This is a genomic window from Clostridium niameyense, from assembly GCF_001243045.1.
GTDB lineage: Bacteria > Bacillota > Clostridia > Clostridiales > Clostridiaceae > Clostridium_F > Clostridium_F niameyense.
Window position 1 is genome coordinate 1,949,459 of record NZ_LN849007.1, and the last position, 115,343, is coordinate 2,064,801.

At 27.4% G+C, this 115,343-nt stretch carries 97 protein-coding genes, 4 tRNA genes, 3 rRNA genes and 2 riboswitches (1 of these 106 cut by a window edge); of the genes, 27 read left to right on the forward strand and 77 right to left on the reverse strand.

The window, feature by feature from the left end:
* Positions 1 to 555: the end of an SH3 domain-containing protein gene (locus tag BN1711_RS10180; RefSeq protein WP_050608044.1), read on the forward strand. It extends 1,155 nt beyond the left edge of the window; only the last 555 of its 1,710 coding nucleotides appear in the window; its start codon lies off the left edge, out of view; it ends in the stop codon at positions 553 to 555.
* 55 nt (positions 556 to 610) lie between these two features.
* Here BN1711_RS10180 and BN1711_RS10185 read toward each other — a convergent pair whose 3' ends face one another.
* Together BN1711_RS10185 and ymfI are read right to left on the reverse strand one after the other, a co-directional pair.
* The gene (locus tag BN1711_RS10185) at positions 611 to 1,531 is read right to left on the reverse strand and encodes a response regulator (RefSeq protein ID WP_050608045.1); all 921 of its coding nucleotides are present in this window, start codon (positions 1,529 to 1,531) and stop codon (positions 611 to 613) included.
* An 86-nt stretch (positions 1,532 to 1,617) separates the two neighbouring features.
* Positions 1,618 to 2,361, reverse strand: a complete 744-nt coding sequence (gene ymfI / locus BN1711_RS10190; RefSeq protein ID WP_050608046.1) for an elongation factor P 5-aminopentanone reductase — start codon at positions 2,359 to 2,361, stop codon at positions 1,618 to 1,620.
* A gap of 220 nt (positions 2,362 to 2,581) precedes the next feature.
* On the opposite strand from ymfI, the gene tpx reads away from it, so the two are divergent.
* Positions 2,582 to 3,076 (forward strand): thiol peroxidase, encoded by a 495-nt coding sequence (gene tpx, locus BN1711_RS10195; protein ID WP_050608047.1) that lies wholly within the window; start codon positions 2,582 to 2,584, stop codon positions 3,074 to 3,076.
* Positions 3,077 to 3,102: 26 nt separating this feature from the next.
* On the opposite strand, the gene BN1711_RS10200 is transcribed toward tpx, so the two are convergent.
* Together BN1711_RS10200 and BN1711_RS10205 are read right to left on the reverse strand one after the other, a co-directional pair.
* Positions 3,103 to 3,366, reverse strand: a complete 264-nt coding sequence (locus BN1711_RS10200; protein WP_050608048.1) for a DUF3892 domain-containing protein — start codon at positions 3,364 to 3,366, stop codon at positions 3,103 to 3,105.
* Positions 3,367 to 3,439: 73 nt separating this feature from the next.
* On the reverse strand, positions 3,440 to 5,803 hold the full coding sequence (locus BN1711_RS10205; protein WP_050608049.1) for an ATP-dependent DNA helicase: 2,364 nt from the start codon (positions 5,801 to 5,803) through the stop codon (positions 3,440 to 3,442).
* 124 nt (positions 5,804 to 5,927) lie between these two features.
* Here BN1711_RS10205 and BN1711_RS10210 point away from each other — a divergent pair, with 124 nt between their 5' ends.
* The gene (locus BN1711_RS10210; protein WP_050608050.1) at positions 5,928 to 6,443 is read left to right on the forward strand and encodes a ferritin family protein; all 516 of its coding nucleotides are present in this window, start codon (positions 5,928 to 5,930) and stop codon (positions 6,441 to 6,443) included.
* Positions 6,444 to 6,507: 64 nt separating this feature from the next.
* Here the strand turns inward: BN1711_RS10210 and trmB are convergent, their stop codons facing one another.
* On the reverse strand, positions 6,508 to 7,161 hold the full coding sequence (trmB, locus tag BN1711_RS10215) for a tRNA (guanosine(46)-N7)-methyltransferase TrmB (RefSeq protein WP_050608051.1): 654 nt from the start codon (positions 7,159 to 7,161) through the stop codon (positions 6,508 to 6,510).
* Between the two features lie 159 nt (positions 7,162 to 7,320).
* On the opposite strand from trmB, the gene BN1711_RS10220 reads away from it, so the two are divergent.
* Together BN1711_RS10220 and BN1711_RS10225 are read left to right on the forward strand one after the other, a co-directional pair.
* A complete protein-coding gene (locus BN1711_RS10220; RefSeq protein WP_050608052.1) occupies positions 7,321 to 8,490 on the forward strand; it encodes a glucosaminidase domain-containing protein in 1,170 nt (389 codons plus the stop codon).
* 94 nt (positions 8,491 to 8,584) lie between these two features.
* Entirely contained in the window at positions 8,585 to 9,871 is a 1,287-nt protein-coding gene (locus BN1711_RS10225) for an ArsB/NhaD family transporter (protein ID WP_050608053.1), read from the forward strand.
* A gap of 120 nt (positions 9,872 to 9,991) precedes the next feature.
* Here the strand turns inward: BN1711_RS10225 and BN1711_RS10230 are convergent, their stop codons facing one another.
* From BN1711_RS10230 to BN1711_RS10260, 7 genes are all read right to left on the reverse strand, one after another.
* Positions 9,992 to 10,642 carry a site-2 protease family protein gene (locus BN1711_RS10230; RefSeq protein ID WP_082174110.1) on the reverse strand — a complete coding sequence of 217 codons (651 nt, stop codon included), beginning with the start codon at positions 10,640 to 10,642 and terminating at the stop codon, positions 9,992 to 9,994.
* Between the two features lie 101 nt (positions 10,643 to 10,743).
* Positions 10,744 to 11,754, reverse strand: coding sequence for a hypothetical protein (locus BN1711_RS10235; protein ID WP_050608055.1), 1,011 nt, complete (start codon positions 11,752 to 11,754; stop codon positions 10,744 to 10,746).
* Between the two features lie 9 nt (positions 11,755 to 11,763).
* A complete protein-coding gene (locus BN1711_RS10240) occupies positions 11,764 to 12,768 on the reverse strand; it encodes a phosphodiester glycosidase family protein (RefSeq protein WP_050608056.1) in 1,005 nt (334 codons plus the stop codon).
* Between the two features lie 403 nt (positions 12,769 to 13,171).
* Positions 13,172 to 13,246, reverse strand: a tRNA-Glu gene (locus BN1711_RS10245).
* 147 nt (positions 13,247 to 13,393) lie between these two features.
* A complete protein-coding gene (locus BN1711_RS10250) occupies positions 13,394 to 14,641 on the reverse strand; it encodes a hypothetical protein (protein WP_050608057.1) in 1,248 nt (415 codons plus the stop codon).
* Positions 14,642 to 14,730: 89 nt separating this feature from the next.
* Positions 14,731 to 16,944, reverse strand: coding sequence for a heavy metal translocating P-type ATPase (locus tag BN1711_RS10255; RefSeq protein WP_050608058.1), 2,214 nt, complete (start codon positions 16,942 to 16,944; stop codon positions 14,731 to 14,733).
* Positions 16,945 to 16,979: 35 nt separating this feature from the next.
* Positions 16,980 to 17,348, reverse strand: a complete 369-nt coding sequence (locus tag BN1711_RS10260) for an ArsR/SmtB family transcription factor (RefSeq protein WP_050608059.1) — start codon at positions 17,346 to 17,348, stop codon at positions 16,980 to 16,982.
* Positions 17,349 to 17,515: 167 nt separating this feature from the next.
* Here BN1711_RS10260 and BN1711_RS12320 point away from each other — a divergent pair, with 167 nt between their 5' ends.
* Entirely contained in the window at positions 17,516 to 17,677 is a 162-nt protein-coding gene (locus BN1711_RS12320; protein WP_082174111.1) for a DUF1540 domain-containing protein, read from the forward strand.
* 68 nt (positions 17,678 to 17,745) lie between these two features.
* Here BN1711_RS12320 and BN1711_RS10265 read toward each other — a convergent pair whose 3' ends face one another.
* The 11 genes from BN1711_RS10265 to pdxR all read right to left on the reverse strand — a co-directional run bounded on the left by BN1711_RS10265 (position 17,746) and on the right by pdxR (position 30,567).
* Positions 17,746 to 18,597, reverse strand: coding sequence for a YitT family protein (locus tag BN1711_RS10265; protein WP_050608060.1), 852 nt, complete (start codon positions 18,595 to 18,597; stop codon positions 17,746 to 17,748).
* 672 nt (positions 18,598 to 19,269) lie between these two features.
* Positions 19,270 to 20,166, reverse strand: a complete 897-nt coding sequence (locus BN1711_RS10270) for a S66 peptidase family protein (protein ID WP_243128260.1) — start codon at positions 20,164 to 20,166, stop codon at positions 19,270 to 19,272.
* A gap of 96 nt (positions 20,167 to 20,262) precedes the next feature.
* Positions 20,263 to 20,811 (reverse strand): NUDIX domain-containing protein, encoded by a 549-nt coding sequence (locus BN1711_RS10275; protein ID WP_050608062.1) that lies wholly within the window; start codon positions 20,809 to 20,811, stop codon positions 20,263 to 20,265.
* 13 nt (positions 20,812 to 20,824) lie between these two features.
* A complete protein-coding gene (locus BN1711_RS10280) occupies positions 20,825 to 24,358 on the reverse strand; it encodes an AAA family ATPase (protein WP_050608063.1) in 3,534 nt (1,177 codons plus the stop codon).
* On the reverse strand, positions 24,348 to 25,559 hold the full coding sequence (locus BN1711_RS10285) for an exonuclease SbcCD subunit D (RefSeq protein ID WP_050608064.1): 1,212 nt from the start codon (positions 25,557 to 25,559) through the stop codon (positions 24,348 to 24,350). The genes BN1711_RS10280 and BN1711_RS10285 overlap by 11 nt, the downstream gene beginning before the upstream one ends.
* Before the next feature lie 163 nt (positions 25,560 to 25,722).
* Positions 25,723 to 26,310: a class I SAM-dependent methyltransferase gene (locus BN1711_RS10290; protein WP_050608065.1), complete on the reverse strand. Its 588-nt coding sequence runs from the start codon at positions 26,308 to 26,310 to the stop codon at positions 25,723 to 25,725.
* Positions 26,310 to 26,843 (reverse strand): ECF transporter S component, encoded by a 534-nt coding sequence (locus BN1711_RS10295; protein WP_050608066.1) that lies wholly within the window; start codon positions 26,841 to 26,843, stop codon positions 26,310 to 26,312. The genes BN1711_RS10290 and BN1711_RS10295 overlap by 1 nt, the downstream gene beginning before the upstream one ends.
* A 147-nt stretch (positions 26,844 to 26,990) precedes the next feature.
* Positions 26,991 to 27,488 carry a DUF5673 domain-containing protein gene (locus tag BN1711_RS10300; RefSeq protein WP_050608067.1) on the reverse strand — a complete coding sequence of 166 codons (498 nt, stop codon included), beginning with the start codon at positions 27,486 to 27,488 and terminating at the stop codon, positions 26,991 to 26,993.
* A gap of 175 nt (positions 27,489 to 27,663) precedes the next feature.
* The gene (locus BN1711_RS10305) at positions 27,664 to 28,485 is read right to left on the reverse strand and encodes a TPM domain-containing protein (RefSeq protein ID WP_050608068.1); all 822 of its coding nucleotides are present in this window, start codon (positions 28,483 to 28,485) and stop codon (positions 27,664 to 27,666) included.
* A 10-nt stretch (positions 28,486 to 28,495) separates the two neighbouring features.
* The gene (locus BN1711_RS10310) at positions 28,496 to 29,065 is read right to left on the reverse strand and encodes a LemA family protein (protein WP_050608069.1); all 570 of its coding nucleotides are present in this window, start codon (positions 29,063 to 29,065) and stop codon (positions 28,496 to 28,498) included.
* Positions 29,066 to 29,127: 62 nt separating this feature from the next.
* Positions 29,128 to 30,567, reverse strand: a complete 1,440-nt coding sequence (pdxR, locus tag BN1711_RS10315) for a MocR-like pyridoxine biosynthesis transcription factor PdxR (RefSeq protein WP_050608070.1) — start codon at positions 30,565 to 30,567, stop codon at positions 29,128 to 29,130.
* A gap of 252 nt (positions 30,568 to 30,819) precedes the next feature.
* On the opposite strand from pdxR, the gene BN1711_RS10320 reads away from it, so the two are divergent.
* The gene (locus tag BN1711_RS10320; RefSeq protein ID WP_050608071.1) at positions 30,820 to 31,122 is read left to right on the forward strand and encodes a hypothetical protein; all 303 of its coding nucleotides are present in this window, start codon (positions 30,820 to 30,822) and stop codon (positions 31,120 to 31,122) included.
* Positions 31,123 to 31,277: 155 nt separating this feature from the next.
* Positions 31,278 to 31,691 (forward strand): hypothetical protein, encoded by a 414-nt coding sequence (locus BN1711_RS10325; RefSeq protein ID WP_050608072.1) that lies wholly within the window; start codon positions 31,278 to 31,280, stop codon positions 31,689 to 31,691.
* A 179-nt stretch (positions 31,692 to 31,870) separates the two neighbouring features.
* On the opposite strand, the gene thiE is transcribed toward BN1711_RS10325, so the two are convergent.
* The 3 genes from thiE to thiD are packed head-to-tail and all read right to left on the reverse strand — an operon-like array spanning position 31,871 to position 34,094.
* Positions 31,871 to 32,485, reverse strand: coding sequence for a thiamine phosphate synthase (gene thiE / locus BN1711_RS10330; RefSeq protein ID WP_050608073.1), 615 nt, complete (start codon positions 32,483 to 32,485; stop codon positions 31,871 to 31,873).
* Positions 32,476 to 33,264: a hydroxyethylthiazole kinase gene (gene thiM / locus BN1711_RS10335; protein WP_050608074.1), complete on the reverse strand. Its 789-nt coding sequence runs from the start codon at positions 33,262 to 33,264 to the stop codon at positions 32,476 to 32,478. Before thiM ends, thiE begins: the two co-directional genes overlap by 10 nt.
* A 29-nt stretch (positions 33,265 to 33,293) precedes the next feature.
* Complete coding sequence (thiD, locus tag BN1711_RS10340; RefSeq protein ID WP_050608075.1) at positions 33,294 to 34,094, reverse strand: bifunctional hydroxymethylpyrimidine kinase/phosphomethylpyrimidine kinase; 801 nt, start codon at positions 34,092 to 34,094, stop codon at positions 33,294 to 33,296.
* 122 nt (positions 34,095 to 34,216) lie between these two features.
* A riboswitch (TPP riboswitch) is annotated at positions 34,217 to 34,319 on the reverse strand.
* A 182-nt stretch (positions 34,320 to 34,501) separates the two neighbouring features.
* On the opposite strand from thiD, the gene BN1711_RS10345 reads away from it, so the two are divergent.
* Positions 34,502 to 35,413 carry a D-alanine--D-alanine ligase gene (locus BN1711_RS10345; RefSeq protein ID WP_050608076.1) on the forward strand — a complete coding sequence of 304 codons (912 nt, stop codon included), beginning with the start codon at positions 34,502 to 34,504 and terminating at the stop codon, positions 35,411 to 35,413.
* Positions 35,414 to 35,588: 175 nt separating this feature from the next.
* Here the strand turns inward: BN1711_RS10345 and BN1711_RS10350 are convergent, their stop codons facing one another.
* On the reverse strand, positions 35,589 to 36,311 hold the full coding sequence (locus BN1711_RS10350; protein ID WP_050608077.1) for a class I SAM-dependent methyltransferase: 723 nt from the start codon (positions 36,309 to 36,311) through the stop codon (positions 35,589 to 35,591).
* 216 nt (positions 36,312 to 36,527) lie between these two features.
* On the opposite strand from BN1711_RS10350, the gene BN1711_RS10355 reads away from it, so the two are divergent.
* From BN1711_RS10355 to BN1711_RS10375, 5 genes are all read left to right on the forward strand, one after another.
* Complete coding sequence (locus tag BN1711_RS10355; protein WP_050608078.1) at positions 36,528 to 37,331, forward strand: amino acid ABC transporter substrate-binding protein; 804 nt, start codon at positions 36,528 to 36,530, stop codon at positions 37,329 to 37,331.
* 12 nt (positions 37,332 to 37,343) lie between these two features.
* Positions 37,344 to 37,982, forward strand: coding sequence for an amino acid ABC transporter permease (locus BN1711_RS10360; protein ID WP_050608079.1), 639 nt, complete (start codon positions 37,344 to 37,346; stop codon positions 37,980 to 37,982).
* A 557-nt stretch (positions 37,983 to 38,539) separates the two neighbouring features.
* The gene (locus tag BN1711_RS10365; protein ID WP_050608080.1) at positions 38,540 to 39,109 is read left to right on the forward strand and encodes a sigma-70 family RNA polymerase sigma factor; all 570 of its coding nucleotides are present in this window, start codon (positions 38,540 to 38,542) and stop codon (positions 39,107 to 39,109) included.
* On the forward strand, positions 39,109 to 40,521 hold the full coding sequence (locus BN1711_RS10370; protein WP_050608081.1) for a DUF4179 domain-containing protein: 1,413 nt from the start codon (positions 39,109 to 39,111) through the stop codon (positions 40,519 to 40,521). Before BN1711_RS10365 ends, BN1711_RS10370 begins: the two co-directional genes overlap by 1 nt.
* Before the next feature lie 128 nt (positions 40,522 to 40,649).
* Positions 40,650 to 41,582 carry a patatin-like phospholipase family protein gene (locus BN1711_RS10375; protein ID WP_050608082.1) on the forward strand — a complete coding sequence of 311 codons (933 nt, stop codon included), beginning with the start codon at positions 40,650 to 40,652 and terminating at the stop codon, positions 41,580 to 41,582.
* A gap of 71 nt (positions 41,583 to 41,653) precedes the next feature.
* On the opposite strand, the gene pepT is transcribed toward BN1711_RS10375, so the two are convergent.
* The 4 genes from pepT to BN1711_RS10395 form a co-directional block, all read right to left on the reverse strand.
* Positions 41,654 to 42,877 carry a peptidase T gene (gene pepT / locus BN1711_RS10380; protein ID WP_050608083.1) on the reverse strand — a complete coding sequence of 408 codons (1,224 nt, stop codon included), beginning with the start codon at positions 42,875 to 42,877 and terminating at the stop codon, positions 41,654 to 41,656.
* Positions 42,878 to 42,901: 24 nt separating this feature from the next.
* A complete protein-coding gene (locus tag BN1711_RS10385) occupies positions 42,902 to 44,620 on the reverse strand; it encodes a methyl-accepting chemotaxis protein (RefSeq protein ID WP_050608084.1) in 1,719 nt (572 codons plus the stop codon).
* Between the two features lie 132 nt (positions 44,621 to 44,752).
* The gene (addA, locus tag BN1711_RS10390; protein WP_050608085.1) at positions 44,753 to 48,580 is read right to left on the reverse strand and encodes a helicase-exonuclease AddAB subunit AddA; all 3,828 of its coding nucleotides are present in this window, start codon (positions 48,578 to 48,580) and stop codon (positions 44,753 to 44,755) included.
* Positions 48,581 to 48,632: 52 nt separating this feature from the next.
* Positions 48,633 to 49,022: a bactofilin family protein gene (locus BN1711_RS10395; RefSeq protein ID WP_050608086.1), complete on the reverse strand. Its 390-nt coding sequence runs from the start codon at positions 49,020 to 49,022 to the stop codon at positions 48,633 to 48,635.
* 221 nt (positions 49,023 to 49,243) lie between these two features.
* Here BN1711_RS10395 and BN1711_RS10400 point away from each other — a divergent pair, with 221 nt between their 5' ends.
* Entirely contained in the window at positions 49,244 to 49,687 is a 444-nt protein-coding gene (locus BN1711_RS10400) for a hypothetical protein (RefSeq protein ID WP_050608087.1), read from the forward strand.
* Between the two features lie 55 nt (positions 49,688 to 49,742).
* Here the strand turns inward: BN1711_RS10400 and BN1711_RS10405 are convergent, their stop codons facing one another.
* Positions 49,743 to 50,219: a COG2426 family protein gene (locus BN1711_RS10405; protein ID WP_050608088.1), complete on the reverse strand. Its 477-nt coding sequence runs from the start codon at positions 50,217 to 50,219 to the stop codon at positions 49,743 to 49,745.
* A gap of 144 nt (positions 50,220 to 50,363) precedes the next feature.
* On the reverse strand, positions 50,364 to 53,825 hold the full coding sequence (gene addB / locus BN1711_RS10410) for a helicase-exonuclease AddAB subunit AddB (protein WP_050608089.1): 3,462 nt from the start codon (positions 53,823 to 53,825) through the stop codon (positions 50,364 to 50,366).
* Positions 53,826 to 54,170: 345 nt separating this feature from the next.
* Between addB and BN1711_RS10415 the strand changes: the two genes are divergently transcribed.
* Complete coding sequence (locus BN1711_RS10415) at positions 54,171 to 55,184, forward strand: calcium/sodium antiporter (RefSeq protein WP_050608090.1); 1,014 nt, start codon at positions 54,171 to 54,173, stop codon at positions 55,182 to 55,184.
* 108 nt (positions 55,185 to 55,292) lie between these two features.
* On the opposite strand, the gene BN1711_RS10420 is transcribed toward BN1711_RS10415, so the two are convergent.
* The 7 genes from BN1711_RS10420 to BN1711_RS10450 all read right to left on the reverse strand — a co-directional run bounded on the left by BN1711_RS10420 (position 55,293) and on the right by BN1711_RS10450 (position 62,852).
* Entirely contained in the window at positions 55,293 to 56,228 is a 936-nt protein-coding gene (locus BN1711_RS10420; protein ID WP_050608091.1) for an ROK family protein, read from the reverse strand.
* A 42-nt stretch (positions 56,229 to 56,270) separates the two neighbouring features.
* Positions 56,271 to 56,990 carry an N-acetylmannosamine-6-phosphate 2-epimerase gene (locus BN1711_RS10425; protein ID WP_243128264.1) on the reverse strand — a complete coding sequence of 240 codons (720 nt, stop codon included), beginning with the start codon at positions 56,988 to 56,990 and terminating at the stop codon, positions 56,271 to 56,273.
* A 25-nt stretch (positions 56,991 to 57,015) separates the two neighbouring features.
* Positions 57,016 to 57,471, reverse strand: a complete 456-nt coding sequence (locus BN1711_RS10430; protein ID WP_050608092.1) for a NanQ anomerase/TabA/YiaL family protein — start codon at positions 57,469 to 57,471, stop codon at positions 57,016 to 57,018.
* A 32-nt stretch (positions 57,472 to 57,503) separates the two neighbouring features.
* Complete coding sequence (locus BN1711_RS10435; RefSeq protein WP_050608093.1) at positions 57,504 to 58,991, reverse strand: sodium:solute symporter family protein; 1,488 nt, start codon at positions 58,989 to 58,991, stop codon at positions 57,504 to 57,506.
* A gap of 107 nt (positions 58,992 to 59,098) precedes the next feature.
* On the reverse strand, positions 59,099 to 59,965 hold the full coding sequence (locus tag BN1711_RS10440) for an N-acetylneuraminate lyase (protein WP_050608094.1): 867 nt from the start codon (positions 59,963 to 59,965) through the stop codon (positions 59,099 to 59,101).
* Between the two features lie 204 nt (positions 59,966 to 60,169).
* Positions 60,170 to 61,738 (reverse strand): FAD-binding protein, encoded by a 1,569-nt coding sequence (locus BN1711_RS10445; protein ID WP_050608095.1) that lies wholly within the window; start codon positions 61,736 to 61,738, stop codon positions 60,170 to 60,172.
* A 103-nt stretch (positions 61,739 to 61,841) separates the two neighbouring features.
* The gene (locus tag BN1711_RS10450) at positions 61,842 to 62,852 is read right to left on the reverse strand and encodes a LacI family DNA-binding transcriptional regulator (RefSeq protein ID WP_243128265.1); all 1,011 of its coding nucleotides are present in this window, start codon (positions 62,850 to 62,852) and stop codon (positions 61,842 to 61,844) included.
* A gap of 548 nt (positions 62,853 to 63,400) precedes the next feature.
* Here BN1711_RS10450 and panB point away from each other — a divergent pair.
* The 4 genes from panB to BN1711_RS10470 all read left to right on the forward strand — a co-directional run bounded on the left by panB (position 63,401) and on the right by BN1711_RS10470 (position 66,387).
* A complete protein-coding gene (gene panB / locus BN1711_RS10455) occupies positions 63,401 to 64,228 on the forward strand; it encodes a 3-methyl-2-oxobutanoate hydroxymethyltransferase (protein WP_050608097.1) in 828 nt (275 codons plus the stop codon).
* Positions 64,229 to 64,290: 62 nt separating this feature from the next.
* On the forward strand, positions 64,291 to 65,136 hold the full coding sequence (gene panC, locus BN1711_RS10460) for a pantoate--beta-alanine ligase (protein WP_050608098.1): 846 nt from the start codon (positions 64,291 to 64,293) through the stop codon (positions 65,134 to 65,136).
* Positions 65,137 to 65,271: 135 nt separating this feature from the next.
* Positions 65,272 to 66,093 (forward strand): amino acid ABC transporter substrate-binding protein, encoded by an 822-nt coding sequence (locus BN1711_RS10465; RefSeq protein ID WP_050608099.1) that lies wholly within the window; start codon positions 65,272 to 65,274, stop codon positions 66,091 to 66,093.
* 81 nt (positions 66,094 to 66,174) lie between these two features.
* A complete protein-coding gene (locus tag BN1711_RS10470; protein ID WP_050608100.1) occupies positions 66,175 to 66,387 on the forward strand; it encodes a DUF378 domain-containing protein in 213 nt (70 codons plus the stop codon).
* 76 nt (positions 66,388 to 66,463) lie between these two features.
* Here BN1711_RS10470 and BN1711_RS10475 read toward each other — a convergent pair whose 3' ends face one another.
* From BN1711_RS10475 to BN1711_RS10500, 6 genes are all read right to left on the reverse strand, one after another.
* Positions 66,464 to 68,236: a Na+/H+ antiporter NhaC family protein gene (locus BN1711_RS10475; protein WP_050608101.1), complete on the reverse strand. Its 1,773-nt coding sequence runs from the start codon at positions 68,234 to 68,236 to the stop codon at positions 66,464 to 66,466.
* A gap of 267 nt (positions 68,237 to 68,503) precedes the next feature.
* Positions 68,504 to 68,677: riboswitch (Lysine riboswitch) on the reverse strand.
* Between the two features lie 119 nt (positions 68,678 to 68,796).
* Entirely contained in the window at positions 68,797 to 69,567 is a 771-nt protein-coding gene (locus BN1711_RS10480) for an amino acid ABC transporter ATP-binding protein (protein WP_050608102.1), read from the reverse strand.
* 149 nt (positions 69,568 to 69,716) lie between these two features.
* Positions 69,717 to 70,721 (reverse strand): isocitrate/isopropylmalate dehydrogenase family protein, encoded by a 1,005-nt coding sequence (locus BN1711_RS10485; protein WP_050608103.1) that lies wholly within the window; start codon positions 70,719 to 70,721, stop codon positions 69,717 to 69,719.
* A gap of 143 nt (positions 70,722 to 70,864) precedes the next feature.
* Positions 70,865 to 72,784, reverse strand: a complete 1,920-nt coding sequence (locus BN1711_RS10490; RefSeq protein WP_050608104.1) for an aconitate hydratase — start codon at positions 72,782 to 72,784, stop codon at positions 70,865 to 70,867.
* 52 nt (positions 72,785 to 72,836) lie between these two features.
* A complete protein-coding gene (locus BN1711_RS10495; RefSeq protein ID WP_129582158.1) occupies positions 72,837 to 74,201 on the reverse strand; it encodes a beta/alpha barrel domain-containing protein in 1,365 nt (454 codons plus the stop codon).
* A gap of 425 nt (positions 74,202 to 74,626) precedes the next feature.
* Positions 74,627 to 75,349, reverse strand: a complete 723-nt coding sequence (locus BN1711_RS10500; RefSeq protein ID WP_050608106.1) for a lysophospholipid acyltransferase family protein — start codon at positions 75,347 to 75,349, stop codon at positions 74,627 to 74,629.
* 157 nt (positions 75,350 to 75,506) lie between these two features.
* Between BN1711_RS10500 and BN1711_RS10505 the strand changes: the two genes are divergently transcribed.
* Positions 75,507 to 76,364, forward strand: coding sequence for a ComEC/Rec2 family competence protein (locus tag BN1711_RS10505; RefSeq protein WP_050608107.1), 858 nt, complete (start codon positions 75,507 to 75,509; stop codon positions 76,362 to 76,364).
* A 115-nt stretch (positions 76,365 to 76,479) separates the two neighbouring features.
* On the opposite strand, the gene BN1711_RS10510 is transcribed toward BN1711_RS10505, so the two are convergent.
* The 7 genes from BN1711_RS10510 to BN1711_RS10540 form a co-directional block, all read right to left on the reverse strand.
* Positions 76,480 to 76,554 (reverse strand) — tRNA-Asn (locus BN1711_RS10510).
* Between the two features lie 7 nt (positions 76,555 to 76,561).
* Positions 76,562 to 76,678: ribosomal RNA gene (gene rrf / locus BN1711_RS10515) — 5S ribosomal RNA — on the reverse strand.
* Positions 76,679 to 76,789: 111 nt separating this feature from the next.
* Positions 76,790 to 79,691: ribosomal RNA gene (locus BN1711_RS10520) — 23S ribosomal RNA — on the reverse strand.
* Positions 79,692 to 79,766: 75 nt separating this feature from the next.
* Positions 79,767 to 79,843: transfer RNA gene (locus tag BN1711_RS10525), tRNA-Ile, on the reverse strand.
* A 6-nt stretch (positions 79,844 to 79,849) separates the two neighbouring features.
* Positions 79,850 to 79,925, reverse strand: a tRNA-Ala gene (locus tag BN1711_RS10530).
* A gap of 169 nt (positions 79,926 to 80,094) precedes the next feature.
* Positions 80,095 to 81,606: ribosomal RNA gene (locus tag BN1711_RS10535) — 16S ribosomal RNA — on the reverse strand.
* Together the 16S, 23S and 5S rRNA genes with 3 tRNA genes alongside form the textbook arrangement of a ribosomal RNA operon.
* 506 nt (positions 81,607 to 82,112) lie before the next feature.
* Positions 82,113 to 82,961, reverse strand: a complete 849-nt coding sequence (locus BN1711_RS10540) for an undecaprenyl-diphosphate phosphatase (protein WP_050608108.1) — start codon at positions 82,959 to 82,961, stop codon at positions 82,113 to 82,115.
* Between the two features lie 202 nt (positions 82,962 to 83,163).
* Here BN1711_RS10540 and BN1711_RS10545 point away from each other — a divergent pair, with 202 nt between their 5' ends.
* Positions 83,164 to 84,276: a transglutaminase domain-containing protein gene (locus BN1711_RS10545; protein WP_243128267.1), complete on the forward strand. Its 1,113-nt coding sequence runs from the start codon at positions 83,164 to 83,166 to the stop codon at positions 84,274 to 84,276.
* Between the two features lie 170 nt (positions 84,277 to 84,446).
* On the opposite strand, the gene BN1711_RS10550 is transcribed toward BN1711_RS10545, so the two are convergent.
* Positions 84,447 to 85,433 carry a type I phosphomannose isomerase catalytic subunit gene (locus BN1711_RS10550; RefSeq protein ID WP_050608110.1) on the reverse strand — a complete coding sequence of 329 codons (987 nt, stop codon included), beginning with the start codon at positions 85,431 to 85,433 and terminating at the stop codon, positions 84,447 to 84,449.
* A gap of 433 nt (positions 85,434 to 85,866) precedes the next feature.
* Here BN1711_RS10550 and BN1711_RS10555 point away from each other — a divergent pair, with 433 nt between their 5' ends.
* Both BN1711_RS10555 and BN1711_RS10560 read left to right on the forward strand, forming a co-directional pair.
* A complete protein-coding gene (locus BN1711_RS10555; RefSeq protein WP_050608111.1) occupies positions 85,867 to 87,228 on the forward strand; it encodes a Mur ligase family protein in 1,362 nt (453 codons plus the stop codon).
* 21 nt (positions 87,229 to 87,249) lie between these two features.
* Positions 87,250 to 87,978: a type 1 glutamine amidotransferase gene (locus BN1711_RS10560; protein ID WP_050608112.1), complete on the forward strand. Its 729-nt coding sequence runs from the start codon at positions 87,250 to 87,252 to the stop codon at positions 87,976 to 87,978.
* Positions 87,979 to 88,070: 92 nt separating this feature from the next.
* On the opposite strand, the gene clpB is transcribed toward BN1711_RS10560, so the two are convergent.
* From clpB to BN1711_RS10590, 7 genes are all read right to left on the reverse strand, one after another.
* Entirely contained in the window at positions 88,071 to 90,674 is a 2,604-nt protein-coding gene (gene clpB / locus BN1711_RS10565; RefSeq protein ID WP_050608113.1) for an ATP-dependent chaperone ClpB, read from the reverse strand.
* 182 nt (positions 90,675 to 90,856) lie between these two features.
* Positions 90,857 to 91,960 (reverse strand): M24 family metallopeptidase, encoded by a 1,104-nt coding sequence (locus BN1711_RS10570; RefSeq protein WP_050608114.1) that lies wholly within the window; start codon positions 91,958 to 91,960, stop codon positions 90,857 to 90,859.
* Positions 91,961 to 92,132: 172 nt separating this feature from the next.
* Complete coding sequence (locus tag BN1711_RS10575) at positions 92,133 to 93,386, reverse strand: helix-turn-helix transcriptional regulator (RefSeq protein WP_050608115.1); 1,254 nt, start codon at positions 93,384 to 93,386, stop codon at positions 92,133 to 92,135.
* A gap of 31 nt (positions 93,387 to 93,417) precedes the next feature.
* Complete coding sequence (locus BN1711_RS10580) at positions 93,418 to 94,722, reverse strand: helix-turn-helix transcriptional regulator (protein ID WP_050608116.1); 1,305 nt, start codon at positions 94,720 to 94,722, stop codon at positions 93,418 to 93,420.
* A gap of 293 nt (positions 94,723 to 95,015) precedes the next feature.
* The gene (locus BN1711_RS12325) at positions 95,016 to 95,192 is read right to left on the reverse strand and encodes a YtxH domain-containing protein (RefSeq protein WP_082174112.1); all 177 of its coding nucleotides are present in this window, start codon (positions 95,190 to 95,192) and stop codon (positions 95,016 to 95,018) included.
* Positions 95,193 to 95,265: 73 nt separating this feature from the next.
* Positions 95,266 to 95,712: a ribonuclease HI gene (gene rnhA, locus BN1711_RS10585; RefSeq protein WP_050608117.1), complete on the reverse strand. Its 447-nt coding sequence runs from the start codon at positions 95,710 to 95,712 to the stop codon at positions 95,266 to 95,268.
* Positions 95,687 to 96,694 carry a YkvA family protein gene (locus tag BN1711_RS10590; protein ID WP_050608118.1) on the reverse strand — a complete coding sequence of 336 codons (1,008 nt, stop codon included), beginning with the start codon at positions 96,692 to 96,694 and terminating at the stop codon, positions 95,687 to 95,689. Before BN1711_RS10590 ends, rnhA begins: the two co-directional genes overlap by 26 nt.
* A 208-nt stretch (positions 96,695 to 96,902) precedes the next feature.
* Here BN1711_RS10590 and BN1711_RS10595 point away from each other — a divergent pair, with 208 nt between their 5' ends.
* Positions 96,903 to 98,633 (forward strand): ATP-dependent metallopeptidase FtsH/Yme1/Tma family protein, encoded by a 1,731-nt coding sequence (locus tag BN1711_RS10595; RefSeq protein WP_050608119.1) that lies wholly within the window; start codon positions 96,903 to 96,905, stop codon positions 98,631 to 98,633.
* A 131-nt stretch (positions 98,634 to 98,764) separates the two neighbouring features.
* On the opposite strand, the gene BN1711_RS10600 is transcribed toward BN1711_RS10595, so the two are convergent.
* Positions 98,765 to 99,775 carry a rhomboid family intramembrane serine protease gene (locus BN1711_RS10600; RefSeq protein ID WP_050608120.1) on the reverse strand — a complete coding sequence of 337 codons (1,011 nt, stop codon included), beginning with the start codon at positions 99,773 to 99,775 and terminating at the stop codon, positions 98,765 to 98,767.
* Between the two features lie 27 nt (positions 99,776 to 99,802).
* Positions 99,803 to 100,864 (reverse strand): HD-GYP domain-containing protein, encoded by a 1,062-nt coding sequence (locus BN1711_RS10605; protein ID WP_050608121.1) that lies wholly within the window; start codon positions 100,862 to 100,864, stop codon positions 99,803 to 99,805.
* 128 nt (positions 100,865 to 100,992) lie between these two features.
* Here BN1711_RS10605 and BN1711_RS10610 point away from each other — a divergent pair, with 128 nt between their 5' ends.
* On the forward strand, positions 100,993 to 101,340 hold the full coding sequence (locus tag BN1711_RS10610; protein WP_050608122.1) for a hypothetical protein: 348 nt from the start codon (positions 100,993 to 100,995) through the stop codon (positions 101,338 to 101,340).
* A gap of 13 nt (positions 101,341 to 101,353) precedes the next feature.
* On the opposite strand, the gene BN1711_RS10615 is transcribed toward BN1711_RS10610, so the two are convergent.
* From BN1711_RS10615 to BN1711_RS10635, 5 genes are all read right to left on the reverse strand, one after another.
* Positions 101,354 to 101,773 carry a Fur family transcriptional regulator gene (locus tag BN1711_RS10615; protein WP_050608123.1) on the reverse strand — a complete coding sequence of 140 codons (420 nt, stop codon included), beginning with the start codon at positions 101,771 to 101,773 and terminating at the stop codon, positions 101,354 to 101,356.
* 66 nt (positions 101,774 to 101,839) lie between these two features.
* Positions 101,840 to 102,391: a manganese efflux pump MntP gene (locus BN1711_RS10620; RefSeq protein WP_050608124.1), complete on the reverse strand. Its 552-nt coding sequence runs from the start codon at positions 102,389 to 102,391 to the stop codon at positions 101,840 to 101,842.
* A gap of 198 nt (positions 102,392 to 102,589) precedes the next feature.
* The gene (locus BN1711_RS10625; RefSeq protein ID WP_050608125.1) at positions 102,590 to 102,928 is read right to left on the reverse strand and encodes a single-stranded DNA-binding protein; all 339 of its coding nucleotides are present in this window, start codon (positions 102,926 to 102,928) and stop codon (positions 102,590 to 102,592) included.
* Between the two features lie 39 nt (positions 102,929 to 102,967).
* The gene (locus BN1711_RS10630; RefSeq protein WP_050608126.1) at positions 102,968 to 103,474 is read right to left on the reverse strand and encodes a M48 family metallopeptidase; all 507 of its coding nucleotides are present in this window, start codon (positions 103,472 to 103,474) and stop codon (positions 102,968 to 102,970) included.
* 83 nt (positions 103,475 to 103,557) lie between these two features.
* Positions 103,558 to 104,394, reverse strand: a complete 837-nt coding sequence (locus BN1711_RS10635) for an SLAP domain-containing protein (protein WP_050608127.1) — start codon at positions 104,392 to 104,394, stop codon at positions 103,558 to 103,560.
* 156 nt (positions 104,395 to 104,550) lie between these two features.
* Between BN1711_RS10635 and BN1711_RS10640 the strand changes: the two genes are divergently transcribed.
* Complete coding sequence (locus BN1711_RS10640) at positions 104,551 to 105,087, forward strand: YhcN/YlaJ family sporulation lipoprotein (protein ID WP_050608128.1); 537 nt, start codon at positions 104,551 to 104,553, stop codon at positions 105,085 to 105,087.
* Positions 105,088 to 105,222: 135 nt separating this feature from the next.
* Here BN1711_RS10640 and BN1711_RS10645 read toward each other — a convergent pair whose 3' ends face one another.
* The 9 genes from BN1711_RS10645 to BN1711_RS10685 all read right to left on the reverse strand — a co-directional run bounded on the left by BN1711_RS10645 (position 105,223) and on the right by BN1711_RS10685 (position 115,283).
* Positions 105,223 to 106,689: an APC family permease gene (locus tag BN1711_RS10645; protein WP_050608129.1), complete on the reverse strand. Its 1,467-nt coding sequence runs from the start codon at positions 106,687 to 106,689 to the stop codon at positions 105,223 to 105,225.
* Positions 106,690 to 107,169: 480 nt separating this feature from the next.
* Positions 107,170 to 107,640, reverse strand: a complete 471-nt coding sequence (locus BN1711_RS10650) for an HAD family hydrolase (protein ID WP_050608130.1) — start codon at positions 107,638 to 107,640, stop codon at positions 107,170 to 107,172.
* 42 nt (positions 107,641 to 107,682) lie between these two features.
* Positions 107,683 to 108,432, reverse strand: a complete 750-nt coding sequence (locus tag BN1711_RS10655) for a phosphate ABC transporter ATP-binding protein (protein WP_050608131.1) — start codon at positions 108,430 to 108,432, stop codon at positions 107,683 to 107,685.
* 3 nt (positions 108,433 to 108,435) lie between these two features.
* Positions 108,436 to 109,266, reverse strand: a complete 831-nt coding sequence (pstA, locus tag BN1711_RS10660; RefSeq protein WP_050608132.1) for a phosphate ABC transporter permease PstA — start codon at positions 109,264 to 109,266, stop codon at positions 108,436 to 108,438.
* A 15-nt stretch (positions 109,267 to 109,281) separates the two neighbouring features.
* Positions 109,282 to 110,154 carry a phosphate ABC transporter permease subunit PstC gene (gene pstC / locus BN1711_RS10665; RefSeq protein WP_050608133.1) on the reverse strand — a complete coding sequence of 291 codons (873 nt, stop codon included), beginning with the start codon at positions 110,152 to 110,154 and terminating at the stop codon, positions 109,282 to 109,284.
* A gap of 54 nt (positions 110,155 to 110,208) precedes the next feature.
* On the reverse strand, positions 110,209 to 111,120 hold the full coding sequence (locus BN1711_RS10670) for a phosphate ABC transporter substrate-binding protein (RefSeq protein WP_050608134.1): 912 nt from the start codon (positions 111,118 to 111,120) through the stop codon (positions 110,209 to 110,211).
* 169 nt (positions 111,121 to 111,289) lie between these two features.
* On the reverse strand, positions 111,290 to 112,465 hold the full coding sequence (locus BN1711_RS10675; protein ID WP_050608135.1) for a DUF5050 domain-containing protein: 1,176 nt from the start codon (positions 112,463 to 112,465) through the stop codon (positions 111,290 to 111,292).
* 74 nt (positions 112,466 to 112,539) lie between these two features.
* Positions 112,540 to 112,788, reverse strand: coding sequence for a hypothetical protein (locus BN1711_RS12785; protein WP_050608136.1), 249 nt, complete (start codon positions 112,786 to 112,788; stop codon positions 112,540 to 112,542).
* A gap of 251 nt (positions 112,789 to 113,039) precedes the next feature.
* A complete protein-coding gene (locus BN1711_RS10685) occupies positions 113,040 to 115,283 on the reverse strand; it encodes a cell wall-binding repeat-containing protein (RefSeq protein ID WP_050608137.1) in 2,244 nt (747 codons plus the stop codon).
* Between the last annotated feature and the right edge of the window lie 60 nt (positions 115,284 to 115,343).

A 115,343-nucleotide genomic window follows, 5' to 3' on the forward strand; every position in this document is an offset into this window, starting at 1 on the left:
GTTAATATAATAAGTCAAGTTGGTAGTTGGTATAAAATTAAGTATGGTTCATCTATCGCTTATGTTAACTCTAATTATATATCTTTGGATAATAATTGTACTACTAACTCTAATACAAATAGTAACTCTAACAAAAATAATATTTCATCTAAAGGAACTGGTACTGTAAAATTATCTAATTCAAATTCTAAACTAAATATAAGAATCTCACCGAATACTTCATCTAAAATTATAGGAAGTCTTAATAATGGTGATTCTGTTAATATAACAGGAAAGAGTGGACAATGGTATCAAATCAAATACGGTTCATCTACTGCTTATGTTAGCGCTGATTATATAAGTAATAAATCTGTAACTACTAATTCATATGGAGTAGTATCTTTATCAAATAAATATTCTTCACTTAATGTAAGAAGTAATCCATCTTTAAGCAGTACTGTTATTAGTTCGCTTGCTTATGGTAATAAAGTTAAAATTTTAGATACTGTTGGTAGTTGGTATAAAATTAATATTAATAATATAACAGGATATGTTTATAGTACTTATATAAAATAATTAAATTTAAAAATAAAAACAAGGCTTTTTCACAATATGGAAAAACCTTGTTCTTTTATTCCATCTCAATTTTAACTTTCATATTTTCTATAAGTTTATTCATTAATTTTTGACAATCTTGTCCACTTACAGGATAAGTTATAGATGCATTTTCTAAATGATACTCTGAAAGTTGTGTATTTATTATAGATAGTACATCATATTGTTCATTAATTTTTGACTTTAGATTTTCAACTTCACTTTCATCATATCCTGGTAATACTGCTAAAAAAGTTAAAAATCCATGTTTAGTTATAAAATTAGGTGTTTTAAATATTCCTTTTATACCTTTAAATACAATATCTGTTAGTATCAAATATGTTTCCTTCATATCGATTTTTTCTTCTTTTTCCGTGGACTTAATTAAAGTAAATATCATTGCAGATAAATTCATATTATTTTCTTTAGCTATAAGCAGTTGTTCCATAAAATAATGTGTAAAATCTTCAGGTAACTCAGATTTTATTTTTACTTCATCATTTTTATTAACATTATTAACATTATTAACTTTTTCAACTTCTTTACTTGTTTGTTGATCCTGTAGTTTTTGATATTTTTCATTAATTTTATTTTTTCTTACTAATTTCATAACTCTATCTAGTAAAATCTTATTATCAAAAGGTTTTAATACATAATCACTTATTTCGCCTTCTCTTATTACTTTAGCAAAAGCTTCTCTTGTATTCATCTTAGTTAATATCATAACTGGTATATCTATGCTTTTTTGTCTTATTTTTTCAACTATTTCAAAACCATCTTCTTTTATAAGACCTACTTCTAATATAATTAAATCTATATCATTCTTTTTTTCGGTTAACTTATTGAAAAATTCAAAGGAAGTAGATGCTTCATAAACTTTTACATTTTTTTCAGCTAAAAGTTCTCTAACTCTATACCTTACATAACTCATATCGTCTAGTATTATAACATTTTCCATGGCTCACCACTCTCATATTTTAAACATTTTTTAATTTAATTTTAAATCGTATTTAAGAAAATTATAACATATTGTGTAATATATTTCTAGCACATGCCACCATCTACAGTAATTATTTGTCCGGTTATATAACTTGCATCATCACTACTTAAAAATGATACTACTTTACCTATATCTTCACCTTTTCCTAGTCTCATAAGTGGAATTTCTTCTTTTAAATTATTCATATCTTCTAAACTTACGCATTTATTCATATCTGTGTCTATAACCCCTGGCGCTACTGCATTTACTCTAATGTTACTTCCACCAAGTTCTTTTGCTAAAGCTTTTGTAAAAGAATTTATACCACCCTTTGCAGCAGAGTAAATAACCTCACAAGAGGCACCTACATTTCCCCACATAGAAGATATATTTATTATAGAACCGCTTTGTTTTTCTAGCATATACTTAACAACATTATTTGTACAATTAAAAACTCCTTTTAAATTGGTATCTATTATACTGTCCCAATCATTTTCATTCATATCCATAAATAAACCTATTTTAGCTATACCAGCATTATTAACTAAAATATCTATTTTACCAAAATTATGTATAGTATATTTTATAAGTTCCTTAGCCTCATCATATTTAGAAATATCTGCTTTATAAATTACTCCATAACCACCTAATTTCTTTATATAATGCAAAGTTTCCAGTGCACCTTCTTTATTTTGTCGATAATTTATAACTACACTAGCTCCTGCTTTAGTAAGTTCAATAGCTATTGCTTTCCCAATTCCTCTAGATGACCCTGTAACTATAGCAACTTTACCAGATAAATTTGACATTAAAAACCTCTCCCTTAATTATCTACTTAATTTATATATTCTTTAGTTATTTATAATATTTTTTTATCAATTAAATAATAATAATATAAATTGATTATAACACTTTTAAAAATAATTTATAAATTATAGTTAATAATTAAATTTATTTGAAAATAAATTCTTATTATAGTATCATATAAAATTAATTATTATATAATAAATATTATTGGAGGTATGTTTTATGAAAATAAAATTTATGGGAAATCCTATAACCCTTGAAGGAACTGAAGTAAAAGTTGGAGATACTGCTCCTGATTTTACAGCTATTGACAATAATATGAATCCTGTTTCATTAAAAGATACAAAAGGAATACGAATTATATCTATAGTTCCTTCTTTAGACACTGAGGTTTGTGATCTTGAAACAAGAACTTTTAATTCTAAAGCTGCAGAACTTCCAAATGTAACTATATATACAATTTCAATGGATTTACCCTTTGCTCAAGCTAGATGGTGCGGTGCTCATAATATAGACAAAGTTATAACTCTATCAGACTTTAAGGATAGATTAGTAGGTAAAAATTATGGAACTTATATAAAAGAATTAGGTTTATTAACTAGAGCAGTATTTATAATAGATAGTAATAACAAAATTGTTTATACAGAATATGTACCTGAAGTTACAGAACAACCAAATTTTGATGAGATACTAGAAAAAGCAAAATATGCAAAATAATAAAAACCCTAAATTTAGGGTTTTTATTATTTAAACTGATTTTCATTTATACTAGGGAGACTTTGAAGATCTATTCCTCCAGTATTTTTAGGAATTCCATGTAAATATTGTTCTCCACTTTTAGCTGTACCTATAACTACATCATTTATTTCTCCCTCTGCTGCTCTTTCTATAGCTTCATGTTTAGTGAGTAACTCACCATTATTTAGTTTATAACCACTAACAGCACCTTCATTATCTCTTATTAAAGCTACAATATCTTTTCCAAAATTATCGCTACCATAAGACACTTAAAAGCACCTCCCTATTTAAATTATATATTTATTTTCCCCAACTAAAATTTATTTAATCTAATTTAACTTCTTAATTATTAATCCAAAATTTATCTAGATAAAATTTTGCCTTATTTTCATTTCCAACTATAAAATTATTACTCCATTCACTACTTAATAGTAAGCTATATGGATACTTATTGTATCTTTCATCTAGTAATAATATAATCCCTTTATCTTTTTCATCCCTTATAAGTCTTCCAGCCGCTTGGAATACCTTTGTCATAGCTGGATAAATATATGCATATTCAAATCCTTTACCTATTTTATACTCATAATAATTTTTTATTATGTCTCGCTCTAAACATATCTGTGGCAATCCTATTCCTACAATTGCGACTCCTATTATTCTATCTTCTTTTAAATCTATACCCTCCGAAAATATTCCTCCTAGAACACAGAAACCCACCATACTTTCTTTAGGATTAGGTATGAAATTTTGCAAAAAACTTTCTCTTTCTTCTTCTGTCATAATAGAATTTTGGATTATAATATTATCCTCTAAATATTTTTCCTTATAGCAGTTATAAACATTATTCATATATTTATAAGATGGAAAAAATACTATATAGTTTCCCATCTTAACCTTCAACATCAATTTTATATAATCACTTATTTTTTCATAAGTATTTTTTCTATTTTTATAGGTTGTGCATATATTATTTGCAATAATAGTACATCTATTTTTACTTGGAAAAGGAGACTGTAACTTTAATAAATAATCTTCTTCACTTCCGCCTAATATCTTCCTAAAATATTTTATTGGACTTAAAGTAGCAGAAAAAAACACAGAAGATTTACTATTTTTTAGTACATTTTTTAATAAAGAAGAAGAATCTATACAAAATAACTTTAGTGATAAATCCCCATTAATAAACTCTCCATAAGTTATGTAATTTTCTCCGTAGATATCATATATCTTTATAAAATGTAAACATTTAAAGTAAAATTCCATTAATTTTTCATCTATAATATATTTATTTTTACTAAAATAAACTTCACATTTTGATATAAATATATTAATTAACTCATAAAGTTTTTCAGGCGGCTCCTCATTAATATAACTATTATCTAATTCATACATATTTTTTATAGAAACCATATAAGAATTTATCTTTCCTAAAATTCTATAAAGCTCTTTATTTTTATCCCTAAAAATTTTTTTCAGATTTAAAACATCCTTTTTTAATATACTACAAGAAAACATCTCTCTAGATCTATCTACTAAATTATGAGCTTCGTCTATTAAAAATACAAAATCTTCATTACTATCTGAAAAGTACCTTCTTAAATAAACTCTTGGATCAAATACATAATTGTAATCACAAACAATAGCATCACACCATATACTTAAATCTAAACTTAACTCAAAAGGACATACTTTATGTTTTAATGCATAATCCTTTACTACATTTTCTGTTATCAATTTTTCATTATTTAATACATCTAATATAGATTCATTAATTCTATCAAAATGACCCTTAGCATATTCACAAAATTTTGATGTACACTCACATTTTTCTTTAAAACATATTTTTTCTTTAGAGGTTATAAATATAACTTTAAGATATAAACCCTTTTCTATCATATAATTAAGACATTGAATTACATATTTTTTAGTAGTATTTTTAGCAGTTAAATAAAAAATCTTGTTTACTTTTCCCTTTCCCATAGCTTTAACCGTTGGAAAAATAGTAGATATAGTTTTTCCTATACCTGTGGGGGCTTGTATAAATATATTTTTATTATCTACTATAGATTTATATACTGAAACTGCTAGCTTCCTTTGTCCTTTTCTGTATTCTCTAAACGGAAAGTCCAAATCTTCTATAGATAAGTTCCTGTTTACTTTAAAATTATAATTAAGTTCCATCCATATATAATATTTCTCTATAATATTATTAAAAAATTTTTCAAGTTCCTGCAAATTATAACTTTTTATTATAGATTTAATATCTCCATTTTGTAGATTATAATACGTCAATTGTATATTTATTTTATCTAAATTATTTTGCTTACTATATATATACCCATAACACTTCGCTTGTGCCCAGTGCATATTATTATATTCTAATTCCTCTAAAGGCCTATTTGTACTTTTAATTTCTTCTACAGTTATATTGTTTAATTCTTTAATTATTCCATCAGCTCTTCCTTCTACTGTAAATAAAAAATCTCTATACTCCATACTATATCTTAAAAAAACTTCCTTATCATATTCAGTCATAAGTAATGGAGTAGCATTTCTTTTCCTTATATCTTGTATTTTTTTATGTGCCTTTATTCCCTCTAACGCCCTATTGTGCCCTGTATAAGCCATATCAATGTTACCGCATCTTAATATAAATTCTATTAAATTTCTAACAGATATTTTTATTTCCTCTTTCCAACTCATAAAATCAACCTTCATTTATATAATATTAGTTATTATAACACATTAAACTTTTATAGGATTTAGTCAACTTTTTTCTTTGTAAACAATATAATATTAATGAATAAAATTTTATTGGAGTGTTTATATGAGTTATACTACATTAAGACAACCTCAAGGATTTCCTTTTTGTTTCACTAACCTATTAAGAGAAGCTATGATAGCTGAAATAGTAGCTATTAATGATTACGCACATCACATAGCAAATTCTAATATTAAGGAGTTAAATGATCTTTGGCATCACATAATGCAAGAAGAAAAAAGGCACTTTGGAATGTTTTTAGAATTACTTAGAAAATATGATCCTACTGAATATCAACGCTACAAACAAGTAAAATCAGAATTAAATCTAACTAATAAATGTCCTAAATTTCCTGAATATCGTCCTAAATATAACGAACAACTTATACTAAACAATGTAAGAAGTGATATAAAAGGCGAATTAGAAGCTATAATTCTTTATGAGGATGAAGTACTGCATATTAAACATAAAGACATAGTTGATACTTTTATGGAAGTAATTTCTGAAGAAAAGGAACATACTGAAGAATTAACTTTATTTTTAACCAAATATGATAAAGACAAATATAACAATATATCATAATACCTAAAATTTTAAACAGATGGATTAAAATTTTTATTTTTTAATCCATCTGTTTTATAATATATTATTTCAATTTTCCAATTAAAAACATTATGTTCATTCCCATAGATGAAAACTTTTCTTCATATTCCGTCTTTGTATTTTTTGTAAAGTCACTATTGTGAAGATCATAAGTTATATATTTAATGTCAAAACCACTTTCTTTAAAATATTCCTTTGAATCCTCAAATAAATCTTTATCGTCTGTTTTAAACCATATTTCACTATTAGGTTTTAAAAACTTTTTATATTCCGTTAGAAATTTGGTATGTGTTAGTCTTCTCTTATTATGTCTTTCTTTTGGCCAAGGATTACAAAAATTAATATATATTTTATTTATTTCATTTTCTTCAAACACTTCTGCTATACTCATTATATTCATAGTAAGAAATCTTACATTTTTAAGGTCACTACCATCTTCATTTTCAGTTTCCTTAACTTTTCTTATAGCATAAACTATAACCTCATCTTTCAAATCCACACCTATGTAATTAATATTGGGATTGTTATATGCTAATTTAGATATAAATCCCCCTCTTCCACATCCAAGCTCCAAATGTATTTCATTATTATTATTAAACTCTTTTGACCATTCTCCCCTACATTCCCTATGGTTTTTTATAAATATATCGCTTTTCTCTATTTCTGGTCTTGCCCACCATTTTTTTCTAAGCCTCATAAATTGTTATACCTCCGATTTATTTTAGTGATTTTCCCTTGAAATATTATATCACACCCTTATTTTTATTCACAGATTACATTTAAGGGCTACTTGTATTTAACGATAATTCATATATTATGCAATGTAATAAATTTTAATATATGTAGGATTGGTTATATGAATAAATTTTTAAAAGAACTAAAAGATACTAAAGTTATAAATAATAATGATATTAAAAGAATTAAACAATATATAAATATTAAATTTTTTAAAGAAGATTCGAAAAATAAATCTTATATGTTATCTTCCACCATACATGATATTATTAATTCTAAATTAGAAGGTTTTCCTTCTTATATAAAAAAAGACCTTAAGAATATTATATTTAAAAATACATTTTTATCTGGAAAAGACCACATTCAGATGTATGATATTTTTTATTCCTATATAAACTATCAAAAATTAGACAATGAACAAATTGGAATATTACTAACTTGGATAAACAATAATATAAAAATAAAAATAGATAGAAAAGATTTAGAAGAATATTTAATAGTTGAAAAAATTATAAATCCTATTATTACAACTAATTCTGATAAATTATCTTTAGAAGAATTAACTTGTGATTTAGATACCTCCTCTTTAAAAGATGAAGTTATCAACAATAATACAAATATTGATTCCAATATTAATTCTAAGTTCACCAATATTAAAGAACATAATACAATTGATATCTTTAGAAAATTATTTAATAAATCACTATATTCAGGATTAATTGTATTAGCATTGTTTTTAATTGTTTTTTATGTTAAAAGTAATTACTTAACCGCAAGTACTATAAATAAAAGTTCCACACAAACTAAAAGTGTCTCTTGTAATAAAGTATATAAGCATACTTTAAGAATTATTAATCCTAACATTCCTAAAGATATAACATTTAGTTCTATAAATGAAGTTAAATTAAAAAATTATTTGTCTACCAAAAAATCTATGCTGGCTAAAGAACCTTACTTTAGTTCTATTATAAATTCTGCTAAAGAATTTGATATAAATCCTTTATTACTGTTCGCCATAACCGGACAAGAACAGAATTTTGTTCCTGAAAATAATGAGTATGCTAAAAAAATAGCCAATAATCCTTTTAATGTATTTCATAGTTGGAAAGAATATAATACAAATATTAAAGATACATCGAAAATAGCTGCGAAAACTGTATTTAATTTATTAAAAGATATGCCTAAGGGCGAAAACCCCTTTAAATGGATAAATAAAAAATATGCTGAAGACAAAAATTGGTATAAAGGCGTGCAATCTATATATAAAGAATTATATAATGCTGTAAATTAAACTATATTCTCGTTAATTATATAATTAATTTAAAATACCTTTATTTATTTACTGTTTCGTATTAAAATCTAATCGTACAGTAAAAATAAAGGAGATGATTAAAATTTATAGTTTAAATGTAATACTGCCTACTGTAATTTTTATAATAGTTTACATATTGATTATTTCTGAAAAAATTAATAGAGTTGTAGCATCTTTAAGTGGAGCTGCTTTAATGCTACTACTAAAATTAATCTCTCAAAAAGAAGCTTTCTTAAAAATTGATTTTAATACCATAGGATTATTGATTGGAATGATGATTATGGTTAACATAACCAAAAGAAGTGGGATATTCGAATATATAGCCATAAAAGCAGCAAAATTTGCTAAAGGTAATCCTATAAAAATACTGGTAATGTTTTCTATAATTACAGCTATACTTTCTGGACTTTTGGATAATGTTACAACCGTACTCCTAATAGTTCCTGTAACTTTAGTTGTAACTCAAACTTTGAACATAAATCCAATACCTTTCTTAATGTGTGAGATTTTCGCCTCCAATATAGGTGGTACTGCCACATTAATTGGTGATCCACCAAACCTAATGATAGGTAGTGCTGCAAACCTAAGCTTTTTAGACTTTTTAAAAAATTTAGGTCCTGTTATATTAGTAATTTTAATAATTACACTTTGGGTAATCAAAAAAATATATAGAGATTCCATGGTTACCACAGAGGAATCTATAAATAAGGTAATGTCACTAAATGAAAATAAAGCTATAAGAGATAAACAACTAATGAAAAAATCCTTAATAGTACTATCATTAACATTAATAGGATTTCTTATTCATGATTCTTTAGGCTTTGAATCTGCTACAATAGCTATAGTTGGTTCTGCAATTTTATTAGGTATTAGTAAAGTTGAACCTGACGAAATATTACAAGAAGTAGAATGGAGTACCATTTTCTTCTTTATAGGATTATTTATAATGACTGGTGTATTAGAGGAAGTAGGTTTAATGAGAATCTTAGCTGAGAAAGCTTTAGATTTAACTAAGGGTAATCTATTATTTACTGGTATATTTATTTTATGGATATCTGCTATAGCTTCTGCCTTTATTGATAATATTCCATTTGTAGCTACTATGATACCATTAATTAAAGCCATAGGTAGCTTAGGTGGTATTAATGTAACCCCTCTTTGGTGGGCATTATCTTTAGGTGCTTGTTTAGGTGGTAATGGAACTATGATAGGAGCTTCTGCTAACTTAGTTGTAATAGGTATTGCAGAAAAAAGTGGTTATAAAATAAACTTTAAGGATTACTTTAAGTTAGGATTCCCTATTATGATATTATCCATAATATTAGCAACAATATATCTTTTATTATTTTTTCTACATTAATATAAAGATAGATAATATAAAAATAATATGTACTTTGTACATATTATTTTTATATTATAAAATTTTCCTATTTCCTAGTAAATAAGAAAGTTCAGTTCCTAAATCAACAACCTACCAACATTAAAAAATACTCATAGAAATTTTCATAAATAAATAGGATAAAAGATTTGATGGAATTCCTACTAGATAATTAGCTATAGGAGTTACTACAAATATTAAAAGAATAATTAATTGATAGTTATACATTACATTTGATACTTTATAAAAAGTTTTAGGTGCCAAATCTCTTAATATATTAAATCCATCTAATCCTGGTATAGGCATTATATTAAATACCGCCAACATACAGTTTATACTAACTGTATAAGATAGAATAATACCTATTATACCTTTTAAAGATGTTACATCTCTTAATATTATTAAATCATGTTTATATAATCCTCCTATAATAAGTGCAAAAGCAAATGCTGTTATTAAATTAGCTAGAATTCCAGCTATAGAAACCTTTATTGCATCCTTATACCCTCTTTTTAATGCACTTGGATTAGTTTCTACCGGTTTTGCCCAACCAAATCCAATTAATAATATCATAATAAATCCAATTACATCAATATGTGCAAAAGGATTAAAAGTTAATCGTCCTTGAAATTTAGGTGTTTTATCCCCTAATCTGTCAGCTACATAAGCATGAGCATACTCATGAACCGTGAGTCCTAATAATATACCTGGTATAATAAGTATCTTATATAAAATTTTATCAGTTAATGCCAAAGCTCTCATCCTTTCTTTTTTAATTAAAAATATTAAATAGTCATATATACTATTATATAAAATTTAGAGCCTCTTTTGAGGCTCTAAATTTTAAAAATATATTAATTAAATTTTGTTTTTAATAATTTTCCTTCACATATAGATGTAATTCCATCTATATACATTTTTATTATAGTACCTGTATATTTTGTTTCCTTACCTGTATTTAAATTAGTTACTGTACCCTTCATATTATTATTTACATAAACCTGACCTAAAGGTGAAACATATATATCTTCTACTGATGAAGGATTAGATATATCTAAAGTCTTCCAATTAGAGGTTTTTTCTTTTAAATTACCATAACATATTTTTACTATTTTATCGTCTTTCATTTCTCCTATATATATCTTGTCATTGTCATCTATAGATAAAAGTTTAGGAGACTTAATTCCTTCTATATTTAATGAAGTTTCTCTATTAGTAGAATAAATTTTTCTCTTTGATTCATAAATCAAAGTATCCTCATGAGGTATAATCTTCATGTCTTTTACCTCATTAGATAAAAGATCTGCTCGTTTTTTTTCTTTCATTATATTTATATTATATATCTTACTTGTAGTTCCTCCACTATTTACCTTTACATATATTACATTAGGTAATGGAGCTACTTGTATATCCTCTACCTTTGAGCTAGAATTTTGAAGATCAAACTCCGCTGTTTTATCTTTCTTGCTTTTATCTACATCATAGGAATTTAGTATTATTTTTTCTCCTTTTCTTTCAGCATAAAGTATTCTATTTCTATCTGGTAACCACATATATTTTGAAACATCTTTTTTACTTTCAAAATCTAAATTTTGTTTTTCTCCAGTCTTAGTATTTATTATATTTAATGAGTTATTTTCAAAATAAGATATATATTTTCCATTAAAAGATATGTCTAAATCTTCTACTTTTTCAGGTATACTTACTTCTGCTTCTTTCTCTTTAACTTCTGTATTAGTAACTTTTTTAGATTTTATTTTTGTACCGCCTGACGCTAAAAAATATCTGTCTATATAAAATAATCCTGCAAACTGAACTACTAATGAAATCATAATCCATATAATTAATTTTTTAAATATCTTCATCTTTACCTCCTAAGGTGCTACATATATAGCAGTTGGTACCGATCTTTCTCCTAAAGAATTAGCAGGATTATTTATAACGTCTCCTTCATAATACATAGTAGAGGAAGATCCTCCGTCTAAATTAGTAGCTGTATAAGCTTCGTATTGTAACATTATGTCTTGAACATCTTTTAAAGTGGCTCCTACACTTGATGCTTGCCTTCCATCTATTACTAACATAAGTATTGCTCCATCTTTTCTCTGTCCAATAGCAGTTCTTGGAGCTATCCCCCAACCACCGTCTCCAGATGTTATAGTACCTTTACCATTTACAACTAGAGGGGGGCCAAAAGTTATAGCCTGTTTAACATTTAACTTTTCTAATTCTTCTAAACTATGTTCACCAACAACTAATATTCCATCTTTAGTTATTGCAGCTACCTCACCTTTAAAGTTTCCTTGTTTATTACTATTATAAACAACTTTTCCTTCACTTATTACTAATCCTTCTACAGCGCCACCAGTACCTGTCCAATTAGTTCCTGCTGACTTATCTGTAAATCCACCACCATTTATAGCCGCTACAGCTCTATTATCTCTAGCTATTTGACTTGTAAGCTCACCTTGTATACCTAATTTTTTACTATACCCTATTTTTACCCTAGTAGGGTCATGCACTACTAGCATATATCCTTTAAATTTCTTCCCAGAACTTATATCGAATCTTTCTATTGTATTATCGTGTTTGTTTTCAAATTTTAATAAGGATTCTTTATCTTGTTTTATAGTTTGTATAGTATCTTCACTTAATATTTGTTTTATTTCGTTATCTGATAAAAATAATGTAGCTATATATTGATGTCGAAGTGTTGTCATAGCAGCCCCTACTAAAGTTTTCTTAACATTTTTAAAAGGACCGTGAAATATTATAAAAGGAGCAGTTATAGCAGTAAAAAATAATTGAAAAACTATAAAGCATATAACTATCTTAAAAGAAAACTTTTTCTTTTTCCTACTGGTTTGTTTATGTTCCATCAAAAAAATCCTTTCTTTTTAAATATACATCTTTCATTATTGTACAATAAATATAAAAATTTTTAAATAGAAATTCTTATAAAACATTTAAACATTTAGTAATATTATTTATTTTATGTCTATATTTACATAAAAATAGTATTAAAAGTATTATTATATTTTTAAATGCATTTGTGGTTAAATTGGTGATAATAAATTTACCATGGGGATTTTTACGAAAACTATAAATAAACTTTCTTTTTTTTCCAAAATGGTACAAAGTATATATTACTTATTGTGAAGTGTTAATTTTAGGGATGTAATGTATATACAATATAATTATTTAAAAATCATATTTGGAATTGTTAATTTTTATAAATAAAAAACGTTGTAAACATTTATGTTTACAACGTTTTTAAAAATATGGTAGCCTCTAGGGGAGTCGAACCCCTGACTCCACCTTGAGAGGGTGGCGTCTTCACCGCTTGACCAAGAGGCCTTAATAACTAACAAAATTAATTATAGTACACATTTAATCTTAAGTCAATAAAAACTAACTATATTATTACAAAATTTAGCTAAAAATAAGGAATATATTAAAATTTAAAATTAATATACTCCTTATCTGTATATACTAGATTTAATATTACTTAACTCTACCAACTGTAATATTGTCACAGTGTCTATCTCTTAGTTCCTCGATAGGATTCACTGATTCTTCAAATCTATAATCTGTTCCATATTGTCTTATATGATCACCTATAACCACATGACTTGCTACATTAGTAATATTTTTATTTACAATATCTTGATACTTGAAGAAATCGTAATCTTGAGGCAAACTAGAAACTTCAGCATAATCTTCTCTCTTTGCAGTTAAATTAACTGTTCTTGTTAATATATCCCTTATATATTCTTTATTTGGTCCTAAATTCAATAATTTTGGGAATTCTCCATTAGGTATAACTTGTTGCCATTGCTTATTTTCATATTTTTGTAAAAGCTCTGCTGCTTTATGAAGATGTGCAACTTCTTGTATAAAACATTCTTCCCATATCTTTTTGATATTTTCATCTTTTTCATCCTCATAACAAGAATAGTATAAATAACATTCTGTATACTCATGCATAAGTAATTCTTCAAGCCATGTACATCTAGTATCTTTTAAACTACCATATTGACTAACATGTTGTTCTTCTACCATACCTATTTCTAAATAAAGCTTTCTTCCTATATCAGTTTTATATAAGGAACTAACATTCATATAGTAATTCATTGTTTGCTGTTCCGCTGCTGTTATAATTCCTATATTAAGATTCGTTAATAAATCTGCTTTCTTAGAGTCTGTAGATCTTCTCATAGAATCATAAGGATGTCTATGATGTGATATTGTTGGGCGTGCTGGCATAATTTCTGTATAATGACCTACTAAATTTTCTGCTTTAGATCCTTGTTCCATTTCAAGTAAATTTGAATATCTATATAAATGGTCAAAGTCTTCAAGTAAAGCAAAATCAAGAGCATTCTTTACATCTTTATCTTTTTCTACTTTAGCAAGTGCACAAGTTAAATCTACTGCAAGTTGTTCATAACTTATAGTAGTTTCTAATATAGTTTCATCTAATGGTCTTAAATTACTTATCTTTTTTTGTTGTTGTTGTTCTATTCTTCTCGTAAGTGCCAATTCACGTCTTAAATCATTATTATCACAATGACGTGAAAATTGGTGTGAAAACCAATTTGCCTCAAATTCTGTACCATTCATCAAAATAATACGTGTTTTAGTATAGGGATCTACCTCATTTTTATTATATTGTTTAGGATATAAACTTCCCCAATCTTGGATAGTAGATTCTATACTTACAGGTTTCTCTTCAAATGGATTTAAACTCATAAAAATTACTCCTTTACACATTAATTAGTTCACTAATTAATGTGTGTATAAAATATTTTTTTATACAAATTTTAAATCCATTATAAACATTAAAGTATTCTTAAAGCATTTATGATAGATATCAAAGCTACACCTACATCTGCAAACACAGCCATCCACATAGTACCAATGCCAAAAGCTGCTAATACTAAAACTATTACTTTTATTGCTAAAATAAATATAATATTTTCCCAAACTATTTTGTGAGTCTTTTTAGAAATCTTCAAAGCATCAATTAATTTTGAAGGTTCATCTAGCATAAGAACTAAATCTGAAGCTTCTATAGCTGCATCTGAACCTACTCCTCCCATAGAGACACCTATATCTGACATAGCTAAAACTGGTGCATCATTTACTCCATCTCCTACAAACATTACCTTTTTCTTAGAATTTGTATTTTCCTTTAACTGCTTCATCTTTTCTACCTTATCTTGTGGTAATAGCTCCGCACAAATTTCGTCTATTCCTAATCTCTTTCCTATAGTTTCTCCAGTACTCTTTCTATCTCCAGTAAGCATAACTGTTTTATTAATGCCCATTTTCTTCAACAACATTACGGCCTTTTTAGAATCTTCCTTTACTTCATCACTTATTACTATATTTCCTACATACTTTTTATTTAAAGATATATATAGTACTACCCCTTCTTTAGAAACTTTGTCATATTTTATTCCCAATTCACTCATAAGATTTTCATTTCCTGCTATAACTTCCACATCATTTATATAAGCCTTTACACCTTTACCTACAATTTCTTCATATTTCGTAATTATTTTATTATCTATATCTTCTTTATAATATCTTAATACTGATTTTCCAATTGGATGATTTGAATATACCTCTACATAAGCTGCGTATTTTAAAAGTTCCTCCTTGGATATACCTTTAGGATTAATCTCTGACACCTTAAATATTCCTTTAGTTAAAGTACCAGTTTTATCAAATACTACACAATCTAAATCATATAATGATTCTAAAGCACTACCAGTTTTTATTAAAATTCCTTTTTTAGATGCACTACCAATTCCCGCAAAGAAACTTAAAGGGATTGATATAACTAATGCACAAGGACATGATACAACCAAAAATACAGCTGCTTTATATATCCACTCCTTAGCATTATAATTGCTAACTACAAATTTAGGAACTATTGCCAAAGCTATTGCAGAAAAAACTACAATTGGAGTATAATATTTAGCAAACTTAGTTATAAACTTTTCTGTCTTAGCTTTCCTAGCTGCAGCATTCTCTGTTAAATCTAAAATTTTTGATACTGTAGACTCACCAAAAGTTTTAGTAACTTTTATCTTTATTAATTTATTTTTGTTTATATATCCACTTAAAACTTCACTATCTTTACTCACTTCTCTCACTAAAGATTCCCCTGTTATAGCTGAAGTATCTACAGATGAATTACCTTCTACTATGATACCATCCAAAGGTATTTTTTCTCCTGGTTTTACTACTATTACGTCATCTACTTTTACACTCTCTGGTGATACTACTTCCATAATATTATCTGACTTTTGTAAATTAGCATAATCTGGCCTAATATTCATAAGTTCTGTTATAGATTTTCTAGATTTATTAACTGCTTTTTCTTGAAAATATTCTCCAATCTTATAAAATAACATAACAGCTACAGCTTCTGGATATTGTCCAACAAATATAGCTGCTATAGTTGCCACGCTCATAAGAAAATTTTCATCAAATACTTGTCCTCTAGAAATATTTTTTATAGAAGTTAAAAGTACATCCACTCCTATTAATATATAAGCTGTAATATATAATCCTATTTTTAACTCTATATTAGTTTTAACAAATGTGGCGCAACCTAATAAAATAATACCTATTATAATTCTTATGATTTCTTTATTTTGCATCAGATTTATTTTTTTATGATTATGGGAATCATTATCATTATTCGAATTACAATGTTCATGCTCATGACAGTGACATCCATTATCATGAATATGATTATGAACATGAATTTGATTACCAGATGGAATTTTCACTTTGTTTTTTTGCTTGTACTTTGCTTTATCCAAAACCTCAACGCCTGGTTCAATCCTATTAACTATTTTTTCTACACTTTTAAATACTATTTCCTCATCACTTGAATCCATTTCTACCATCAAAGTAGATGTATTAAAATTTAAGAAAGCGTTGTTTACTTTTTTTAACTTTTGAACCTTATCTTCTATTTTAGCAGCACAATTAGCACAGTTAAGTCCGTTCAATAAAATTTCCTTTTTTATTTTCATACTCCCACCATCCTTTAATTATTGAAAATATTGATTTATTTATGCATTATGTGTTCTAATCCTTGTTTAAATACATTTTCAACATGAGAATCATCTAAGGAATAATAGACTACCTTTCCTTGTTTTCTGTATTTTATAAGTCTTGCAGATCTTAATACTTTGAGCTGATGTGATACTGCAGAATGAGTCATTTCAAGTAAATTAGCTATATCACATACACACATTTCTGATACAGATAAGGCATAAAGTATTTTTATTCTTGTAGGTTCTGATAATACCTTAAAAAAGTCACCTAGTTCTATAACTTTATCTTTATCTATCATATTATTTTTAACTTTCTCTATTATTTCATGGTGAATTACACTACAAGAGCATGTTTCAGTAGTTGTATTCTTAGTATTCATCTTTTACTCTCCCTTCATATGAATAATTGTTCATATGTTCAATTATAATATAACATTTTATAATACAAACTGCAATATCTAAAATAAATTTACCAAATTTTTTTTCACATATTTTTTATTAACTTTCGAATACTAAATATACAAGATTTAAAAAGGAGGCAATAAAAATGAAATATAATGATAGTATAGGTTGTTCTGTTGATGAATGTAAGCATCATGCTAAAAATTCAGATTATTGTACTTTAAATAAAATAAAGGTAACAAAACATGCACATAGTGCTGATACAATTGAAGAAACAGATTGTGGTAGTTTTGAGTTAACAAAATAACTTCTATTTTTATACTATAAAAAATTAAGGACAACTTTTTAGTTGTCCTTAATTTAAATTATATATTTTTAAAAAGTAGCTGCTTTAAATCCTCCACCTTGACATTCTGTAGCATTAGAGACTGATATCACCGCACTTTTATCTATATCTTCTATTATTTTTTTGGCCTTTACTATTTGCTGGGCAGTCATTACACAATATATTATTTTTAACTCTGCACCTGTATATGCTCCTTCTCCATAAATTATAGTAGCTCCCACTCCTAACTTATCTAATAAAGAATCTTTTATCTTTATATCATTTTTAGTTACTGCAAATAGTATTTTCTTTCCATCGAATCCTTCTATAACTTTTCCCATAACTTGTGATTTTACAAACATTGAAATTATTGTATAAACTGCTACTTCGAAACTTCCTAATATAGCTCCTATAGTCACTACTATACAATTTATTATAAAATCCATAGTGGATATCTTTATTCCTAGTTTTCTTTTTACTAAAACTGATATTATATCTGTTCCTCCTTGAGAGGCTCTATTTCTAAATATTAGTCCCATACCTGCGCCACTTAAAACACCACCACAAATACAAGATAATAACACATCATTCATCTTATAAAAACTTGTATAATCTTTAGTCAATATTAAAAAAGTTGACATTGTGATCATACCTATAAAACTAAAAATACCAAAATCTAAATCTACTTCTTTAAAAGCTATTAAAAATATAGGTATATTTACAAGAAGTATAAAATAACCAGATTGTATATTGGTTACATATTGAAGCATTATAGCAATACCTGCTACTCCTCCACTTAAAAGTTTGTGTGGGATAAGAAACATATTAACCCCTATAGCATAAATTAAACTTCCCATCATAACTAATAGCAACCTTTTAAGGTTTTCTTTTTTGAAAATCATAAATACCTCCATAAAATTTAAAGAAAATTAATATAAATTAATTTTTTTATAATAATACATTATCTTATATATTAATTCTTTTTTAAATATTTTTTATTGCGAAATATTTTTATCAAATGAATTAATATAAAAAATATATTCATTTAATGATTGTGGAAAATTTAATTTATTGCGCTAACCGCTGTCCAACACACTAAACACCTCATTTTCATATTTATAAATGATTTTTTTATGTCATTTCATTTTAAGTGATGCAGTATTTATTTTTTATTATTCTTAATACACAAATATTTAATATATTTATGTATTTTTATAAATTCATTTTAATTTATAAAATATAATATCTTACATTTTTTTCAATATATTTTTCTTAAAATGAATTAAAAGTTTCTTTTTCTATACTATATAAAATTTTACACTCTACGTCAAATGGCTAAAAATCTATATTTTATAGTTTATTAACAAATTCTAATGTTATCTCTGGTTATTATCATTATATAATAATGAATGATTTATTTCACTTCTTGTTTGATATATAGCCTTCAATAATCATACAATTTTGAAATTATTATACTTAAGAATTTACTTACAAATAAAATTAATTAACATTTTATTCATATAACTAAAAAATAAAAGAAGCTTTTATAAGTAAAAGCTTCTTTTATTTTTTAGTTATAACGACACTGTTGGTTCTAATATAGTTAAAGTACTATTAAAAGTATTCATCCTTATTTCGGCTCCTATAGGTATAGTAGCTTTATAATATCCATGACCACTTGCTAAGTTAGTAATAGTAGGTTTATTAAATCTTAGTATCACTTCATCTAATAAATTTTCATAAGTCTTTCCATAAGCTTCATTACATCCCGTACACTCTCCCATTATAATTCCAACACAATCCTCAAATTTCCCAGCTAACTTTAAATGATTTATATATCTGTAAACTTTATTTATAGGTTCATGTACTTCTTCTAAAAATAATATTTTACCCTTTGTATCTATTTCATATGGAGTCCCTAAATTATCTATAAAAGATGATAAATTACCACCAACTACTGGAGCTGATATTATACCCAGATTATTTCCATATAAAGGTATACCCTCAGGATTATTTAAATCTCTAGGAGCTGTGGTAGAAGTTGTTGCTGAAAAAAATCCATTATAATTATAAATTGGCGTATCTTCTTTAAAATCTATAAGTAAAAGACTATGGAAAGTTATTAAATCAACTATTTTATATAATACATTTAATAATATAGTAATATCACTATAACCTGTAATAATCTTGGGATTTTGTCTTATTATATTATAATCTAAATAGGGTAAAATTCCAGCTACCCCAACTCCTCCTCTTGTAGGTATTATAGCCTTTACATTAGGATTTTCAAACATAGTCATTAAATCCTCTGCTCTTCTTTCTTCACTAGTAGACAAGTATCCTTCATTATTATATACATACTTACCTAATACAACGTTAAATCCCATATTTTCTAATATGCCTACTCCTCTATTTATAGATATACTATTTAAAGGACTTCCTAGTGTTACTATACCAATAGTGTCACCCATTTGTAATCTAGTAGGTTTTATACTCATTACTATCACTTTACCAAAAATTACTCTCTTTAAAATAATATGAATCTATACTACTTTTAGTAACTTAATCTATAAATTAAATCCAAAAACATACCAAGGTCCTATCCCTATTTCTACTCCTTTTTCTTTTTCTTCCTCCAAAAATTTTTTTGCCTCGTTTTTATTTACTAATATAACTTCTATATCCTCTGAAGGTTCTAAATTCTGCTTAGGTTCTTTGTTTATTGGATTATTTTCATCAACTTCAACTTTTACAATCCTCGTGGAATCTGTAAGTAATGCTGGATTTGTTTTTATCTCAATGCCAACATCAACTATTTTTCCTACATATCCTGTTTCTTCTTTTAGTTCTCTTTGTGCCTCTTCTTCTATATTCTCTCGCTCTACTAATCCAGCAGGAAATCCTATAACATAGTTATCAATCGCTGGTCTATATTGCTTTATAAATATATATCTCTCAGAAGGAACTAATTTAGCTATAATAACTACAGTTTTTGTAGTATTTGTTCTTTCTATACTTTCCCACTTTAATTGTTCTCCTTCATTATTTTCATAATTTATTTCTTTTAATGATATCCATTTTGCCTTATATAAGATTCTCTCTGAAATTTTGTTCATATGTTCTCCTCCATTAACTATATTCCAATTGTGTTTTACTACCACATTGTCCCGGTATAGCTGGACTTACTATAAGTTTTACTGGCACTCTATTTTTAAGCTCTTCTACATGGCTTATAATACCTATACTCAATTTATTACTTCTAAGACTTTCTAAAGAAGTCATTACTGTATCTAAAAGTTCTGTATCTAAAGTTCCAAACCCTTCATCTAAAAAGAAAAATTCCAAAGGGCAATTTCCTTTGAGTTGTATTTGTGAGGATAAGGCCAAAGCTAAAGCTAAAGATGTTAAAAAAGTTTCTCCACCAGATAATGTATTAGTAGGTCTTATAGCACCGCCATTAAAATCATCTCTCATAGTAAAATTACCACTACAATCTAATTCTAAAGCATATCTACCTCTTGTAATATCTTTTAATCTTTTAGAAGATTCAAAAGCAATATATTTTAGTTGATTTATAGCAACAAATTCTACAAATTTATTTCCTTGTATTAATTTGTCTATATCCTCTAAAAGTGCTTTTTTATGTTCTAAATTTTCTTTTTCATTTAATAATGTACCTAAGACTTTTAAGTTTTCTTCCATATCATTCATTTCTTTTTCTTTAATTATTATTATATTTCCTATTTTCTTTAACTCTAGTTCGTTATTTTTCTTTTCTTCCTGTATCTGTATCCACTTACCCTCTTTTATACTTTCTCCTTTTAATTTATCCTCTACATTTTCTATACTTGTATTTAATCTACTATACTCTTTTTCAAAACTTTGTATTTCTTCTTCTAATAAATTTATTTCTTCTTTTGAAATAAGAAATAATTTCATTTCTTCAGAATTCTTAAATCCATTTTCCTCTAAAGCTAAAGTCAACCTTTCTTGCTGTTTATAATATAATTTCTTCAAACTTTCTTTTTCCTGTTCCCTTTTCAGTTTGTTGTCTTTTAAAATTTCCTTCTTTTTATTTTCTTCTTCTAAATATATTTTTAGATTTTCTTCTTTTTTCTTTATGTTATATATATTAGTTTTTATCTCACATAAATAGCTATGTAATTCTCTTCCATGAGATATTTTTTTTATTTCTTCCTTTTCTTTATCTATATAATTTTTCTTTTCTTTTCCTACCTTTATTATCCCTGTAATATTTGAATGCAAATCACTTTTACTTGCATTTATATTTTCTTTTTCTTTTCTGAGTTTCTCTAACTTCTCTCTATGTTTTTTAATATTTTCTGTAAGTTTAAGGCTTTCCTCATCAAATTTTTTAATTTTATCTAACTCTTTTTCTGTATCTTCTATTTTAAATTGTTGTTTTAATTTTTTTATTTCTTCCTGTTTATCATGACATTCCTTCTCCATGGTAGATTTATTTCTTGTAAATTTATTTATGCTTTCCTGCCTTTTAGATATAGATTCTTTATATTTAGCTTCTAACTTATCTATATTACTTTTTTGTTCTTTTTCCTTGCTTATATTATTTTCTAGTTGTTCTTTATCTTTATTCCATCTATCTAACTTAATTTTCATAGTCTGAAATTCTTTTATTTTCTTATCTAACATTATTTTTAATTCATCTACTGAAAGATTATCTTTTTCAGTAGATAATTTTTTCAATTCTTTTATTATTAAATCTTCTTCACTTGTAAGGGAAGCTAGCTGAACTTCTATATTTTTTTCTTTTTCTAATAAACTCTCTCTTTGTTTTTCTTTTTTATTTTTATTTGACCTAACTATTTTTATATTATCTAAATCAACCTTAGATGCTAATTTTACATGATGAATAGATCCGCATACAGGACAAGGCTTATCCTCTTTTAAATTAACAGCTAATATAGCTGCTATATTTTTTTCTTCTAAATTTTTTATTTCTTGTTCTAATTCATCTATTTCTTGTTCTAAATTATATTTTATTTTTTCTATTTTCATCTTTTCATTTTTCAAATAAGATATTTTATTTTCTTTTTTTTCTTTATCTTCATTAAGTTCTTTTTTTCTATCATTAAATTCTAATAAATGATTTAATTTTTCCTTTAATTTATTTACTTCATTTTGTTTTTGTAGTAAATCATCACTATTTCCCGGACAATTATTATTTAAATTCTCCTTATAACTTAATAATTTTTTTAAATTAATTTCTAACTTTTTTTGATTATTAAAAAGTTCATCATATTGACTTCTTTCTTTTTTAATAATTAAATTTTCACTTTCAAGTTCTTTCTTTGTATCCTTTAAATTTTTCTCCAGGAATCTATATTCTTTTTCTAAGGTAAATAACTTTTGAAGATTTTGTCTTAGTTCAGGGGATACCTTTATGGAATTTATTTTTGATTCCTCTAGTTTTAATTTTTCTTCCCAATAATTTATATCCTCATTTATTTTTTCTAGATTTTTTGTCAGCATCTTTAATTTATTTTTAAATTTATTATGCTCTTTTAATAATTCATCTTTTTCTTTTTCAATTTCTTTTACTTTTTTTTCTATATCTATTGCTTGTTCAATTTTATTTTGTTCCTCTATAAGTTTAGGAATTTCATTATCTTTTTCATATAAGGATTTTTCATAGTCTTTTTGTAAAATTACTACTTCTTTTTTTACATCTTCTAACTGTACAATTATATTTTTTAATTTTTCTTCATTGATATCTTTATTATTTTTAGTATCTATTAAAGATTGTAAATGTGGTTTTACATTTAAAGCATTTTTTCCTTTTAATACTTTAGTTTTTTTATCCTCTATATCTCTTAAATTAAGCTTTAATTTTTTAAATCTCTCATAATAAGAGTTAAGTTCTATTTGTAAATCCCAAATTACTTTATACTTTTCATATTTAAACTTTAACTCTTTATTCAATACCTCTAATTTTTCTTTTTTTTCTAAATGGTTTTTATATTCATTCTTCACTACTTGTAAATTATCTTTTGATAATCCTTCATATTGTTTTAAATTTCCTTCTAAATAAGTTAAATTCTTTAAACATTTATTTTTCTCTTTTCTTATCTTTTCAGATAAATCTTTTCCATACTTCTCTAACCCAAATATTCTCTCTAGCATGTCCCTTCTGCCTTTTCCACTTAACTTTAAAAATTCACTAAATTTACCTTGTGGTAAAACTACAGAACGAGTAAAATCCTGAGAGGTTAACCCTATTATGTTTTCTATGCTTTTTTGTATATCTCTAGCTTTATCTGCAACTACCTTTTCTTCCCCATCTTCCATTTTACTCACAAGCCTTGCTGAAGAAGTTTTATATCTTCCATTTTTATCTCTTTTTATAGTCCTTGATACCATATAAATTTTTCTAGTATATCCTACTCCTATTTCAAATTCATAATCTACATATACCGTATCTATAGATGTATTAATAAATTCTGAACTATCTCTTGCAATATTTCCATATAGAGCCATAGTAATAGCATCTAATATACTAGATTTACCACTACCTGTAGGTCCAAATATACCAAATAAACCTCTTTCAGTTAATTTTTCAAAATCTATTTCTTGTTTTTCTATAAAACTATTTAATCCTTTAATTATTAACTTCTTAGGCTTCATGTTCCTCCTCCTCTTCAGCAATGGTTAAAAATAAATCCATAGTTTCTTTTGTAGGCTCTAATCCCCTTTGATTAAAATAAAATTCTTTAAATAATTGTGACATAGATTTTTCTTTTACATCTCTTTGCATAAATTCATTCTCATCTTGTTGAACTTCTGGAACTATTTCCACAATATCCTTCTTTATTTCTTTTAAAGCCTTTATATCCTCACCATTTATATATCTATCAGTTTTTATATGAAGGTACAACCACATATCTCTATGTTGATTTTCTTTACATTTTTCTAGAGCTTGCTCCACACTACTACAATGCCAAACTTCTATTGGCTTATAATTATTTATATATATATCTTGGATTTTGGCTTTCCCTCCTACTTCAACATCTACTAGTTTTAAACACTTACTATAACCTCTTTCACTTTTACTATAAGGTATAGGCGAACCTGTATAATAAGCATTTTCTATCCCCTTTACTTTTTGTGGTTTATGTAAGTGTCCTAATGCTATATACTGAGCCTGTTTAGGTAATCTATCTGCATCTACTGCTAAACTTCCTCCTAATTGTATAGGTCTTTCTGAATCTGATGATTCTCCTCCATTTACGAATATATGAGATACACCAAGATTTATAGTATCATCTCTATATTTTAAAGATAGTTTATCAAACAACTCTCCTATTCTATCAGAATAACTTTTTTGCCTTTTTTCATCGTCATCTATTTCTTTATATAATACCTCATTTAGTCTTTTCTCACTAGGATAAGGTAGCGTTATTATTACTGCTTTTTCGTCTTTTATTTTTATCTCAATAAATCCTTCGCCAGAATCTATGATTTCAAAATTTGAAAATACCCCTTTAGGTATTATTGTCTTAGGGGTTCCCATAAGAAGTATACCCTCATCATAAGCTAATGGACTTGCAGCTATTAACCTTTCAGGATTATCATGATTACCTGATATAACAAGAACTACCCTTTTGCCATCTCCACTAATTTTTTTTACAGAATTATAAAACATCTTTTCTGCCTTAGCTGGGGGATTACTATTATCGTATATATCTCCAGCTATTATAACTAAATCTATACTGTTTTGTTCTACTATATCTATAAAATCTTCTAAAAATTTTTCTTGTTCTTCTATTCTACTAAAGCCCTCTAAATTTTTTCCAAGATGCCAATCTGAAGTATGCAATATTCTCATAAAATCACCTCTATTAAATCATTAACTATATTATAACTTAAAATAAGACAAATCAAATATATAGATGGTATTTTATCCATTTTAAGTGAATTAATAAAAAGGCTATTTTAAATAGAAATACTCTATCTAAAATAGCCTTTTTATATAAATTATATTTTAAACACTAAATTTTTTCTCCTATACAAATATAATACTCATCACTATCTTCAGTATATATAGCATTAAAACCATGTCTTTCTACTAATTGGGCAGTTTTTTTTACATTAGGCAAAATATCAGATTTTATTTTATCATCAACCTCTTTATGTCTAGAATTTATTAATTCTTTATTTTCAATATGTGCAATTACTATTTTACCTCCAACCTCTAATAAAGAATTAGCTTTTTCAAAAAATTTATTTTTATCTTTAAAATGGGGATAACAAGAATAAGCAATAATATAATCCACTTTCTCTTTAGAATTATAATTTAAAAAATCATCAATTATAAATTCCAAATTACAAAATTTATTTTTTCTCTTAGAAACCTTTATCATATTCTCTGCTAGATCAATAGCTGTTACATATCCTTCACTACCTATCTTTTCTTCTATATAAGGTATAAGTACTCCTGTACCACTACCTACATCTATAACTTTATCTCCATTTTCTAAATCTATTTTAGACATTACATAATCTACTTTATATTTTGGATGTTCACAAATATTATCCCATTCTTCTGCCAAACTATTAAAAAACTCTTTGTCCTCCATTACATTGATTCAACCTTTCCTGAAGATGATTTTTGTAATACCTTAACTAATATAGGTATTAAGATTAATTGTATAATTATCCCAGGCAATCCTTTGACAAATAAACCTGCTATTACAAATTTTAATTTAAATGGTTTAGACATAATTAAATGTAAAATTAAATAATTACATAATATATTTACTACTCTACCACTTAACATTCCTATTATCAATGATGGATACATACCCATTTTAGACTTATTATATAATATAGAAATAACAAGTCCATAAGTTAAAAGCTCCAAAATCATAACATAAACAAAAGGGATTGGTGGCATTCCTGTAAATATGTGACTTAATAATGGAGTTAATATTCCAACTGCTAATGCAAAATGTGGTTCTAATATAAATCCACCTATAAGTATTGGAATATGCATTGGCAAAAATACTTGGCCTGCATTTTTTATAGTATGAAAAAGGTATGGAAACAACAATCCTAAGGCTATTAGTAAAGCTGCTCTAACCATTTGCTGAACTTTTGAATTTTTATTCATTGGTATACCTCCTAGTAATATTTATATAATTCCTACCTAAATATTACTAGCAATAAATATACCACCATTTATAACAATATAAATAAGTACTTTTTGTAGCTTATTCTCAAAATAATACATATTTGTGTATCAAAATAAAACTTAATATCATTTTGATACATATTTTAATGAATGGTTTATATTTGATTTTATCATATAGAATACTTCATCCTGTTCTTCCTTTTTTAACTTCAATTTTATTGTATTAAATCTTCTTAAAGAATTAGTATTAGATTTGCCTTTTATAACTAATGTATTATTAAGTACTTCATGCCAATTACAAGATTCTATATCCTCCCATTTTTTAAAATTACCTTCTACAAAAATACCATTCTCCATAATTTCAAATTTTTCTATACCATTATACAATATAACTATGGCAATTATAATTTCCACATATGAACTAGGATTATTGCTTAAAGTAGCTAATACCATTACTAATATTCCCATTAAAATCATTATATTTCTTTCAAATCCTCTTTTTATATTTAAAATAACTTTACCGCCTATTTTGGTCTTATACCATAAATTAATAAAAGTTAACATTGCCCATAACGTAAAGAAAAATAATACTAACATTAATAAAGTAAATTTTAAGATATCCATTTTAAATCCTCCTTATGGTAAAATTTTACTATAAATTACTAATTCTATGTTAATATCCGTTTTCCTTTTTATGGAATAAAATGTATTAAAATAATTATAATATATTTCTTAATTTAAAAAAGGAAAATTAGTAATAAATACTAACTTTCCTTTTTTAAATATGCTTATATTTAATTTACCATCCACCTGATGAACCTCCGCCACCAGAACTTCCTCCTCCGAATCCACCAAAGCCGCCTCCTGAGCTTCCGCCTCCAAAGCCGCCTGGTCCTCCAAAGAAATCATCGTCATCATCATCACGTCGTCTTGGTCTTCCAGAAAACAATAAATTCCAAAACATCCATTTTAACATAAACTTACTCATTCTTGCTCTATTAAATATTAAATCAAACATAAAGATTCCCAAAAATATAAATGGAATTTTAGAATTATTTTTTTTCCTTTGTTTAGGAACTTGAACTTTTTCATTTTTATCTAAAGTTACATTATATTCTTTAGCAATATCATCTGCAAAAACTGAATATACTTTTTTTAGTCCCTGCCCATAATTACCTTCTTTAAATGAAGGTTTAGCTACAGTTTCCATAATTCTTGAGGAATATATATCTGTTATTCTACCCTCAAGCCCTTTTCCTACTTCTACTCTCCATTTTTTGTCCTTTATAGAAAGTAATATCATAACTCCATTATTTTTTTCCTTCTTTCCTATACCCCACTGTCTAAATAACTTATTAGTATAAGATTCTATGTCATATCCATTTAAAGAATCTATTATGACTACTGTCATTTGAGCACCTGTTTTTTTCTCTAATTCATGACCTACTGATATAATATATTCCTTATTTTGCTCATCTATAACTCCTACATAGTCATTAACATATTTTAAGTTAGTAGGTTTTGGAAAACTCTCTTCTGCCTTTACAGGAGTTGATACTACTAAAAAGCTTATAACAAATAATAAAAAAACATAAGATAGTTTTTTTAAAAATCTATTCATTTTTATCTACCTACTTTGAAAAATCTACTTTAGGTACCTTACTTGCTCCAGCTTCTGCCTTAAAATAAGGTTTTTCTTGGAATCTAAACATATTTGCTATAATAGATGATGGAAACTTTTTAATTTTAGTATTATAATTAGTTACTTCTTTATTATAATCTTGTCTTGCTATAGCTATCCTATTTTCTGTTCCTTCTAATGCTATGGATAAATCCTTAAAATTCTGACTTGATTTTAATTCAGGATATCTTTCAACCACTACTAACAATCTTGAGACTGCTGAAGAAAGCTCTTCATTAGCATTAGCCTTTTGATCCATAGATTGAGCACCTGCTAGTTTTGATCTAGCATCTGCAACTCCTTTAAAAATGTCTTTTTCTTGTGCTGCGTATCCTTTAACTGTTTCTACTAAATTTGATATTAAGTCTGATCTTCTTTGAAGATTCGTATCTATATTAGATGCAGCCTGATTTACTCTTTGTTCCATAGACACCATACCATTATAGGAGCCAATTAAAGGGAATAATATTACTAATATTACAGCAATTACTATAAGAGTAGTTTTTAATCCTTTTTTCATTTTTTCACCGTCCCAACAAATTTTATTAATATTTATTATACCTTAATTATTACAAATAATCATTATATATTTTTTATGCAGTTTCCAATAATCTTAAAACCTTTATCTATTTCTTCTAAAGTAACTCTAGATATTCCAAGCCTTAAAGTGTCTTTTCCCTTTTCATCTACATAAAATATATCTCCTGGAGTAAACACCACTCCTTTTTTATAACATTCTTTTAAAACTTGCCTAGAATCTATTCCTTTAAGTTTTATAAATATATGAAGTCCACCTTCTCCTAATATATAATCGCAAGGTATATATTTTTTAGCACACTTTATTGCAAATTCATACTTTTCTTTATATATTTTTCTTACTTTTTTTATATATTTCTCAAAATTTCCTCCCTTTAGATATTCATATAAAATTGCTTGATCTAAAAATGATGTGTGTATATCCCTACTTCTTTTTACACTTTCTAAATAATCTATAAGTTTTTTATCTCCTAATATCCATCCAATTCTAAGTCCAGGAAATAAAACCTTAGAAAAACTACCTAGATATAATACACTATTTCCTTTTCCACAAAATGTAACTATAGGTGCTACATGATCTCCTGAATATCTAAGTTCTTCATTAAAACCATCTTCAATTATAGGTATATTATTTTCTTTCAATATGTTATATACAGATATTCTCTTTTCTGGGCTCATAACTATACCTGTAGGATTATGATAAGAAGGTACTAAATAGGCCAATTTTATATCTTTATTTTCATCTATAGTTTTCTTCAATTTACCTATATTTATACCGTCTTTGTCCATATCTATGCCTACAATATCTATATCGTGAAGCTTCATTATTTTTATAGCTGTATTATGAGTAGGATTTTCACATAATACTTTATCATTTTTATTTACAAGAGAAGTTAAAACTATATCAAAAGCTTCTGTAAAACCATTAGTAATTAATATACCTTTATTTTCTGTGTATACTCCCTTATTCTCCATATAACGCTTAATATACTTTATTAAATTTTTATATCCTATAGCATAACCATAATTTAATATTTTTTCTCTCTCTATGGAGATCCTATTTAAAAATGCCCTTTTAAATTCCTCCACCTCAAATAAACTTTCATCTGGGGCTATGCTTTTAAAAGATATCATTCCTTTTTTCCAAGAAAGTTCGTGTTTTACTATATCTAATTGTTCTGCATTTTTAGCATATTCATTTATATTATTTTCCCAATCTATCTCCCATTTTTCTTGAAAATTTACATTTATATTTGAAACAAAAGCTCCCTTTCCCTTTTTTATATATATAAATCCTTCGTCTTCCAAAAATTCATAAGATGAATTTACTGTATTCCTACTAACCTTCAATAAAGAAGCAAGTTCCCTTGTAGAAGGTAATTTTTCATCTTTTCTAATCATTCCTTTTAGTATCATAGATTTTATATAGTTACTTATTTGTATATATACTGGTGAACTCTTATCTAACTTTATATCAAAAAACACTTTACCACCTCACCTTATTTTACAAAGCTATATTTTCATAATTATCTAATGTAATCTTTTATACCATAAAATCCAATAATAGTCTAAATTACATTTTTAATCAAATTTATATCATAATTATGATTATATTCATATTTATACCTTTTATATTATTTTTTTGATAAAAAGGTTTTTAATTATAGTATAACTCTGCTATAATATAAATGTATTATACCAATAAAAAAATATAAATATAGACTGGAAGGAGACTTTATGAACGTTAATTTAAAAAATAAAAAAACAAATCAACTAATTCAATGCAAAGTTGGATTTTCTTGGACCACTTTCTTTTTTGGTTTTTTCCCTGCACTATTTCGTGGGGATTGGAAATGGGCACTTATAATGTTTATTACATGTTTAATAACATTTGGCATTAGTTCTATAGTTTTTGCATTTATATACAATAAAATTTACATAAATAACTTACTGAGCAAGGATTATATTCCTTGTGATGAATCATCAAGACATATATTGGTAAATAAAGGTTTTTTGTCCAATAATGCACTTTCAAATTAATAAATAAAATTTATATTTTTTAGGTATATGCTACGGATATAAAACTTAAATAAGTTTTGTATCCTTTTTATATAAATAAAAAAGGGAGATATCTAAATGTTTGATAAAAAGTTTCTTAAAATTGACTATATATTTCCTATTATTATTTTAATTTTTTGTTTGTTAGCTTAATTCCTATAAAATATAACAAAACTATTAAAAATTATAATGGTTATTATTACACTCCAGTTTCAAATAAATTTGAAGAAAAAGAACCTGTTAATGTAAATTTACAGTTAAAATCCTATACTAAATTTGAAATATCAAAATTAAAAACTCAGGAAAAGTTTAAAGGCACATTATCTATAAATAACAATACATATAATCTTAAAAATATTTCTTATGATCATAATCTATATATAGCTCATACAAAAGTTAAGGGCTCCAATGATTCAATTACGATTTTTATGTCTAAAGACTTAGACCAGATATTTATTTTTAGTTACAAGAAAACTTATTGCATATGGTGTGGACCTAATGATTTAAATATAATAAAAAATTTTCAAAGGAATTTTGAACCATGTAAATAGTAAATATAGATATGTGAAAATAAATTATTATAAAAATATATTAAAATATCCTAAATATATTATAAATTATTAATCTTTTAAATAAAATTTTACTATAAACAAAAAGGGCTTCCCATGTTACATTTTTATGCATTGTGAGATAGCCCTATCTTTTATAAGTAAAATATATATTTTTAAACTTATTTTATAATTAAATTCTCCGCAGCTTTTTTTACATTATCTTCTTTTAATATGGCTGATATAACCGAGATACCTTGAACTCCCGTACTCATTACTTCCTTAAAGTTATCTTTATTTATTCCACCTATAGCTACAGATGGAGTTGTTATATTATTTTTAATCTCTTCTAATCCATCTATACCTATTAAATTTGCAATATCTTTTTTACTTCCTGTAGGAAAAACTGTTCCTATCCCTAAATAGTTTGCACCCTTTTTTTCTGCCTCTAGTGCTTCTTTAACAGTTCCTACTGATATTCCGATTATTTTATCTTGTCCTAATATTTTTCTCGCAATGGAAAGTTCCATATCCTTTTGGCCTAAATGAACTCCTTGTGCATTTATAGCTTGAGCAATATCTAATCTATCATTAATTATTATAGGGATTTTATAATAATCTGTTACTTTTTTAACCTCTAAGGCTACATTATAAAATTCTCTAGTGGATACATCCTTTTCCCTAACTTGTACTATACTAACTCCACCTAATATAGCATCTTCCACTACCTTTTTTAACTCTCTTCCTTTTAAAAATCTTCTATCAGTTATTAAATAAAGTCCATAGTTTATATCCACTCTATATTACCTTCTTTCCATATTTCTTCATCAGATAATGTATATATGCTATCTATCAGTGCGACTTTAAAACTACCTGGAAGTTTAGCCCTCCTATATGCCTTTTCTCCTGCAATATTCATAGATAATATGGCAGTTATTGTAGATATAAACTTATCATCGAAACTTGCAGCAGTAGCGGAACATAGAGCCCCTAGCATGCAACCTGTACCCGTAACCTTTGTAAGCATTTCTGTACCATTATTTATTATAGCCCCTTGTTTTCCATTTGATATGTAATCCTTCTTTCCAGTAGCCGCAACTACACAATTATATCTTTGAGAAAGTTTTAAACAAGCTTCTAAAGCATTTTCTCCATTATCTATAGAATCTACTCCTCGAGTTTCTGAATTCATTCCTGATAAATATTTAATCTCACCTATATTTCCTTTTATAATATCTATTCTTCCTACTTCACTTATTCTTTTTATAACTTCCACTTTTCTTTTCATAGCAGGACAACCAACAGGGTCCAATATAACTGGTACATTATGATTTTTAGCAGACATAGACGCTAATATAGCTGCTGCTTCTTGTTCTTTAGTTAAAGTACCTAAATTTATATACAAAGCCGAAGACATTGCTGCAAAATCATATACTTCATCATATGCTTCACACATAGCAGGAGAAGCACCATAAGATAATAAAATATTTGCACAATCGTTTATAGTAACATAATTAGTTATGCAGTGAATAAGTGGAGTTTTATCTCTCATATTTTTTATTATATTTTTATTCATTCTTACATCTCCTTATAATATTTACTATACTAAAATTCTAAATTAGCTTTTTTATAAAGCTCTATAAAATGACCTACGGGACCTACCCCTTCGCCTATAGGAAATGAATTTTCTATAGCTTTTGTAATATACTCTTTTGATAATTTAGCAGCTTCCTCTATGTTATATCCCTTGGCTAAATAAGAAGCTATAGCAGAAGATAATGTACATCCAGTACCATGAGTATTTTTAGTTTGAATTCTACTAGCAGGGATTTTTATAAATTTATCTTTTGAAAGAAGAATGTCATTAGCATCATTACACCTATGGCCACCCTTTACTAAAACGTTATCAATCCCCATATCTTGTATAATCAATGCAGCTTTTTTCATTTCTTCCTCTGAAGTAATTTTCATACCACTTAAAACTTCGCATTCCGGTATATTAGGTGTTATTAAAGTTACAGTAGAAATTAATTTTTTTAATTCTTCTACAGCTTCAGGTTTAAGTAAAAAGTAACCACTTTTAGATACCATTACAGGATCTAATACTATGTTTTTAGCCTTATATTTTTTTAAATTATTATTTATAGCCTTTATAGTATCACTGTTAGATAACATACCTATCTTTACAGCATCTATTTTTATGTCATCAAATATAGATTTCATTTGAGAATTTACCATATCTATAGGTACCTCAAAAACATCTTGTACTGCTACAGAATTTTGAGCTGTTAAAGCAGTTATTACACTCATAGCATAAACACCTAAAGCACTCATAGTTTTAATGTCAGCTTGTACACCTGCTCCGCCACAACTATCAGAACCCGCTATAGTTAAAACTTTTTTCAATTTTAAAAACCTCCTAAAATTATGGGTAAGAGAAGAGATGAAATGCATTAAAGATTAAGTAGAAAACAAACTAAAATTTATAAAAAAAGATGTATTGAAGAAGCAATACACCTTGTAAAAGTTTCGTATAAATTGTTGCTTCCCTACGCCAGTATTAACTGGATCAGGTTTTTAGAGTTAGAGTATTCTCTTCTCAGCCTTAAAAAGGCACCCCTACAACGATATTATTTAATTTTATAATTCTATTCTATACTTAATATATTTTATTTGCAACATTTTAAAAATCATGAAAAGACCAGTAATATATAAAAAAATAGTTAAGGTGGTACTTTATTATATATTATAAATGTATACAATAATATTAAGAGAGATTTTAATTATGAAATAAGTATTGGAGGAATTATATAATGAAAATTGGAGTTATAATGGGCGGAATATCTTCAGAAAGAGACGTATCTTTAAATTCAGGTAAAGAAGTAGTTAAATTTCTAGAACAAAATAATAGATATGAAGTTTTACCTATAGTTATAGACAAAAAACAAGACATAGTGGAAAAAGTTAAAGGAATAGATTTTGCATTTTTAGCTCTCCATGGCAAATTTGGTGAAGATGGGACTGTACAATCAGTACTTCAAACTTTAGACATACCTTATTCAGGTTGCGGACCTTTAGCAAGCGGTATATGTATGGATAAAGATAGCACTAAAAAAATATTAAAACAAGCAAATGTAAATACAGCAGATTGGATTTGTGTATCTTCAATAGATGACATAGATTATGATAGATTAGAGAAAATTGGATATCCTTTCTTTGTTAAACCTAATAGTGGTGGTTCAAGTGTAGCTACTAATTTAATTAAAAATAAAGAAAATATAAAAAATGCCGTAGAAATGGCTTTAGAATATGACAATGAGGTTATGATAGAAAAATATATAAAAGGCGAAGAGATAACTTGTTGCATATTAAATGGTAGAATGTTACCAGTACTTGCAATAAGACCACAAAAAGGCGCAGAATTCTTTGATTTTAAAGCTAAATATGAAGATGGTGGTTCAGAAGAAGTTGTAATACAATTAGAAGAAAATCTTCATAAACAAGTTGAAAAAATGGCCTTAGCTTGTTGGAAAGAATTAAAATGTAGTGTTTATGTAAGGGTTGATATGATAATAAGCAATGGTATTCCTTATATACTAGAATTAAATACATTACCGGGTATGACTAAAAATAGTCTATTCCCAAAAAGTGCAAAAGATGTAGGTATATCCTTTGGTCAACTATTAGACGATATAATAGAATACTCACTAAAGGTACAAAGATAAATGATATTCAAATTTAACACTAAAATAATTAAATACACATAAATAAAAAAGAAATTAGCATCAAATTTACTCAATACAGCTTGTATAACTTATGATTGCTAATTTCTTATTTTTTAACTTAACAAAATATGACTTTAAATCTTAAATTGAATTAACGCATAATCTTAAATTTTTATTATTGTTTTATTGCTTCTATAATTTTTAATGCAGGATAGGTACTCCAAACACATCCGTTTAATACATTAACTTTAAATTCTTTATCCAATAATATTTGTTCGTACTCATCCATATACTTAGAATCAGATATGATTATTTTTCCACCCTTTTTAACCACTCTAGCCATTTCATCTATAGCTTTCATTCTTTCCACCTTATCTTCTATATTGTGTATACATAAGTTTGATAAAACAATATCAAAGTATTCGTCATTAAAAGACATTGCTGCAGCATTTTGAGTTTTTATTCTGACTTTGTCTTTTACTCCTTCAATTTCTATATTTTTATTTATATAGTATTTAGACTTATCTAGCATATCCTCATTTGACCATATGTCTATACCTGTAACTTTTCCCGTAGTTAATTTTTTAGCAACCTTTATTAGAATTAAGCCTTTTCCTACTCCTACATCTAAAACTTTTTCCGCACCTTTCCATTGGGCTAAATCTAACATCCTATCTCTATGCTTAAATTTACCCCAAGTCATATAATTGATCATTCTAATTCCATTAAACATAAATATAAAAGTTAAAATTAAAAATATATACCCTAAATACGTATAATCCCTTCTATATTTTAATATTAATACTCCACATATCAAACTTATTAACGCTAGTGAAATAAGGTTTATCACAGTACGCCACTTATCAATTCCATAATAAGTTTCTGAATTTGTCATCATAAAACATTCCTCCTTTCTATTTCAAATGTAATACCCTTCTATTTTAAATTAATAATTTTACATTCTATCACTAATTTCTTATTTATTCAAGTCCATTTTATAATGTTAATGATTTATCCATAATTTACAATTTTTTAAAATTTAGTTTATCGCTTTACAATTTTATCATACTAAAGTATAATAACACTATAATTTTAAAAAAAAGGAGGTTTTTAAATGAAAAAAAATTTTTCATTAATTTTATTTTTGATATTATCACTAACTTTATCATTAATTGCTTGTAATAAAAAAGGTAAGGAAGATACTTCATTAAAAGATATAAAATCTAAAAGAAAATTTGTTATTGGATTGGATGATAGTTTTCCGCCTATGGGATTTAAAAATAATAAGGGTGAAATAGTTGGCTTTGATATAGATTTAGCTAAAGAAGTAGCTAAAAGAATGAATTTAGAAGTAGAATTTAAGCCTGTAGAATGGGACGGAGTAGTTTTAAGTTTAAATAATAAAGATATTGATGTTATATGGAATGGTCTTACAATAACAAAAGATAGAGAGAAACAAATAAATTTTTCAAAACCTTATTTAGAGAACAAACAAGTAATTGTTGTTAATAAAAACTCTGATATAAAAAACAAATTCAATTTAAAAAATAAAAAAGTGGCTGTTCAATTAGGTAGTAGTAGTGAAAATGCCTTAAATTTAGATAAAAAAACAGCTGATTCCTTAAAAGAATTAAAAAAATACTCAAATAATACAGAAGCTCTTATGGATTTACAATCTAAACGTGTAGATGCTGTTGTAGTAGATGAGGTTGTAGCTAGATATTACATATCTAAAAAAACTAATATATTTAATATATTAGATGATGACTTTGGTAAACAATCCTATGGCATAGGTTTTAGGAAATCTGATAGTACCTTCAAAAATGAAGTTAATAAGACCTTAGATGAAATTATCAAAGATGGAACTGCTAAAAAAATATCAGAAAAATGGTTCGGACAATCAATTATAAAAAAATAGGTGGTGAATTATATGTCTAATATTTCAGATATAACAATATTCATACTAAAAGGAGGTATAATATCTATAAAATTATTTATTATAACCATAATATTTTCTATTCCCTTAGGTGCTCTAGTAGCAATAGGTAAAACTTCTAAGATAAAACCTATAAAAGTATTTTTAAATTTTTATACTTGGCTATTTAGGGGAACTCCTTTAATGCTTCAACTATTTTTTGCATACTTTGGATTACCTGTAATAGGTATAAGATTAGAGCCTTTAACTGCTGCCTCTATAGCTTTTATAATGAACTATGGAGCATATCTAGCTGAGATATTCAGAGCTGGTATAAATTCTATAGATAATGGTCAGTATGAAGCAGCAAAAGTATTAGGGTTTAGTTATACAGAAACTATGTTTAATATTATTCTGCCACAAGCTATAAGAAACATATTGCCTCCTATATGTAATGAAAGTATTAATTTAATAAAAGATTCGGCTTTAATAGCTGCTATAGGAATAGGTGATATGTTAAGAGCTACTAAAGAAATTGTTACAAGAGATTTTACTATAACACCATTTTTTATAGCTGCCGTATTATATTTAATTATGACGAGTATCCTTGTTTTATGTTTTAAATATCTAGAAAACAAATTATGTACTTACTAAAAATTCTATATTATTAAATAAATAAAGATATATTAAAATGGTACTAAAAATATCTATATGTTATTATATCTTTAGTACCTTAATGTTAATTTTATTCCCATTACCCTTCTATTCAAATCATCGGCATACTCTAACTTTTTCCTAATTTCACATAATTCAAAATTAGTCACTCTTCAATATTTTAATACTAATTTATTGTTTAATGCCTTAGATATTTAAGATTAACGTAAGGTAAATTAATCCTACCTTTTCTCCTCCTTTCTAAAAAACCTTTGTTTTAAGTTATATTTATTTAATATTTTTTACTTTATAAATATTATTTTATCAATTTAAATATATACAAATAAACATAATTTATGCAATTGTATTTCATATATTCTAAATATTTATAGTTTATATTTTCTATAAATCCTTATTATTTTACTTCTTTATTTTATTAAGAAATATACTTTTAACATGATAAAATTTTTATTATAGAAAAGTATTATATAAATTGATGTCAGAAAAACTTATCTTCATTCGTATTAATATATGAGAAGCTTCTTAAGGAGGAAATTATGAACATAGATGATAATAATTTTATAACAGAAATACAAAAAAGAAATTCAAAAGCTTTACAATATATTGTAGATAAATATATTAATTTAATATTTAAAGTAGTTAGTAGTGTATTAAATTCCAACTTTCATAATCAATTTGTAGAAGAATGTGTAAATGATATATTCTTATCCATATGGAATAACATAGATAGTTTTGATATCAATAATGGTAACTTTAAAAATTGGATTACAGCCATAGCTAAATATAAAGCTATTGATTATAAAAGGAAATTATTTAAAGAATATAGTAAATCATCTTTAGATGATTATAGAAATTCACTATCTAATAAAAACACTACAGAAGATTTAATTATATCTAAAGAAAATAAATATGAACTTTTAAAAGAAATAAATAATATGAAACCTAAAGATAAAGAAATATTTATAAGAAGATATTTTTTACATGATGATATAGAAAATATAGCTAAAATTTTAGGAACTAATAGAAACTGTATAGATAAAAAGCTTTCTAGAGGTCGAAAATTTTTAAAAGAAAAGCTTAGATTCTTGAAAGGAGAAATATTTTAATGAATAATAATAAATTTAACTTACAGGAAGAAGACATTTTTAAGTTACTTAATTATGTGGAAATAGCTGAAGAAGAATTTAATATAGAAGATGAAAAAATTTCTGATATACAAAAAAAGAGAATAATAAAAAATTTAAATAAAGAAATTAACCCTCATAAAAAAATAAAAATTTTAAAATATGGAGCTTTAGTTGCAGCCATAACTTTAATATGTTCTTTTGGAAATTTTTCTATTCCAACTGTCTCTGCAAAAGATATACCTATACTAAATTCCATAATTCAAACCTTAAATGACAAATTCGGTAGTACTGGTGAGTATTCAAATTTCTCTCAGCTAGTAAACAAAAGCATTACCGACAATAATGTAACTATAACTATAAATGAAGCTCTAGCAGACGATTCAAGAATGATAATAGGTTACACTATCAAAAGTAAAAAGGAACTAAAAGATTTACAAGTATTTGGATTATCTAAATATTTATTATTAAACGGTAAGAGTCCAAATGGTACTCATGGAAGTTCTATAGGAGAATATAAAGATAAATATACTTATATATGTAGCGAAGAAATCAAGACTGATATTCCAAATAGTTCAAAGTTCAATGTAGATCTTAAAATTAATGATATATTAGGTAAAAAAGGTTCTTGGAATTTTGCATTCTCTATATCAAAAAAAGACTTAATGGATAAAAGTACTGTATTTAGACCAAATTATAAAATAGATTTAGAGGATAGTATTATAAATGTAGATAAAGTTGTTTTTTCCCCTATCGATACCTCTATTTTTATAGATGGAAAATATAAAAATAGTAATAATATAAATCATAAATTATTAAAATATGATTATTGGCTTGCTTTTGATGATAAGGGAAATGAAATTATGCCTAGTGCAGGCGGAACCGGTGGAAATTCTAACAAAACTGGTTTTAAATGCACTATGAACTATGAGCCTTTAAAATATACACCAAAATATTTAACCATAATTCCTTGTAATATAACACCTTCTGTAGAAGGTAGCGTAGATAGTAATGGAAACTTAACTAGAAAAGAACATCTCGTCAAAGAGTTATATAAACCTATAAATTCACCACTACCAATGAAATTTTCTCAAGGTAAATTTGGTGATGTTATAATTAAGGATATAATAAAAGAAAATGATAAAACTACATTAAAGGTTATTGCAAAAGGTATATCCCCTTATATACAAGCCACTAGTATTCATATAAAAGATACTGCTGGCAATGATGTTAGCTACAAAAATTATAATATAAAAAGAAATCCTAACAATTTAAATGAATTTACTATAGACTTTGAAAAATTAGATTCTAGTAAAAAATACAATTTAGTTATTTCTTCTCTAGATAATATAGAAATTAGAAATGATTTAAAATTTAATATTAATTTAAAATAATAGATAAAACATCTAAATAATTAGAATTAATAATTATTTAGATGTTTTTTTATTAAATGTTTTTATGCAATCTACATCTTTTGTATTATAATATACTTATACAATTATTTTGAAGGAGAGGGATTTATTTGAAAGCTAATGCTGTATTTGATAGCGGTGGTATAAAAGGTATTGGAATATTAGGTTCTTTAAGCTATATGGAATCTAAAGGATTTCAATGGGAAAAGGTAGCTGGAACTTCTGTAGGTGCAATAATAGCTTCTTTAATAGCTTCTGGATATACATCTAAAGATTTAAAAAAAATGAATACTAATTTTATAGATTTTTTAGATAAAGAAAGTTCGCAGAGATTGACTTTAGTAGTTAAAGCTTTAAGATTTTTTAAAGATAAAGGTATTTATTCTGGTGATTATATTGAAAATTGGATTGAAGATTTACTTAAATCTAAGGGAATAAGTACTTTTAATGACTTAATGAATAATGGTGAATGCCGCCTAAAGATAGTAACTGCAGATATAACTAGAAGAAGAATGGCTGTATTCCCTGATGATCTATCTCGTTATGGTCTAACAGCTTCTAACTTTAAAATATCAAAAGCTGTTAGAATGAGTATTAGCATTCCTTTTTATTTTAAACCTGTAAAATTTATTCATGGTGATGGTATAAGTTATATGGTGGATGGTGGGATATCGTGCCCTTATCCAATCTCTATATTTGATAAAAAAAATTCTATTTCTAAAATACCTACAATAGGGTTTAAATTTGATAATCCAGATATAAGTAATACAAGAATTGGTAAAACTGATCCTATGTCTTTTTTATTTGATATATCTGATACAATGAGTTTTGAAAAAAGAAATAGTTGGATGACTAAAAAAAATTTAGAGAGAACTATATTAATTCCTACTGATGGTATGAATTCTATAGATTTTGACATTTCAAAACAAGAAACATTGAAATTATATAAATCCGGTTACAAAGCAGCAGAAAAGTTTTACAAAAATTTTACCTCTAACAAAACACTTAGTGATAATGCTTATGAAATTGAAAACTATCATTAATATACTTTTATATTATAAATAAGAGCTTTATTAGCTATGGCTAATAAAGCTCTTATTTTTAAAGGATTATATTATTCTGCATATATTTTTGCTATATTCAATATAACTTTTACTGCTTTTTCCATAGATTCTATTGGAATATACTCAAATCTTCCATGGAAATTATGCCCCCCTGTAAATAAATTTGGTGTAGGAAGTCCCATGAAGGATAATCTTGCACCATCAGTACCACCTCTTATAGGCACTACTTGAGGTTCTATACCTTCTTCTTTCATAGCTTTATAGGCTATATCTACTACATGCTTAACTGGTTCTACTTTTTCCTTCATATTATAATATTGATCTTCTATATCTACAGTTACAATTTCTTTATTATATAATTCGTTTATTTGTGAAACTATAGATTTCATTTCTTCTTTTCTTTTTTCAAATTTATCTCTATCAAAATCTCTTATAATATAATTGAGTTCTGTATTTTCTATTTCTCCATTTATAGAGCATAAATGATAAAAACCTTCATAACCCTCTGTTGTAGCAGGTGTTTCATTTGCTGGAAGCATGCTCATAAATTTGTTTGCAACTAAAATAGAATTAATCATTTTATTTTTAGCAGAGCCAGGATGCACATTTATTCCTTTTATTGATACTTTTGCCCTTGCAGCATTAAAGTTCTCATAATTTAATTCTCCTAAAACTCCTCCATCTACTGTATAGGCTACTTTAGCTCCAAACTTTTCTACATTAAAATAATCTGCCCCTTGACCTATTTCTTCATCTGGAGTAAATCCTATTTTTATAGTTCCATGTTTAATTTCTGGGTGGTTTATCAAATATTCCATAGCTGTTACAATTTCTGCAATACCAGCCTTGTCATCTCCTCCTAGTAAGGTTGTACCATCAGTCACTATTAAGTCTTTTCCTTTATAGTTAAGTATTTCAGGATATTCTTTAATAGTTAATTTTATATTTTCTTTTTCATTAAGAAGTATATCCTTGCCATCATAATTTTTTACTATTCTAGGATTTACTCCTTCCCCACACATTTCTGGACTAGTATCCATATGAGATATAAATCCTATAGGATCTACATCTTTGTCTATATTCCCTTCCAAAGTAGCCATTACATAACCTTTTTCATCTATAGAACAATCTTTAAGTCCTATAGCTTTTAATTCTTCTACTAATTTTGCACCAAAATCCAATTGACATTTAGTACTAGGTGTATTATTCCCTTCCTCTGAAGATTGAGTATTAATTTTCACATAGCCTAAAAATCTTTCCAATAATTTATCCATGATATTCCTCCTTAATTAATATATTTATTTATGAGAAGCGCAATCTACCTCTATACATACATCACCCATTAATACCCCTTTAATATTTCCATCTTTATTTTTCAAAGGTATTGCTATGGCAATACAATAGTTGTAGCTTACACTTGATATATATGGATTGCTTTTATATTCCTTACCAGATATAGCTTGTTTAAAATAAGGCCTATATTTAAAATCATCATTACCTTTTACAATTTCCATATTTGATGATTTCATTAAACCCTCTTCATTTATTACTCCCATATACTCAAATTCATTGTGTTTAGAAACAAATTCTCTACACAAACTGGAACATTCATTAGACTGTAAATCCTTAGATGATATAATATTTTCTAACTCCTTTAATACATTAAATGCATTATTTACAAGAGATTCCTGATTTTTTCCTATAGTTATCTCCGATACATAATGTTTTAATTGTTTATCAGCATTATCTGTAGATTCATTCATTTCCCTTATCATAGATGTTATTTTATTTATTAAAGATAATTGTTCCTCTGAAGATGCAGATATTTCTTCTGTCATAGAGGCACACTGTTGCGAACCTGATGTCATATTTTCCATTAAATTATCTACAGTTGTTGAAATATCATAACTTTTTTCTGCTAAATCGTATATTTCTTCTACTGCATTATAAGTAGTATTAGTAGATTTTATTATTTCACTAAAAGATTCTTTAGATTTATTTGCATAAACTATATCTTCCATAACTTCTTTGCTTTGATCTTGTGCTTCTGCAGTTATACTAGCTATTTGATGGTTTACATTCTCTATAAGTTTTCTTATTTCTGCTGCAGATTTTGATGATTGTTCTGCTAATTTTCTTACCTCATCTGCTACTACTGAAAATCCCTTACCATGTTCCCCCGCACGAGCTGCTTCAATAGCTGCATTTAAAGCTAATAAATTTGTTCTCTCACTTATTTCAGTTACTACCTCTGTAATTTTGCTTATCTCTTCCGCTTCATTCTCCAATATTTTAACATTATTAGCTAGTTTTTCACTTACCTCTCCTGTTAATCTTATCTTTTCTATCATAGTAATAAATACTTCTTTGTTTTCCTTTACTATCTCCATCATTTCCTTGGCAACATTTTTACTTTCTATAGCATGTTGTCTTATAATCTCTGAGTTTTCTGCTAATTCACTAGTGCTCTCTCTTGTAGATAACGCATAATTAGATTGCTCTGTTGAAGTTTCTGCTACAGATGTTACTGAAAGAGATATATCTTCCGCAGCTTGTCTTGTAGATAACGCATTTTTACTAAGTTCACCTGAAGACACTCTATTTTTCTGAGACATTTCTAGTAATTCTGATAAAATCTTTTTTGTATTTTTAACTACTTTATTTACCCCTATGCCTATTTCACCTAATGTACCTTTTTCTGAAAGTCTTGTAGCAAACTCTCCTTCTGCAATTTTAGCAAGATTAGTAGAAATGTCATTTACATTTTTATATATTACATTTACATATAATTTAATCATTATAAATGAGGCTATTAAAATTAGAACTAACGCTATTAAAATAAATTTAGTAATTGATCCATTAAATGACCTTGAAACTGCGTCAGCATTAGCAGGATTTATATTAGGCATAACAACCTTATTAAAAATGGATTTACTTATAAACGACATAACTATGCACATCAAAGAAATTAATATAGCAATTAACGTAAATACTTTTCCTGTAATTTTATTTTCCAATGCCCCTACACCACCTTTTTCAAATTATATTTATTGTAATAATTATGAAATCATGACCATTATATTTAAATTCTATGAATAATATAAATATTCCTTCTATTTTGTTAAAATATATATATTATTGGAATTACTTTAAAAAATTTCTACAACTTTATTTATTGAAAATAAATATAAATACTTATGAATAACCTTTTTATCTGTAATCTTTTCTAAAGCCTTTTCATAATAATCTATTTGTAACTTATATCTCTTTTTTATTTCATTTATATCTTTAACATAGTCTGTTTTGTAATCTATTAATGTGAGTCCAGCATCTTCTTCAAAATAAGCATCTATTATACCCTGTACAATTAGTTCTTCTTCATTATATATATCTTCTTCTAAATTTTTATATACTTCATTAACAGGAATTTTTATAAAAAAAGGTACTTCTCTTTTTACTTTATTGGAATTTATCATTTTTTGACCTAATTCACTCTTGAAAAACTTTAATATTTTATCTATATTTACAACTTCAGATGACTTTTTAGTTATAAACTCCTTATGCACTAACTCATTAATTTGACATTCTATCTCCTCATAATTAGAAACTTTATTAAGATCTAAATGCTGCATCACTAAATGTATTATAGTTCCTCTTTCTGCCCCAGATATATTTAAATCCTCTTTCAAAAATAAAGGTTTTTTTAATTCTACTTTTTTATATATAGACATAGCCTCTTCATTAGATACTATAGAAAATCTTCTCTTAATTTCAGACACGGATACTTTTGTTGGTATTTTTGAAAGTTCCTTAAATTTATATTTATAACTTAATCTTTTATCTATTTCATCCTTATAATTACTTTCTTCTGAAGCCATAACTAGATCTTTTATTTTTTGACTTATATTTTGTTCTTGCTCTTCTACTTTTTCTTTTAATAAGTCTTCCTTATTCCATATTTCTATATTCCATTTAGAATCATCTTCTAAATTATTAAATCCGCCTGATAAAATTCCTAATTCTCGTCTAATATTTAAGCTATCTTTATGTTTAAATACAGCTGGTCCTATCCAGTCTAAGTAACATTGTCCATTTAAGACCACATACTTTGGAATTTTTTCTTCTTTCTCTGAATAATCTACCCACTTATTTATATTTTTTTCTAACTTACTTATTAGTCCTGTCATTATTAATTTTTCTTTTGCTCTTGTAAATGCTACATATAATATTCTCATTTCTTCTGATAAAGTTTCTAATTTTATCTTGTTTTTTATTATGTTCTTTATTAATGTAGGATAAGATATCCTTCTTTCTATATCCACATAATCTGGACCATAACCTAGCTCTTTATGAAATATGATATTCTTATTCATATCTGTAGTATTAAACTTTTTACCCATTCCACTTAATATAACTACTGGGAACTCTAATCCTTTACTTTTGTGTATACTCATAATTCTTACTACATTTTCATTTTCACCAAGTATTTTGGCACTCCCCATATCCCCATTACTGAATTTTAATTTATTTATAAAGTTTATAAAATTAAATAATCCTTTATAACTAGTATTTTCATATTGTTTAGCTCGTTGAAATAAAATTCTTAAATTTGCCTGTCTTTGTTCTCCACCTGGTAAAGCCCCTACGTATCCATAATAGCCCGTATCCACATATAAATACCATATAAATTCATCTATATCCATATGTAATGATTTTTCTCTATAACAGTTTAATTTGTCTATAAAATTTATTATCTTTTCTTTCGTATCTTCTTTTAAAGCTTTTGTTAGGTCCTGATTTTCTTTTAAATAAAATTTATGATATTCTTCTATCTCTTCATTTTTAAGTAATTTATATATTAAAACCATAGACTCATAAAAAGGTATATTTTTATTTACAAGCCTTATGTCTATTAATTCCTCATCACTAAAAGAAGCTATTGGAGAACGTAATACTGATAAAATAGGTATATCTTGTAATGGATTATCTACTATTTCTAATAAAGATAACATGGTTTTAATTTCAAATGTTTCAAAATAACCTGAATTTGTATCTGCAAAAACTGGTATATTTTCCCTTGTAAGTTCTTCTATAAAAACAGATGCCCAATTAGAAGTAGTTCTAAGTAATATAACTATATCTTTATATTTAATATCTCTATAAGCATTTATATTTTTATCAAAAACTTTAAAGGAATTTGCCCCTTCTCTTTTCATTAAATGATTTATCTTCCGTGCTACCATTCTTCCTTCTAATTGTATATTGTCTAATTCTTCTTCCTCTAAATTTTGTTCTTTTACTATATCAGATTTTACTTCAGAGGATTTATCCATTAAACATAGGTCTATAGACTCTCCAGATACTTCTTCACTATATTTTGCCCCTATATTCAAAGCTTCATCTTCTGTATAATCTAATTCCCCTACTCTTTTAGACATAATCTGTTTAAATATATAGTTTACTCCATCTATTACTTCTTTTCTACTTCTAAAGTTTTTAAATAATTTTATTTCTCTATTACTTGAACCCGCTTCTTCATCATAGTTATTATATTTTTCTAAAAATATTTCTGGTTCTGCTTGCCTAAATTTATAAATACTTTGTTTTACATCTCCTACCATAAATCTATTAGGAATGTCTACACCTCTTTGTAGTACTTCTTTATCTATATTTTCTTGTTTAAAAATTAATGAACCATCTTTAACATACCAATGTCCTAATGTTCTAGACACCATAGTCATAATTACTTCTTGTACCAAGTTACTATCTTGATATTCATCAATAAGCACTTCTTCAAATTTTTTTCTGTAATTTAAAGCAATTTCTGATGGAACTATATTTCCTTTTTCATTTCTTTCAGTTAAAATTTCAAAACATAAATGTTCTATATCATTAAAATCTATTAAATCCCTTTCTTTTTTTCTAGATTTATAATTTTCATCAAATAAAATAACTAGTTCAGATAAAGATTTCATGAAAGGATATACTGATTTAAATTGATCTACTATAAAATCATTTTCATAGTTTAAAAGTTCATCTTTAAGTTCTATAATTTTATTTTTAATTTTATCTCTTTCTCCTTTTACCTTATCTTTTATTTCCTTATCTACGTCCTTGCTTCTTTTAGATGGCAACCTAACTGGTTTATAGTTTTTTAAAATCCTCCTAAAATTTTGAAAATCCTCTTCCTCTAATAATGACTTTATAAAATCCAATTCCATTTTAAAAGGCTCATAATAATGTTCTATCCCTTGTGAGTTTTCTATAATATCTATAGATTTTTCCATTATATCTCTATAACCTTCTATATCTATTTTAATATTATCTAAAAATATATTAGCCCACTTTGATTTATTAAAGTGAAAATCATCCCCAACATTAAACACCTCAGCCATATTTATAAGCCATTCATAAGGTAGTGGGGAACTTTTAGCAAAACTATGTAGTCTAAATATTAAATCTTGTAATTTAATATCTGTTTTTCTACTATAAGCATCTATTAAATTTAAGAAACTTATATTTTCTTCTTCATACAACTTTTCAAAAACATCATCTATAGCCTCTTGTTTCATTAATACACATTCCGTTTCATCTGCTATTCTAAAGTTAGGATCAATATCTATCTTGTGAAAATTACTCCTTATAACTTGTAAACAAAAAGAATGGATTGTCATTATGCTTGATTTATTTAATAAGGTTAATTGTTTTCTTAAAATTTTTAATTCAGGATTTTCCTCTAACTTTTTTGATATGGCATCTCCTATCCTTTCACGCATTTCTGAAGCTGCAGCATTTGTGAAAGTAACAACCAATAATTTATCTATATCCACAGGTTCTTTTAAATCCAAAATTTTCTCAATTATTCTTTCTACTAGCACAGCAGTTTTACCTGCTCCTGCCCCTGCTGCTACTAATAAATTACAATTTTTTGTATATATAGCTTGCCTTTGTTCCTTAGTCCATTTTGTATTATTCACTTTATCCACCTCTTAGAATTTAACGTACTTTATCTTAATTATATATTAATTTTTATAATTGACAAACATTGGGACCTACTATTCTTTTTATATCATCTACCTTCATAGAACAACTTCCATTTACTACCCCTCCGTCCTCCACTACTAAATTTATAGTTTGTATATCTCCTAAAACTTTTCCAGAAGACTTAATTTGTATTAAATTATTACATATAATATTACCTTCAACCTTTCCTGATATAGTAATATCTTTTGCATTAATATTTCCCTGTACTAATCCAAGCTCTCCAATTATAACTTGTGATTTTCCTTCTATATCTCCTATTAATTTTCCATCAATCTTTATTGTTTCAGAAGAATTTATATCTCCCTCAATACTTGTGTCACTTCCTATTACTGTATCTAATTTATTTTCTACTAAAGATTTTTTATTCTTAAACATACTTTTCCTCCTTATATAATTTAAACTTAATTATATACATTATATTAAGTGCTTATAATATTCTATTAAGGAATATTATAATATTATTACCCTATATTAATAGATTTAGCAAACTATTAAAACCTATAATTTAATAAATTTATATATATGTAAAAATTATTAACATAAAATATTTAATTTCATAATATGAATTATAATCTATGATACTTTAGGAGGTTTAAATGTATAATTATTATTGCAATCCACATATGTACATGTACCCTATGATGCCATTATGCCCTATGGTATATGAGGAGAATTTTGAAAAGGTTTGTCCCGAAGAAAGTGATGAGGATTTAAAAGAACTATATCCTAAAATATACTTTAAAGTATATCCTATAATTAATAATTATTGTAACAAATTAGAGAAAGAAACTAACATTATGTATTGTCCTACTGAAGATAAAATGGATGATATGTGTAAAGAAATTCATGAAAAAATTAAATCTGAGTTATATGAAACTGAAGAAGACTGCATGAGAGGCGATGGCTATAGAATATATAACCCTACAAGAGACTTAATAAGAATTATTTTTATAGATGAACTTTTAAACAGAAGAAGAAGACGAAGAAGAAGAAGACGTCATGATCATAGAAGACCTTGGCATTCAGGTAGACCTTATTAAAAACAATTAAATTTCATAAAAAATCACTGTAGTAAAATTTTCTACAGTGGTTTTTTTAAAAACTTATCTTTAATACACTTAAAATGGCTGGAAAAAATACACTTAACACTGTTATTATAATAGCTGAAATTATTCCACCTAAAGCTGCACACAAAAAAGACTTTTTAACATCAAATCCTAAGAATGCAGCTATAGCACTTCCTGTCCATATACCTGTTGTTGGAAGAGGAACAGCTATAAAAGCAATTAATCCTAGTTCTTTATACTTTTCCATTTTGCCTGTATTTTTTCTTATTTTATTTTCTATAAATAAAACAAATTTATCAAAAATTTTATAGTTTTTCATCCAATTAAATATAGTATTAAAGAACAATAAAACAAAAGGTACTGGAAGTAAACTTCCTAAAAAACTTGCTACAAAAACTGACATGGGATTTAAATGATATCCTATTATTCCTACAGGAATAGCCAACCTTTGTTCCGTAAGAGGTACTGCAGACATAATGAATATTTGAAAAAGACTTCTTACCATAAATAAGTATCTCCTTTTTATCTTATAGATTTTATGTTATTTCTATTATACAAAAATATATCTTAAAATAAAGAACTAATCTATTAATTTATAACATAAAAATTAATAATTTTCTACTATAAAAAATAAACTACATAATAATTTTTAATTTTGTTTATAATCTTCAAGCTTTTCTTCCATTAATTCCCATACTTCTTTATCTTTTTTCTCACTTAAAATATTATATTTATTTTCTCTAATCTCTGTATCAAATTTACATATAGATGAATAAATACAGTATTTGCAGGAATATTCATCTTTATTTTTACAAGGAGATATTTTTATATTCCCTTCTAACATTTCTTCACATATCTGCACTACAATATATCTTACATATGCTCTTAAAAGATTAAATTCATCTAATGTAGCTACTGAAGAACTATAATTTGTTACTTCCCCTTTTTTATTAATACTAGCAGGAATAATATCTGACATACCTGATATAAACTTATCCATATCTTTTATGATTTCAGTATCATTTAATACCAAGCCTTTCATTTTCATAGTTTTAATTACATTTTTCTCTATCTCCTCATTGCTTATTTCTTTAGAGGTTTTAATTATAGGATCATCTAATTTTAAATAAAATATAGCTCCCGGTTCTCCCTTTATATTTAATCTATCTGACATTTCTGTAAGTATAGCATCTAAATAAATTAGAAGTTGTAATTGAAGCCCATAGTATACATCTGATAATTTAAATTCTTTTGTTCCAGATTTATAATCTATTATTCTTAAATAAGTAATTCCATCCTTATTCAACAAATCCACTCTATCTACTCTACCAATTAGATTTACAACTTCACCAGAATGAAGTTCTACTGAAATTGGTGGATAATCCCCTTCTGTATCAAAAGATAACTCATAATAACTTGGTTTAAAATTTCCTCTTTTAACTTGATACCCAATAATATTTATAGATTTTGTTAATATCTTTTTAACTGTATTGGTTATATGCTCATATCTTTTAGAACTAGTTAATATAGATGACTTATTTTCTAATTCTTTATTAATTAAATTTTCTATTTTTTCTTCTGCCCAAGTTGAATCTATGTCCTCCCAAGTTATACCCTTCTCTTCTAGCTCTTTTGAAAATACTTCTAATATATTGTGCATGAATATACCCAAATCTGGATAACTTAAATTATAAATTTTCCTATCCTTTGCTTTTAATCCATATTGAATAAAATAAGCAAAAGGGCATTGAGAGAATTTTTCTAACCTGGATACACTTATTTTTAAAGGTTTCCCATATAAGTTTCTAACTTTTTTAGTTTCTATATAGTCGCTTTGATTTGTATAATTAAACCCTTCTAAAATACTATTTAATTTTTTACTCCACTTTTCTTTAGATTCATACCATTTATAAACATCTGCCCAAATAGGATCTATTTTTTTAGTATCTCCTTGCTGTGAATCTAACCTTAATTTAGATATTAAATAATTAAAAGTAGGTTTAGGACTTGATATATTTTCTAACTTTTCTTCATCATTTTCCTTTTTTATTACATCACTTTCTTCACATATGTTAATAAATATTTTTTTAAGCCTAGATATAATTATAGATGGTCTTAAAGTTTTTCCTTCTTCATCTGCTATAGTATAACTCAACCTTAAATATTTTGATGGAGTAGTTAAAGTAGAATATATTAAAAATTGCTCTTCAAAGGCAGCACTTCTAGTATCCTTTGCAATTTCAACACCTTTTTCCTTTAAAAATATTCTATCCTCATCTGTAAGAATACCTTCATTATTTAAAGATGTAGGAAATATACCATCATTAACTCCTACTATATAAAGTGTATTTATATCATGGCTCCTTAATCTTTTTATGTCCCCTACTATAACCTGGTCTAATGCAGGTGGAATAAGTCCTATTTCATATTCTGAAAATCCTGTCTGGAGTATTTTAGAAAATTCTTTAAAAGAAGTTTTCTCCTTACCTATAACCTCTACTAATTGATCTAATACCTCTATGACTATATCCCATATTTGATTATATTCATTGGCTTTTTCTATTTTATCTTCACTTTTAAACTTTTCTATCCACCATTGTATTTTATCTGGTACTTTTATATAACATAAAAATTCATAAAGAGTAGCACACATATCTCTAGTATTTTTTGCATTTTTACTATAATTGTAAAATTTATTTAATGGTTCAACAATTTCAAATCTTAAATGGTTTATCTTATTTAACAATTCTTCCTCTGCATTTTCACCTAAATCATAATCTGTAGTAACTCTAAATTCCCAAGGCCTTGAAGATGTCCACATACTTCCTTTTATCCCATTTGAAAGTACATAATTTTCAAGAATATCAATATCAGATTTTTTAAAATCTAAAAGACCAGTCTTTAAATATCTAAATACTGATTCATAAGTCCAATTTTTCGCTAATACTTCTATAGCTGAAAGTATCAATATTATTATTGGATTATTATTAATTTCTCTTTTTTTATCTATAAAAAACGGTATATTATACTGATTAAAAACTACACTTACAATATTTTCATACCCTTCTAAATCTCCTGTAACTACAGCTATATCATTAAATCTAATATTCTTTTCCCTAGAAGTTTTTATTATATTCTTTGCTGTATCTTCTATTTCTGTATATTTATTTAAAGCCCTTAACATACATATATCTTTAGTATAATTTTTGTATTCTTTATAAGGAAAAGAAAAAATATTTTTCTCTAAATGTTGAAGTTCATAGCTTTCTTTAAATCTTTCGCAAGGACTACATTTTAAAGCTATAGGTTTATCCATTGATATATTATTATCTTCTATTATTCTTAATAATTTTTCTTCTGTAGTTTTTATAGGTGCAAACAAATCTGTATTATCTATAAAATTTCCTTCATTTAAATAATCTGTACATAAAGTAATATTAACTCTATAAGTTTTTAAAAAAAGTTGTTCTAATACGGCATATTCTTGAGGAGTAAAGCTTGAAAACTCATCTATCCATATTTCTGCATTATCAAATTGTTTTGAGTATTTAAGTTTTTCAGCTAAGATAGTAAGATCGTCTTCACTATCTATATAATTTTTATGTAATCTTTCTTCAAATTCATTAAATATTAAATATAAGTCCTCTAATTTATCTCTTAAATTTTCATCTTCTGTAATCTCTAATGTATCAAGTAACATATTAGGTAACACATTATATCTTTTAAATTCTGTTATTATATCAGAAATAGTAGCTATAAAACCTTGACGTCTTGCAGATTTTTTAAATACCTTAAAATTATTTTTATTATCCTCCATTATATTATATATAAGCATACTTTTTCCCGATTCATTCATATGTTCTGCTGTTATGCCACCAATTTCATTAAAAACTTTATATGCCATTCTTTTAAAATCTAAAACTTCAGCATTTAAATTACTCTTTTCTCCAGCTATATCTAATAAATTTTTTTGAGCTTGGAAAGAAAATTGTTCCGGAACTAAAAATATAAGGGGTTTTTCACATCCCGCCTCTATTTTTTTCTTTATACTATTTAAACAATAAAAACTTTTTCCACTACCTGCTCTACCATATATAAATCTTAAACTCATAAATCACACCTCATAAAATATATCATACTATAAACTAAAATACCCTATTTATAATATTTAAATTTATCTATCTATAATTATATACTAAATAAAATTTTTATAGTATCTTTCTATCTTCAATATACCTTTTTTGTTAATTATAAATAAATATTTAATCTTTCATTTCTTGACAATTAACATTTATATTTATATAATTTCCATGATGGAGTGTAACTAACAAAGGTTTTCATTAAATATATTATTTGATAACTAATTAGTTTAGCGAGACTCTACAGTTTATAAAAAAATAAACTGTAGAGTTTTTATTCATTTAATACAAATTACTTAAAAGAGAAGGAGAAAACTATGGATAATCTACTGTATTCTACTCTAAATCATTGTTCAACTATAATATTACTTATAATTATTGCTATTACTTTATTTCTACTAGGAAAAGCTGCAGATCTTTTAGTTGATGAGGCCGTTAAAATATCTGTTCGTTGGGGTATACCTAAGATGATCATTGGAGCTACTATTGTAAGTTTAGGAACTACTCTACCTGAGGTAACCGTTTCTGTATTAGCTGCAATTAATGGTAACCCGGATTTGGCCTTAGGTAATTCTATAGGCTCAATTATTGCAGATACAGGATTAATTATCGGACTTTCAGCGCTAATAGGTAATTTAAACATAGACAATAAAACTATAAATTATCAAGGTCCTCTTCAGCTTATATCTGGTGTTTTACTAGCTATAGTTAGTTTACCTATTTTTTCTAAGAGCTCTAATGGAATAATCACTCAAAAAATGGGATTTATATTTATAATATTGTTAGTTTTATATGTTATATTTACTATTAAATTAGGGAAAAAATCTAATTCTGAAGTGGCAGCGGAAGGTCAAACTTTACAAGCATCAGAACCTTTTATTTTTCAACTTATAAAATTAATTTTGTCAATTGCATTAGTAATTATTTCATCTAAAGTACTTATTCCAAGCGTTGAGATTACAGCTGTTCGTATAGGAATACCTCAAAGCGTTATTGCTGCTACTCTAGTAGCTTTTGGAACAAGTCTACCTGAATTAGTTACAGCTATTACATCTGTAAAAAAAGGGCATGGTGAACTAGCCGTTGGAAATATTATAGGTGCGGATATATTAAATGTCTTATTTGTAACTGGTAGCGCTGCTGCTGTAACTAACAAAGGAATAGTTGTACCATCAAATTTTTATAGACTACAAATACCAGCTATGTTAATCATATTAGTGTCTTTTCGTATCTTTTGTAAAAATAAAAATAATAAGATTACAAAGTTAGAAGGAAGCTTTTTATTGGGAATATACGTTATATACTTAATACTAAATTATACTTGGATTTAAATTTAAATATTTTATTCTTAAAACAAAAATTAAAATTACACTATAAAAGCTTAAAGAAGCTATTTCAAGTTTTATCATGAAATAACTTCTTTAAGTTTAGTTTTATATTTAATTACTAATTTTATTTATAGCACCAAGTATACCTGCCTTATTACCGCATTCTGCAGTCTTTATTTTTAAATTTTTATTAAAAGACGGCATAATCATTTTACTTAAATGATTTGATATTCTATCTGTTAAAAATTCTTTTTGTGCAGACACTCCTCCACCAATAAGTATAAGAGAAGGATTAAAAATATGCACAAGAGTTTTTAACCCTAAGGCTATATCATAAGTCCATTTATCTATTATATCTAAATATATTTTTTCACCATTTTGAGCTTTTTCAAATATAAATTTACCATTTATATTATCAATATCTATATTATTATAATTATCTTTTATTAAAATCTTTTTAGCTCTATTTACTAAAGCTGAAGTTGAAGCATATCTTTCGAAACATCCCCTTTGGCCACAGTTGCACTGCTCTCCATTAGGATATAATGTGATATGTCCAAGTTCCCCTGCAGAATAGCTATTTCCTGTAAATACTTTTCCGTCTATTATTATAGCTCCTCCAATTCCAGTTCCAAGTGTTAAGCATAAAAAGTTTTTTTCTCTTTTAGCAGCACCTTGCCACATTTCACCTAATGCTGCACAATTAACATCATTTTCAACAGTACAAGGATAGTTAAATTCTTCCTCTATTATACTTTTAAGTTTTACACCTGTCCATCCTGGTATTGCCTCAGTAGCAAAAATAATTTCTCCAGTATCACTATTTACTTGTCCTGCAGTGCTTATACCTATAGCTTTTATCTTTCTATTATTTTTTTTACTCTCTACAATCAATTCTTCTATTATAGATTTTATATTCTCCAATAAATAGCTTGCCCCTTTAGAGGCAAAAGTACTTTTTGAATAAAAAGAATTTATAAATCCATCATCATTTACTAATCCATATTTTATTTCAGTTCCACCTATATCTAAAGCTATATATACCATTCTTTGCTACCCCCTTAAAAGTACACTGATAAATTTAATTTGTTATCCTTGTATTCCATCTACAAATTTTTTAGTTATTTGTTGGGGGCGAGTAATAGCTCCCCCTGTAACTACGGCTAATACTCCAAGGTCTAAACATTTTTTAGCCTTTTTAGGAGTATCTACCTTACCTTCTGCTATTACAGGTATATTTACTGAGTTTATCACATCTTTTAAAAATTGAAAATCATTATCTTGTATATCTGAACCCTTTGTGTAATCTGTGTATCCATGCATAGTTGTACCGACAAAGTCAAAACCATACTCCTCTGCTAACTTTGCTTCCTCTAAATCAGATGTATCTGCCATTAAAAGTTGGCTCGGATATTTGTCTTTTATTTCTTTTATAAAATCTTTTAGTAATTTTCCATCTGGTCTTTCTCTTTTAGTTGCGTCTATTGCTATAACATCTACACCCTCTGCACAAAGTTCGTCTATTTCTTTCATAGTAGGTGATATATATACATTACATTCACCATAGTTTCTTTTTATTATTCCTATAATCGGTAAATCAACTTCAGCTTTTATAGCATTAATATCTTCTACTGTATTTGCCCTAATTCCAATTGCTCCACCTATTTTAGCTGCTAATGCCATCTTTGACATTATAAATGAACTATGAAGTGGTTCATCGTCTAATGCTTGGCAAGAAACTATTAGTCCTCCCTTAACCTTTTCCATAAAACTTTTCTTTCTGTCTATCATACTATTTGTCTTTAACATATAATTTCACCATCCAACCACAAATTTAGTCTATAGCAACCTTGAATATAATTTTTCTTATTGGCTCAGAAGAATTCACTCTTATTCCTGTCATATGAACATCCTCTGGAAAATATAACATGAAAAATCCTTCTTTTAAAATTGATTCTCCTTCACTTTTACCCTTTAATATATAGGCGTCACCTTTTTCATCATAATCTTTCTCAATTTCTACGTGATTAAAGTTAGAATATAATAATTTTTCTTGTCCACTTATCATATAGTGTATATCTATATATTTTTTATGAGATTCCCAGAAACCGTTTTCTTTTTCTTTAGTATTATACTCTACAACTACATAATATAAGTCATCTCCATCAACTTGATGTACACCTTTTTCATCCTTTGAAAAATCCTTATTTTTTAGATATTCTAATGCTTTTCCTATTTTTGTATCCGAACTATAATAAAGTCCAGCATTTTTTATATTATCTAATATCATATTAGCTACCTCCTAGATTTTATATGTTTAAATTATTTATCCCTATCATATATAGTTAGATTTTTTAAATCTCTTTCATCTTCTTTAAATAATAAGCTAAACACATATCCAAACAACATACATGCTCCAATACTTATAACAGAGTACATCCAAAATGTTACATGTGTAAAATATTTTACAGATACAACTAATATACTTGAAACTATAAATCCTACTATAGCACCTTTAGAATTAGCTTTTTTAGTAAATATACCTAATGCGAAAAGTCCTCCAACAACACCTAAAACTAATCCCATAAATCCGTTGAACCAGTTATATGCTGATTTTAAATCTGAATGAGCAAGTATTATAGCTACTATTATTGATACTATTCCTACTCCTAAAGAAAGTATTTTAGCCATTTTTGTTGCTGAATCATTGTCCATGCTTCCTTTTATTACTTTATGAATATCTAATGTCCAACTTGTAGCAACACTGTTTAATCCAGTAGATAATGTTGATTGACCTGCTGCAAAAACGCCTGCTAATAATAAACCTGAAATACCTGCTGGTAATTGTTTAACTATATAAGTTGCAAATATTTTATCTTCTGCCCCGGATACTAATAAAGCGGGATTTTGTTTATAAAATACAAATAGTCCTGTTCCTATAAAGAAGAATACAGTTGCTATTCCTATAGATAATGCACCATTCAAATATGTCATTTTCTTCATTTCACCAAGATCTGTAGTTGTTGTATACCTTTGCACCATATCTTGACTTGAAACGTAAGATGCTAATGTTGATAAACCTGCTCCTATAAGAACTATAAAGAATCCTTCTTTATATATGCTTAAATTCATCATGCTTGATAATTGTAAAAATTTATGGTTTTCTACACCTACTCTAACAACTTCTCCTAATCCACCATGAATTGTAAATGCCATATAAATTACTACGAATATTGCTCCTAGTGATAAAACCGTACCTTGTATAAAATCTGTCCATAACACTGATTTTATACCTCCAACATATGAGTATATAATTGCAATTACCCCCATAGCAATTATTAATATATTTATATCTATATCTGTAACCATTGCCAATGCTAAAGATGGTAAATACATAATTATAGACATTCTACCTATTTGGTAAACTATAAACATTACACTTCCTAAAAGTCTTAATCCTTTATTAAATCTTCTTTCCAAATATTCATAAGCTGTATCTAAATTAAGTTTTTTATAAACTGGTAAGAAAAATCTTATAGTTAATGGAACTGCTATAAATACACCAAGTTGTGCAACCCATGCTGCCCAATCGGTTTTAAACGAACGACCTGCTAATGCTAAGTAAGATATTGGACTCAACATTGTAGCAAATAAGCTTACTGCCGAAACCCACCAAGGAATAGTTCCATCTCCTTTAAAATATTCTTTACCTTTCATTTCCTTTTTGGCAACCCTAACCCCTACATATAATACAAATAAAAGGTAAGCGACTAGAACAATATAATCTAAAAATTCAAATGATGCCTTCATGCTTATATACCTCCAATATATTATTTAAAAAGTGAGAGTTAAGAGTTTTATTCCGCCCTTAGCTCTCAATTTTAAATTACTTTAATACAATATATTTTAAAATTTAATTATAGATACTTTTTAGATAATTCTTTAGCAAATTTAATTTGCTCATCATTTAATTTTTTCATAGGTTGTCTACAATATCCTGCATCTACACCCTTATCTTTTAACATTTCTTTTATAGTTTGATATAATCCGTTGCTTAATATACCTTCTATTAAATCATTAGTAACATGTTGAATTTCATAAGCTTTTTGAATTTCACCTTTTTTAGCTAATTCAAAAATTTCTTTTGCTCTTTTTCCATTTACATTAAATGTACTTCCTATAGCTCCATCTACTCCTGAAACTACAGCTGGTAATAACATTTCATCAAATCCTGAGAATATCAATTTATTTGGAAAAGCTTTTCTTAATCTTTCTAATAAATAGAAATCTGCTGCTGTGAATTTAACACCTATTACTTTTTCATTTTCAAATAGCTCTGCAAATTGATTTAAAGTTATATTAACACCTGTTAAAAATGGTATTGAATATATGATCATGTTATTTCCTGTTTCTTCTATAATTGTGTTATAGTAATTTTTTATCTCACTAAAATCAAACTTATAATAAAAAGGAGTTACTGCTGATAAAGAATCATATCCTAATTTTGTGGCAAATTTTCCTAATTCAACAGCTTCCTTTAAATTAATAGATCCTACTTGTGCTATTAATTTCACAGCATCTTTTGCTTCATCTTTAACTATTTCAAATATTCTTTTCTTTTCTTCTGTAGCTAACATGAAGTTTTCTCCTGTACTTCCACCTACATAAAGACCATCTACATTACATACATCAATATTATAACGTACTAATTGTCTTAATCCTTCTTCCTTAAGATTTCCGTTTTCATCATATGGTACTAATAAAGCTGAAAAAATTCCTTTCATTTTACGTCCTCCTATAATTTAAAATTTATAAAATTTACGATTGGTCACGCGAACATTTTTGCGCAAATTAAATTTATAAGTTTTTATTTTACATAATAGTTAATGAAATAATAAATTTATAAAACCTTTGTAAATGTTTTCTTAACTTTATGGTTTCATTATATATGTTCTCGAGAACATTTTCAAGTACTTTTTTTAATTTTTTTAATCTTCTATATAGTGAGAACCTAAACTATTTTCTCTATTTAATATAGAATTTAATACAACCTTACTCATTTTTATATAGTTTCTTAATACAAACGCTTTTTTACTTTGTTGTGAATTATACAAATAATTATATATGTTAAACTCACTTTCAATATTTTCTATAATTTTTATGGCCTCCTTTACATCCTTTTTCTTTCTTATTATAGAAGCATTATTATACATAAGCTCTCTTATATAAGTTATCTTTTCTTCTAAATCATAATTTTTAACTTCCTTAACTAAGTTATTTTCCTCTATAAAATACTTTTCAATATCCTTTTTACTATTTGGTTCTTCTATTTCTTTTTTATCTATATACTTAACTGATTCTTTTCCTGCTATTTTTCCAAATACCATAGCATTAACTGTAGATAATCCTCCTATTCTGTCTGCACCATGAACACCGCCTGTAACCTCTCCCGCTGAATATATACCTTTTATTGAAGTTTCAGCTTTCTCATTTATATCTATTCCACCATTAGCAGCATGGGCAAATGGAATAATTATTATTTCACTATCATCTAAAGCACCTTTTGATTCTAACCATTTAAAGTAATTAAATATAAGTGTATCTTTTATATTTAATATATCTTTAGGATAAGTAAATCTGATGCCTTCTTTAGATTTTAGATATTCCTTAAACATATTGATATCAACATATTTTGAATTTAGTCTACTAGTAAAAGGTCCATGTGTTGATCTTTCTTTTAAAACTTGCTTTTCATTTAAAAAATTAGGTAAATTATCTTTTAAAATACTTTCCCCATTTTTATTTTTAAGGGTTATATAATTAAAAACTCTTTCATTGAATATAGTTTTATAATGTGGTGTTATATAAGCTGGTATAAATTGAATAAACTCCATATTTATAAGCTTACATCCTACTTCAACTGCTGGTATATGAGCATTTAGAGCCATATCTTTTGTACTTAAATTATATTTATATATATTTGTAAAACCGCCTGTTGCTATTATAATTGCCTTAGCAAAAATTTGTATATATTCTCCTTCATCTGTAATAAATATAGCTGAAGAAAAACTATCCTTTTCATCTTTAATTATCTTAATTAAATTAGTATTTTCTAAAATGTTTAAATTCTTATCTTCTTTTAATTTTGAGAAAGCTATTTTTGCAGTTTTAAAATCAAAGCCATACCACTTTCTAGGCTTTTTATCAAAGCATGGTATAACATTTTCTCCGTCTATTGGTCTTCTAAACTTAATACCTAAATTCATAAAATCTTTTATATAGCTTTCAGCATTTTCTATTAGGGTAGTTACTAATTTTTCATTAGGTATTCCACATCCTACGTCCATTATAGTATCAACAAAATCTTTTTTATCCTCTTCATCTTCAGCTACAACCATACCTAAGCCCCAAGTGCCAGGATAAAAACTAGCTCCAGAACAAAACTTTCCACTACTTACTAAAATAGTATTTTTATTTGCCTTAACTGTCTCTATAGCTGCTGATATTCCTGCAATGCCAGTTCCAACAACTACTATATCAGAAGTTATACTTTTCATATTAATCCTCCCTTATAATTTATATAATTAAATATTAAACTGCAAACGTTTTTTATACAAGTATGAAAAATGCCTTAATTATATAAATATTAAATTTTTATAATTAAAGCATAGTTTCCCTGACTACTATTCTGCTATCCATAATATACTTATTATTTACATTTTCCATGTCTTTATATAATTTTTCAAACATGAATTTTCCAGCAAAATATCCTTCTTCATAACATTTCTCAATAACTGTTGCAATTATTTTTTTATTCATAATTAATTTTTTCATATCTTCAGACATACCATTTCCTATTATATTCATTTTTTTATTGTATTTATTATCTATATATTTAACTATATCTGTTAAAAATCTTGTAGCATAAATAGCCTTTACATTAGTAGTCATATATTCTTCTAAAATTGATTTAATATCCTTCATTAGATTTTCTGAATATATCGGACCCACTATAAAATTTGTGTTTTCTTCTTTAACTCTACTTAAAAAACCATCCATATATAATTTTGATGAAATTCTATCATCTACTGTATCTAACACTAAGATTTTTTCATCTTGTTGCAATGTACTAATAAGTATTTCTGCCGCTATTCTACCTGATTTAAAATAATTTGGACCTACATAAAAAATAGAATTATCAAGTGGTATATCCAAAGTAATAAAATGTATTTGAGGATTTTGCATCTTTATTTCTTTTATTTCTTTTTTTAATAATGGAGTTATTATTATACCTTCAACATCTTTTTCTTTTATTATTTTTTTTAATTCTATTAGTTGTTTCTCTGGAGTTTCTATATCTGTTTGTATTATGTTTATACTATATCCATAAAAACTAAATTCTGTTTCTGCTTCTTTAAGTCCAGCTTTTATTTTTTCTGTATAATATTTATTTCTAGATTCTATTATAAAAGCATAAATATTTTTATTCTTTTTTCTAGCTAATGAACTACTTATAGGATTCTTTTTATATCCTAGCTCTTCAGCTAAATTTAGTATTTTTTCTTTTGTTTCTGGCTTTATATTCTTGTTACCATTTAAAGCCCTAGCTACTGTTGTTCTTGATATATTTAGCATTTTTGCTATATCTTCTTGTTTAACCAACCTCATCATCACCTACCTTGAAATTTCTTAATGTATTACTATCTATTATACTAAAAAAGTTTTTTATATCCTAATTATTATTAAATAATTTTTTTCTAAACAGTAAATAAAAGAACTTTATAGCATTTATAGGTACTCTCTTTGAATATTATTTAATAACTTTTGCCTTAGTACATACTATTTTAAATCTAATAGCATTACTAACACCTTAATATTAAAATTATTCTAATCTAGTATCTATGACATTCTTTAAGTTCTAATATATTATTAATTATAAAATAAAGATAATATTGTGATTAAAATGTATACATGTTAATATATTGTTGGGTAGTATCCATACGGAACTGCACCGAATTGTTTTTATTTTTTACCCATACTGCTCATATCTATAGGAATGGGACAGTTATATTAATAACATTTTTTGCCCAAATATATTTGGGATATTTTTTCATATCATTTTTATATAATTTATAACAATTCAGTTGCATTCTAATTCTACCCACCCTATTAATTTAAAATTTATAGGTTTAGAAATATTTTAGGGAGGGTCAAATTATATGAAAAACTCAGTCAAAACTTTTCAAGAACTCAAGAACAAAGATGAGAAAATAACTATGCTCACAGCTTATGACTATTCTATGGCAAAACTTATAGACTCTTGCAAAATAAATGGCATTTTAGTTGGTGACTCTTTGGGTATGGTTTGCTTAGGTTATGAAAATACTTTAAGTGTAACCATGGAAGATATGATTCACCATACAAAAGCCGTTGCAAGAGGTGCTATTAACTCATTAGTAGTTGGTGATATGCCCTTTATGTCATATCAAACCTCTACTTATGATGCAGTAGTTAATGCAGGTCGTTTTATAAAAGAAGCCCAAGCCTCTGCAGTTAAGCTAGAAGGTGGCGCTACTGTAATAGATCAAGTTAAAGCCATAGTAAAAGCTCAAATTCCTGTAATGGGACATATAGGATTAACTCCTCAATCTGTAAACATGTTTGGTGGTTTTAAAGTTCAAGGAAAAGAGCTAGATAAAGCAAAAGAATTAATAGAAGATGCAAAAAAACTAGAAGATGCAGGTGCTTTTTCTATAGTGCTTGAATGTATTCCTGAAAAACTATCAAAAATTATAAGCGAATCTATATCTATACCAACCATAGGAATAGGTGCTGGTAAGTATTGTGATGGTCAAATTTTAGTTTATCATGATATGTTATCTATGTTTTCTGATTTTAAACCTAAATTTGTAAAATCCTTTGGTGACGTAGGTTCTGCTATAAATTCAGGTGTGAAAAACTATATAAATGAAGTTAAAAGTGAAAATTTTCCAGAGAAAGAACACTCTTTTAAAATAGATGATGAAATAATAGAAAAATTATACTAAAAAATTTTTAAAATAGAATTTATGAGAGGATGGTGAAAAGCTGAATTTTATCAGCTTATATTATGAAAGTAATGCATACTATTAAAGAAGTAAAAAATATAATAAATAAATGGAAAAAAGATGATTTATCTATAGGTTATGTTCCTACTATGGGTTATTTACATGAGGGACATGCATCTCTTATAAAAAAAGCTAGAGAGGAAAATGATAAAGTTATTGTATCTATTTTTGTAAATCCAATTCAATTCGGACCAAATGAAGATTATGCCTCTTATCCTAGAGATTTAAATAAAGATTCTGCTCTATGTGATAGTATTGGTGCAGATTTAGTTTTTAATCCAGAACCTTCTGAAATGTATCCTAATAAAACATATACTCATGTAAATGTGAGTTTACTAACAAATAACTTATGTGGTGCAAGAAGGCCTGGTCATTTTCAAGGTGTATGTACAGTTCTTACAAAATTTTTTAATATAATAACTCCAAATAAAGCTTACTTTGGTGAAAAAGATGCCCAACAATTAGCTGTAATAAAAAAAATGGTTAAAGATTTAAATTTCAACGTAGAAATTGTAGGCTGCCCTATAGTAAGAGAAATTGATGGCTTAGCTAAAAGTTCTAGAAATTCTTATTTAAATAAAGAAGAAAGAACAGCTGCCTTGGTTTTAAATAAAAGCTTAAAAACTGCTTTAAATTTATTAAAAAGCGAAGAAAGAAATCCCTCTAAAATAAAAAATTTAATAATAGAAACAATAGAAAAAGAACCTTTAGCAAAGATAGATTATGTAGAAATTGTAGATAGCCTAAACCTTCAATCTGTAGAAAATATTGATTCTAACATATTAATAGCTATAGCTGTATATGTTGGTAACACTAGACTTATAGATAATTTTACTTTTGAAATTTAAATATCTATTTATTTTTATTATACCGCTATATTTAAACATAAAATATTAAAATTAGACAAAATTACCTATTTTTAATATACTTATGGCGTGTTAAGAATATATTTTTTATATAATAACAAAATATGGAGGTATGATATGTTAAAGAACAAAAAACATTGTTTCCTATTAGTTGTAACTATATTATTTGTAATTTCATTAATGGGATGTACTAATAAAAATAACTCTAGTAAAACTGTAGAAAAAAAAGAGGATATTATAAGAGTAGCTATATCCCCAGGATATTATCCTTTTATATTTAAAGAAAATGATAAATTAAAAGGTTTTGAAATTGATTTATGGAACGAAATTAGCAAAAGAACTGGTGCCAAAATTAAATATGAGTGTGCAGATTTTAGTGGTTTATTCGGATTATTAGATTCAGATAAAGTAGACACAGTTTCCGCTCAAATTTCTATTACAGATAAAAGAAAAGAAAAATATAATTTTTCTGTACCTTACGAATACAGCGGTATGCAACTTGTAGTTAAAAGTAATAATAATTCAATAAATACTTTAAATGATTTAAATGGAAAAACCGTTGGTATAGGAATAGGTTCTGTAGCCAATGACATAGTAAAAAAACAGGATCCAGAAAATAAAATTAAAATAGTAAACTATACTAGTGCTACCCTAAAAGGTAATTATACAGACTTAAATCTTGGAAGAATAGATTCTGTGTTTGCTCAAGATATAGAAGCTTTAATCTCTATAAAAAAATCTAATTTAGATTTAAAATTAGTTGGACAACCTATAGATTATGCTCCTATAGCCTTTCCTTTTGCTAAAACTAAAAAAGGAGATACCTTACGTGAAAAAGTAGATAAATCTATTAACGACATGAGAAAAGATGGTACCTTAAAAAAGCTTTCAAATAAATGGATTGGTGAAGATATAACAACAAATAAAACAAAACAATAAAATAAAATGTTCTTATAACTTATATTTTATTAAATTTTGTAAATACTAATATTAGAAAATTTAATGAAGGAGATGTAAGTTATGAAAACATTAGATATTATTGCACTTGTATTAGTAGTTATAGGAGCTATAAACTGGGGTCTTATAGGATTCTTTAGATTTGATTTAATTGCAGCTTTATTCGGAAATTTATCTGCATTTTCAAGAGTTATATATGCTCTTGTGGGTATAGCTGGTTTATATGCAATTTCTTTCTTCGGAAGAGATAGAGAATCTAATGGTGAAGAAGAGTAACTAAAACTAATTTAAAAAATAAAATGATTATCAGATATACCTCATTATAGGTTTCTGATAATCATTTTTATTTTAATTAAACACTAACTTTTTCTCCTAATTGAGAAGTTGAATTTTCATTTTCTATAATATCATTTGGTTTTCCTACAAATCTAACAATGCAACCTACCAATATTATTGATAAGGGCAATACCATATAAACAGGAATACCCATTCCTACAGGTATATATCCAAATACTATTGAACAAAATGCTATAGTTAAAGAATACACCATTTGAGTTGAAGTATGATCTAAGTGATCACACGCTGCTCCCATAGAAGATAGTATTGTAGTATCTGATATTGGAGAACAGTGATCGCCAAATATAGCTCCTGTTAATACAGCACTTGCACACATAACTACATAACTATATTCTGGTGATATCGCATGAGCTAATGGAATAGTAAGAGGCATCAATATTCCCATAGTTCCATAAGATGTTCCTGTAGCAAAAGATATTATAGCTCCAAAAATAAATATAATACTTGGTAATAAGAACTTTGGTATAGAGTTTGATAAAATAGATACTAAAAATGTAGCAGTTCCAAGTTCTTTTATAACCGCACTTAAAGACCATGCTAAAAGTAATATAACTCCTGTTATTATTAATGATTTCATACCAGTTACCCAAGTATCTATAGCCTGAGAAACCTTAAATGCCTTTTGACACACTCCCATTATTATAGCTACAATGCTTGCAAGTAATGCAGATTGGAATAAAACTACACTGGCATCTGAAGCACTAAATGCCTCTCTAATAGCTTCAAATGATGATGGGGAATTTTGAAGTAATTGTATTAATGCCTTATCCTTGCCACCCATTATAGCTTGATAACCATTATAATAAAATCCTACAAAAGCACCCAATATTAATATAGATATAGGTATTATAGCATTCCATATGTTTAACTTTATGCCTTCCTTTGGCTCAAGTTCTGTAGTTTCATCGGATACCATTGGATTAGCTGTATCTGATAAAAGTTTTCCTGTAGTTCTAGCTCTTCTTTCTGCTTTTAACATAGGTCCAAAATCTCTAGCAAATAATGCTAGAAATACAACAAACATTAATATTAAAATATTATAGAATCTATAAGGTATAGTTTGTAAGAATAATCCATAGGCATTTATATTTTCGCCTATACTGGCATAAGCATCTTTTATTAAACTTATTTCATATCCTACCCAAGTAGATATAACAGCTATTCCTGCAATAGGTGCTGCTGTGGCATCTATTATAAAAGATAACTTTTCTCTAGATATCTTCATTTTATCTGAAACTGGTCTCATTATAGGTCCTACTATAAGTGAATTTGCATAATCGTCAAAGAATACTAGTATTCCTAAAAACCAAGTTATAATTTGAGTACTTCTTGGAGTTTTAGCCTTTTTAGCTAAAGATTCTGCTATAGCCTTAGCTCCGCCCATCTTTGAAATTACAGCAATAAGTCCACCAATGGTCATACACTGAAGTATAATTCCCGCATTCCATGGATCTGCAAGAGAAGTTAGTATTCTATTTACTAAATCTAAAAACGCATTGAAAATTGCTCCAAATATATTAGTCCCTCTTAATTGTAGTAGAAAAGATCCAGAAAATACACCTATAGTCAAAGATATAACTACATTCTTAGTTATGAATGCTAATACTATAGCTATTACTGGTGGTAGAAGTGTCCAAATACCTAATCTGCTAGCATTTTGTGCTATTGCTTTAGCATCAATGTCTGCTGCCATTACTCCGTTTGAAATTAATAAAACAAATATGCAACATAAAGTTAAAGTTAGAATTGTTCTCTTTTTATTTATCATTTTTTATCCTCCTCTATTTTAATAAATTTATAAGTCTTTAAGACTTAAAATTTTAGTGAATAAGGGGAGGAAAACCATCATCAACTATCAAAGGTATAATATTAATTTTCTTAGCTAAGATAATAAATATTTTATAAAAATCCATTTTGTAAGCTTACAAGGTTTAAATTAAAAATAAAAGCCTTGAGTGCTTTTTCACTCAAGGCAAATAAACTTAATAAATTAATATTGCAAACATCTAGAATTACAATACAAACATAGATACCTTTGAATGATAGCTCTCCACAAAATAATTTGTGACAGTCCTACATATATTCTATGTAGTCCCAGCATACAATCTTAAAGCCTTAACTGTACACTTCGGCAATATTACCTTTTCTCTTACTTCATAGTGCTTACCTCTGTAAGAGTACTATTTAATATTGCACCTCTATCCTTATTTATTCACTTTTAATTTATTATAATATTAACTTAATATATAGTCAAGCCTTCATTACAAAATTTTTCTAATTATTCATAGTAACCTTAAAACATCTCTTTTATATCATTTATAAGATTATTTATATTTTTTTTAGAAACTCTTTAGTTCTTTTCTCCTTGGGAAAATTAAAAATTTCATTAGGTTTTCCTTCCTCTATTATTTTTCCATTATCCATAAAAATAACTCTATTAGCTACTTCCTTTGCAAAACTCATTTCATGAGTTACTACAATCATTGTCATTCCCTCTTTAGCTAATTCTTTCATAACAGATAGAACTTCCCCTACAAGTTCAGGGTCTAAAGCAGATGTGGGTTCATCAAATAGCATTATATCTGGATTCATAGCAAGTGATCTTGCTATGGCTACCCTTTGTTTTTGTCCACCTGACAACTTATTTGGATAAAAATCTTCTTTATCTTCTAATCCTACTTTTTTTAATAAACATCTAGCCCTTTTTAAAACTTCATGTTTATCTTCTTTTTTAGAAATTAGAGGAGCTAAAATTATATTTTGAAGTACAGTCTTATGGGGAAATAAATTAAAATTTTGAAAAACCATACCCATTTTATAGGATAATCTTTTCATGCTTTTTTTATTTTTTATATTTAATTTTTCACCATTAATTTCAATACTTCCTTCTTGTATTTCTTCTAGTCCATTTAAGCACCTTAAAAATGTACTTTTACCTGACCCCGAAGGCCCTATTATAACTAGTACCTCACCTTTTTTTACTTTTATATTTAAATCATTAAAAACAGTTAATTTTTTAAATTTTTTAGTAATATTTTTTGTTTCCATTATAACTTTATTACTTTTCATATAATCAGTATTAACTGCTATATTTTCCATAATAAAACCCTCCAATCCCCTTTATCACTTTAACACGATAAAACATTAAAACATATTTATACTTTAACATATAATTCTGCCTTTGAAAATACCCTAAATAAAAAATAAGATTTTCTTCTTAAAAAGAAAATCTATATTTACAACCTACTTTATATACTAAGTTTATTTATTACTTCTTCTGTAAATTCTTCTGTAGAACTATTTCCTCCCAAATCCTCTGTCAAACATTTTCCTTCTTCTAAAACTTTCTCAATAGCTTTTTCTATTTTTATTCCTTTTTCATCTTCTCCAATATATTTCAACATCATGGCTGCACTTAATATACAAGCTGTTGGATTTGCTTTATTTTTTCCAGCAATATCTGGTGCTGCTCCATGAGCAGCTTCAAACACTGCTACTTCCTCTCCTATATTAGCTCCTGAAATTAATCCAAGTCCCCCTACTAATCCAGCTGCCATATCAGATAAAATATCGCCATATAGATTAGGCATAACTAAAATATCATATTGTTCAGGATTTAACACTAATTTCATAGCCATAGCATCCACTATTACATCTTCAAATTCTATGTCTTTATACTTACTTGCTACTTTTTTTGCACATTTTAGAAATAACCCATCAGATATTTTCATTATATTAGCCTTATGCACTGCAGTAATTTTATTTCTTTTATCTTTTCTTGCTAAGTTAAAGGCATGTTCTACAATTCTATCACTAGCTTTTCTGCTTATTATTTTTACACTTTCTGCTATATCATCAGTTATCATATGTTCTATTCCTGCATATAAATCCTCTGTATTTTCTCTAACAATAATTAAATTTATATCTTTATATTTAGAGGTAACCCCTTTATAAGTTTTAATCGGTCTTATATTAGCATATAAATTCAAACTTTTCCTTAGCATAACATTTACACTTCTAAATCCCCTACCAACTGGTGTAGTTACAGGACCCTTTAGTGCTACTTTATTTTTCTTTATACTATCTAAAACCTTATCTGGAAGAGGAGTGTTATATTCATCTATTACACTTGCGCCTGCTTCTTTTATATCCCAATTTATATCTATATTTAAAGCATCTAACACTTTTTTAGCTGCATAAGTTACCTCAGGGCCTATTCCATCTCCTGGTATTAAAGTTATATTGTAAGCCATAATTCACCCTCCAATATTTAGTTGACTTTGTATTTAAAATATGAAAAATCTAAATACGCTAAACTAATTTCAATTAATTACTTTTTAAAATTATTTTTCTTTTAAATCTATTTATTAAAAATATAGTTATAAATAATAAATTATTATCTGTTTTTTATTAAATTTAATAATCCACCTTCAATTAACATTTGCTTTTGTCTTTCGGTAGCCTCTAATAAAAACTCATATTCTTTTTGTTTTGTAATATTGTTAACTTTAATAATACCCTTATTTACTCCCTCTATAGAATTTTCTATTTTTAAATCGTCTAATACATCTATATCTTCATAATCATTTTCATTTTTAAATACTAAAGGTATTATTCCATTATTTATAAGATTAGATTTGTGAATTCTGGCAAAAGATTTAGCAATTACTGCTTTTACCCCCAAATAAAGTGGTACTAATGCAGCATGTTCTCTACTAGAACCTTGCCCATAATTAGTTCCTGCAACTATAAATCCACCCTTATATTTTTCAGCCTTTGTAGAAAACTTCTCATCACAAGGTCTTAAACAAAACTTAGATAAATACGGTATATTAGATCTATATGGTAATAATTTAGCATTAGATGGCATTATATGATCTGTAGTAATATTATCATAAACTTTAGTTAAAACCTTCCCTTCTAATTTTTCATCTAACATTTTTGATTTAGGGAATGGTTTTATATTAGGTCCTCTAACTATTTTAATTTCACTTTTATCTTCTGCTGGTGATACTATTAAATTATCATTTACTAAAAACTTTTCAGGCATTTTCACTTCTGGAAAATCATTAAATTCTGTAGGATCTGTTATATATCCAGTTAAAGCTGATATAGCAGCCACCTCAGGACTTACTAGATAAACTTTAGCTGATGCTGTCCCTGAACGACCCTTAAAATTTCTATTAAAAGTTCTTAAAGAAACCCCATCTGTAGAAGGTGATTGCCCCATACCTATGCATGGACCACATCCACATTCTAATATTCTAGCACCAGAACCTATTAAATAGGATAGCGCCCCTTCATCTGCTAACATATTTAAAACTTGTTTAGAACCTGGCGCTATAACTAAAGATACATTATCATTTACAGTTTTATCTTTTAATATTTTAGCTGTTCTTAACATATCTATATAAGAAGAATTAGTACAACTTCCTATAGCTACTTGGCTTACCTTAATATCTTTTAAATCAGATACTGGCACTACCTTATCTGGACTATGTGGACATGCAGCCAATGGCTTTAATGTATTTAAATCCACTTCTACTTCTTCATCATAAGTAGCATCTTTATCCGCAATTATTTCCTTATAATCTTTCTCTCTTCCTTGAGCTTTTAGAAAACTTAAAGTAATTTCATCAGAAGGAAAAATGGAAGTGGTAGCTCCAAGTTCTGCCCCCATATTAGTTATAGTTGCTCTTTCTGGTACTGAAAGACTTTTTACACCTTCACCTGTATATTCAAATATTTTTCCTACTCCACCCTTAACAGAAAGTCTTCTTAAAATCTCTAAAATTATATCCTTAGCTGAAACCCAATGTCTTAACTTACCTTTTAAATTAACTTTAACTATCTTAGGCATGTTTATATAATATTCTCCTCCTGCCATAGCAACTGCAATATCTAACCCTCCTGCTCCTATAGCTAGCATTCCTATACCTCCCGCTGTAGGAGTATGGCTATCCGATCCTAATAAGGTATTTCCTGGAGAGCTAAATCGTTCTAAATTAACTTGGTGACATATACCATTACCTGGTTTTGAAAAATAAATTCCATATTTTTTTGCTATGGTTTGTATATATAAATGATCATCCGCATTTTCTGGACCGGTTTGAAGTATATTATGATCTATATACGCTACTGAACATTTGGTTTTTACTTTATCTACCCCTAAAGCTTCAAGTTGAAGATAAGCCATAGTTCCTGTAGAATCTTGTGTTAAAGTTTGATCTATCTTAAGTGCAATTTCTTCTCCTACCTTCATGTTTCCTTTAACTAAATGTGATTTTATTATTTTCTCTGCTACATTTAATCCCAATTGTAGTTCCCCCATTCTAAAATATTTCTACTAATTCGTTTCAAAATAATACTTATAAATTAACTACAGTTTTTAAAATTTCAGGCATTATTTGTTCTACTACAAATTCCAATTCTTTATTTCCTATGATAGTTGTTCTACCATACTTATACTCATTATCTATCCATTCTTTTATAGGAATAATTCTTTTATCCTTTTTATCTATTTTATTAACTCCTTTTAATTTAAAATAGGTATTTATCCAAGCTGCTATTCCGGCTAATCCTGAATATTGGTTAACAGCTACTACTATTGGCCTATTTAATACTTTATCAGTGTCAAATATATTATAAATTTCTTCATTTTTTAAGATTCCATCTGCATGAATACCAGCTCTAGTTACATTAAAATCTCTTCCTACAAAAGGAGTTCTTGCAGGTATACTATAATTCATTTCTTTATTAAAATACTCTGCTATTTCAGTTATTACATGCAAATTCATATTTTTAACATTTCCTTTTAGTTGAGCATATTCCATAACCATAGCCTCTAATGGACAGTTCCCTGTTCTTTCACCAATTCCTAAAAGAGAAGTATTTATAGATGAACATCCATACAGCCAAGCAGTTGTAGCATTACTTACCACAGAATAAAAATCATTATGACCGTGCCATTCTATTCTTTCTGAAGGAACATTACAGCAATTTCTAAGACCATATATAATACCTTGAACACTTCTTGGAAGTGAAGCTCCTACATAAGGTATTCCTAATCCTAAAGTATCACAAGCTCTTATCTTTATTGGAACATTAGCTTGTTTTGAAATTTCCATTAGCTTGTTTACAAAAGGAACTACAAATCCATGAAAATCAGCTCTTGTTATATCCTCTAAGTGACATCTTGGAATTATGCCATTTTCTAATGCTTCATAAATTAAAGATATATACATATCCATAGCTTCTTTTCTCGTCATATTTAATTTTTTAAATATATGATAATCAGAACAAGACATAAGCATTCCTGTTTCTTTTATTCCCATTTCCTTAACAAGACTAAAATCTTTTCTATTAGCTCTTATCCATGAAGTAACTTCTGGAAATTTGTATCCCCTTTCCATACAAATTCTAGCTGCTTCTCTATCCTTTTTAGAATATAAAAAAAACTCTGTTTGTCTTATTATTCCTGAATTATTATCAAGATTATGAAGATAATCATAAATTTTTACTATTTGTTCCGTAGTATACGGTGGCATAGATTGCTGACCATCTCTAAAAGTAGTATCCGTAATAAAAATATCCTTTGGAAGGTCCATAGGCAACATAATATTATTAAAAGTTACTTTTGGAAGTTCAGTATACGGAAATATATCCTTATATAAATTAGGTCTATTTATATCTTTTAAAATCTGTCCATATGAAAAATAATTACTCTTATCCATCATAATCCCCCCATAATTTCTTTAATATGAAAATACTTTTTTGCATTATTTTCATTCATCTATGAATTTTTTAAATCATTTCTTGCATTTTTATTTTTTTAATTATATTTTAATAGTAAAAAGATAAAAAAATAATGAATATTTATAAAAGGTTTTAGCCATATAATTAAGATTATACGTAATGTTTCTTATATTTATACTTCATATTTTAACATCTTCTATTATTTTATTCAAGAAAAATTATTCATTTTTTGAAAGTTTATTTTATATTTAATTCATTTTAATATTTTTATAAAAAAATCTGATAATTAATCCATCTTTATATTAACTTGCAATACATAAAATGAATAATAAAAAAACTTATTAATTTTATAAAAAAACTACCAAATTCACTTCTTATAAATGAACTTGGTAGTTAAACTTTATTATTTTCTTATTTCATCTAAAGTATCTTGAATTATATTTCTAACTTCCTCTGATAAATTACCTTGTTGCTCTCTTGATAGGTTTTCTACATATATTGGCTTACCCACAATAAAATTAACTTCTGCAGGCTTTATCCATCCGTTATTTGCTTCTCTTGCTTTATATGTACCATCTATAGTTATAGGTACTACTGGCACCTTAGCCTTGATAGCTAATTTCATGCTACCCTTTTTAAAGCTTCCTAGTTTTTCTCCTCTACTTCTAGTTCCTTCAGGAAATATAAGCATATCATAGCCATCTTGCAGATTTTTAATTCCCTCGTTTATTGTTTTTATAGCCTCTCTAACATTTTGTCTATCTATAAATACACATTTTATTTGTCTCATCCAATAAGTTAATATTTTAGCCTTTAACATTTCCTTTTTAGCTACAAAACCTACAGGTCTTCCTAAAGAAGATATAACCACAGGTATATCTAATAATCCTTGATGATTTGCAACAAATAAACATGTACCCTCAGGTATGTTTTCCAATCCTTTCTTGTTTACTTTTATACCTACAGTTCTCAAAGTAAAGTTTGCCCAATTTATTACAATCTTGTTTATATACTTTTGAATTTTTTCTTCGTCACTATGCTTTTTTAAATATTTTAACTTAAGCATTTTGAAAAAAGTTAAAAGCATATACACTGCAAAACTCAAATATAAAATAATAGTCCTCATGTTTAACTCTCCCTTTTAAAATTTATGTAGTATATTTTAATTTACACTCACTTTTTCTATTATAATATAATAGAAAAAACTTATCCACTTTTACTTTAACTATAATCATAGTAAAATAATAATGAGTCATAATAACAATTTTAAAGGAGTTGAAATAATGAAAACACTAAAAAAGTACATAAGTATATTATTTGTTCTATTAATAACCTTTGCATTTACTGCTTGTGCCAATACATCAGTTTCAAAGGAATCTACTTCAAATAGTAATAATAAAATGCTTGTTCACTATATTGATGTTGGACAAGGTGATAGTGAATTAATTCAATTAAATGATAAAAATATACTTATAGACGCAGGTACTAGAAAAAGTTCAGATAAAGTAGTATCTTATCTAAAAAAGCAAAACATAAAAAAGCTGGATTATGTAATAGCAACTCATCCACACGAAGATCATATTGGTGGTATTCCAGCAGTATTAAAGAATTTTGAAGTAGATAATTTCTATGCACCTAAAAAAACTGCTAATACAAAAATTTTTAAAGATATGATCAGCGAGCTGAAAAATAAAAATTTAAAAATAAACGTAGCTAAAGCAGGCAAAACCTTAGATATAGGTAACAATGCGGAAGCAAAGTTCGTAGCCCCTAATAATGATAACTATCAGAAAACTAACGATTATTCCGCTGTTATCAAAATTACTTATGGAAGTTCTAAATTTTTATTTACTGGAGATGCAGAAAAACTAAGCGAAAAAGAAATGTTAAGTAACCATATAGATATTTCTTGTAATGTATTAAAAGCAGGCCATCATGGTAGCCATTCCTCTTCTTCAAAAGAATTTTTAGATAAAACTAATCCTAAGACAGTAATAATTAGTTGCGGTAAAAATAATGATTATGGACATCCCCACAAAGAAACGTTAAAAGAATTGAAAAAAAGAAATATACAAGTTTATAGAACAGATATCGATGGAGATATAATACTAACTTCTGATGGAAAGAATATAAGTAAATAACTTAATGATATTAAAAAGCTTTCGTAGAATATTACGAAAGCTTTTTATAATATAAATAAAAAAATAAAGGTTTTAGTTAAAACCAAAACCTAATACTTCTAATATTTGATAAAAATGGCTCCGCAGAAAGGATTCGAACCTTCAACCTATCGGTTAACAGCCGAGTGCTCCACCATTGAGCTACTGCGGAACATTTTATCTGGCAACGACCTACTCTTCCACAGGGCCTCCCCTGCAGTACCATCGGCGCTTTGAAGCTTAACCTTCGTGTTCGGCATGGAAACGGGTGTTACCTTCAAGCCATAATCACCAGATGCTGATTTACAAAAATCTTTGATTTCGTTTTGAATCAGTACTCCTTAGCTTTAGCTAAATGAGTTTCCTTTTTGAAAGAATCATGTTCTCTCAAAATTGCACAGTATATTTTGGTCAAGCCCTCGACCTATTAGTATTAGTCAGCTAAACATGTTACCACGCTTACACCTCTAACCTATCTACCTAGTGTTCTTCTAGGGGTCTTACTGACTTATGTCATGGGAAATCTAATCTTAAGGTGGGCTTCACGCTTAGATGCTTTCAGCGTTTATCCCGTCCCGATATAGCTACCCAGCCATGCCACTGGCGTGACAACTGGTACACCAGAGATCGGTCCATCCCGGTCCTCTCGTACTAAGGACAGCTCCTTTCAAATTTCCTACGCCCGCGACGGATAGGGACCGAACTGTCTCACGACGTTCTGAACCCAGCTCGCGTGCCGCTTTAATGGGCGAACAGCCCAACCCTTGGGACCTACTTCAGCCCCAGGATGCGACGAGCCGACATCGAGGTGCCAAACCTCCCCGTCGATGTGGACTCTTGGGGGAGATCAGCCTGTTATCCCCGAGGTAGCTTTTATCCGTTGAGCGATGGCCCTCCCACGAGGTACCACCGGATCACTAAGCCCGACTTTCGTCCCTGCTCCACCTGTATGTGTCGCAGTCAAGCTCCCTTCTGCCTTTGCACTCTACGCGCGATTTCCGACCGCGCTGAGGGAACTTTTGGGCGCCTCCGTTACTTTTTAGGAGGCGACCGCCCCAGTCAAACTGTCCACCTAACAATGTCCCGTGACCAGATTCATGGCCGCCGGTTAGAATTCCAGTACTGTCAGGGTGGTATCCCAAGGTTGACTCCACTTAGGCTGACGCCCAAGCTTCTAAGTCTCCCACCTATCCTGTACAGACAATACCGAAACTCAATGCTAAGCTACAGTAAAGCTCTACGGGGTCTTTCCGTCCAATCGCGGGTAGCAAGCATCTTCACTTGCACTACAATTTCGCCGGATTTGCTGTTGAGACAGTGCCCAAATCATTACGCCATTCGTGCGGGTCGGAACTTACCCGACAAGGAATTTCGCTACCTTAGGACCGTTATAGTTACGGCCGCCGTTTACTGGGGCTTAAGTTCATACCTTCGCTTACGCTAAGTATTCCCCTTAACCTTCCAGCACCGGGCAGGCGTCAGCCCCTATACATCAGCTTTCGCTTTAGCAGAGACCTGTGTTTTTGCTAAACAGTTGCTTGGGCCTATTCACTGCGGCCTACTTTCGTAGGCACCCCTTCTCCCGAAGTTACGGGGTTAATTTGCCTAGTTCCTTAACAGCAATTCTTCCGATGGTCTTAGGATTCTCTCCTCACCTACCTGTGTCGGTTTGCGGTACGGGCACCAATTTACTCGATAGAGGCTTTTCTTGGCAGTGTGGAATCAGATACTTCGCTAAAATTAGCTCCCCATAACACCTCAACTAAGCTTGACGGATTTGCCTATCAAGCACGTCTAAGTGCTTAGACGCACATCCAATAGTGCGCACATCTTATCCTACTGCGTCACCCCATTTCTCAAACGCAAATGGGTGGTATCGGAATATCAACCGATTGTCCATCACCTACGCCTTTCGGCCTCGGCTTAGGTCCCGACTAACCCTGAGCGGACGAACCTTCCTCAGGAAACCTTAGGTTTTCGACCAATAAGATTCTCACTTATTTCTCGCTACTTATGCCAGCATTCTCACTTCTGTACAGTCCACCACTCCTTACGGTATGACTTCAACCCATACAGAAAGCTCCTCTACCACGTGTACGAAGTACACATCCATAGCTTCGGTGGTAAGTTTGAGCCCCGGACATCTTCGGCGCAGGATCTCTTGACTAGTGAGCTATTACGCACTCTTTAAATGAGTGGCTGCTTCTAAGCCAACATCCTAGTTGTCTTAGAAATCCCACATCCTTTTCCACTTAACTTACACTTTGGGACCTTAGCTGATGGTCTGGGCTGTTTCCCTTTTGACCACGGATCTTATCATTCGTAGTCTGACTGCCGTGATACAAGTATATGGCATTCGGAGTTTGATAGGGTTCGGTAACTGTTGTCAGCCCCTAGCCCATTCAGTGCTCTACCTCCATTACTCAATTACACGACGCTAGCCCTAAAGCTATTTCGAGGAGAACCAGCTATCTCCGAGTTCGATTGGAATTTCTCCGCTATCCACAGCTCATCCCATGGTTTTTCAACACCAACGTGGTTCGGACCTCCACGAAATTTTACTTTCGCTTCATCCTGGCCATGGATAGGTCACCCGGTTTCGGGTCTACATCATGCAACTTAGCGCCCTATTCAGACTCGGTTTCCCTTCGGCTTCATACCTTAAGTACTTAACCTTGCTACATAACGTAACTCGCTGGCTCGTTCTACAAAAAGCACATCGTCACACATTAACGTGCTACGATCGGTTGTAGGCACACGGTTTCAGGTTCTATTTCACTCCCCTTCCGGGGTTCTTTTCACCTTTCCCTCACGGTACTGCTTCACTATCGGTCACTAGGTAGTATTTAGCCTTGGGAGGTGGTCCTCCCAGCTTCCCACAAGGTTTCACGTGTCTTATGGTACTCTGGAGTAGATCTTAAAGTGTCGTCTTTTCACCTACAGGACTATTACCTTCTGTGGTAAAGCGTTCCAGCTTTCTTCGGTTAAAACTAAACTTGTTTATGATCTATCCGCAACCCCAGAAACAAGTTTCTGGTTTGGGCTCTTTCCCTTTCGCTCGCCGCTACTTAGGAAATCGATTTTTCTTTCTCTTCCTCCGGGTACTTAGATGTTTCAGTTCCCCGGGTTTACCCTCATATACCTATGTATTGAGTATATGATACATGGGGTTACCCATGTGAGTTTCCTCATTCGGAAATCTTCGGATCTCAGCCTATTTGCGGCTACCCGAAGCTTATCGCAGCTTATCACGTCCTTCATCGGCTCCTAGTGCCAAGGCATTCACCATGCGCCCTTTGTAGCTTGACCTAAAATCTATTTGTTCTACAAAGGTAATTTTACCTTTGGCTTTACTATATATACTGTGCAATTTTCAAAGAACATTGGTGGGCTTAAATGGACTCGAACCATCGACCTCACGCTTATCAGGCGTGCGCTCTAACCAGCTGAGCTATAAGCCCACAATTTGGTGGAGATAAGGAGATTCGAACTCCTGACCCCCTGCTTGCAAGGCAGGTGCTCTCCCAACTGAGCTATACCCCCATATTGCGTTAAGATAATCTACAATTTAGAGTTGATAGTTTTAAACAAACTTACTATTAACTCCGCTTATATATTACCTTTAAAAGTTATTAGAAAGACACTTGGTCCCTCAAAATTAAACAGAGAATTCAGCCTTAAGAAAGATGTTACTCTTTCTTATACTCCTTAGAAAGGAGGTGATCCAGCCGCAGGTTCTCCTACGGCTACCTTGTTACGACTTCACCCCAATCACTAATCCCACCTTCGGCCGCTGGCTCCTTACGGTTACCTCACGGACTTCGGGTGTTACCAGCTCTCATGGTGTGACGGGCGGTGTGTACAAGGCCCGGGAACGTATTCACCGCAACATTCTGATTTGCGATTACTAGCAACTCCAGCTTCATGTAGGCGAGTTGCAGCCTACAATCCGAACTGAGATAGGTTTTAAAAGTTTTGCTCCACCTCACGATATTGCATCTTTTTGTACCTACCATTGTAGCACGTGTGTAGCCCTGGACATAAGGGGCATGATGATTTGACGTCATCCCCACCTTCCTCCCGGTTACCCGGGCAGTCTCATTAGAGTGCTCAACTTAATGGTAGCAACTAATAAAAGGGGTTGCGCTCGTTGCAGGACTTAACCTAACATCTCACGACACGAGCTGACGACAACCATGCACCACCTGTCTCCCTGCCCCGAAGGGCTTCGCCTATCTCTAGGTTATTCAGGGGATGTCAAGTCCAGGTAAGGTTCTTCGCGTTGCTTCGAATTAAACCACATGCTCCGCTGCTTGTGCGGGCCCCCGTCAATTCCTTTGAGTTTTAATCTTGCGACCGTACTCCCCAGGCGGGATACTTAATGTGTTAACTGCGGCACAGAAGGAGTTGATACCTCCTACACCTAGTATCCATCGTTTACGGCGTGGACTACCAGGGTATCTAATCCTGTTTGCTACCCACGCTTTCGTGCCTCAGCGTCAGTTACAGTCCAGAAAGCCGCCTTCGCCACTGGTGTTCTTCCTAATATCTACGCATTTCACCGCTACACTAGGAATTCCGCTTTCCTCTCCTGTACTCTAGATGCCCAGTTTGAAATGCAGCCCCCAAGTTAAGCCCGGGTATTTCACATCTCACTTAAGCATCCGCCTACGCACTCTTTACGCCCAGTAAATCCGGACAACGCTCGCCACCTACGTATTACCGCGGCTGCTGGCACGTAGTTAGCCGTGGCTTCCTCCTCTGGTACCGTCATTATCGTCCCAGAAAACAGAGCTTTACAATCCGAAGACCTTCATCACTCACGCGGCGTTGCTGCGTCAGGGTTTCCCCCATTGCGCAATATTCCCCACTGCTGCCTCCCGTAGGAGTCTGGACCGTATCTCAGTTCCAATGTGGCCGATCACCCTCTCAGGTCGGCTACGCATCGTTGCCTTGGTGAGCTGTTACCTCACCAACTAGCTAATGCGCCGCGGGCCCATCTCAAAGCAATAAATCTTTGATGAAAAAATCATGCGATTCTCTCATGTTATGCGGTATTAATCCTCCTTTCGGAGGGCTATCCCCCACTTTGAGGCAGGTTGCCCACGTGTTACTCACCCGTCCGCCGCTAATCCACTTCCCGAAGGAAGCTTCATCGCTCGACTTGCATGTGTTAAGCACGCCGCCAGCGTTCGTCCTGAGCCAGGATCAAACTCTCAATTTAAAAGTTTAATCTTCTCAAAATCATTGACAAGGTTTTATACCTTGTTACTGGCTGTGTTACAAGAAAAATTTCTTGTTATTCTCTGTTTAATTTTCAAAGACCAATTTGCTAATGCTTAGTTATGATAACATATGTTTTTTATGTTGTCAACTCTAAGTTTCTTTCGCCGTTTGCCGACGACATAAAGTATTCTATCATATTTTTACTCTATTATTAATTAAATACGTATCATTTAAAGAAATTATTTTATTTATACTTATTTTTTCTTCTTATTATTAAAATTTTCATATAAAGATACACTTGGCACTGTTATTTAGTACAAGCTATGGAATTTCACATCAATTCTTATTGGATCTCACAAAAACATTACAATATAAGTTTATTTCTTAAAATAAAAGTGAGAAATCAGTTATCAGATACTACTTAAAATTACATTTAAATCTCCTGACACCAATTTCTCATTTTATATAGGTTTATATTTAATTGATTTTTAATTTAATCTAATGCTAACTTATTATTTTAAGAGCTATTAATATAAATAACACTATACTAACAAATATTCTATATACAGCAAAAACTTTCATAGGTTTTTTCTTTAAAAACTTTATAAATTTATCTATAACTACAAGTGCTACTAAGAAAGCTACAATAAAGCCTACTGCTAAAGCTATTAGTTGCATAGATGAGCATGTACTAAAAACATTATGTTTTATCAAAGATATTCCTGAAGCTCCTACCATAACAGGTATGGCTAAAAAGAAAGAAAATTCTGCTGCTGCCACTGTAGAAAGTCCCGCTATCCATGCACCTATTATTGTAGATGCTGATCTTGACATTCCTGGCCATAAAGCTAAGCATTGGAATAACCCTATAATTACAGCTTGCCTAGCATTAATACTATCTATACTTGAACTTCTAGTATTATTTCTATATTTATTTTCAGCATATATCATCCAAATTGCTCCTACAAGTAATGCTATAGCCACTGGCAAAGGATGAAATAATTTTTCTTCTATTTTATTATGAAAAGGTAGTCCTATTACCATAGCAGGTATACAAGCGATTACTATCATAAGCCAAAACTTTAATCCGCATTTCTTTACAGGAACCCTGTCACTAGGCAAAAAGTTTCTTAACGTACTTATAATCTTGTCCCAATAAAGTACAACTACAGCTAATATTGCTCCTAATTGAATAACTATCTCAAACATATCTATGTAACTTTTATCGTATACAGAACCATTAAATCCTATAAGAGATCCTGCTATTATCATATGCCCTGTTGAAGACACAGGTAAAAATTCCGTTACACCTTCTACTATACCTATTATTATAGATTTTAATATTAACAGCATTTTAGTTAACTCCTCACTCTCTAATTTTATTTGGATATTTATTACTATATTTATAATAAATCACCTTCTATTATACTATTTTTTTATTCTTACACAACAATAAAAAAATATATATACATCATTATTGATTCTCTTTAATTAATTATTATTTCATACGATAATCATTAAAGAAAATTTATAACATATGAAAGGAGAAAATACTTTGAATAACTTTAAAGACAAAACTAAGTTAAAATTTTTAATCATTCCTATAGTGTTAATAATATTTCCTTTAATTCTTTCATCTTGCAATAATCGCAAATCTAAAGGGATATTTATAAATAAGTGGGATAATTTTTATGAAGATAAGTATATACATTTTTATTATGATGATGGCAAGACTCCTAACGGTCAGCAATTAAAATCTACTTATAAATTAGATGAATTAGTTGCTTCAAAAAAAGACGAACTTGAAAAATCCAGTGAAATTATCTCTTGGATACAAGGTAAAATTAAATTTTCAAAGAATAGCATTAGTAGTAATAAAGATGCATTATCAATACTAGAAGAACTAAAAAATGGCAAGACTGGATCTGATAAGGAATATGCAGAAGTTTTTACTCAAAGTGTAGCATCTCTCGGTATTTATTCAAGAATAGGAGAATATAAAATAAAAGATTCTCAACATGAAAAGGATGATACATCCTTTAAAGTTTGTGAAATATGGAGTTCTAAATATAAAAAATGGGTAATGTTTGATGTAGTAAATAATTGTTATATGGCTAAAGGTAGTACCCCTTTAAGTGCTATTGAAATTTTAAAGAATGATTTAAATTCTTTAAACATAGTAGGAATCAAGGATAAAAATAAATATATAAAAGAGTACAATAAATATTTTTATAGTTATACCATAAATATAGATAATAATATAAACGATGCAATAAAAAGTAATTCTAGTATAACCTTTATACCTCCTGGTAATATTCCAGAAATAAAAACTAATAAGGGTTATATACCACCTACTATTTTTGTAACTAAAGAAGATTTATTTAGTATATCTCCTTTAGAAGATTATAATAACGATTATAAAGATAAAAAGTGCACCTTAATATTATCCAAGAAAAATTCAAATAATAATGAAAATCTAGAATTTTATATAGGTGCCTTTAAAAATAGCGTAATGTTAGATGAATACTATATTAGTATAAATGGAGCTAATTTTATAAAAGTAAAAAAATATTATAGATTAAACTTAAAAAATGAAATAAATACTATTAGGCTTTCTGAAGATGGAAAAAATATCGAAAGAGAAGTAATGATTCAATATAAAAAATAAAATATTCATTAGATAAATAACAATAAGTAAATTTAAAATGGAAAGTTATTATCAGAATCACTTAATACAATGTGAAACTCTGATTGCTAACTTTCCACTTTTTTATCTTATCAATTCTCTTACTCTAACTATTTTATATAATACTTTTAAACTAAATATATTTATCAAATTTATTTACTATTTTTTATTGTATCTAAAATTTGTTTTTCTACCTTTTTAATATCTGGTACATAAAATTTTAATATTTCCAACTTACCCTTAATTCTATATTTTCCGAGAAACGCTGGTATTAATATAGTTTCTCCTTTCTCTATGTTTTCTTTACCACCATCATATATAAGTATTCCTTCTCCCTCTACACAAGTAAATGTAAAAAATCTTTCTTTATCACTTTCTTCCTCTAAGTATTTATTAATTTTATAAAGTTCTACTGAGAATTCTTGAGATAAAGAATAATAGGTTTTTATATAACCATTGTATTTTATACTTATCCCTTTTTTTCTTTCAGGAATTATATCTAAATCTATACATTTTAAAGCCTTATCTATATCTAATTTTCTTCCTCTATTATAATCATATAATCTATAAGTAGTGTCACTACTCTCCTGTATTTCAACTAAAGTTATTCCTTTTCCTATAGCATGAATTAAACCACTATTTACATAAAATATATCTCCCTTTGCTACTTTTACTTTATTTAAATAATTTTCTAATTCCCCTTTTTTTAAAATATGTTTTAAAGACTTTTTATCCTTAATTTTACTACCAAGGACTAAAAATGCGTTTGGTTTGGCGTCTACAATATACCACAATTCTGCTTTGCTATTTTCTCCCTTTTCCAGTTTATCTTTTCTTCCTGGATGAAGTTGAACAGATAAATTATCTTCAGCAGTTATTATTTTTAAAATCAAAGGAAATCTTTTATATTCATCTATTATATGAGTTCCTAGCAATTTTTCTTTGTACTTTTTAATAGCTTCTTTTAGTTTTTTTCCCTTTAGTTCACCATTTTTTATAATACTTATTGAATTTTTATAACAGCACAAGTCTAAGCTTTCCCCTATATTCCCCTTTGGAATATCATCTCTAAATTTTTCTAATTCTCTTCCTCCCCATATTTTTTCTAGGTAAATACTTTCAAATTTTAAAGGATACATACTACTTCCTTAAAGATTAATATCATTATATATATATTTATTATATTAAATTAAAATTCTGGTTTTTCTTTTATAATTAACATAAATATACACATTAAAATTTAAAATCTGTAATTTTTAATTTTATGTAAAAACAACATATTTTTTAGTTGTTAATCTTTATAGGTATTTCTAAATTATTATTATAGAAACTTTTAAAGCGCCTATATACTTAATATTTGATTTATCTCCATTATATGTAATAATATATCAATAAAGGGTAAGAATATTATGTATATTAATATTAAACACCAACTTTTCATTAAAAACAAATAAAATTTAGCCATGTATTTACTAATATTGATGTAAAAAAGTATAAAAGTATATTATAATAATTTGTAGTATAAATTTTATTAAATTAATTGGTAATTAATATTTAATTTGATTAAAGGGAGTGTCTAAAATTAATATAAAATCTTTTTTCAGTATAATAATCTCAAAAGCGGTTTTAAAGTTATCTAGATCCCTATTTAAAAGAGGAAGCAATTTTCCTGGAAAGGTAGCTTTAAAATTAGATAAAAATATATTAAAAGTTGTATCTAAAAATTATAAGGTAATATTAGTTACTGGTACTAATGGAAAAACTACTACTACCAGTATGATATATAATATGATTAAAGATACTAAAAAACCTGTAATTTCTAATGGAACAGGTGCAAATTTGTTTCCTGGAATAGTTTCTTGTTTTGTAGAAAATTTCTCTTTCAACGATAAAAGAGAAAAATATGCAGTTATCGAAGTCGATGAAGCCAATATGAAATTTATTACAGAATACATATCTCCAGAAATAATAACTGTAACTAACTTATTTAGAGACCAATTAGATAGATATGGTGAAGTTTATACTACCTTGAGAAAAATATTAGAAGGAGTAGAAAAAGCTCCAGATTCAACTTTAGTATTAAATGGAGATGAATCTTTATTAGGTGATTTAGGAAGTTTTCTTCCTAATAATATATTATATTACGGTTTTAAAGACTTTAAATACTCTAAACAAACAATAGATTTAAACGCTGACGCTAAATTCTGTAAAAAGTGTAAGAGCCCTTATGAGTATGAATTTCTAACCTATAACCATCTAGGAAAATATTATTGTAAAAATTGCGGATATGAAAGACCTCACTTAACTTATTGTATAGATGAAGTAGAGGACTTAACTCCTGAAGGATCTTTAGTAGTAATAAATGGACAAGAATATTATATAAATCAATCTGGCTTATATAATATTTATAATGGGTTATGTGCTTACTCCATAGCTAAAACTATTGGAATAGATAAGTCTATAATATATAATTCTTTAAAAAGTCAAAAAAGTAGCTTTGGAAGACAAGAAAACATTTTTATAGATAACAAAGAAGTAAAAATTATTTTAGTTAAAAATCCTGCTGGCTGTGATCAAGCTATAAATACTATTACTCTGGATAAAAGAAAAGTTGATTTAGCCATAATTTTAAATGATAATTATGCGGATGGAAGAGATGTATCTTGGATATGGGATGTAAAATTTGAAAAATTCAATTCCATGAATATAAATAAAATCATGTTATCTGGTATAAGATTATATGATATAGCTTTAAGACTAAAAATAGCTGGTATGCCTTATGAGAATTTTGATATTTGTAAAAATCATGATGAGCTTTTAAATTCAATAAAAAATTCTAATGAAGATACTATATATGTACTTACAACTTATACTGCTATGATTGACTTTAGAAAATTTCTAAATAGCAAAGGCTATATAAAGAAACTTTGGTAATAATGAAAAGAAGGTGATTAGATGGAACTTAATATATGTCATTTGTATCCAGATCTATTAAATGTTTATGGAGATTTGGGAAATATACTTATATTAAAATATAGAGCAGAGCAAAGAGGTATAAAAGTAAACATTTTTAATGTATCTTTAGATGATGACTTTAACGCAGACAAATTTGACATAGCACTTTTTGGTGGTGGACAGGATTATGAACAATCTATAGTTTCAAAAGATATGATAGAAAATAAAAAACCTGCTCTAAGAGAATACATAGAGAGTGGTAAAGTCCTTTTGGCTATATGTGGTGGTTATCAACTTCTTGGAAAATACTATACAACACCTGAAGGAAAAAAACTTGAAGGCTTAGGCATACTTAATATAAGAACTGAATCAGGCAATACTAGATTCATAGGTAATACTATTATAAAAAATGAAGAATTTAATGAAACTTATGTAGGATTTGAAAATCATTCCGGCAGAACTTACATAGGAGATCTAAAACCTTTAGGAAACGTAGTTGTGGGTTATGGAAACAACGGAAAAGATGAAAAAGAAGGTTGTATATATAAAAATACATTTGGAACTTATTTCCATGGATGCCTTCTATCTAAAAATCCAGAACTTGCAGATAGGCTATTATCTTTAGCACTAGAAAAAAAATATAATACAAAAATAGAACTAAACCCTATTGATGATACCTTAGAACTTAAAGCCAAAGAGTTTATTATGATTAGAGAAAATAAAAATTAAAAAAGGAGTTTTCGTAAATTATATTTTTAAAGTATTTTACGAAAACTCTTTTCTTATAAAATATAAATAAAAATTTCTACCTTATATTACTTCTACTTATAAACATCAAAGGTTAATTCATCTTCATAAACATCTACTTTAACAGTAGTTCCTTCATATACATCCCCTTTTATAATCTTTCTTGCTAATTCAGTTTCTATAGTATCTTCTATATATCTCTTTAAAGGTCTTGCACCATATAGTGGATCATAACCTTCTTTTGCCATAAGTTCTTCTGCCTTTTCAGTAATTTCAAGTTTTATATGTTTATCTTCAATTCTATTTCTTATATCATCTAAGAATATATCTATTATTCTTTCTATTTCCTCTAAATTTAGGGGTTTAAATAGTATTATATCATCTAATCTATTTAAAAATTCGGGCTTAAATCTAGCTTTTAACTCATCTTCAACCTTATCTCTTATTTCTTCATCTATACCTTCTTTATTTTTATTTTCTAGTAAATAATGGCTACCTAAATTAGATGTCATTATAATTATAGTATTTTTAAAATCTATAACTTTTCCTTTATTATCTGTAAGTCTTCCATCATCTAATATCTGTAGGAATATATTAAATACATCTTCATGAGCCTTTTCTATTTCATCAAATAATATAACACTATACGGCTTTCTTCTTACTGCTTCTGTAAGTTGACCCCCTTCATCATAACCTACATATCCTGGAGGAGCACCTATAAGTCTTGATACAGAATATTTCTCCATATATTCTGACATATCAATTCTTATAATATTTTCTTCACTATCAAATAATGTTCTGGCTAAAGTTTTAGCAAGTTCTGTCTTACCAACTCCAGTAGGACCTAAGAATATAAATGAACCTACTGGTCTTTTAGGATCTTTCATACCTGCTCTAGCTCTAATTACTGCATTAGCAACAGCCTTTACAGCTTCTTTTTGACCTATAACTCTTGTTGCTAATTCTTCATCTAGCTTTAACAATTTTTGTCTTTCACTTTCAACTAATTTTGACACTGGTATTCCAGTCCATTTAGAAATTATTTCAGAAATCTCTTGCTCTGTAACTTCTTCTTTTAACATAGCATTTTCATTATTGCCTTGTTTTATAGATTTTTCCTTTTCTTCTATTTGTCTTTCTAATTCAGGAATAACACCGTATTTTAATTGAGCTACTTTATTTAAGTCATATTCCCTTTCTGCCTTTTCCATTTCTCCTCTTATATTATCTAATTTTTCTTTTAAATTTCTTACATCTGTTATTTGACCCTTTTCTTTTTCATATTTTGAGGTCATTTCTTTATCTCTATCTTTTAATTCACTTAATTCTTTTTCTAAAACAGTCAATCTTTCTTTAGATGATTTATCCTTTTCCTTTGAAAGAGCTTCCTTTTCAATTTCTAACTGAAATATCTTTCTCTTAATAGAATCCATTTCAGCTGGCATACTATCTATATCTGTTCTTATCATTGCACAAGCTTCATCTATTAAATCTATAGCCTTATCAGGAAGATACCTATCTGTAATATATCTATTAGAAAGTTTTGCAGCAGCTACAATAGCTGAATCATGAATTCTTATACCATGATATATTTCAAATCTTTCTTTAAGTCCTCTTAATATAGATATAGTGTCTGAAACTGTTGGTTCATCTACTATAACCGGTTGAAATCTTCTCTCTAGCGCCTTATCTTTTTCTATATATTTTCTATATTCATCAAAAGTCGTAGCACCTATACAATGAAGTTCGCCTCTTGCAAGAGCTGGTTTTATAAGATTTCCTGCATCCATTGATCCTTCTGTTTTACCTGCTCCTACTATAGTGTGAATTTCATCTATAAATAATATTATTTTTCCACTGCTACCTTCCACTTCCTTTAAAACAGCTTTTAATCTCTCTTCAAATTCACCTCTGAATTTTGCTCCAGCAATAAGAGCCCCCATATCTAAAGAAAATACAACTTTATCTTTTAACCCTTCAGGTACATCTCCTCTTACAATTCTTTCTGCCAACCCCTCAATTATAGCAGTTTTACCTACGCCAGGCTCTCCTATAAGTACAGGATTATTTTTTGTTCTTCTAGATAATATTCTTACAACCCTTCTTATTTCTTCATCTCTTCCTATTACAGGATCTAATTTATGTTTTTTAGCTTCTTCCACTAAATTTCGCCCATATTTTACTAAAGCCTCATAAGTTCCCTCTGGGTCTTGTGTATCTACCCTTTGATTTCCCCTAACTTGTGATAATACTTTTAAAAATTCAGACTTAGTTATATTAAATTCCTTTAATATGGAACCTACTTCCTTTTTGTCTACATCCATAATTCCAAGCATTACATGTTCCACACTTATATAAGAATCTTTAAATCTTTTAGCTTCCTCTTCTGCCTTTACAAATATTTCTTCAAATCTTCTTGTTGGATATACTCCAGCACTTTGTGCTCCTTCTCCTAAGACCTTTGGCATACTATCTAATTTTTTATTAGTTTCATCATTTAAAACTCTAGTATCTATACCCATTTTACTAAATATATTAGGAATTAAGCCTTCATCTTGGGATATAAGAGCTTTAAATAAATGTATAGCATCCAGTTGTTGATGATTATACTTTACAGCTATTTTTTGTGCATCATTTATAGATTGCTGTACTTTTAAAGTAAGTTTCTCTATATCCATAATTTATCACCTCGTATTAAAAAATATATACTTATATAAAAGTATCTGCCTTAAATCAATAAAATATTTATTATTAAATAATTTACCACTTTTAAATAAAAATAACTATACCGAAAAGTTTAATTTAAACTTCATCTGCATAGCTATTTTTATATTTTAATCGAAATTTCTTAATCTATCATTTATTTTATAATAATTATGTCTCTTGAAAAATTATTTAATATTTCTGGATTACCATCTTTGTCTATAACTACAATATCTTCTATTCTCATACCAAATTCACCTGGTATATATATTCCGGGCTCTATGCTAAAGGCCATGCCTGGTTTTAATACCATATCATTATTTTCTCTTATATATGGCGCTTCATGAACACTATATCCTATACCATGACCAGTTCTATTTAAAAAGTGTCCACCATGACCTGCTTCATTTATAATATGTCTAGCAACCTTATCAACTTCTCCACAAGTAACACCAACCTTAGCAAATTTTTCTGCCTCATAATGTGATTTTTTAACTATTTTATAAATTTCTTTTTCCTCATCTGTAATACCACCTATAAAAAAAGTTCGTGAAGTATCTGAACAATATCCTTTATATTTACATCCTAAATCAAGAATAATAAGATCTTTCTCCTCTATTACTCTAGAATCTTCACTATAGTGAGGCATTGAGCTATTAGGACCTGATGCAATTACTGGCTCAAATGCAAGTCCATCCGCCCCTAATTCATTAAATATATACTTTATTTTATCCTTAATATCTTTTTCTGTAATACCAGGTTCTATAAATTTAGTTAATTGATCCATAACTTCGTCTGCCATCTTAGCAGCTACTCTCATTTTTTCTATATCTTCTTCAGTTTTTATTATTCTAAAATTCTCCAAAAGATTATGGGCATTAAAAAACTTACCATTAAATTTCTCTGATATATCAAGCATATCTATAGCTCTTATAGAACAATTAATACCTATATTTTTATCTAACAAATTAAAATCTTTTAATCCTTGAATTACGCTGTGTACAAAACCTTCTCCGTCTCCCCATATATAATATTCTCCATCTTCACCTAATTTCTTTGCAATTTCTTCATAATTTAATTCTGGAGTAACATAAAAATATCCTCCATCTTTCAATAAAAATAAAGCTTGAAATCTCTCATCTCTCACTGGTGAAAAATCTAAAAGATATTCAAGATCTTGTGATGGACCTATAATAATAGCGTCAAGATTATCTTTCCTCATTGACTTATAAAGGTTCTCTATATATGGTGCTTTAAACAATTAAATTCCCCCTATTTAAATACTCTTTTATTTTATAATGCAATATATGGCTAATTTTAATTGTATGATTAAGTTTTTAAAAATATGTTAATTTATTATTATTATCTATAAATAAAACACTATTACGTTATTATAATTAATAAAATTAATAGTGTTTTTTATTATTCATGTTTTATAATTTTTTAGAAATTTTAATTGCTAAACTAAAGTACTTTATAGATTCCCCTACTTGACCCATTTTGTGATACATTTGTCCTACTTTCATATATCTTTTGTAAACTTCCTGCTTTGATCCAAATTTTAATATAGAATCCAAAGATAAATTCATATACATTTCAGCAGTACTTAAGTTTCCTTGTTTTTCAAATATCAATGCCTTATAATAATAAGATTTTTCTATAAATCTTAAATCATTCATTTTTATAGAATAATCTAAAATTTCGTCCGTAAGTTCATTAGCTTTTTCTAAAATATTATTTTCTAATAATATCCTAATAATATCCAACATAAAAGAAATAAATCTTTTACTATTACACTTTGGATATAAAGAAATAGATTTATTTATGTACTCTACAGCTATGTCCTTCTCCCCTATATCAAACATAACTGAAGCATATTTAAAAGTAGCCTCTGCTTTTTCTATACATCTATCACCATATAATTGGTAAGATCTTTCTTCATAGTGTTCAAATTTTTCTCTATCAAGCCTTAAAGAAAGTATTGCTAATATTTTATAAACCTCTGCTTTTTTTGTTTTATTGTCTAAGAAATCTATTAATTCTATAAGATTTATAGCTATGTCGTAAGCTTTAGAAAAATCATTTATTTTCATATAACAAGCTGCTTCATCATAAGTAACTTCTGATAATAATATATAGTCTTTCTTATTATAGGCAATTTTTCTAATGTTGCTATAATAACTAGCAGCTTCTATGTACTCATTTGTATTATAAAAAAATTTAGCTATATCCATATAATATATAACTTTATTTTCTTCTACACCAGATTTAAGCCAATAATCATAGTATTTTGATATTATAATTTGTAGTTTTTCTATTTCACTATTATCTAAGTAATAATTAAATAATAAATGTATTATATAAAATGCTATGTAATAATATTCATATTCCTGCGCATATTTTAGATTATACTCTAATTGTTCTTCATAATCCTCTCTATTAGGACTCTCTGTTAATTTATCTATATTCTCAATTATCTGTTCTTTAACACCAGACTTTAGATACTTAACATCAATTTCTAGTTTTTGTGATAGTTCCTCTAAAATATCCTCGTCAGGTTTGATTTTATCATTTTCAATACAACTTAATTTTGACACTGATATTTTATTATTACTTAGTTCTTTTAATGTAAATCCTTTGTATATTCTTGATCTTTTGATTTTCTGTCCTACAGAAAGTATCTCCATAAAATTATCACCCATCCAAACATAAATCTAGTTACATATCCTTCAGTATCCCTATTTCCTTAAACATTTCTACTCCATAATTCAAATAATTTGCCGCTTCTTTATCTTTTCCATTATCTATATAAAATTTACCTATAATTATAGATATTTCTGCTACCTTTTCTTTATCATCCATATTTTCAACAAAACTTAATGCTCTACATATTGTATTTTCTGCTTCTTTAACATTTCCAGATAATATTTCTACTCTATACTTTAATAAATAATAATCTACTAAAGCATTTTCATCAGCGGTCTCCAAATTAACTATAATTTCATCTAATACATTTTTACAATTATCTATATCTTTTTGTTTTATATAATTTTCACATATATTTATTAAAGTTTTTATAATCAAAGGATCTTTATTTGTTTTTCTAATTTCTTTGGCTCTATCAAAGTGTATAAAAGATTCTTCTAAATTATCAAATTCATAAAATAGCTTACCTAAACTATCCTCAATTTCAGCAGTGTATTTTACATCTTCTACTTCCTTAAAAACACTTAAAGTTTTAGATGAATATCTTATAGCAGCATCTATATCACCTTTTTTACTGTATTCTTGAGCTAATAATAACAATGTATTTGCATATTCTTTTTTATTATTTAATTGCTTAAATTTTTCATTGGCTAAATAAGAATAATCTATTGCCTTATTTAAATTATCTAGTTTAAAATAAGTATAGGCTATATAATAATATATTTCAGCTAAAAGATAGTCATTCCCTATATCGTTATCATTATAAACTTTTTCAGCTTGTTGAAAATAACTACATGAGGAATGATAAGCCTTTAATTTTATAGTTATCTTACCTAAATTAACAAAAGTATCTACTATTTCTTCAAAGTTATTATTTTTTATAAAAATTACATTTGAAGATAGCAAAAATTGTTGGGCTATAGGGAGTTCTCCCTTATACATATATATAAGTCCTCTTAAATATAAATTTTTAGCTTTTCTATATTCTAAATCATATTTTTCTACATAATGAAGTGATCTTTCTAAATATTCTTCTGCTAAATTCAAATTATCATTTAATATGCTTGACTCTATTATATTCTCATAATATTCACAGATTTTTTCTGCTTGGGTATCTTCTGACTCCATAAGATATTCAATAGAAGTATTTAATGATTCTGCTAAATATTCTAAAAGATCCATACTAGGATTAGATTTTCCCGATTCTACTAAACTTATTTGTCCAGGAGTAATTCTATCTCCAGCTAAATCCTTTAGTGTCATATTCAATTCTTTTCTTCTTCTTTTTATTTTTTCTCCTAAAGATAGTATTTCCATCTATCTATACCTTCCTCATCTAACATAGTTTTATTCATTTGTCAATTTGGTCCAAACAGTTTATCTAATGTTAATTATCAAATCTATAATTTGTTTAATTATACATATATTTAACAATTATATTATACCACATCTTTTCAATTAACATAAAATTTAAATTAAATTAATTACAGGATCTTTTACTTTTAAAGGTTAATTCTATTTTCAACTATAAAATAATAAAATACTACAATATACTAAGTAAAAAATAAATAGTGGGATATTTAGTTAAAGCTAAATATCCCACTATTTATTTATCTTAGGATTCCCTTCATGCCTTCATACATATCTCCTGCAGCATGCATCATATTTCTACCCGTTCTTCTAACTTTTCTTCTAGTTCCTCTATCTAATTTAGGAGCTATTAACATACTTGCAGTTGCTCCTATAATTGCACCTGCAGTAACACCTGATAAAAATCTACTACGCATATTCTACACCTCTTTTATTAATTTAGTATTTAAGTATAGAATATGCATTTTTTTATTTTATTAAACATAATTTTTAAATAATCTCATCCATAGCTTCATTTGCTAATTTATCACATCTATTATTATATTTATTATCGCTGTGTCCTTTAACTTTTATAAATTTCACCTTATGTTTTTGTAAAAGGTCATCTAACTTTTCCCACAGCTCTTTGTTTTTTACGGGCTGTTTAGAAGCTGTTTTCCAACCATTCTTCTTCCAGTTTTCCAGCCAATGTTGATTTATAGCATTTATAACATAAGCTGAATCACTATATAACTCTACATTGCAAGGCTCCTTAAGTATATACAATGCTTCTACTACAGCAGATAGTTCCATTATATTATTAGTAGTATTTTTGAAGGACTTTTTTATTTCTTTTTTACAATCTCCATACATTAAAACTATGCCATAAGCCCCTATGGTATTTTCTTTACCATTTCCTCTACAAGCTCCATCAGTGTATATAGTTACTTTTTTCATTTACAACTGCCACCTCCTGAAAACTTTGCTTTGCTTTTTTTTGTTCAAAGCCTTTAAAAATATTGTCTATAGCATATATAAATTTTTTAATATTTTCTGTTCCAACTATGCTAGATATATACTTTACTGCATCTCTTACTAAAACAATTATATTATCTTTTCCTTCCCAATTATCTATTATTACCTGCTCAGGTACTTCAGTAATTATCTTATTAAGTCCAAAGAACATTATGGAAATATCATCAATTTTACCTATAAAAGGTATAAATGACGGTATTATATCTATAGGACTAACAATATAAGTTAAAATTCCTGCGACTAAAGCTTTATTTTTAGTATTAATTCTATCATCTTTAAATAATCTATATAAAAGTACTGTTATATCTGGAACAATCATAGAATACTCAAATAATTTTTTATATTTTTTAGGTAATTTATTTTTAAAACTTATTCTAAGTTCTGAATAATTATCTTTTTTATACCCCAATTTATAATTTTTTTTAGTTTTGACTTTACTATTTATCTTTTCCTTATTATCTTGGGAATAAATAATATTATCCACTGTTGCTTCTATAAACCCATTTAACACATTAATTTTTCTAATTTTAAAATAAACATAAGGTATTTTCTTTGATAAAGTGTCTAAATCTATTTTTATATTATCTTTATGTACATAAATTCCATATTCCTGAAAATTTTTGAGTAAAACCTTTAATGCTAAATTTTTAATACCACCAAGTATTTTTAAGTTACATACTTCTACTTTAAATATTCTCACATTTAAAATATTATCTACTATACTACCTAGTCCAAGTTTAGCCTTAAATAATATATTCATTCCGTTCTTATATAAACCTTCAACTGTTATAAACTCATCTATAACTATACCTTTAAATTCCAACCCCTCAACTTTTACAAAATCCTTTAATATGCTCAAAATATCTTCTGAGGATATTTTAACTTCTGCTGATGATAACTTCATATTACCTTTCCCCCTACTAATTTCCTTATACATAAGTATACACTAAACTTTGAATCCATAAAACAATAATATAACCATAAATTACTTTAGTAAAATTTATGATTTTCGTTAGACTATATTTTAAAAATATTATAGTATAATTGTACAAACTTTTAATTTAAAAGACATGTAAATTATATAAATTTTCCTTATAGAAAGGAGAAATTTAATGGGTAAAATAAAAAATAAAATTATACTACTTCCTATAATTGTAGCTTTAATTTCTATAATAGCTATGATTTCTATTAACTTGTATACTAATAAAAACACCTATATATCCTATAATAACTTTTTAAAAGATATTGATAATAAAAAAATATCTAAAGTTTATATTACAGATACCTCCAAAATAGAAGTTAAACTAAAAAATGGTGAAATTTATCAAACAGATAATCCTCGTTCTTTGAATTTTAAAGAAAATCTCTTAAAACAAGGAATTAACATATCAGAAAACTCACCTATGACATTAAAAGAATTAATTCCTGTAGTAACTTTAATTGCTTCCCTTATTTCAATAGTATTTATTGCTCTAAAAAATACTAAATTTAAAAGTAAAAGTTTTGCCTCTATAGATGCCTTAGAATCTGAAGAAGTAAAATCAACAGGATATAACTTTGAAAGTATTGCAGGAAATGAGGAAGCAAAAGAAAGTGTACGAGATATAGTAGATTTTTTAAAAAATCCAGAAAAATATAATTCTTACGGTGCTAGAATGCCTAAAGGAATTATATTATATGGTGAGCCTGGTACTGGTAAAACCCTTCTAGCTAAAGCTGTAGCTTCTGAAGCTAAAGTACCTTTTTACGCAGTTTCAGGATCAGATTTTATACAAGTATATGTAGGGGTTGGAGCTAGCCGTATAAGACAATTATTTAAGAAGGCTAAAAATAATGGCGGAAAAGCCGTAATATTTATAGATGAAATAGACGCAATTGGTAAAAAAAGATCTTCTCAAAAAATGGGAGGCTCTGAAGAAAGAGATCAAACATTAAATGCCCTTCTAACTGAAATGTCTGGTTTTAATGAAAGTGATGGTATAGTAGTAATTGCAGCTACTAATAGATTAGATGTATTAGACGAGGCTCTTTTAAGACCTGGTAGATTTGATAGGCATATAGAAATCAATTTACCTGATATACATGCAAGAGAGAAGATACTAAAATTACATTTAGAAAATAAACCTATAGGAAATATTGACGTAACAGATTGGGCTAAAAAAACTGCATATTTTTCCGGAGCTAAAATTGAAAGTTTAACAAACGAAGCTGCTATATTAGCTTGTAAAGAAAATAGTCCTAAAATAGAAGATATTCATGTTGATAAGGCGTTTTCAATAATATTGGCAGGTTATGAAAAACAAAATAGAGACTATATTAAAAATAAAGATAAAAAAATAACTGCTTATCATGAAATAGGACATGCTCTTATAACAAAAGAAGTACTACCAAACGAAAAAATATCAAAAGTAACTATTATACCAAGTACTAAAGGTGCTGGTGGTTATACTCTAAGTATACCGGAAGATAGCTTATATCAAAGTAAAGACTATCTTTTAAAAAGAATAATGGTTCTTTTAGGTGGTAGGGCTGCAGAAGAAATTATATTTGGTAAAAATCAAATAACTACCGGGGCACACAATGATCTACAAAGAAGTACATCTATTGCTTATACTATGATAACTCAATATGGAATGGGTGAAACCCTAGGTTTATTGAATCTAGCTGAACTTTCAAATAAGTTAAATATAGATGAAAATAATATATTAAATGAATGTAAAAATTTGATAGATTCTATATATAATGAAGTTAAACAAATACTTTTAGAAAACAAACATGTACTGGATAAGTTAGCTAAAAAACTTATAGAAAAAGAAACCTTATATACAGAAGATTTTTGTTAAAATCTTTTTAAAATTAATATGCTCTATATTTTAAAATAGGAAATTAGTAATTAAAAGGCATTTAAAAGTTTTAAATGCCTTTTAATTACTCTCTTAACAATTTCCTATTTTAAATTTATTTATATCTACTTTTATACTTTAACATTTCTATTCAATATATAGGATATTATTATTCCTCCAATTAATCCACCTATGTGGGCAAAATTGTCTATATTAGAAATAGAAAATCCTAAAACTAAATTAGCTATTATAACAGAAACTATATTCTTAAAAAATCCTTTTCCTATATTTTCTTTATTTTTATAAGCTATTATTAGTGTTGCACCTAAAACACCAAATATAGCTCCTGATGCTCCAATAGATATTGCTGGTGAAAAGATATAACTAAAAATAGAAGCTAACATACCCGATACAAAATAAATAATCAAATATTTTATTTTTCCAAAATAAGATTCCACTAAGGGTCCAATACAATATAAAGAATACATATTTAAGCCTATATGTACTAATCCACCATGAAGAAACATGGAAGTTATAAATCTATAATATTGACCTTTTGATATTAAATAGTTAACCTTAGCTCCTAATACAATTAATACTCTTATATCACTGTCAAATATATTTCTAGATAAAAATGCTGTTAATATATACATTATTATATTAGCTACAATTATGGAATAAGTTATAACTGTACTATTATTTTCTTTATTATATATGGAACTTAGATTCTGTTTTGGTGGGGTACTTATTATGTCTTCTGTAGTTTTATTAGTCTCACTTCCAGAATAAAGTATAGTATGAGATTTATAATTTATGATTATAGATTTATTTTCTAGATATTTATAATTTATGTTATTCATAATTTCATCAACTTTATCCACATCTGTTAATAAAACTATATTTAAGACGACATTCTGATTTTTTAATAATTCCTTAAAATAATTTTCTAAATAATTAAAATTTAATTTTTCAAAAATATCCTTATGAGAAAAAATTATAATCTGATCCAGATTATCATACCTTTTAGCAATAGCCCATTGACCTTGAATTCCTGAAAATAATTCAATTTCTAATATATTGTACCCATTAACCCTTATAAGCTTTTCTATAAAATTTTTAATAAATTTTTCTATTTTACTCACCTCGTATAACTATAAAAACACCGTTATTTATAATGCTACACATTCTATTACTATATTGGGATTATTTAATAAGTCCATTTCATAATAAGAATTATTGCTTTTATTTAAACTATCATAAAAAATTCGTACTACTGGCCTATCAGGTAATCCTCTATTTTGTCTTATTACATATCCTGTTTCTCCATTAGATAACTTAACTCTACATCCCAAAGGATATATAGCAAAAGTATTCTTAAAATTTCTTACTAATTCTTCATCAAACATAACTCCCGAACCTGATAATATTAGCTCATAAGCATCATTTGGTGTAAACTTTTTTCTATAACATCTATCATTACTTACAGCATCATAAACATCACAAATACAAACTATCTTAGCATTTTTACAAATTTGGCTTCCTTTAAGTCCATATGGATATCCGTTCCCATCTATTCTCTCATGATGTTGCTCTACTATTTTAATAATATTATTTGATATAGCTAAATTTTTTACAAGCATTTCTCTCCCATATATGGGGTGTTTCTTTATTTCCTCAAATTCTTCATCTGTTAATTTACCTTTTTTATTTATAATATTATTTGGAATCTTAATTTTACCTATATCATGTAATATAGCTCCTATAGAAATTTCTTTTAATTCTAATTCATTTAATCCTGAAGACATTCCTAAAAATGCAGTCATAATGCAAGTATCTAAACTATGTACATAAGTATAATTATCATAAGTTTTTATATCATATAAACTTTTATTTACATCCCCCATATTTATTATATAATTTATCATTTCTTCTACTTCATTAAAAGAATCCTTCAACTTTTTTCCGTTGAAATCATGAATATTTTTTGTTATATTAGCCATGGACTTCATAGTAGTTTGTTTGAGTTTCATAAGTTTTTCATCTTCTACCACTACATCTTCTAATCTTGCGTCTTCTACATATACATATAAAACACCTAAATTTCTTAATTTATTTATATATCCTTGTGTAAGTTTTATTCCTGATTTTAATAAAACTTGTCCTTTTTCCGAAAATATATTTCTACCTAACACATCACCTGGTTTGACTCTATTTATAAATTCAAGCCTCATTACAATAAACACCTCATAAATTCATCTTTAAATTAATAAAATTCTCCATATTAAATAAAAAACCGTTTACTTTTAAGTAATAATTGGTTATTATTATAGTATAATTTCCATTTTATAGGAGGTTGATTTTGAAAAAACTAATTGTTATTTTATTATTAATTACATCTATATTTGGTGCAACACATTATATTTATAAAAGCGCTAAAGAAAAAGATATAACTTATAGCGTTGAAAAATATATGACTTCTAATTTATTTAATAAACATAAAATGTACAATATAGATAATTTTAATTTAATATTTTCTGATGGAAATATGGCTGTAGTAAAGGTTTATGGAACTACTAAAAAATCTCCTCATAAGAAAGTGTGCTATAATGTATTTTTAGACAAGAATAATAAAGGTTCTTGGAAAGTAAAGAAAGTATATAAAAATACTAATTCAGATAGTAAATCTTATTATGAAAATAAAAAATAATTATTTTTTATTTTCATCTTTTTTTTGCACAATCTTCACATATACCCTTTACTTTTTTTTCGTGAAATATATCTACATTTGAAAAACCAGTTTTTTTATTTATTAATTCTTCAATTTGAACCATAGGACAATCAATCTCTACTTCTTTATGACATAACTTACACTCTATAATATGCTTATGATTATCTTCTTTAATTTTATAATTATATTTTCCTTCACCTAAATCGAACTTTCCCACTATATTTTTTTCCTTAAATACTTCTAATGTTCTATATATAGTAGATACATCAATATCTACTCCTACATTTCTAAGTTCACTATAAATGCCTTCTACATCTAAAGAGTGTTTTTTATTTATTAATATCTCAAGTATACTCATTCTAGCTTTAGTAGCTTTTAAATTATTTTGTTTTAATATTTTTTTTAATTCCATATTATCACCTTACGATAATGATACAATATAGTACAACAAAAACTCAACATTTTTTTAATATTATTGCTAAAAAAGTATCATTTTTATGCCAAATAAAATTAATATAAATCCTCCTATATAATCCGCATACTCAGAAATAATAGCTATTTTTTTTATATATTTAGATATTGTAATTCCTATAACACACATAAACAGCGTAACCACACCTATAATTAAAGTCATTTGCATAAGTATTATTAAATTATTTATGAAATTAAGTGTGGTAAAGCCTACTACTAAAGCATCTATACTAACTGAAATTCCCAAAATGCAATACATAGATTTTCTACAAAAAATACACTCTTGTTTTTTTTGAAAACCCTCCTTAATCATTAAAACTCCTACTAATGAAATAATAAAGCCTCCAATTATTTTAGGCATAGACATTATGTATCTTGTGAATAAAAATCCTCCATATCCCCCTATAAATGCAAATAAAAATTGAAAAAATGCAAAAGAAATTGCAAAAGATAATTTATTTTTAAGTTTAATTTCTTCGTTAATGCTTATACATAGCATAACACCAAAAGCATCTAATGAAAGAGCTAATGCTATCACAAATATATCGTATATACCCATAATTTCTCATATTTAAAATATGTAAAAACATATACATAATAATATTTTTATTAAAATATCACAGCATAGATTTTATACACATTTTCTCCTTTCCTTAATACTATAGTTTTCCAATAAGAAAATCTAATATTATTTTTATTCTTAAAAAATATATTTATTCTATAGCAATTATAAGATACTTTTGATATTGTTTTTTTACTAACTATTTACTACATTCTCTAGCTTTTTTGGATCTAAAAACTTTATTTCATTAGAAACTACCTCTACTATTTTTCTTCTAAATCCATTTTTGTCCTCATAACTTTTTGTTTGAATTTTTCCTATAACACTTACAAGCTTACCCTTTAGCATATATTTTTCTATAGCTTTTGCATGCTTTCCCCAAACTATTACTGGAATATAATCAGTTTTATTATTTTGTTTATCATAATATCTACTTACTGCTAATGTAAATTTTAAAAAAGATATTTCTCTTTCTTTTATTTCTCTAATTTCAGCATCCCTAGTTAGTCTACCTATAAGCATGACTTTATTCATATATATACCTCCAACTTTTTTCTATATTTATATCCAAATTTATGTTTTATAATCAAAAAGTTTAGAGCCATTTTCTTTAAGCCATTTTCTTCTTTCCTTATAATTAACTATTGTACCTTCCACCATATTCCAAAAATCCTTAGAATGATTCATATGTTTAAGATGACAAAGTTCATGTACTACTATATAATCTATAATATTTATAGGTGCCATTATAAGCCTATAATTATAGTTTATATTTTTCTTAGATGAACAACTTCCCCATAATGTTCTTTGTGATTTTACCGTAATTTTATTAGGTAAATATCCCATCTTATTTCCATAGTATTTAGTTCTTTGTTCTAATATTTCATAAGCTTTAACTTTATAAAATTTTTCTATGCTCTGATTTATTATATCTTTTTTATATTTCTCTAGAATTCCTTCATTAATATAGATATAAAATTTTTCTTTTTTTAACTCTAGATCACAATACACAGATTTTTTATTTTTTATTTCACATGGATATAGTTTACCTAAATAATAATATCCTTTTATATCGCCCAAATTTTATTCACCAACTTTTTATAAATTAAAAATAAAAAGGAATTATCCCTAAAATTAAAAGAAATAATCCCTGACTTAGAATTTTAATAAATTTTATATTCTACTTTCCAACTATCTAATGATATTACTGTTTTATTCTCTAAATTTAAAGGGAAAATAAAATTACATACTTTAGCTTTTAAAGCTGATACACTCAAATCTTCCATTTCAAATACATTTGAAACTACAACTTTACCTGACTCATTTAAAATACTCATAGGTAATTTTTCTATGTTAATTGATTTATCATTACCATTTCTTATTACTATAGTAACTAATAAATTTCCATCTTCATTAATTCCTATACTAAAAGTTGAAAGACTTACCTCTCCTTCTTTTAAAGATGGTAATTCATTTAAAAAATCATCATAAACTTTCTTACTTTCTTCATCTATATCGTCTGGTAAGTTTTCGTAATCTAATGTAAGATTTCTTAAAGCTTTTAAATTATTATCAAAAACTATCTTCCAATCATCCATAGGTATTTTATCTACAAGCATATTTTTTTTATCAAAATAAAGAACCCAAGGTCTAGCAGCATAAGGTGGTATATTACCAACATCTTTTAAATCAAAAATTTGTTCTGCTAAAACTTTTCCTTCAGAATTTATTATTTTAAATGGAATATCTTCAAAATTTATTTCTCTAGCTAGTCCATTTCTTAAATAAATTTTTATTTCGTATTTATCTCCTAAATCATATGCATATATACCTGCTACATTAACTTGATCCTTTTTTATAGGAACTAATTCATCTAATTCTTCTTGAAGTATTTCCTTTTGAACCTTAGACATAATATCTTCATCTTTTTTAGGAACAGATAATTTTATATTTAAATTGGCGTTTTCATTTTTAGACTCTTGGCGATTTAACTTATTCATTAAAATACCTCCGTTTATATTTTATATTTACAAAATATATTATAACCTCTAAAAAATTGTAAATCAATTTATATTTATGATTAAAGTTTACATATTTTTTAATAAAATTTTTAATAAAAAAATATAAATTGAGCAAAATAAGAGCGAGGTGATCTTATGAAATTAAAAAATAGAAACATTTTATCTTTATGTTTGTCTTTATTTTTATTAGTTTTTGTGGGAACAGGTTGCGCTAATAAAACAAGTGAAAACCCTCCTGCTAACAATAATACAAATACTGCTGGGCAAAAAGCTAATGATAATACAAACACTGCTGATCAAAAAGCTACTGAAAATAAAACTACTCCAGAAGTAACAAATGGTGATTTATCCAATAGAGCTAAAAAAATAGCTGATGAATTAGTAAAAATAGACGGAATTGAAAAGGCTAGCGTAGTTATCTCCGAGAAAAGAGCTTTAGTAGGTGTAACTTTACCTAGCTCTGCTGAAGGAAAAATTACTAATGAATTAAAAAAGAAAGTAGAAGATAAAGTAAAAAGTACAGACAAGGAAATAGACAATGTAGCTGTTTCAGCTGATGCTGATATTTACCAAAGAATATCAAAAGTGTCTGAAGGTATTATGGGAGGTAAAGGCATAAAGGAATTTGGTGATGAAATAGGGGAACTATTTAGAAGAATAACACCACAATAGTTTATAATAAATTAACACTATCAAATTTAATATTATATTTGATAGTGTTAATTTATCCATATTATAACATAATCATTAATTTCAAATTGTACCAATTCTATTTCATTATTAAAGTTGGTACTTTTTCGTATAAAATTATTTTACAATTCTTATATTTGATTCACATGTTTCTACCTTTTTACAAGATATAGATTGTGACTTATAGGTCGATTTAATTTTCTCCTCTTTACGCCTTGCAAATAAATATAATATATCACCAATGGCAAACCACATTATAATTATTCCCCATTCATAAGGCCAACTTAAAGAAGCTGGAAAACCTGGCATAAACATTAAAAGCATTGATAAACATAAAGTTATAGCCATTCCTCCTACAAATTTAGGATGTTTAACTTTATAAGGTCTTACCATATTAGGTTCCTTTTTTCTTAAAACTAAGAATGATATAGAAACTATTAAATAACATAGTAATATTCCAAATCCACCACAGTTATTTAACCATACTAACATCTTCTCACCAAAGAAAGGTGCAATACTAGACACCAAACCTATTAAAAGGATTGCATTGGTTGGTGTTTTATACTTAGGATGAATTTTAGCTAGAAATTTTGGTAACATTCCTGCTTCTGCCATTGAGTATATGGCTCTACTTCCTCCTATAAAGAAAGAATTCCAACTTGTTATTATTCCTCCTATTCCTGCTAATATCAATATCTTTGATGCTACTACACTTCCGCCAAAAACTTTTTTCATAGCATCTGCAGCAACTAAATTTGATGAAGCTATTTCACCTGAATTTAGGGATATTGATGTACTATATATTATCATAGCATACCAAAGTACTGCCATAATTACTGATAAAATTATTATCTTTCCTATTTCCTTAAATGGTACATTTATTTCTTCCGCAGCTTGTGGAATTACATCAAATCCAACATACATAAATGGTGTCATAATAGTTACAGCTAAAATTCCCTTTCCTCCATTTACAAATGTAGGATGAATATTTTGTATACTTCCATTAAATAAACTTCCACCAAATAATAAAATTCCTACACATGCAATCATAAATGTTACTACACCTTGCATGAAAGCTGCTGGTTTAGCACCGAAATAGTTTATTGCTGTTATAATTAAAGCACTTCCTGAACCAATTAACACAAATGTACCATAAATATCACAGCCAGCAATAGTATACATATAGCCCTTCATGTAAGAAAATGAAAATAAGTTTTCTAATACAGTTGGAAAAGCTACCGCCTCAAATGCAACTACGGAAATATATCCTAAAATTATGGCCCAAGTACATATGAAGGATGGAGTTCTTCCTAAGGCTCTATAGCTAAACACAAGATCTCCTCCGCATTTAGGCATAGCAGATGTTAATTCTGCATAAGTTAAACCTACAAAGAGTACCATTATACCCCCTATTACGAAAGCTAACATCGCCCCCAAACTTCCTGCGCCTTTTATCCATTGTCCTGTAAGAACAACCCATCCCCAACCGATCATAGCTCCAAAGGCTAGGGCCATAATATCTTTTTTGGATAAAACTCTTTCAAAACTTTCCTCGTTACTACTGGCGACACCTTTCTTACTCATAACATACATCTCCCTTTACATTTTGTATTTAATTTTTTATTTATTTAATAATTTATTTTTAACAATTTTATAAATATATAGGCTTTAGGACTCTAAAAGGAGTATACTAACTCTAAATTTTCTATAAACTCGTCTACTTTTGTGTCTTAATCATTGGTTATGTTTTCTTTAAATAGTAGCAACTTATATAATTGTAATGTTGTTACTAAATTATAATACTTTTACATTGGAATTGTCAACCAATTTTTTATTTTTTGAAATATCGTACATTTACAATGAGAATTTTTTATTAATTAATTATTAACTTCACTAATTTTTATTATTATCATAAAATTATTATATATATTTTAATAACAATACATATTTAAATTATAATTATCTATTTTTGAAAAATAAAAATACCCTAGAAAGAATTTTTTTAATTCTTCTAAGGTATTATTTTTATCTACTTAAACTTTAATTTATAGATATAAAAGTAACTTAATCCCTTAAAGTTGCTATTATCCTATTAGTATTTTGAAATAGAATAAAAGCTGAATTTATATCTTTAACTACTATGTCTGATTCTAATAATAGCCTACCTGCACAACCTTCTTCTCCTATAACTGCAACAGACAATACAGCTTCTTTAAACATTTCTATATCATTCATACCATTACCTACTACCACAGTATTTTTAGAATCTAAACTATGAACAAAGTCTTTTTTATACTTAGTTGCATTTCCCTTTGGAAAAGTTTCTATTTTAATGGGTAAATCCCTACATTGTTGTTGTACATTTCCATAAGTATCTGCTGTTAATATATAAATATTAAATTTTTTACTTAGTTCCACAAGATTCTTTTTTACATATTCATTTAGAATTCCATCTACTGCTATAGTACCATTATAATCAAAAACTATATTTTTTATATTTAAAGTTTCTCTTCCTTGAATATTTATAGATTCCATGAGTTCCTCCTATTATGTCCTATTTACACATATTTTTAAATTCTATCCGAATATACCCTGTATATAATTTAGTGTTCTTTCGTCTTTAGGATTTTCAAACATTTTATTTGTTTTATTAACTTCAATAATTTCTCCATCTAACATAAAAATTGTCTTATCTGAAATTCTTTTTGCTTGAGCTAAATTATGAGTAACAATAACTATAGTATAATGTTTTTTCAGTTCAAGTAGCATTTTTTCTATAATAGCAGTATTTCTTACATCTAAAGCAGAACAAGGCTCATCCATTAAAAGCACCTCGGGTTCTGCAGCTAAAGCTCTTGCTATACACAATCTTTGTTGCTGACCACCAGATAATTTAAGTGCAGACATATTTAAATCTTCTTTTATCTCTTCATATAATCCAACTAACTCTAATTTATCTTTTATTATATTTTTAGCAGTATCCTTATCTTTTACTCCATAATATTTCAATACATAATTAATATTTTTATATATAGAAAAAGGAAATGGTGCTGGAGTTTGAAAAACACATCCTATACTTTTTCTTAATTTGTCTAAAGGCATTTCATTTGTTTCTTTACCATTAAATAAAATTTGTCCTTTTACATTGGATTCAGTATTTTCTTTTGTAATGCCATTTAAAGTTTTTAAAAATGTAGATTTTCCACAACCTGAGGGCCCCATTATTGCAGTTATTTTATTTTTTTCCACGGAAATATCTATATTTTTTAATACTTGTTTTTTGCCAAAATATACACTTAAGTCTCTTACATCTATTATTTTTTCCATATTTTATGCCCTCCCTTTTCTTACAACTATCATAGCCATAAAATTTAAAATCATAAGAATAGCTATTAAAACAAATGCAGTTCCATAAGCATTCTCCATAGATATTCCCTGACTTATTAATATATATAGGTGATAAGAAAGTGCCATAACTGGTGATGAAAATGAATTAGGATTTGGTGCTGAAACTACTGCAGAAGTTAGCATAATTGGTGCTGTAGCCCCCATAGCAAATCCGCTAGATAACATAATTCCAGACACGATTTCTTCTATACATTCAGGCAATATTATATTAAATAAAGTATAGGTTTTATCCATACCCAACGCATATGATGAAAGTATTATATTCTCATCTACACCTTCTAAAGCCTTTTCTGTGCTTATTTCTATATAAGGAAAAATCATAATAGATAATGTAATACCTCCTGCTAAAAGAGATACCCCTAGCTTTAAAAAAAATACTAAAAAGGAATATCCAAATAAACCCAAAACTATAGATGGAATGCCTGAAATAGAATTTATAATTATATGCATTAAAGAATTAATTTTTTTATTTTTGCTATATAAACTAAGATAAATTGCTGTAGCTATACCAAGTATAGCTGCAACTACACAACTTATTAGCATAAGAGATAAACTTCCCAATATAGCGGGGAGTATGCCTCCCTCTTTTCCTAAGGGTATTCCTTCCGGTCTTCCTAATAAAAAATCCTTATTTATAACTACATATCCTTTTTTCAATATATAAATAATTATAAAAAAAACTATAGAAATTACTATAAAAATGCTTAAAAAATACCATAAAAATAATAATATATTTTTAAAAGACTTCTTCATAACTAGGCCTCTTTTCTACAAAATTATGCTTTTCTTTATATGATAAAATATAATATTTATAACAATTAATATAATCATAAGTATAAATCCTGATGCAAATAAAGCATGATAATGTACGCTTCCTATCTGAGCTGAACCCATTTCTAGTGCTATTAATGAAGGTATAGTTTCCCCCTTACTTAAAAGCTTAGGCATTACAGAACTGTTTCCTATAACCATCATTACTGCCATAGTTTCCCCCATGCCTCTTCCTATAGCTAATACAATAGATGCTATTATAGCTTTTTTTGAAGCTGGTATAACTAAATTATTCATCATATACCACTTTGAAACGCCGAGAGCTTGTGAATAAGTATAATACTTTTCATAAGCTTTAACCATAGTATCTGTACAATTAGATATTATAAAAGGCAAAATCATAATTGATAAAACTATAGAAGCACTTAAAATTGTTTCACCTGAAGAAATATTTTGTCTTTTCTCTAAACATTTAACCACTACTGAAAGTCCTATAAAACCATAAATAACTGATGGTATACCAGATAACATTTCTATCATAGGTTTTAATATATTTCTTATTTTTTCTGAAACAATATTAGCTAAAAATATTGAAGCTCCTATACCTATAGGCAATGATATTAATATAGCTAGAAAAGTTACATACAAAGTTGATGCTATAAATGGAAATATAGACACCTTAGCTGGTTCATCTAATGGTTCCCACACAGTTTTTGTTATAAAATCTAAAAAAGATACATGCTGAAAAGTAGCTATTCCCTCTCTAAATATAAAAATTAAAATTAGAGATAAAATTATTAAAGATAATAAAGTTATAATTTTTATAAATATGTGAAAAAAATTATCCCAAAATTTATGCAAAATATTCACCTCTTAATAAATATAAGAAAGGAAAAACTTCCTTTCTTATATCCATTTTTTATATTATTTTACTGAAACAAATCCTGAATCATCTATAATTTTTAAACCCTCATCAGTTTTTAAGAAATCAACAAAAGCTTTTTCCACTGGTGTAAGTTCCCCATCTTTTACAAGTAAAAGAGGTCTTGCAATTTTATACTTTCCATCAGCTATATTTTCTTTTGTTGGAGCTATTTTATCAACTTCCATTGGAATTAATTTTCCTTCATGTTGTTTTACAAGACCTACTGACGCATATCCTATAGCATTCTTATTTTCTATTATTTTTTCTGTTAAAGCTCCCATAGATGGTGCTTGTACAGCATCTTTACTTACTTTTTTATCTCCCATTACAGCTTTTTGGAATACCTTAGCAGCTCCACCACCTGCATCCCTTACCACAATGACTATTTTATTATCAGGTAGAGATGAATCTACATCCTTCCAAGTTTTTGCTTCTCCTGAGAATATTTTTTGAATTTCTGATGTTGTAAGATTTTTTTTGTTTTTTAAAATCGGATTTTGTGGGTTTACAGATAAAGTTAATGCATCATACCCTATCTTAGTTTCATTGTATTTTTTTAACTTTCCTTTTTCTTCTTTACTAACTTCTCTAGATACTAATCCAAAGTTAGCTGTTTTTTCTAAAGCAGCTTTTATTCCTGCACCAGATCCACCTGAAGATACGGATACTTCTATATTTTCATCAGGTAAACCTTCCTTCATTTTTTTCCAAGTTCCATGATTATTTTTTAATTTATCTCCTGCTTTAGAAATTATAGGGGCCATAGTAGATGAGCCTATACACATAATCTTTCCTGATTGTTTTTTATCAGATGATTTTTCATTAGATACAGTTGCCTTATTACCACAGCCTACACACATAAGCCCTACAGCTAACACAAGACTTATTACCAATGATAATCTTTTTTTCATTGTATTACCTCCCATGTTATTTTATAAAATATATTTCCATACACAATATTAACATAATTCTTACAGCAAATATATACAAATAACCCCAAAATTCCTTAATATTATATAATTATTACTTATAGATTCATGGTTAATTATTTTCTTTTCTTATACTATAAACAATAAATCTTTAATATGTTATAAAAAATTTCATTATAATAGGTTGTTGTAAATTAATATTTTTATAGTTTTTTATAGAGTTTTTTATAACTAGGTAATAGGTAGAACCAAGTTTATAATTTTCTCTATTTTTTACTATAATGCTTTTATTTGAAATTTTTGTATCTATATTAGGTACTATATTAAGAGAACCATCTAAAACATATACTATCTTATTTAACTCCTGCTCTTTTAACTTGGAATTAAAATTTATAGTCCAAATCTTATTAGAATGCACATTATATCTATTTTCCCAAAATTTATATCCTTTAAATAACTCACTAAAAAGTATCTCTAATTTTTCTTTATCTTCTATATAATCTTCTAGCTTTAACTTTTCTTCTATAGCATTATTAATATTATAATAATATAAGTAACCATCCTTTATATATAAATCTTTAACATAAACATTTAATATTTTTGATAGTTCTTGTCCATCTTTTTTTATTTTATATAGATTTCCACCATCGGAATAATTAGAAAAATAAATCCATTCTCCATGCTGAGCTAAATATGTAGCTGATTGTTGAAATATTTTTATGTCTTCTTTACCATCAAAACTCATTTTATAAATTCCATTACCATCATTTTTATTGCTATAATAAATATAATTATTATCTTTTACTACACTTTTTGCCTTATGAAGATATTTAAAGTAATTATCTGTACATTTAGGAAACTTTGTTCTATCCCATACATGATCCTTCGATAATTCTTCATCTGTAACATTTAAATATTTATAATGAGCATTAGTTTTATAAAAATTAGAATCATTCCAAGTTGCATCTACATGATAAAATTTGTTGTTTATCTTTACTATATTCCAAGCATGATCCGTTCCTGCAAAACCCACTACTCTTATAGCATAAATTCCAACTTTATTAAGTAAAATTTGCATAGCTCTAGTATATCCATCACACACCGCCTCATTATTTACAATACATCCATAGGATGTAAAACTTAATCCTTTAGTATCTAAAATATAATTTGTATTTAAAACTATATAATCATGTATTGCTATTTCTTTTTGAAATTCCGTCATGTTAGGTTTTATAATATTATTTAAAATTTCATCTATCTTATTATTAAACTCATTTTTCATTTTCATTATAGTGTTAGCATCATATTTATATTTTAATTCCAACACACCATTGCTCCAAAAATAAATTTGTGCAGTATTGTCAAAATAAAATATTTCCGGATGGTCATTTAAAATTTTATCTAAGGTATCAAATACCTCCTTACTATTATGAGAGTATCTAGATGTATCTGATGTTTTTTCAAACTTAAAATATCACTCAATATACTATCATATAATTCATTATTATAATTTGAATTCGATGCATAATAACATTTTCCTAACTCCTTTGGAGCCTCATATTTTTTTTCATTATTTTTTGCAAAAACTTTATTACATGAAAATATAAATATAATAATATAAATTATAAAAAATACTTTTAATTTTTTCATAAATTCTCCTTGCATAGTATAAATTCATCAAAATTGTGATTATTAAAAATATTATAGACTAATTTTATCATATCTTTTTAATTTATTGCCAGGTTTCATGTAATATTATAGTGTTTTTCAAAATATCACTTATAACAAATCACGGTTTAGTTACAATTATTTAGGTTAATATTAGATTTTTTGTTCTTTATTTAATAAAAAATTACCCTTATATACATTATATTTATATTGTATGTAAGGGTAATTTTATATTATTTTATAGTTACTTTAGTATCAAGTAACTCTCCCATTTTTTGAGTTAATATTATTCTAGAATTTCTCTCATCTAATGTCATATTATACACGTGAATAAGTGTTCCATTTTTTTTGAATGCATTATATATAGATCTAGCCACATCCTTAGTAGTATCTGTAGGCTTAACATCTATATTAACTGTTTGATTTAATACATGATTTTTTTCAGCTGAAACATTAACTTTTATAGTTTCTTGCTTATTTGAGACGCCTGTTACATTTATATTACAAATTTCTTTAATTTCATAAATTGGTTTTCTTCCATAGGATTCATCTCTTTGCTCGAACTTAACTTCATCAGTATTTTGTGCTAAATCATTTATGTTATTTTCATAATGCTTAGACGTGAAAGATACTGTAGATGGTTTATTTCCTTGTTCCACTATATAAATATTCTCTACATCCCAATCCTTATTATCTTTAAAAATCTCAATAATTTTGTGTTTTATAGCCGTAGCATTATCTCTTGATTTAACTTTTACTTGTTTGCCTGCAATTGTAATATCATGTTCATTTTTTATTAATCCATCATTTTCTGGTATTATAATTTTAACATGTGATTTTTGTTCTGTACCCATACTGCCTCTTTGGCCATGTCTTTCTATGCTACTTTCTAATTCTACTTTATGGTTATTTACTACCAATTCTCGTTTTAATTCTGCCTTTTCCACTACTTCTGATGCTGGTTTTAATTCTGGTTTCTTTACTACTTCTGATTCTCCTCTTAATTCTGGTACCACTTCAGGTTCTGGTTCTACTACCGGGGGAACCTCTACTGGATTTAATTCTGGTACTACATTATGATTATTTTCTTTTACTGGAGGTAAATATGGTCTTCTAACTGTAACATCCAATTTAATATTTTGTTGACCCTGTCCTATTGTAACTGTAGATTTACCTTCTTTAACTGCTGTTAATGTTATAGTTTCACCTGAAACATCTTTATTAACTACAGAATTTTTTCCTAAATCTATTGATTGAACAGTAATATCTTTAACTACTGTTGTTTTATCTGCTTTTTCTAGGATTTTAAATTTGATGGACTCATTATTATTTAATGATATTTGAACTCCAGGTGTTTCATAATCTTCATCAACAGTAGTTCTACCATCTTCTCTTACTATATCTAAAGAAATATTTTTTAAATTATCTTCTGGCTTATTTGGTAACTCTTTTATTTCAATAACTTCATTTATCTTTTGAACTAAATCTTTTGAAAGTATTTTCTCACTACCAATTACATTAAGGTTAACCTTATCATTAATTTTTAAATTATTTTTTATGTAACTAACAGCTTTACTGTCACTTTCTTTGCCATTTGATACTAAAACTATTGGAGATTTATATTTTCCGGCTAAGGCTGATGCAACCAATGAATCTACTAAATGATTTTTTTCTCCATTAGCTATATATACATGGGAACCCTTTAATTTAAAAGCATCTAATACTAATCTATTAGTTTCAAATCTGTCAGCTCCACCATTTATTCTCTTACTTGCTCTTAATTTATTATAGATTGTATCTGATACTGTAACGTCTCTACCTATAACTGTTACCTTTGAATTATGTTTATCTATAAATTTCTTTGCTTCATTTGAAGTACTTTCATCTTCACCTACTAATAATAATATTTTCCCTTCCTTAGCAGCTACTGGTGCGGCTGTTAGTGCATCTGCTAAATATCTATTTCCATTAACAACTAAAACTTCGTTAGCTGTTACACCGTGTTTACTTACTAGTTCATTAGCTATTGCTATATTAGTTTCATATCTATCTTTTCCCGCTAATCTTATTACCTTTTTACCAGACTTTTCTAATGAGGCTTTTATATTATTACTTACAACACCTTCAGAACCTAAAATATAAACATTCTTTGCTCCTAATTTATTCATAGCATCATATGTATTTTTATTTAATACATCCTTTTCTGTTAATAGTATTGGTGCATTTAATTTTTGTGCTAATAATGATGCGCTTAGAGCATCAGCATATCCTCCACCTGAAACTAATATTACATTATCAGTTTTTCCTGATTCCCAATTTAACTTTGCAACATTAGCGGCAGTTTCATATCTATCGTTTCCTGCAAATCTTTGTACATTACTATTTTGTGCTTGTACATTTCCTGTAGATATTCCAATTGTTAAAGCCACAGCTGCCATTGTACAATTTGATAGCGATTTTATAGTTTTTTTATTCATATTCTTACCTCCTAATTTATATTAATATTTTCAAGAATAATTGAATTTAATATTATATTC

Excerpts from the sequence above, each read along its gene's own strand:
- BN1711_RS10670 (WP_050608134.1), bottom strand. The coding sequence starts at position 111,120 with ATGAAAAAAAGATTATCATTGGTAATAAGTCTTGTGTTAGCTGTAGGG.
- BN1711_RS10355 (WP_050608078.1), top strand. The coding sequence starts at position 36,528 with ATGAAAAAAAATTTTTCATTAATTTTATTTTTGATATTATCACTAACT.
- BN1711_RS10395 (WP_050608086.1), bottom strand. The coding sequence starts at position 49,022 with ATGTTTAAGAATAAAAAATCTTTAGTAGAAAATAAATTAGATACAGTA.
- BN1711_RS10310 (WP_050608069.1), bottom strand. The coding sequence starts at position 29,065 with ATGAAAAAAGGATTAAAAACTACTCTTATAGTAATTGCTGTAATATTA.
- BN1711_RS10425 (WP_243128264.1), bottom strand. The coding sequence starts at position 56,990 with ATGTTAAAGACAAATAGTATGATAGACAGAAAGAAAAGTTTTATGGAA.
- BN1711_RS10210 (WP_050608050.1), top strand. The coding sequence starts at position 5,928 with ATGAGTTATACTACATTAAGACAACCTCAAGGATTTCCTTTTTGTTTC.
- BN1711_RS10475 (WP_050608101.1), bottom strand. The coding sequence starts at position 68,236 with ATGATAAATAAAAAGAGAACAATTCTAACTTTAACTTTATGTTGCATA.
- BN1711_RS10485 (WP_050608103.1), bottom strand. The coding sequence starts at position 70,721 with ATGGCTTACAATATAACTTTAATACCAGGAGATGGAATAGGCCCTGAG.
- BN1711_RS10400 (WP_050608087.1), top strand. The coding sequence starts at position 49,244 with ATGTATAATTATTATTGCAATCCACATATGTACATGTACCCTATGATG.
- BN1711_RS10405 (WP_050608088.1), bottom strand. The coding sequence starts at position 50,219 with ATGGTAAGAAGTCTTTTTCAAATATTCATTATGTCTGCAGTACCTCTT.
- BN1711_RS10655 (WP_050608131.1), bottom strand. The coding sequence starts at position 108,432 with ATGGAAAAAATAATAGATGTAAGAGACTTAAGTGTATATTTTGGCAAA.
- BN1711_RS10595 (WP_050608119.1), top strand. The coding sequence starts at position 96,903 with ATGGGTAAAATAAAAAATAAAATTATACTACTTCCTATAATTGTAGCT.
- BN1711_RS10650 (WP_050608130.1), bottom strand. The coding sequence starts at position 107,640 with ATGGAATCTATAAATATTCAAGGAAGAGAAACTTTAAATATAAAAAAT.
- BN1711_RS10320 (WP_050608071.1), top strand. The coding sequence starts at position 30,820 with ATGAACGTTAATTTAAAAAATAAAAAAACAAATCAACTAATTCAATGC.
- BN1711_RS10265 (WP_050608060.1), bottom strand. The coding sequence starts at position 18,597 with ATGATTTTCAAAAAAGAAAACCTTAAAAGGTTGCTATTAGTTATGATG.
- BN1711_RS10420 (WP_050608091.1), bottom strand. The coding sequence starts at position 56,228 with ATGGTATATATAGCTTTAGATATAGGTGGAACTGAAATAAAATATGGA.
- BN1711_RS10620 (WP_050608124.1), bottom strand. The coding sequence starts at position 102,391 with ATGGGTATATACGATATATTTGTGATAGCATTAGCTCTTTCATTAGAT.
- BN1711_RS10300 (WP_050608067.1), bottom strand. The coding sequence starts at position 27,488 with ATGGATATCTTAAAATTTACTTTATTAATGTTAGTATTATTTTTCTTT.
- BN1711_RS10450 (WP_243128265.1), bottom strand. The coding sequence starts at position 62,852 with ATGATGAGGTTGGTTAAACAAGAAGATATAGCAAAAATGCTAAATATA.
- BN1711_RS10290 (WP_050608065.1), bottom strand. The coding sequence starts at position 26,310 with ATGGAGGACAAAGAGTTTTTTAATAGTTTGGCAGAAGAATGGGATAAT.
- BN1711_RS10550 (WP_050608110.1), bottom strand. The coding sequence starts at position 85,433 with ATGTATCCTTTAAAATTTGAAAGTATTTACCTAGAAAAAATATGGGGA.
- addB (WP_050608089.1), bottom strand. The coding sequence starts at position 53,825 with ATGAGTTTAAGATTTATATATGGTAGAGCAGGTAGTGGAAAAAGTTTT.
- rnhA (WP_050608117.1), bottom strand. The coding sequence starts at position 95,712 with ATGAAAAAAGTAACTATATACACTGATGGAGCTTGTAGAGGAAATGGT.
- BN1711_RS10260 (WP_050608059.1), bottom strand. The coding sequence starts at position 17,348 with ATGAATACTAAGAATACAACTACTGAAACATGCTCTTGTAGTGTAATT.
- BN1711_RS10250 (WP_050608057.1), bottom strand. The coding sequence starts at position 14,641 with ATGAGTTTAAATCCATTTGAAGAGAAACCTGTAAGTATAGAATCTACT.
- BN1711_RS10205 (WP_050608049.1), bottom strand. The coding sequence starts at position 5,803 with ATGAGTTGGAAAGAGGAAATAAAAATATCTGTTAGAAATTTAATAGAA.
- BN1711_RS10435 (WP_050608093.1), bottom strand. The coding sequence starts at position 58,991 with ATGAAGGCATCATTTGAATTTTTAGATTATATTGTTCTAGTCGCTTAC.
- BN1711_RS10280 (WP_050608063.1), bottom strand. The coding sequence starts at position 24,358 with ATGAAGCCTAAGAAGTTAATAATTAAAGGATTAAATAGTTTTATAGAA.
- BN1711_RS10295 (WP_050608066.1), bottom strand. The coding sequence starts at position 26,843 with ATGAATAAAAATTCAAAAGTTCAGCAAATGGTTAGAGCAGCTTTACTA.
- BN1711_RS10220 (WP_050608052.1), top strand. The coding sequence starts at position 7,321 with ATGAATAAATTTTTAAAAGAACTAAAAGATACTAAAGTTATAAATAAT.
- BN1711_RS10270 (WP_243128260.1), bottom strand. The coding sequence starts at position 20,166 with ATGGGTGACACTATTGGTATAGTAACACTAGGAAGTCCTTTAAATAGT.
- BN1711_RS10505 (WP_050608107.1), top strand. The coding sequence starts at position 75,507 with ATGAAAACACTAAAAAAGTACATAAGTATATTATTTGTTCTATTAATA.
- pstA (WP_050608132.1), bottom strand. The coding sequence starts at position 109,266 with ATGAAGAAGTCTTTTAAAAATATATTATTATTTTTATGGTATTTTTTA.
- BN1711_RS10255 (WP_050608058.1), bottom strand. The coding sequence starts at position 16,944 with ATGAAAATAAAAAAGGAAATTTTATTGAACGGACTTAACTGTGCTAAT.
- BN1711_RS10590 (WP_050608118.1), bottom strand. The coding sequence starts at position 96,694 with ATGAAGTTATCATCAGCAGAAGTTAAAATATCCTCAGAAGATATTTTG.
- BN1711_RS10185 (WP_050608045.1), bottom strand. The coding sequence starts at position 1,531 with ATGGAAAATGTTATAATACTAGACGATATGAGTTATGTAAGGTATAGA.
- BN1711_RS10495 (WP_129582158.1), bottom strand. The coding sequence starts at position 74,201 with ATGGATAAGAGTAATTATTTTTCATATGGACAGATTTTAAAAGATATA.
- BN1711_RS10635 (WP_050608127.1), bottom strand. The coding sequence starts at position 104,394 with ATGAATAAGTTAAATCGCCAAGAGTCTAAAAATGAAAACGCCAATTTA.
- BN1711_RS10560 (WP_050608112.1), top strand. The coding sequence starts at position 87,250 with ATGGAACTTAATATATGTCATTTGTATCCAGATCTATTAAATGTTTAT.
- tpx (WP_050608047.1), top strand. The coding sequence starts at position 2,582 with ATGAAAATAAAATTTATGGGAAATCCTATAACCCTTGAAGGAACTGAA.
- BN1711_RS10415 (WP_050608090.1), top strand. The coding sequence starts at position 54,171 with ATGGATAATCTACTGTATTCTACTCTAAATCATTGTTCAACTATAATA.
- BN1711_RS10465 (WP_050608099.1), top strand. The coding sequence starts at position 65,272 with ATGTTAAAGAACAAAAAACATTGTTTCCTATTAGTTGTAACTATATTA.
- BN1711_RS10360 (WP_050608079.1), top strand. The coding sequence starts at position 37,344 with ATGTCTAATATTTCAGATATAACAATATTCATACTAAAAGGAGGTATA.
- BN1711_RS12325 (WP_082174112.1), bottom strand. The coding sequence starts at position 95,192 with ATGCGTAGTAGATTTTTATCAGGTGTTACTGCAGGTGCAATTATAGGA.
- clpB (WP_050608113.1), bottom strand. The coding sequence starts at position 90,674 with ATGGATATAGAGAAACTTACTTTAAAAGTACAGCAATCTATAAATGAT.
- BN1711_RS10605 (WP_050608121.1), bottom strand. The coding sequence starts at position 100,864 with ATGAGGCTTGAATTTATAAATAGAGTCAAACCAGGTGATGTGTTAGGT.
- BN1711_RS10580 (WP_050608116.1), bottom strand. The coding sequence starts at position 94,722 with ATGGAAATACTATCTTTAGGAGAAAAAATAAAAAGAAGAAGAAAAGAA.
- BN1711_RS10365 (WP_050608080.1), top strand. The coding sequence starts at position 38,540 with ATGAACATAGATGATAATAATTTTATAACAGAAATACAAAAAAGAAAT.
- BN1711_RS10445 (WP_050608095.1), bottom strand. The coding sequence starts at position 61,738 with ATGAAAAGTATAACTTCTGATATAGTAGTTGTTGGAACTGGCATTGCA.
- BN1711_RS10370 (WP_050608081.1), top strand. The coding sequence starts at position 39,109 with ATGAATAATAATAAATTTAACTTACAGGAAGAAGACATTTTTAAGTTA.
- BN1711_RS10240 (WP_050608056.1), bottom strand. The coding sequence starts at position 12,768 with ATGGAACATAAACAAACCAGTAGGAAAAAGAAAAAGTTTTCTTTTAAG.
- BN1711_RS12320 (WP_082174111.1), top strand. The coding sequence starts at position 17,516 with ATGAAATATAATGATAGTATAGGTTGTTCTGTTGATGAATGTAAGCAT.
- BN1711_RS10350 (WP_050608077.1), bottom strand. The coding sequence starts at position 36,311 with ATGATGACAAATTCAGAAACTTATTATGGAATTGATAAGTGGCGTACT.
- BN1711_RS10500 (WP_050608106.1), bottom strand. The coding sequence starts at position 75,349 with ATGAGGACTATTATTTTATATTTGAGTTTTGCAGTGTATATGCTTTTA.
- BN1711_RS10430 (WP_050608092.1), bottom strand. The coding sequence starts at position 57,471 with ATGATATTAGATAATATAAAAAATGCTGGACTTTATTATAGTTCGGAT.
- BN1711_RS10305 (WP_050608068.1), bottom strand. The coding sequence starts at position 28,485 with ATGAATAGATTTTTAAAAAAACTATCTTATGTTTTTTTATTATTTGTT.
- BN1711_RS10345 (WP_050608076.1), top strand. The coding sequence starts at position 34,502 with ATGAAAATTGGAGTTATAATGGGCGGAATATCTTCAGAAAGAGACGTA.
- BN1711_RS10275 (WP_050608062.1), bottom strand. The coding sequence starts at position 20,811 with ATGAACAAAATTTCAGAGAGAATCTTATATAAGGCAAAATGGATATCA.
- BN1711_RS10225 (WP_050608053.1), top strand. The coding sequence starts at position 8,585 with ATGATTAAAATTTATAGTTTAAATGTAATACTGCCTACTGTAATTTTT.
- BN1711_RS10480 (WP_050608102.1), bottom strand. The coding sequence starts at position 69,567 with ATGGAAAATATAGCAGTTAATACTGATTATATGAAAAGTAATAAAGTT.
- panC (WP_050608098.1), top strand. The coding sequence starts at position 64,291 with ATGAAAGTAATGCATACTATTAAAGAAGTAAAAAATATAATAAATAAA.
- ymfI (WP_050608046.1), bottom strand. The coding sequence starts at position 2,361 with ATGTCAAATTTATCTGGTAAAGTTGCTATAGTTACAGGGTCATCTAGA.
- BN1711_RS10685 (WP_050608137.1), bottom strand. The coding sequence starts at position 115,283 with ATGAATAAAAAAACTATAAAATCGCTATCAAATTGTACAATGGCAGCT.
- BN1711_RS10235 (WP_050608055.1), bottom strand. The coding sequence starts at position 11,754 with ATGAAGATATTTAAAAAATTAATTATATGGATTATGATTTCATTAGTA.
- BN1711_RS10615 (WP_050608123.1), bottom strand. The coding sequence starts at position 101,773 with ATGGAATTAAAAAAAATATTAAAACAAAATAATTTAAAAGCTACTAAA.
- BN1711_RS10575 (WP_050608115.1), bottom strand. The coding sequence starts at position 93,386 with ATGGAGATACTTTCTGTAGGACAGAAAATCAAAAGATCAAGAATATAC.
- BN1711_RS10625 (WP_050608125.1), bottom strand. The coding sequence starts at position 102,928 with ATGAATAAAGTCATGCTTATAGGTAGACTAACTAGGGATGCTGAAATT.
- BN1711_RS10645 (WP_050608129.1), bottom strand. The coding sequence starts at position 106,689 with ATGAGTAAGAAAGGTGTCGCCAGTAGTAACGAGGAAAGTTTTGAAAGA.
- BN1711_RS10540 (WP_050608108.1), bottom strand. The coding sequence starts at position 82,961 with ATGCTGTTAATATTAAAATCTATAATAATAGGTATAGTAGAAGGTGTA.
- BN1711_RS12785 (WP_050608136.1), bottom strand. The coding sequence starts at position 112,788 with ATGAAAAAATTAAAAGTATTTTTTATAATTTATATTATTATATTTATA.
- BN1711_RS10470 (WP_050608100.1), top strand. The coding sequence starts at position 66,175 with ATGAAAACATTAGATATTATTGCACTTGTATTAGTAGTTATAGGAGCT.
- BN1711_RS10285 (WP_050608064.1), bottom strand. The coding sequence starts at position 25,559 with ATGAGAATATTGCATACTTCAGATTGGCATCTTGGAAAAAATTTAGAG.
- BN1711_RS10440 (WP_050608094.1), bottom strand. The coding sequence starts at position 59,965 with ATGAAAGGAATTTTTTCAGCTTTATTAGTACCATATGATGAAAACGGA.
- trmB (WP_050608051.1), bottom strand. The coding sequence starts at position 7,161 with ATGAGGCTTAGAAAAAAATGGTGGGCAAGACCAGAAATAGAGAAAAGC.
- panB (WP_050608097.1), top strand. The coding sequence starts at position 63,401 with ATGAAAAACTCAGTCAAAACTTTTCAAGAACTCAAGAACAAAGATGAG.
- thiM (WP_050608074.1), bottom strand. The coding sequence starts at position 33,264 with ATGAATAAAAATATAATAAAAAATATGAGAGATAAAACTCCACTTATT.
- BN1711_RS10640 (WP_050608128.1), top strand. The coding sequence starts at position 104,551 with ATGAAATTAAAAAATAGAAACATTTTATCTTTATGTTTGTCTTTATTT.
- pepT (WP_050608083.1), bottom strand. The coding sequence starts at position 42,877 with ATGGATAAATTATTGGAAAGATTTTTAGGCTATGTGAAAATTAATACT.